The following is a 113,883-nucleotide window of genomic DNA, read 5'->3' as shown; positions in this document are numbered from 1 at the left end:
GGCGCCGCCGGTGCGGAACAGGCGCGAGGTCGGCACGCGCTCGGGGTTGTTGCTGAACACTTCGCCCAGCTCCAGTCGGCTGATCAGCGTGCCCCACTCCTTGCGCGGGGTCCAGTAATGCACCAGCTTGCCGTAGCCGCGCACGAAGGCGGCGCTCGACAGCGTATCGCCCAGCGTGGAAGAGAGCTGCAGGTCGATCAGCGTGCCGGCGCGCGGACGGCGCACGTCGTCGAGCTGGCGCCGCGTCCAGCCGTAGCTCACCAGCAGCGCCTTGTTGTCGCGGTTCAGCACGTCGGCCACGCTTTCCTGCTCCAGCAGGTACTCCAGGCCGATGCGCGATTCAATCGCGCCGTTGCTGCGGATGCGCCACAGCCCGCCCTCCAGCGCATCGGTCTTCACCCCCTGCACGTCGCTGTGCTTGAAGGCGGCGTTGACGCTGTGCGAGTAGCCGTCGGACTGGCGCGGAAAGCTCAGGCCGAACTTGAGCGCCTGCTCGCTGGGCTTGTGCTCCAGCAGCACCGAGCCGATGTAGCCGCGCTGGAACAGGTTGTAGTGGTCGTAGCCGATGCGCGCGCCGAGTCCCTCGTCGGCCTCGTAGGTCAGGCCCAGCGTCAGCTTCTGGCGCGGTAGCTCCTCCACCGCCACGTCCACCGGCACGCGGCCGTCGGCGACGCGGCTCATGTCGGTGCTCACCACCACGCTGGAAAAGTACGGCGACTGCTCCAGCGCCGACTGGTAATCGAGCAGTCCCTGCAGGGTGTACGGGGTGCCGGGGCGGAAACGCGCCATGCCGGTGACCACGTCCTCGGGGTAGCGCTTGAGGCCGCTCACGGCGATGGCGCCGAACGCCACCGGCGCACCGCTGTCGAGCTCCACCGTGAGGGTGGCGCGGTGCGTCGCCGGATCGACGTCGGCACGGCTGGTGGCGATCCTGGCCAGCGGGTAGCCGTCGACCTGCAACTGGCGCAACAGCACGCGCTTGCCGCTGTCCCACTCGGCCTGGCGGAAGCGCGCCGCGGTCGGCAGCGGCCACAGCTCGAGCGCGCGCGCCAGCCGCCGCGGGTAGTCTTCGGCCAACCTCACCGGTCCGGCGAGACGCAGCGTGACGTCGTCGATCAGCACCGGCTCGCCCGGTTCCACCACCAGGCGGTAGCGGCGCGGCGTGTGGCTGTCCTCGTCGAGACGCACCTTGGCGGAGAAGTAGCCCTCGGTCTCCAGCAAGGCCTGCGCCTGCCCCGGCGCCTCGCGCCGCAGCGTCTCGAGCTGCGCCTCGTCCATCTCCGGCTCGTTCTGGCCGGCCACGAAATCGAGGTGCTCGCGCAGCAAGACCGCAATCTCGTCCGGCGCGTCGATCGCCACGCTGTAGGGCAGCGCCGCCCAGGCCGGCGCGGCGCCAGCGAGCACGGCGGCCAGCAGCATGGCGCGCGCCAGCGCGGCCAGACGGAGGGGGTGGGTGAACGTCATGAGCCTCATGGTAAAGAAAGCCCGCGCAAGGGGCGAGCCCCGGCGGCGCGTCGATGGCGGGAGACCCTGTCCCAGGTCAAGGAATAACACGAAACAGGATGCGAAAATGGCGACACCGCCCCAACGGCGGCCGCCCCTTCAGTGTAGGTAGCTCATCATGGCAAAAAAGTTTCCCTTGCATCCCGCGCACCCCGAGCGCATCTGCTGGGGCTGCGACAAGTATTGCTCGGTCGACGAGTTGCGCTGCGGCAACGGCTCCGACCGCACCCAGCACCCGATCGAGCTGTTCGGCCCCGGCTGGGCCGAACCGGAGAGCGACAGCAACGACTTCACGGCGACCACGCCGCCCGCCGCGCCCTAGCCCGGTCATCCAAGGCTTCTCCGCCGCATGGCGGCGCTGGCCGTGGCCGGCAACACCGCCTGGCCGCGCGCAAAGACACGCTGGGACCAAGGCCGGCACACCGCAGGTCAGCTCAGCTCCGCCGCACCGTCGCGCCCTCCTGACGTTCGCCACCAGCCGCCCTGCTGGCGGTCGCACCCGCGGGCCCTCTCCCGGCACGCCACCGAGCCCGGCGGGTTCTGGCCAACGGTACACGCCACCAAAGCTAAAGGCGCTGTCGGCGTGACCTGTTGCGTCTTCCGTAACGCCCGTGCTTTCAGGCTATCTGCCGAAACCCAAGAGCGGCGTGGGTGTGCCGTGTACGCCGAGCGATTCTCACCCCCTCATTCCGACAGGACCAAAACAAAAGCGGCGGGATGGCCCGCCGCTTTGTCTTTTGCTGCCGCTACGCTTACTTCTTGCGCTGCGGCGGCAGGTCGGTACACGTGCCGTGCGCCACTTCGGCAGCCATGCCGATGCTCTCGCCCAGGGTGGGGTGAGCGTGGATGGTCTTGCCGATGTCGGTGGCGTCGCAGCCCATTTCGATCGCCAGGCAGATTTCGCCCAGCATGTCGCCGGCGTGGGTGCCGACGATGGCGCCGCCGATCACCTGATGCGTCTCGGCGTCGAAGATCAGCTTGGTGAAGCCTTCGTCACGGCCGTTGGCGATGGCGCGGCCGGAGGCGGCCCACGGGAATACCGACTTCTCGATCTTGATGCCGTCGCGCTTGGCGATTTCCTCGGTCACGCCGACCCAGGCCACTTCCGGATCGGTGTAGGCCACACCCGGAATCACGCGGGCGTCGAAGTAGGATTTGCCGCCGGCGCAGTTCTCGGCCGCCACGTGCGCCTCGTGCACCGCCTTGTGCGCCAGCATCGGCTGGCCGACGATGTCGCCGATGGCGTAGATGTGCGGCACGTTGGTGCGCTGCTGCTTGTCGACCTCGATGAAGCCGCGATCGGTCACGGCGACACCGGCGTTCTCGGCCGCGATCAGCTTGCCGTTCGGCGCGCGCCCGGCGGCCACCAGCACCAGGTCGTAGCGCTGCGGCTCGGCCGGGGCCTTGGCGCCTTCAAACGTCACGTAGATGCCGTCTTCCTTGGCCTCGACCGCCACGGTCTTGGTGCTGGTCATGATGTTGTCGAAGCGGTGGGCGTTCATCTTCTCCCACACCTTGACCAGGTCGCGGTCGGCACCCTGCATCAGGCCGTCCAGCATTTCCACCACGTCCAGGCGCGCGCCCAGCGTGGAGTACACCGTGCCCATTTCCAGGCCGATGATGCCGCCGCCGATGATCAGCATCTTCTTCGGCACGGCCTTCAGTTCCAGCGCGCCGGTGGAATCGACGATGCGCGGGTCCTGCGGGATGAACGGCAGGTTCACCACGCGGCTGCCGGCGGCGATGATGGCGTTCTTGAACTTGATGGTCTGCTTGGCACCGGTCTTGGCCTGGCCCGCGCCTTCGGTGGTTTCCACCTGCAGGTGATGCGGGTCGAGGAAGCTGCCGACGCCGCGCACCACTTGCACCTTGCGCGCCTTGGCCATGCCGGCGAGGCCGCCGGTGAGCTTGCCGATGACCTTTTCCTTGTAGCCGCGCAGCATGTCGATGTCGATTTCCGGCTCGGCGAACTTGATGCCGTTGGCCGCCAGGTGCTTCACTTCATCGATCACCGCCGCGTTGTGCAGCAAGGCTTTCGATGGGATGCAGCCGACGTTGAGGCAGACGCCACCCAGGGTGGCGTAGCGCTCCACCAGCACCACGTTGAGGCCGAGGTCGGCGGCGCGGAAGGCGGCGGAGTAGCCCCCCGGGCCGGCGCCCAGCACCAGCACGTCGCATTCGATGTCGGCACCGCCGGCGTGGCTGGCAGCCTGCGGCGCGGCGACCGGTGCGGCAGCTTGCGGCGCGGCAGCGGCCGGAGCCGGTGCGGCCTTCGGCGCTTCGGCCGCGGCGCCCACCGCCTCGACGATAGCGATCACGTCGCCTTCGCTGATCTTGCCACCGACGGCGACCTTCAGCTCGACGATCTTGCCGGCGTGGCTGGCCGGCACTTCCATGGTGGCCTTGTCGGTTTCCAGCGTGATCAGCGAGTCTTCCACCGCGACCACGTCGCCGGCCTTGACGAACACCTCGATGATGTCCACGTTGCTGTGGCCGCCGATGTCCGGGACTTTCAGTTCGATCAGATTGCTCATGGAGTTTCTATCCCTAAGCGTGGAATGAGGAATGTGGGATGGGCCCGCCGGTGCGGCGTCCCATCGTCATGTGAACCAGGGAGCTGGCGAAGAAATCGTTGCGAGCCGCCCAGGGCGGGGTCGCGGGGCCCGGCCGTACAACGGTACGGCGGGCATCCGGGACGCGGCTTGGGCGGCGCGGTCGATTTGTCCGCGAACTCAGAGGATCAGACGGCGCACGTCGGACAGCAGCTTGCCCAGGTGCACGGTGAAGCGCGCCGCGGCGGCGCCGTCGATCACGCGGTGATCGAACGACAGGCTCAGCGGGCACATCAGGCGCGGCGCGAAGTCCTTGCCGTTCCACACCGGCTTGATCTGGCTCTTGCAGACGCCGAGGATGGCCACTTCCGGCGCGTTGACGATCGGCGTGAAGCCGGTGCCGCCGATACCACCCAGACTGGAGATGGTGAAGGTGGCGCCCTGCATGTCGGTGGGCTTGAGCTTGCCTTCGCGTGCCAGCAGCGACAGATCGGTCAGTTCCTTGGCGATCTGCTTGATGCCCTTCTGATCGACGTTCTTGATCACCGGGACCACCAGGCCGTTCGGCGTGTCGGCGGCGAAGCCGATGTGGTAGTACTGCTTGAGCACCAGGTTGTCGCCGTCGAGCGAGCTGTTGAAGGTCGGGAAGGCCTTCAGCGCCTCGGCGGCGGCCTTGATGATGAAGGCCAGCGGGCTGATCTTCAGGCCGGACTTTTCCCATTCCTTGCCGATGGTCTTGCGGAAGTCTTCCAGCTCGGTGATGTCGCACTCGTCGTTGAACGTCACGTGCGGGATCATCACCCAGTTGCGGGAGAGGTTGGCGCCGGAGATCTTCTGGATGCGGCTCAGCGGCTTGGTTTCGATCGGGCCGAACTTGGCGAAATCGACCTTCGGCCACGGCAGCAGGTCGAGACCCGTGCCGCTGCCGCCCGCGGCCGGGGCGGCGGCCGGCGGGGCGCTCAGCACGCCCTTGACGTAGGCCTTGATGTCGGCCTCGACGATGCGGCCCTTGCGGCCGGAGCCCTGGACCTTGCCCAGGTCGACGCCCAGTTCGCGCGCGAAGCGGCGTGCCGACGGACCGGCGTGCGCCTTGCTGAAGGCGGCCTCGTCGATCTTGGCGCTGGCGGCCGGTGCCACGGCGGCGGCCACCGGAGCCGGAGCCGGAGCCGGGGCGGCGGCAACCGGGGCGGCAGCGGCAGCCGGAGCCGCCGCCACGTTGGCCGAAGCCGCGCCTTCCACCACCACGATCAGGTCGCCCTGGCTGACCTTGTCACCTACCTTGACCTTCACTTCCAGCACCTTGCCGGCGGCGGTGGCCGGCACTTCCATGGTGGCCTTGTCGGTTTCCAGCGTGATCAGCGAATCGTCGATGGCGATCACGTCGCCCGGCTTCACCGTCACCTCGATGACGTCGACGCCGGCGTGGCCGCCGATGTCCGGCACGGCGATCTCGACACGGCCGGTGGCAGCCGCGGCCGCGGCGGGGGCGGCGGCGGCTACCGGAGCGGGAGCCGCGGCTGGCGCCGGAGCGGCGGCCGGGGCTGCAACGGCGGCGGCGCCGGCGGCTTCCACCAGCGCGATCACGCTGCCTTCGCTGACCTTGTCGCCCACCTTGACCAGCACCTGCTTGACGACGCCGGCGGCGCTCGCCGGGACTTCCATGGTGGCCTTGTCGGTTTCCAGCGTGATCAGCGAGTCGTCCAGCGCCACGGTGGCGCCGGGCTGGATGAACAGTTCGATGACGTCGACGTTATCGTGGCCGCCGATGTCGGGTACTTTCAATTCGATGAGATTGCTCATGGTTGCTTTCTCAAGTGCGGCGGGACGTCAGCACGACGCCCCGCGTCGATACGGTACGCGGAGCAGGGGAGAGCACTGCCCTCCCCGCGCATTCCCCCGGTTACACCTTCCAGGAAGGCTGCTTGTCGGCTTTCAGGCCGTACTTGGCGATCGCCTCGGCCACCTTGTCGGCGCCGATCTTGCCCTCGTCGGCCAGCGCCTTGAGCGCGGCGACGGCGACGTAGTAGCGGTTCACCTCGAAGAACTCGCGCAGCTTCTGGCGGCTGTCCGAGCGGCCGAAGCCGTCGGTGCCGAGCACCACGTAGCGGCCCGGCACGTATTCGCGCACCTGGTCGGCGTAGTTGCGGATGTAGTCGGTGGCGGCGATGGTCGGGCCGTCGAAACCTTCCAGCACCTCGGTGACATATGGCTTCTTGGCCGCTTCGGTCGGGTGCAGCAGGTTCCAGCGGGCGGCTTCCATGCCCTCGCGGCGCAGTTGGTTGAACGAGGTGGCGCTGAAGATGTCGGAGCCGATGCCGAAATCGTTGGCCAGCAGGTCGGCCGCGGCGATCACTTCGTTGAAGATGGTGCCCGAGCCCATCAGCTTGACGCGCAGCGCGCCGTCGCCGACCGACTTGAACTTGTACAGGCCCTTCAGGATGCCCGCTTCGGCGCCGGCCGGCATGTCCGGATGCGCGTAGTTCTCGTTCATCACCGTCAGGTAATAGAACACGTCCTGCTGCTCGACGTACATGCGGCGCATGCCGTCCTGCACGATCACCGCCACTTCGTAGGCGAAGGTCGGATCGTAGGTCACGCAGTTCGGGATCAGGCCGGCCTGGATGTGGCTGTGGCCGTCTTCGTGCTGCAGGCCCTCGCCGTTCAGCGTGGTGCGTCCGGCGGTGCCGCCCAAGAGGAAGCCACGGGCGCGCAGGTCACCGGCGGCCCAGGCCAGGTCGCCTACGCGCTGGAAGCCGAACATCGAGTAGTAGATGTAGAACGGGATCATCGGCACGCCGTGGTTGGCGTACGAGGTGGCGGCGGCGATCCAGGAGCTCATCGCGCCCGGCTCGTTGATGCCTTCCTGCAGGATCTGGCCTTCCTTCGATTCCTTGTAGAACATCAGCTGGTCGTGGTCCTGCGGCACGTAGTTCTGGCCCCAGGTGTTCCAGATGCCGAGCTGGCGGAACATGCCTTCCATACCGAAGGTACGCGATTCGTCCGGCACGATCGGCACGATGTGCTTGCCGATCTGCTTGTCCTTGACCAGGGTGCCCAGCATGCGCACGAAGGCCATGGTGGTGGAGAACTCGCGGCCGCCGGAGTCCTTCAGCAGGGCGTCGAAGGCGGACAGTTCCGGAATCGCCATCGGCTCCTTCACCGGATTACGCGCCGGCAGGTAGCCGCCCAGCGCCTTGCGGCGGGCGTGCAGGTACTGCATTTCGGCACTGTCGTCGGCCGGCTTGTAGAACGGCACGCTTTCCAGCTGTTCGTCGCTGAGCGGGATGCCGTAGATGTCGCGGAAACGGCGGATGGAGTCCATGTCCATCTTCTTGGTCTGGTGCGCGGTGTTCTGCGCCTCGCCCGAGTGCCCCATGCCCTCGCCCTTGATGGTCTTGGCGAGGATCACGGTCGGCTTGCCGTTGGTGTTGTTGCAGGCGTCGTGGTAGGCGGCGTACACCTTGCGCGGGTCGTGGCCGCCACGGTTCAGCGCCCAGACCTCGTCGTCGGTCATGTCGGCGACCAGCTCCAGCAGTTCCGGGTACTTGCCGAAGAAGTACTGGCGCACGTAGGCGCCATCCTTCGACTTGAAGGTCTGGTAGTCGCCGTCCACGCATTCCATCATGCGTTTCTTCAGCAGGCCGGTCTTGTCCTTGGCCAGCAGGGCGTCCCACTTGGAACCCCAGATCACCTTGATCACGTTCCAGCCGGCACCCTGGAATTCGCCTTCCAGTTCCTGGATGATCTTGCCGTTGCCTCGCACCGGGCCGTCCAGACGCTGCAGGTTGCAGTTGATCACGAACACCAGGTTGTCGAGGCCTTCACGCGCGGCCACACCCATGGCGCCCAGCGATTCCGGCTCGTCCATCTCGCCGTCGCCACAGAACACCCAGATCTTGCGGTTCTTGGTGTTGGCCAGACCGCGGTCGTCCAGGTACTTCATGAAGCGCGCCTGGTAGATGGCCATCAGCGGGCCCAGGCCCATCGACACGGTCGGGAACTGCCAGAAGGTCGGCATCAGCCACGGGTGCGGGTAGGAGGACAGGCCATGGCCGTCCACTTCCTGGCGGAAGTTGAGCATCTGGTCTTCGGACAGGCGGCCTTCCAGGAAGGCGCGCGAGTAGATGCCCGGTGCCGAGTGGCCCTGCACGTACACCAAGTCGCCGCCGTGGCCGTCGCTCGGGGCGTGCCAGAAATGGTTGAAGCCGGTTTCGTACAGCGTGGAGGCGGACTGGAACGAGGCGATGTGGCCGCCCAGGCCCATGTCGTTGCCCTTGTTGGCCTTGACCACGGTGGCCAGCGCGTTCCAGCGCACGATGTTGCGCAGGCGCTCTTCCACGGCCGGGTCGCCGGCGAGCGGCGCCTGGCGGTCAAGGGATACGGTATTCACGTAGGGGGTGGTGGACCCCAGCGTCAGATCGACGCCACCGTCGCGGGAGCGTTCGACCAGATGCTCAAGCAGGTACTGGGCACGTTCGATACCTTCGTTTTCGAGTACCGATTGCAGTGCATCCAGCCACTCTTTCGTCTCCAACGGATCGATATCGTCAGGGAAGGTTGCAGCCATCTCTCATCCTCACATCTGGTTTTCTGGGTACCGGTCGGGACCGATCCCGCTGTGTCGTCACCCGGCTCAGGAATGAATCGACTTCGCCGGGGTTGGTTTGAAAATGAACATTAACAGAATCGAAATTTTCATTTTCGAACAGTTTGTTCATCAGTTTCGCAGTGTAAAGCTTGCCCTGTTCGGAAAGGAATAGGCAATCAGTGATTTCCTGCAAATTATGCGGATCGAGTTGAATTGCTGCGATGCACGATGTTGTTTTTTTGCGATTCCGGGCCGGCGGACGGCCGCGGCGGGCTCAACTGCGCGCCTGGCGGCGTTCTTCCTTGAGCCGGTTCTGCAGTTCGCGGATGCGCGCCTCGATCGAGGAACGCAGGTAGAAATCGTCGCCCGGGGCCTGGCTGGCGTACTGGAATTGCTCCAGCGCCGCCTCGTAGCGCTGCTCGTAATAGAACGCCTGACCCAAGGCGGCGTGGTAGCGCAGCTTGTCCCGGTCGGCGTAGACGGCGGCCTGGCGCCGGTACAGCGCGGGTTCGGAGGGATAGCGGTTGAGTTCGCCGCGCAGCCGTGTCAGTGCAACCTCGCGCTGGCCGCTGTCGAGCAGGGTGTCGATCTCGCCGTAGCGCAGCGGGCCGTAGCCGGGGAAGGCCGCCAGGCCGCGCCGGTAGGCGTCCAGCGCCGCCGTCCAGTTGCGCTCGGCGCGCTCGATGGCGGCCTCCTGGCCGAACAGCAGCGGGCTGGCCGGCAGGCGCCGGCGCGCCTCGGCCAGCGCCTCGCGCGCCGGACCGGGCTGGGAGGCGGCGAGCCGCGCCAGCGACAGGCCGTACCACTGCGCGCCCTCGCTGAGGAACTGGCGGCTCTTCAGCCCGGCCTGGTAATAGCGCAGCGCCTCTTCACGCCCCAGCGTCGCCAGCCGCAGTTTCTCCCGCACCAGCAGGTAGGCGGTGCTGTCGGCGTGCATCCTGAGCGGAAAGGCCAGCGCGCGGTCCTGCGCTTCGCTGATGCGCTCGCCGGTGACCGGGTGCGAGCGCAGGAAGGCCAGCGCATTGTTGTCGTTGAAGCGGTTGCTCTGCTGCATGCGCTGGAAGAAAGACGGCATGGCGCGCGCGTCGAAGCCGGCGGCGGCGAGGTACTGCATGCCGAGGCGGTCGGCCTCGCGTTCGAAATCGCGCGTGTAGGCGAGCTCGCTCGACACCGACAGGCCGATGCCGGCGTTGATGGCGCCGAAGGCGGCGTCGGAGTTGCCGGCGCGCGAGGCCAGCACCCCGGCCAACAGCGCCGCCAGCAGCCACAGCTGGTTGGGCGCGCTGGCGGCCTTGAGGCGCGCCAGGTGGTGCTGGCTGGCGTGGGCGATCTCGTGCGCCAGCACCGAGGCCAGCTCGGCCTCGCTCTGCGTCGTCAGCACCAGCCCGGAGTGCACGCCGATGTAGCCGCCGGGCATGGCGAAGGCGTTGATGCTGCGGTCGTTGACGGCGAAGAACGAGAAGTTCAGATCCGGCGCCTGCGCCGCCTGGGCCAGGCGCCCGCCCAGTTCCTGCAGGTAGGCGGAGACGTCGGCGTCGTCCAGGGTTTCGCCGGATTCGCGCAGGCGGTTCATCACGTCGCGCCCGACCGCCGCTTCCTGGCTCGGGCTGAACGAGGCGGACGAGGCGTCGCCCAGCTCGGGCAGGTCGATCTGGGCGGAGACGGTGCCGGACAGGGCCAGGGCCAGCGCGGCGGCGGTGAGGACGGTTTTCATGTCCAGCCTATGATACCCATCGCCGGCGCAAAGTTGCAGCCGGCGTGCGCCGTGTTTCAGATATGAAAATCCGGTGCCGGCGCGTAGTGGCGCCAGGCCTGGTCGGTGGAGAGGAAGTGGCGCCCGGCGAAACGCTCGAGCAGGCCGGCCCGCGCCAGCACCGTGCCCACCGGTCCCTTGACCTCGGCCAGCGCCAGCGTCACGCCGCGTAGCGCCAGGCTGTCGTCGAGCCACTGCAGCATCGCCACGGCACTGGCGTCGAGGCGGTTGACCGCGCTCATGATCAGCACCAGCGTGCTCAGCTGCGGCCGCTCGGCGAGGCGGTCGAGCACGGTGTCGCGCACCAGCCGGGCGTTGCCGAAGTACAGGCTCTCGTCGACGCGCAGGAACAACACGCCGGGCAGCGTCTCGGTGGCAAAGCGCGTGACGTTGCGGTAGTGCTGGGTGCCCGGCAGCCGCCCCACCTCGGCCATGTGCGGCCGGCTGCTGCGCCACAGCCAGGCGCCCAGCGACACCAGCACCCCGGCGACGATGCCGCTCTCGACGCCGAGCAGCAGCACCAGCGCGAAGGTCAGCGCGAACGCCACGGCGTCGGCGCGGTCGGCGCGCCAGGCCTGGCGCAAGGCGCCAAAACCGATGCTGGGGTAGACCGCCACGACGATGGTGGCGGCCAGCACCGCGAGCGGCAGGCTGGACAGCGCGGCCCCGGCGAACAGCAGCACCAGCGCGATGCCGCCGGCGCTGATCCACGACGCCAGCGGACTGTGCGCCCCGGCGGCGGCGTTGACCAGCGAGCGGCTCAGGCCGCCGGTGACCGGAAAGCCGCCGAACAGTCCGGCGCCGAGGTTGCACACGCCGAGCGCGAGCAGTTCGCGGTCCGGCTCCACCCGCTCGTGGCGGGGTTCGGCCAACAGCTGCGCCACCGACAGGCTCTGCACGTAGTTGATCAGCGCCATGAAGAAGGCCGGCAGCATCAGCTCGGCAAGCCGCTCCCAGGGCAGCAGCGGCAGCGACAACGCGGGCAGCCCGGCGGGCACCGCGCCCACCACCGGCAGCCGCGTGGCCCAGCCTGCCTCGCGCACCGCCAGGATGCCCAGCAGCACCGCCAGCACCGGCGCGGCGCGCGCCAGCGCCGACGGCAGCAGGCGCCGTGCCCCGGCCAGCCACAGCAGGGCCAGCGCGCCCACACCCAGCGCCAACGGGTTGAAGCGTTGCCAGCCGTCCAGCACGGCCGCCAACAGCGCCGGCAGCGCGGCACCGCCGCCGTGCAGCCCGAGCAACGGCGCCAGTTGCGCCAGCACGATCAGCAGCGCCGAGGCCGAGGTAAACGCCGCCAGCACCGGCGTCGAGAGAAAATCGGCGAGGAAGCCGAGGCGCGCCGCCCCGAGCGCGACCAGCATCGCCCCGGACAACAGCGCCAGCCACACCGCCAGTGCCAGGTACTCCGTGCTGCCCGGCGCGGCCAGGCGCGACAGCGTCGCCGCCGCCAGCAGCGAGGTCAGCGCCATCGGCCCGACCGATTGCGCGTGGCTCCGGCCGATCAGGCCGTACAGCAGCAAGGGCGGCAGGCTGGCGTAAAGCCCGGCCTCGGCCGGCAGCCCGGCCACCAGCGCGTAGGCGAGGCCCTGCGGCACCAGCAGCAGCGCCACCACCACCCCGGCCACGGCGTCGCCGGGCAGCCAGGCGCGGCGGTAATGGCGCAGCCAGCCGGGCAGCCAGGCCGTCATGCCCGCTTGTGTTGCAGCAGGCGGAACAGCTCCATGCCGGCCAGCATCGCCGAGACGAACACCAGCGCCGGCCCCGACAGCGTCCCCAGCAACACCAGCGCCGGGCCCGGGCACAGCCCGGCCAGGCCCCAGCCGATGCCGAACAGCAGGCTGCCCAGCACCAGGCGCGGCGTGATCTCGCGCGTGCCCGGCAGGTGCAAAGGCTCACCCAGCCAGCTCTTCTTGCGCTGGCCGGCCAGCCGGAACGGCAGGAAGGCCGCGCCGATGGCTCCCGCCATCACCAGCGCCAGGCTCGGGTCCCAGGCGCCGGCCAGATCGAGGAAGCCCTGCACCTTGGCCGGATTGGCCATGCCCGAGATGATCAGGCCGAGACCGAAGACCAGTCCGGCCAGCAATGCCGATAGTGTTTTCATGTCTCCCCCTCAGACCAGAACGTGGCGCAGCACATACACCGTGACGAAGCCCGCCGCCATGAAGCTCAGCGTGGCCACCAGCGAGCGCGGGCTCAGCCGCGCCAGCCCGCACACGCCGTGGCCGCTGGTGCAGCCCGAGGCGTAGCGCGTGCCGACTCCGACCAGCAGCCCGGCCAGCGCCAGCTGCGGCCACGCGGCCGTGACGTTGGCCGAAGGCAGGCCGCCCGCCAGCACGCGGTAGAGCAGCGGCGCCAGCACCAGCCCGGCGATGAAGGCGGCGCGCGGGCGCCAGTCGGCGGCGCGGTCCACCAGACCGCCCAGCAGGCCGCTGATGCCGGCGATGCGGCCGTTGGCGAGCACCAGCCAGCTCGCCGCCAGGCCGATCAGCACGCCGCCGGCGAGCGACGCCAGTGGGGTGAAATGATTCCAGTCGATCATGCCGTCTCCTCCTCGGTCGAATCCGCCGCCGGCGCCGTGGCGTCGCCGCAGAACAGCGCGTGCAGCGCGTCCAGCAGCACCATCGCCTCGTTGCTGGCGATGCGGTAATAGATCCACTTGCCCTCGCGCCGGGTGGCCACCAACCCCTCATTGCGCAGCACGCCGAGCTGCTGCGACAGCGTGGGCTGGCGGATGCCGGTGAGGCGCTCCAGTTCCGACACCGTCTTCTCGCCGTCCACCAGCTGGCACAGCAGCAGCAGCCGGTCCTCGTTGGCCAGGCTGCGCAGCAGCGCCGAGGCCTTGCCGGCGTTTTCACGCAGTAGCGATAAATCCATCATCCATACTCTCTTTAATGAGACTTGCGGTTGATTTCATTATATTGATTTATATATCGTTAATCAATATAGTGTTGGTCAACACCACTCCTGTCACGAGGTAGACCATGTCCGCCCAGATCGAAGCGTTCTACGACCCCGCCACGCACACCATTTCCTACGTGGTGTACGACCAGCCCGGCGGCCACGCCGCCATCATCGACCCGGTGCTCGACTACGACGCCAAGGCCGGGCGCACCGGCACCGTGTCGGCCGGGCGTATCCGCGAGTTCGTGACGGCGCACGGCCTGAGCGTCGACTGGATCCTGGAAACCCACGCCCACGCCGACCACCTCTCCGCCGCCGCGCTGTTGCGCGACACGCTGGGCGGGCGCATCGCCATCGGCGCCGGCATTCCCGCGGTGCAGCGCATCTTCAAGGATATTTTTCATCTGGGAGAGGAGTTCCGCACTGACGGCAGCCAGTTCGACGTGCTGCTGCACGACGACGAGCGCTTCATGATCGGCACGCTGGAGGCGCGCGCGCTGTTCGTGCCCGGCCACACCCCGGCCGACGTCGCCTACCAGATCGGCGACGCGGTGTTCGTCGGCGACACCCTGTTCATGCCCGACGTCGGCTCGGCGCGCTGCGATTTTCCCGGCGGCGACGCCGCCACCCTGTACCGCTCGGTGCGGCGCCTGCTCGACCTGCCGGGCGAGACGCGGCTGTTCATGTGCCACGACTACCCGCCCGAGGGGCGCGCGCCGCGCTGGGAAACCACCGTGGCCGAGCAGCGCGCACACAACATCCACCTGCACGGCGGCATCGGCGAGGCCGACTTCGTCGCCATGCGCGAGGCGCGCGACGCCACGCTGGAGATGCCGGTGCTGATCCTGCCCTCGGTGCAGGTCAATATCCGCGCCGGCCAGTTGCCGCCGGCCGAATCCGACGGCTACGCGTACCTGAAGATTCCGCTCAACCGGCTGTAAACGCCACAGACTAGGAAAAACGCCCCCCCCCCAGCCTGGTTCAGTAGGCGAGCGAGCCAAAACAGGTTGAGCGCCGCCAGCGCACAGGAACCGGAATGGTCACGGAGTACATGAGGATTCCTGATAGCTGGGCGAATTGAAAATTCGCACGCAGTACTGCCGGCGCTCAAGACGTGAAGGCGCAGCCACCTAATGAATCGGGCTCACAACGAGGCGCCGGCGCGCGAGGCCTGATCGTACAAGCCTGACAGCACGCGCAACAGCTCGGCGGTCTCGCCGATGTCGGCGTTCGGCGTGCCGCTTTCCACCAGCGCGTCGATCAGGCACTGCTCGCGTACTTCGCGGTAGCGCTCGCACAAGGCCCTGCCGGCCTCGGTAGTGGAGAAGAACACCTCCTTGCCGCTCTTCTCGCTCTCCACGTAGCCCATCCGCACCAGTTTCTTCAGCGCGTACGACACCACGTGCGTGTCCTCGATGTTCAGCACGAAGCAGATGTCCGCCAGCTTCTTCTTGCGGCCACGGTGGTTGACGTGGTGGATCAGCGACACCTCCAGCGCCGTCATGTCCTTTTCGCCTGCCGCTGTCATGCAGCGCACCATCCAGCGGTTGAAGGCGTTGTTGACCACGATCAGGCCGAACTCGAACTCGGACAGCTCGACGCTGCGCTCGGACACCAGGAGGGAAGATGAAACGATGTTCAGATGCGTGCTCATGGACGGTGGCCCATAGGGATAAGGCCGCCAGTATAGCAAGCCCGCCCTTCCCTGCCGCCGTCAGCGCACCCGCACGATTACAGAAACACAACACTTCATCGCCACATCAAATACAAATTATCGATAATTTATTGACGTCATGGCGGCAAATTTTTATGTTCTCACCAACAACACTGACAACGACCCCGGCACCACCGCCGGGGCATGACTGCAAATGGAGAACGCCTTGAAGCCAGGAGAAGCCCGCTTCTACCTGCTGGGGGAGCGCGCGGCCGTGCTGGCTGTCGACGCCCCGGCCGAACTCGCCTGCCAGCGCCGCATCTGGTGGCTGGCGAACCAGCTGCGTGGCCGCACCGAGCTCACCGACGTCGTGCCGGGCATGAACAACCTGACCGTGGTGTTCGACCCACTGGCCGCCGACGGCACGACCGTACTGGCCGAACTCGAGCAGCTCTGGAGCGGGGCCGACGAGGCCAGCTTCACCCCGCGCGAAGTGCTCATCCCGGTACGCTACGGCGGCGTCGCCGGCCCCGACCTGGACGACGTCGCGCGCCACACCGGGCTCAGCCCGGACGAAGTCATCGCCCGCCACAGCGGCGCCGACTACATCGTGTTCTTCCTCGGCTTCCAGCCCGGCTTCGCCTATCTCGGCGGCCTGCCCGAGGCGCTCGCCACACCGCGCCGCGCCGAGCCGCGCCTGGCGGTACCGGCGGGCTCGGTCGCCATCGGCGGCAGCCAGACCGGCATCTACCCCGCCGCCGCCCCCGGCGGCTGGCATCTCATCGGCCGCACCGCGCTGGCCCTGTTCGACCCGCGGCGCGATCCGCCCACGCTGCTGCTGCCGGGCGACCGGGTACGCTTCACCCCGGAGGAGGCCCACCATGCTTGAGATTCTGCGTCCCGGCGTTCAAACCACGGTGCAGGACCTGGGGCGCCACGGCCTGCGCCACCTCGGCATCGGCCAGGGCGGCGCGCTCGACATGCCGGCACTGAGGATGGCCAACCGCCTGGTCGGCAATCCGGAAGGGGCGGCCGGGCTGGAAATCGTGCTCGGGCCGGTGCAGCTGCGCTTTTTGCGCGACGGCTGGCTGGCGCTCACCGGCGCCGACTTCGACGCCACGCTGGACGGCGCGCCGGTGTGGTGCGGCTGGCGCCAGGCGGTGCGCGCCGGACAGGTGCTGCAGCTGCGCGGCTGCCATCACGGCATGCGCGCCTACCTGGCGGTGGACGGCGGCATCGCCGTGCCCGAGGTGCTGGGGGCGCGCGCCACCGACCTCGCCGCCGGCTTCGGCGGCTTCGCGGGCCGCGCGCTGCAGGCCGGCGACCGCCTGCCGCAGGGCGAACCGGTGGCACTCGAAGGCCGGGCGGGCAGCCGCCCGCCGCAATGGACACCGGAAATCCGCGCCCTGCCCGGCCCGGAATACGACGAATTCTCCGCCGCCGCACAGGACACCTTCTGGACCAAGCCCTGGAGCGTCACGCCGCAGAGCAACCGCATGGGCTACCGCCTGGCCGGCCCGGCACTGGAACGCACGGCACGCCACGAACTGCTGTCGCACGGCGTGCTGCCCGGCGTGGTTCAGGTGCCGCCCGGCGGCCAGCCCATCGTGCTGCTGGCCGACGCCCAGACCAGCGGCGGCTACCCGCGCATCGCCACGGTGATCGAGGCCGACCTGTGGAAGCTGGCGCAGGCCCGCCCCGGCGCCGAGCTGCACTTCGTACCCACCACGTTGGCCGAAGCGCGCCACGCCCTGCGGCAGCAGCGCTATCACCTGAACCGTTTCAACTGGAGTGCCTATGGACATTGACCTGAACGCCGATCTCGGCGAGGGCTGCGGCGACGACGCGGCGATCCTGGATTGCGTCAGCTCGGCCAACATCGCCTGCGGCTGGCACGCCGGCGACGCCGCCACCATGCGCACCGCGGTGCAGGCCGCCAAGGCGCGCGGCGTGGCGGTGGGCGCGCACCCGAGCTTTCCCGACCGCGAGCACTTCGGCCGCCGCGCGATGCAGCTGCCGCCCGACACCGTCTACAGCGGCGTGCTGTACCAGATCGGCGCGCTGCAGGCGATCGCCCGCGGCGAAGGCGTGCGCCTGACCCACGTCAAGCCGCACGGCGCGCTATACAACCAGGCGGCGCGCGACCCGCAGCTGGCGGCGGCCATCGTGCGCGCGGTGCGGGCGGCCGACCCGGCGCTGGCCGTGGTCGGCCTCGCCGGCAGCGAGCTGGTGCGCCAGGCGCGCGGCACCGGGCTGCGCGCGCTGGACGAGGTGTTCGCCGACCGCGCCTACCAGGCGGACGGCAGCCTGGCGCCGCGCGGCACGCCCGGCGCGCTGATCGAGGACGAGGACGAGGCGTTGGCGCAGACGCTGCAGATGATTACCGAGGGCCGCGTCACCGCGCTCGACGGCAGCCGCGTCGCGCTGCATGCCGACACCGTCTGCCTGCACGGCGACGGCGCCCACGCCGTGGCCTTCGCCCGGCGGCTGCGGCGCGAGCTGCTGGCACGCGGCCTGACCCTGCGCGCGCCGGGCTGAAGCCTGTGCGCCCCGGGCGAGGTTGGCCGAAGCCCCCGCCCGGCACCGGATAACAAGAAAACGACAGGGCAAAAAGCCCGCTATCTACAACGGAGAAACCTGATGAGCATCACGCTTCAACCTGCGCGGCCCAGCGTGGCGGCACGTCTCGCCATCCGGCGCGGCGACCATCCCGGGCCGACCGCCGGCCTCGCGGCGGGCTACGTGCAAGCCAACCTGGCGATCCTGCCGGCCAGCCACGCCGACGACTTCCTGAAATTCTGCGTGCGCAATCCGCAATCCTGCCCCGTGCTGGCCGTGTCCGAGCCCGGCGACACCGCCCTGCCCGCGCTCGGTCAGGGTATCGACATCCGCCGCGACGTCCCGGGCTACCGGGTATTCCGCGACGGCGAGCTGATCGCCGAGCCGGACAACCTCGACGAGGTCTGGCGCGACGATCTGGTCACCTTCGCCATCGGCTGCTCGTTCTCCTTCGAAGAGGCGCTGCTTGCCAACGGCGTGCCGGTGCGCCACATCGAGCAGGGCTGCAACGTGCCGATGTACCGCACCACCATGCCGACCCAGCCCGCCGGCCCGTTCCACGGTCCGCTGGTGGTGTCGATGCGGCCGATGCTGCCGGCCCAGGCCATCCGCGCCATCCAGGTCACCTCGCGCTTCCCCGCCGTGCACGGCGCGCCGGTGCACCTGGGCGATCCGGCCCTGATCGGCATCGCCGACCTGGCCCGTCCCGACTACGGCGACGCAGTGGAGATCCGGGACCACGAGATCCCGGTGTTCTGGGCTTGCGGCGTCACCCCGCAGTCGGTCATCGCCGCCACCAAGCCACCGTTCTGCATCACCCATGCGCCCGGCAAGATGCTGATCACCGATCTGCTGAATGCCCACCTGGCCGCGCTGTGAGCGCCGGTTCTCGAGATTGAGAGGAATTGCAACGATGTGGCTGAAACATACCACCCCCACCGAGCGGATCACCCTGACCGCCTCGTTCGGCGGCTACGCCGTCGATGCCTTCGACTACATGATCTACACCATGCTGATCCCCACCCTGATGACGGCCTGGAGCATGAGCAAGGCCGAAGCCGGCCTGATCGCCACCGTCACGCTGTGGGCCTCGGCGCTCGGCGGCTGGGCCGCCGGCGTGCTGGCCGACCGCTACGGTCGGGTACGGGTACTGCAATGGACCGTGGTCTGGTTCTCGGTGTTCACCTTCCTGTGCGGTTTCTCCCAGACCCCGGGCCAGCTGATGGCGGCGCGCGCGCTGCAGGGCTTCGGCTTCGGCGGCGAATGGTCGGTGGGCTCGGTGCTGATCGCCGAAACCATCCGCTCGCACTACCGCGGCCGCGCCGTTGGGCTGGTGCAGAGCAGCTGGGCGATTGGCTGGGGCGCCGCCGCGCTGGCCTTCGCCTGGATCTACACCACGCTGTCGCCGGAACTGGCCTGGCGCGTGCTGTTCTGGATGGGCATCCTGCCGGCGCTCTTGATCATCTACATCCGCCGCAACCTGACCGAACCGGAGGTGTACCTGCACGCCAAACGGCAGGAGCGGGAAAGCAACGAGAAAACCTCGTTCCTGGCGATCTTCTCGCCGGACATCCTCAAGACCACGCTGTTGGCGAGCCTGCTGATCATGGGGATGCAAGGCGGCTACTACACCATCACCACCTGGCTGCCGACCTTCCTCAAGACCGAGCGCCAGCTCTCGGTACTGGGCACCGGCGGCTACCTGCTGGTGATCATCAGCGGCTCGTTCGCCGGCTACCTGACCAGCGCCTGGCTGTCCGACCACCTCGGCCGCAAGAAATGCTTCATGCTGTTCGCGCTGATGTCGCTGTTGATCGTCACCACCTACATGCAGATTCCCATCACCGACGCCCAGATGATGCTGCTCGGGTTCCCGCTGGGCTTCTTCGTGTCGGGCATCTTCAGCGGCGCCGGAGCCTTCCTCAGCGAGCTGTTCCCACACCAGCTGCGCGGCTCGGGCCAAGGCTTCTGTTACAACTTCGGGCGCGGCACCGGCTCGTTCTTCCCGGCCCTGGTCGGCATCCTCAGCGCCACCATGCCGCTCAGCAAAACCATCGGCATGCTGGCAGCCGCCGCCTACGGCCTGGTGATCGTCACCCTGCTGTTCCTGCCGGAAACCCGCGGCAAGGCGCTGCACTAGCCCACTCCCTTCACGGACCGGGCCCGCGCCCGGTCATGCCCCTTTTCCCGATCAGGACTCCATTGATGGAATTACGCAAGTTGAAACAGCTGATCCAGCTGGTGCAGGCCTCCGGCATCGCCGAGCTGGAGATCAGCGCAGGCAGCGAACAGATCCGCATCACCCGCACCGTCGCCGGCACGCCCACCGTCCCCGCCCAGCTGCTGCCGGCGCCGCTAGCGGCCGCTGCCCCGGCGAGTGCCACCGCCGCACCGGCCGCCGCCAGCCCTTCGGCCAACCCCAACACGGTGAAGTCGCCGATGGTGGGCAGCTTCTACCGCCGCCCCAGCCCGCAGGCCAGCGCCTTCGTCGAGGTCGGCCAGCCGGTCAAGGTCGGCGACACGCTGTGCATCATCGAGGCGATGAAGCTGATGAACGAGATCGAGGCCGACCGCGCCGGCGTGCTCAAGGCCATCCTGGTCGAAGAAGGCCAGCCGGTGGAATTCGGCGAACCGCTGTTCGTCATCGAATAGTCTAAGAAAGACGGTACGCCATGTTCGATCACATCCTCATCGCCAAGCGCGGCGACCAGCTGCCGCCAGGCGGCGCAGCGACGAAGTCACATCGCACCGTCGCGGTACGCGACGCGGGCGATCTCGCCACGGAGACCCGTCATGTTCGATAAGATCCTCATCGCCAATCGCGGCGAGATCGCCCTGCGCATCCAGCGCGCCTGCCGCGAAATGGGCATCAAGACCGTGGTGGTGCACTCCGAGGCCGATCGCGACGCCAAGTACGTCAAGCTCGCCGACGAGTCGGTCTGCATCGGCCCGGCGCCGTCGGCCAAGAGCTACCTCAACGTGCCGGCGCTGATCGCCGCCGCCGAAGTCACCGACGCCCAGGCCATCCACCCCGGCTACGGCTTCCTGTCGGAAAACGCCGACTTCGCCGAACGCGTCGAGCAGTCCGGCTTCGCCTTCATCGGCCCGCGTCCGGACACCATCCGCCTGATGGGCGACAAGGTCTCGGCCAAGGAATCGATGATCGCCGCCGGCGTGCCCTGCGTGCCCGGCTCGGACGGCGCGCTGCCGGACGACCCCGGCGCCATTGCCGCCACGGCGCGCCGCATCGGCTACCCGGTGATCATCAAGGCCGCTGGCGGCGGCGGCGGACGCGGCATGCGCGTGGTACACCAGGAACAAGACCTGCTGACCTCGGTCGAGACCACCCGCAGCGAGGCCGGCGCCGCCTTCGGCAACCCGACGGTGTACATGGAGAAGTTCCTCGAACAGCCGCGCCACATCGAAATCCAGGTGCTGGCCGACCAGCACGGCCACGCCATCTACCTCGGTGAGCGCGACTGCTCGATGCAGCGCCGCCACCAGAAGGTCATCGAGGAGGCGCCGGCCCCGGGTATCAGCGCCGAGCAGCGCCGACAGATCGGCGAGGCCTGCGCCGACGCCTGCCGCCGCATCGGCTACCGCGGCGCCGGCACCTTCGAATTCCTGTTCGAAAACGGCGAGTTCTACTTCATCGAGATGAACACCCGCGTCCAGGTCGAGCACCCTGTGACGGAAATGATCACCGGCATCGACATCGTGCAGGAGCAGATCCGCATTGCCGCGGGCGAGAAACTGCGTTACAAGCAGGCGGACGTCGTGCTCAAGGGACACGCCATGGAATGCCGCCTCAACGCCGAAGATCCGTTCACCTTCGTGCCGAGCCCGGGCCGCATCGAAAGCTACCACCCGGCCGGCGGCCCGGGCATCCGCATCGACTCGCACATCTACCAGGGCTGCACCGTGCCGCCGCACTACGACTCGATGGTCGGCAAGCTGATCGCCTACGGCGACAGCCGTGCCCAGGCGATGGCGCGCATGCGCGTGGCGCTGTCGGAACTGGCCATCGGCGGCATCAAGACCAACATCCCGCTGCATCAGCAGCTGTTCGCCGACCCCGGCTTCAGTCAGGGCGGGACCAGCATCCACTACCTGGAGCACTGGCTGGCCGCCCGCCGCCAACCCTAACCCGCAAGGAGCACTGCCCTATGTCCACCACCCCCGTCCTGCTGTTGCGTCCGGCCCGCGCCGGCGACATCGACGCCCTCGCCGCGCTGTCCGGCGAACTGGGCTACCCGTGCGACCCGGCCCGGTTCGCGGCGCGCTGCGCCACGCTGCTGGCGGCACCGGAACAGCACTTCGTCGGCGTGGTCGAAGACAATGGGGCGGTGTGCGGCTGGATTCACGCTTTCGTGCTGACGCTGCTGGAAGCGGACCCCACCGTGGAAATCGGCGGGCTGGTGATCGGCGCCGACTGGCGCGGGCAGGGACTGGGGGCGATGCTGCTGGACGCCGGCGAGCAATGGGCGCGGCAACGCGGCATCGCCAGCGTCAGCCTGCGCAGCGCCGAACACCGCCACGATGCGCACCGCTTCTACCTGCGCCAGGGTTACCAGTACGTCAAGAACCAGTTGATGTTGCGCAAAACCCTCTAAATCACGGGGTTGGCATCGCCGCCAACCGTGGTAGCATTGCTGCCGACCAAAATAGAGCAATCACCCGAGATCCCGTGCAGCCACCCGCTGCCCGCGGGCAAGCATCGAAACAGGAGAACACCATGGGCCTGCTTAACAGCTTGCTGGAACACAATCGCAGCTTCGTCGACAACCGCGAATACGAGCAATTCCAGACCGACAAGTTTCCCGACAAGAGCCTCGCCGTGCTGGCCTGCATGGACGCACGCCTGGTGGAACTGCTGCCCAAGGCGATGGGCCTGAAGAACGGCGACGCCAAGCTGATCAAGAACGCCGGCGCGCTGGTCACCCACCCCTGGGGTTCGGTGATGCGCAGCCTGCTGATCGCCATCTACGAACTGCGCGCCGAGGAAATCTGCGTGGTGGCGCACCGCGACTGCGGCATGAGCGCCATCGACCCGGCGCGCATCCTCGACGCCGCCTGCCAGCGCGGCGTCAGCGCCGACACGCTGGCCACGCTACGCAGCGCCGGCATCAACCTGGAAGGCTGGCTCAAGGGCTTCGACAACGTCGAGGACAGCGTGCGCCACACCGTCAGCGTCATCCGCACCCACCCGCTGATGCCGCGCGACGTGCCGGTGCACGGCACGGTAATCCACCCGGTGACCGGCCAGCTCGACCTGATCGTCGACGGCTACGCCACCCTGCCCAAGGCCGCATGACCCACGCCATCGGGCTGTTCGGCGGTACCTTCGACCCGATCCACAACGCCCACCTGCGCATGGCCGAGGCGTTCCGCGAGCAGTGCCGCCTGGCCGAGGTGCGGCTGATCCCGGCCGGCCAGCCCTACCACCGCGCGCAGGCGCCGCACGCCACGCCGGCACAGCGCCTGGCGATGGTGAAACTGGCCATCGCCGGCCGCCCCGGTCTGGTCGCCGACGACCGCGAGGTGCACCGGCCGCGCCCGGCCTACACCGTCGAGACGCTGGAAGAGGTGCGCGCCGAAGTCGGTGCGGAGGTGCCGCTGTGGCTGTTGATCGGCGGCGACTCGCTGGCGACACTCGACCGCTGGCGGCGCTGGCGCGAACTGTTCGCGCTGGCGCACGTGGCGGTAGCACTGCGCCCCGGCTTCGATCCCGCCACCCTCCCCGCCGCCGTGCGCCACGAGTGGCAGACACGCCAAGTCCCTGATTTTCCAAATCGAACGCCTTCCGGTACAATCCGCCCCTTGGCTTTGCCGCCGGTGGCGCTGTCCGCCACCGACATCCGCGCCAGACTGGCGCGCGGGGACGACGTCAGCACGCTGATCCCCGCCCCGGTACTGGCCTACCTGCGCGCGCACGGACTCTACCAGCGGTAGCCCGTCCCGGCAGGCCAGAGCCCCTCATACCGGGTGTTGCCCTCGCGGCAGCGCCCCACCCTCATTGTGGAAGGAAACATGGATATCAACGCTATCGCCAAGCTGGCCGTGGAAGCCCTGGAAGACGTCAAGGGCAAGGACATCATCGAACTCGACACCACCGACCTCACCTCGCTGTTCCAGCGCATGATCGTCTGCACCGGCGACTCCAACCGCCAGGTCAAGGCACTCGCCAACAACGTGCAGGTGACGCTGAAGGAAGCCGGCGTCGACATCGTCGGCAGCGAAGGCCAGGAATCGGGCGAGTGGGTGCTGGTCGACGCCGGCGACGTGGTGGTCCACGTCATGCTGCCGGCGGTGCGCGACTACTACGACCTCGAAGCGCTGTGGGGCGGCCAGAAGCCGTCCTTCCTGCCCACCGGCGGCAAGCCGTGGTCGGTGGTCTGAGCGCCCGACTGACGTAACGACAAGGTTGGCCGAAGCCCCCGCGTCACGGCGCGGCACGGGCTTCGGCCAACCTTTTTGCCTGCTGACACCATGAAAATCACCATTCTCGCCGTCGGCACCAAGATGCCGCGCTGGGTCGACGAGGCCTACCAGGACTACGCCAAGCGCTTCGGCCGCGACGTCACGCTGGAGCTGAAGGAAATCAAGCCGGAGAAACGCGGCGGCGGCGTCACCGCGGAAAAGGGCATCGCCGCCGAACACGCCCGGCTCATGGCGGCCATCCCGCCGCGCAGCCGGCTGGTGGTGCTGGACGAGCGCGGCCGCAACTGGACCACGATGCAGCTGGCGCACGCGATGAAGGACTGGCTCGCCGGCGGCGACGACCTGTGCTTCGTCATCGGCGGCGCCGACGGCCTCTCGGACGAGCTCAAGGCGCGCGCCGACACCCTGCTGCAACTGTCGGCGCTGACCATGCCGCACGGCATGGTGCGCGTGCTGCTGGCCGAACAGCTCTACCGCGCGCTGTCCATCCTCAACAACCACCCCTACCACCGCGAGTGACTCCGGCTGCCAGCGCCCCGTCCCACGGCTGACAAGCTCCGCCGCGCCGGGCACCGCGCAGCCCCGGCCGAACCGCCGCTTTCCCTCCACTTTCCTGCCGTTTACCTACCACCATCGCGCCGGGCCAGGCCGCCCCGCGCCGGGGAAACCGCGCCACGGCTGCGACAGTTTGCCGCATTCCGCCGCCCGGCCGCGGCGATTACACTGCGCCATCAAGAATCATTCTCAACCAGGAATTCACCGATGCGCCGCTCCCTCGCCCTGCTGCCGCTGCTGTTCGCCGCCGCCGCTTCCGCCCACATCACGCTGGAAACCCCGCAAGCCGACGCCGGCAGCAGCTACAAGGGCGTGCTGCGTGTCGGCCACGGTTGCGACGGCGCGCCGACCACCGCGCTGCGCCTCATCGTCCCGCCCGGGGTGGAAAAGCTCAAGCCGATGCCGAAAGCCGGCTGGACCTTGGCGGTGAAGAAGCACAAGCTGGCCCAGCCCTACGACTACTACGGCGAACAGGTGGACGAGGACGTCAGCGAGGTGAGCTGGAGCGGCGGTACCCTGCCCGACGACTTCTACGACGAATTCGCCTTCCGCGCCCGCCTGCCCAAGACGCCGGGCGCAACGCTGTACTTCAAGGTCGAGCAGCGCTGCGCCAAGGGTGAAACGCGCTGGGTCGACATCCCGGCCGCCGGCCAGGACGCCCACGACCTGCCGACCCCGGCCGCGGCACTGAAGCTGACCGCGCCGGGCGAAGGGCATCGCCACTAGGCGGCGCGGCACACCGCATCCTGCCCGGCAGGATCCCGTGCGCCCGTCCCACCACCCTGGCCTGACACGGCGCCTCCCGGCATCGATAGCCGTGCCGCCTGGCCAGGACCGCCCCAAGGCCAAGAATCGTACCGGTCACGGCCGGGCCGGTGTGGCGTCAAAACAAGCGAGGCTCCCGCGGGAGCCTCGATCCGTCCTTGCGCTTCAAGCGCACATCAGCCGCGGCCGAACAGCCCCGACAGCGCCTTCAGCCCCTGCGCCGCCAGATCGCCCGACGGCAGCTCGCCGCCCGGCGTGAGCTTGTCCACCAGCTGCGGCAGCTGCTCTGCCAGCTGCTGCGACAACTGCGCGGTATCGATCCCCAGCGACTGCGCCAGCCCCGCCAGCTGCTCGTTGCCGAGCACCGCCTGGATCTGCTCCGGCGACACCGCCAGGTTGGCGCCGCTTCCCACCCAGCTGGACACGACGTCACCCAGGCCGCCCTGCTGGAACTTCTCGACCAGCCCCGCCACACCGCCATTCTGCTCCAGCAGGCCCTGCGCCACCCCCAGCAATCCACCGCCGGATTCGCCACCGAGCAGGCCGGACACTTGATCGAACAGGCTCATGTTTTCACCTCGCTTACTTGGAAAGTCAATTCAATGATCCTAGTATAAATAGCAAATAAATCAATCAGTTATATTTAACAAACCGTTGCTGACAGGGCCCTCATTATGAAGCCGAGATTGATGCTGCTGTTTGCCCTGCTAGTGTCCGGTTACGCCCGGGCCGATCTTTACGGCTACGTCGACGCGCAGGGACAGGCGCATCTGGCCAACTACCCGGTCGACGAACGCTACCAGTTGTTCCAGCGCGGCAGCTCGCCGACGCCCGAGCCCGCGGAGCGTTCCGCCGTCCTGGCCGACGCCACCACCCCGGGCCTGGGCGCCACGCTCAGCAGCGACAGCCGCCCCCCCGATCCGGTCAGCGTCAGCGAGGCCAGCCCCGCGCCCTTCGACCCGCAGCTGGCGGCACGCTTCAGCCGGCTGATCAGCCGCACCGCGCGCGAGTTCGGGCTGGACGTCCAGCTGCTGCATTCCATCGTCACGGTGGAATCCGCCTACAACCCGCTGGCGATCTCGCCCAAGGGCGCCATCGGGCTGATGCAGGTGATGCCGGCCACCGGCAAGCGCTTTGGCATCACCGCACTCACCGACCCGCGCCAGAATCTCCTGGCCGGGGCACGCTACCTGCGCTTCCTGCTGGAGCGCTTCAACCACGACCTGCCGCTGGTGATCGCCGCCTACAATGCCGGCGAGGGCGCCGTGCAGAAATACCGCAATACCATCCCGCCGTTCCGCGAGACGCGCGACTACGTGGCCAAGGTGCTGGCGTCCTACCAGCAGCGCAAGGGGGAGAGAGCGGGACGCGGGTGCGCGCCGTGTTCACGCCGGACGCCGCCGGGCTCTAGCCGGCCACGGAGGGGCAACGGCGCGGCGGCTAGAGACGGACGCCGAGAATATCGCCCAGCGAGTCGGCCAGGTCGCGATAGGTGGCGCGGTGGTCGAATACCCCGAGCAGGCCGGGGAAAGCATCCGGGCTCTGCAGTATCTGCGTCGCCTTGCGCGAACTCAGCTTGTGCACGCGCAGGATGCGCCCGTCCCAGTTGACCACCCGGCTATCGTCGGCGGTCAGCAGGGTATCCAGCGTTTGATAGATGTTCTCGACCACCATCATCTTGCTGCGCGTGCGGCCTTCGGCCTGCCAATTTTGTGCTGTCGCAGTCACACATGACTCCAATGTCATTTTCAAGATTCGGGATCTAGCCCATTTGAAATGACAATGGTAAACGTCATAGGTTTCCATGACAACCGTATATTTTTTGTGGAAATTGCTCCCGGCACCGCGCCAAAAGCAGAAAACGGCACGCGGGGAGCGTGCCGTCACGGGAAAGTCAGGCCGCCAGGCGGGCGCCCAGCGCCTTCAGCGCCGCCCAGGCGTCGCCGGGCTCGACCCCCTTGATCAGGCGGTCGATGCGCGCGCAGTCGGCCAACGCCGCCATCAGCGTGCGCGGCCCGATGCGGCGCAGCGCCGGCTCGGCCAGGCGCTGCTTGTCCCCCCACAGCTTGAGCTCGCGAGTGAGGTCGCGCACCTGGCGGCCATCCTTCAGCCCCTGGCGCAGCTTGAGCAGCATGCGCACGTCTTCGCTGAACGACCACAACACCAGCACCGGCGCCTCGCCCTCCGCCGCCAGGCCGTCGAGCATGCGCGTCACCCGCACCGTGTCGCCGCCCAGCCAGGCCGCCGACAGCTGGAACACGTCGAAACGCGCCACGTTGGCCACGGCATCCCGGATGGCGTCCAGGTCGAGGCTGGCGCCGGGGTGGAGGATGGCGAGCTTGTCGACCTCCTGGCGCGCCGCCAGCAGGTTGCCTTCGACGCGGTCGGCAAAGAAGCTCAACGCCTCCTCGCTCAGGCTCAGCCCCTGCGCCTTGAGGCGACGGCTGATCCAGCCCGGCAGCTGCTGCCGGCTCACCGCCGCGGCGTGCACCACCACCGCGGCCTTTTCCAGCGCGGCGAACCACTTGCTGGAGAGTTGCACGCGCTCGAGCTTGGGCAGGATCACCAGGGTCACGGTGTCGGCCGGCGGGGCTTCGGCCAACCTTTGCAACGCCTCGCCGCCTTCGCTGCCGGGCTTGCCGCCGGGAATGCGCAGCTCCAGCAGCTTGAGCGAGGCGAACAGCGACACGCTGCCCATCGCCTCGGTCAGCTGCGACCAGTCGAAGCCGCCCTCCACCGTCAGCACCTCGCGTTCGAGGTAGCCCTGCGCCCGCGCCGCCAGACGCAAGGCGTCGGCCGCCTCCAGCGCCAGCAGCGCCTCTTCGCCGTGGATCAGGTAGAGCGGCGCCAGGCCGCGCTCCAGCGCGGCGGGCAGGGCGTCAGGGCTGAGTGCCGGCATGCTCGCCCGGAGCCTCCTTCAGATAACCGAGGCGGGTCACCAGCTGCTCGGCGGCGTCACGCCGCATGTCGTTCCACAGCAGGGATTCTTCCTGTTCCTTGCCGAGAATCGCGCTGTCCGAATAGCCCAGGCTGCGGCGCACGATCACCGTCATGTCCGGGCCCCAGGCCACGCCGCGCTGGCTCAGCCGCGCCGTGACACGGTAGATCAGCTGGTATTCGTTGACCTTGCCGGCGCTGTTGATGGTGAGGATGTCCTTCGACACTTTTTCCTCGGTGATGGTCAGCGCCGCCTCGGCGTCCTTGGCCGACACCGTCACCGTGACGTGCGGCTGGCGCCTGAGCGCGGTGCGCAGGTAGGGCTTGAGGCTGCCGTCGCCGCCGGAAAGGTAGACGCTGCCAAACGGCATCTGGTGCACGGTCGAGCCCGCCGTGCCGCGCAGCTGGAAGCCGCAGGCCGCGAGCGAGAAGGCCAGCACGGCGCAGGCCAGCCAGCGGATGAATCGGGTCATGCCATTTCCCCCAGAGAAAAAGGCCGGGAAACCCGGCCCGTCGGGCCTGAAGGCCCGCTTAAGCGGTTCAGGAGCGTGTCGCGCGCCCCGGAGCGGGGCTTGGCAGGCTCGCGGAAACCGTGATGGACGCCCTGCCCACTCCGGTTTTCGCGCCGAGGCCGCGGGCGACAACGCCCGGACAGGTGCTTATACCACGATGTTGACGAGACGGCCCGGCACCACGATCACCTTCTTGGCCGGCTTGCCTTCCATGAACTTCTGCACGTTGTCGTTGGCCATGGCGGCGGCCTCGATCGCGTCCTTGGCGGCATCGGCGGCCACGGTGACGCTGCCGCGCAGCTTGCCGTTGACCTGCACCATCAGCTCGATCTCGCTCTTCACCAGCGCCGCCTCGTCGACCTTGGGCCAGGCCTGCGCCAGCAGCTCGCTGCCCGGCTGGAGCGCGTTCCACAGCGCATCGGTGATGTGCGGCACGATCGGCGACAGCAGGATCACCACCGCTTCCAGCACTTCCTGCGCCACGGCACGACCGACGTCACCGCCCTTGTCGGCCTTGTCGTAGGTGTTGAGCAGTTCCATCACCGCGGCGATGGCGGTGTTGAACTGCTGGCGGCGGCCGTAGTCGTCCGCCACCTTCTGGATCGTGCCGTGCAGCTTGAAGCGCAGCTCCTTCAGGCCGGCGTCGAGCTCGCCGCCCCGGTAGGCCGCCACCACGCCGCCGTCGGCATGGTCCTTGACCACCTTCCACAGGCGCTTGAGGAAGCGGAACGCGCCTTCCACGCCGGCGTCGGACCACTCCAGGCTCTGCTCCGGCGGCGCCGCGAACATCATGAACAGGCGCGCGGTGTCGGCACCGTACTTCTCGATGAATTCCTGCGGGTCGACGCCGTTGTTCTTCGACTTGGACATCTTCTCGATGCCGCCGATGGCCACCGGCTGGCCGTCGACGCGGTGCGTGGCGGCGACGATCTTGCCCTTGCCGTCGCGCTCCAGCACCACGTCCTGCGGCGCGATCCAGTCCTTGGAGCCGTTCGGCAGGTCGCGGTAGAAGGTCTCGCACACCACCATGCCCTGGGTCAGCAGGCTCTTGAACGGCTCGTCGGACGACACCAGGCCCTCGTCGCGCATCAGCTTGTGGAAGAAGCGCGCGTACAGCAGGTGCAGGATGGCGTGTTCGATACCGCCCACGTACTGGTCGACCTGCAACCAGTAGTCGGCGGCGTGCTTGTCGACCATCGCGGTGTCGCACTGCGGGCTGGCGTAGCGCGCGTAGTACCACGACGACTCGACGAAGGTGTCCATGGTGTCGGTTTCGCGCTTGGCCGCGCCGCCGCACTTGGGACACGCGGTCTCGTAGAATTCCGGCATCTTGGCCAGCGGGGAGCCGGCGCCGTCCGGCACCACGTTCTCCGGCAGCACCACCGGCAGCTGATCGGCCGGCACCGGCACGTCGCCGCAGCACGGGCAGTGGATGATCGGGATCGGGCAGCCCCAGTAGCGCTGGCGGCTGATGCCCCAGTCGCGCAGGCGGTACTGGGTCTTCTTGGTGCCGTGCGCCTGGGCGGCGAGATCGGCGACGATGGCGTCGAACGCGGCCTGGTAGCCGAGGCCGTCGTACTTGCCGGAGTTCACGGTCTTGATCGAGTCGTCCTTGTCGGCGTACCACTCGCGCCACACGGTGGCGTCGAAGTCGTTGTCGCCGTCACGCTTGGCGATCACCTGCTTGATCGGCAGCGCGTACTTGTTGGCGAAGGCGAAGTCGCGCTCGTCGTGCGCCGGCACCGCCATCACCGCACCTTCGCCGTAGCCCCACAGCACGTAGTTGGCGACCCACACCGGCAGCGTGTCGCCGGTCAGCGGATGCACCACGGACAGGCCGGTCGGCATGCCCTTCTTCTCCATGGTCGCCATGTCGGCCTCGGCCACCGAGCCGGCCTTGCATTCGGCGATGAAGGCCTGCAGTTCCGGGTGGCTGGCGGCGGCCTGCGTCGCCAGCGGGTGCTCGGCGGCGACCGCGACGTAGGTGGCGCCCATCAGGGTGTCCGGGCGGGTGGTGTAGACCTTCAGCTCGCCGCCGTGGCCGACCGAGGTCTCGTCGTACGGGAACACGACCTCGGCGCCGAAGCTCTTGCCGATCCAGTTCTTCTGCATGGTCTTGACCTGCTCGGGCCAGCCGTCGAGCGTGTCGAGGCTGGTGAGCAGTTCATCGGCGTACTGGGTGATGGCGAAGTAATACATCGGGATTTCGCGCTTTTCCACCAGCGCGCCCGAGCGCCAGCCACGGCCGTCGATCACCTGTTCGTTGGCGAGCACGGTGTGGTCGACCGGGTCCCAGTTCACCACGCCGTTCTTCTTGTAGATCACGCCCTTCTCGAACAGCTTGGTGAACAGCCACTGCTCCCAGCGGTAGTAGTCGGGCTTGCAGGTGGCGAGCTCGCGCTCCCAGTCGAGCGCGAAGCCCAGGCTGTCGAGCTGCTTCTTCATGTAGTCGATATTGGCGTAGGTCCACGCCGCCGGCGCGCCGCCGCTCTTCATCGCGGCGTTCTCGGCCGGCAGGCCGAAGGCGTCCCAACCCATCGGCTGCAGCACGTTGTAGCCCTGGAAGCGCTTGAAGCGCGCCAGCACGTCGGTGATGGTGTAGTTGCGCACATGGCCCATGTGCAGCTTGCCCGACGGATAGGGGAACATCGACAGCGCGTAGTACTTGGGGCGCGAGGTATCTTCGACGGCCTTGAAGGCGGCGGTGCGTTGCCATTTCTGTTGCGCGGCGGCTTCGATCTCGCGCGGGCTGTAATGTTCTTGCATGGTGATCTTGTCGGAATCCGGAAAAAGGCTGAGAAATCAATCGGCCAATTATAGCCGCGCCAGGGGCCGGCGCAGAAGGGCTACGCAGGAAAAGCTCGCCCCGGCCGTCAACGTTGGCCGAAGCACCGGCTCGCCCGCCTGGCCGCCGCGGCCCGCGGCGGCGCGACGTTAGCGGGGGAAACGGGGCGACGGAGGCCGGGCAGTCAGCCCCGCGCCACGCCCCCGACCATTACGCCAGCCGTGCCTGGAAGCGCACCAGCGCACCCGTCACCGCCTGCAGGATGCCGGGCTCCCACAGCGAATGCCCGGCGCCCTCCACCATGGTCAGCTCGCCGCGCGGCCGGGCCTGCGCCAGCTCGTAAGCGGAGCTGGGCGGGCAGATCACGTCGTAGCGCCCCTGCACGATGATGCCGGGGATATGGCGGATGCGCTCCACGTTCTTCAACAGCTGGTTGTGCGGCAGGAACAGGCGATGGCTGAAGTAATGCGCCTCGAGCCCGGCCAGCGGCAAGGCGTTGAACTCGTTCGAGGCGCGCACCACCGCATCGGGGTTGGGCAGCAACGTGGCACAGCTGCTCTCGTACTGCGCCCATTGCCGCGCCGCCGCCAGGTGCACCATCGGCTCGGGATCGGTCAGGTGTTGGTAGTAGGCCTGCAGGAAGTCGCCGCGCACCGCCTCGGGCACCGGCGCGACAAAACGCTGTGCGGCCTCCGGAAAGAAGCGCCCCATGCCGGACAGGAACCAGTCGATCTCCTCGTCGCGACCGAGGAACACGCCGCGCAGCACCAGGCCGCTGACGCGTTGCGGATGCGCCTCGGCGTAGGCCAGCGCCAGCGTGCTGCCCCACGAGCCGCCGCACACCAGCCAGCGCTCGATGCCGAGGTGTTCGCGCAGCTGTTCGATGTCGTCGAGCAGGTGCGCGGTGGTGTTGCTGCGGATCTCGCCGCGTGGAATCGAACGGCCGCAGCCGCGCTGGTCGAACAGCACGGCACGGTAGAACGACGGATCGAACAGCTGGCGACAGGCCGGGGCACAGCCGTCGCCGGGGCCGCCGTGCAGGTACAGCACCGGCACACCGTCGGGCTTGCCGCATTGCTCCCAGTACATCAGGTGCAGGTCGTCCAGCGGCAACATGCCGCAGGCGTAAGGCTCGAGCGGGGGGAACAACATAATGTCTCTCTCTTGATTCTCGGATGGTGATCGTCCGCACTCTGCCGGTGCGGTACGCAAAACGGGGGGTACCAGTGGGGTACTAGTGCAGCAGGCTGTACAGCATCTGCGACGCCATCACCGCCATCAGCACGGCAAAGGCGCGTTTCAGGCCAGCCACCGGCAAGGCGTGCGCCATGCGCGCCCCCAACGGCGCGCACAGCACGGTCATCAGCATCAGCGCCAGCGTGGCCGGCAGGTAGACGAAGCCCAGCGAGCCCCAGGGCAGGCCGGGCGCGCCCCAGCCGCTCACCAGGTAACCGATGGCGCCCGACACCGCGATCGGCCAACCCAGCGCCGCGCTGGTGGCGATGGCGGTGTGCACCGGCACGTTGCACCAGTTCATGAACGGCACGCTCATCGAGCCGCCGCCGATGCCGACCCAGCTGGAAATCATGCCGATCGCGCCGCCCGCGCCGCACTGCCCGAGCAACCCCGGCATGTCGCGGCTGGCGGCCGGCTTGGCGCCGAAAAACAGCTGCAACCCGGCAAGATAGGCGTACACCACGAAGAACCAGCGCAGCACGTGGCCGGGAATCAGACCGGCGACCAGGCTGCCGAGGAAGGTGCCGGCGACGATGGCCGGCGCCATGCCGCGCACGATGCGCCAGTTCACCGCGCCCTTGCGATGGTGCGCCAGCACGCTGGAGAAGCTGGTGAACACCATCACCGCCAGCGAGGTGCCCACCGCCAGATGCTGCACGTGTTCGCCGCCGAGCCGGGCCGCCGACAGCACGCCCACCACCACCGGCACGATCACCAGCCCGCCCCCCACCCCGAGCAGGCCGGCGAGAAAACCGGCCAGCACACCGCAGCCCAGCAACACCAGGATCAAGGAAATCGACAGCATCAGATCAGTTGCTCCGTGATGTAGGTCCACTCGTCGGCGCTGACCGGGGTGATGGACAGGCGGTTGCCGCGCTTGAGCACGGTCATCCCGGCGAGCGGCGGGTGGCCGCGCAACTCGGCGGGGGGCAGCAGGCGGGTCTTAGCCAGGAAACGCACGTCCACGCACAGCCAGCGCGGCGCGTCGGTCGTGGACTTGGGGTCGAAATAAGGGCTGTCGGGGTCGAACTGCGAGGAATCGGCATGGGCCGCCGTCACCACTTCGGCGAGGCCGGCAATGCCGGGCTCGGGGCAACTGGAATGCCAGAACAACACGCGGTCGCCCGGCTGCATGGCGTCGCGCATGAAGTTGCGCGCCTGGTAGTTGCGCACGCCGGTCCACTCGAAAGCCTGCCCCGGCCGGGCGGCGAGATGGTCGATGGAGACCTCGTCGGGCTCCGATTTCATCAGCCAGTAACGCATGGAAAACCTATGTCTGTCGTCTGTCGCCGGGAACGGCGGCCGGCAAGGGCGGAGGCGGTCGCGGGGCACGGAATCGTCACGCCGCCCGCTCGCCCGGACCGGCAAAACGCACCTTCTATCGCAACAACCACTTAATAATTGTTAGCAATTTTCGGGTATCCGGCGGGCGGAAGCTTCGATTATGCTCGAATTGCACCTTCTGCCGGCATATTAATTGTGCGCAGCGCGCCGGCTTTACGCAACGAGCGCGCTCACCGGCAGCATAGAGGAGACTCCCTCATGAAAGCCCTGATTCTCGTTCTGGTGGCCGCCACCTTGTCGGGCTGCGTGATCCGGCCCTTGTACCCCTATCATGATCGTGACTACGATCATGACTACCATCATCGCGACTACGATGGCCGGGGCGGCTGGCGCCGCTGACGGGCGGTTACCGCGGCAGACATCAAGCATCGCCCGCTCCCGAACACGCTAGCGCCAGAGGCGCTCCTCGACAATCTCACAACCATCGGGTGGCAGCGATCCGGACGCCATCCCCCTAGAATATGATATGAAAAACCTGTTGCTTGTCCTGATTGCCGCCAGCAGCCTGTCGGCCTGCGTTGTCGAGCCGGCCCACGTCCGGGTGCGTTCGCCCATCGTACTCGAACCGGGGGTGATCGTCGCACCGACCTATTATGGTGGCTATGGCGGCGAGGAATACCGCCATCACCGGCACGAACGCCATGATGACGACGACGATAATTAACCAAGCGGTCACGGCCGCTCCCTGGATGGCTCTTGCCGGTGCGGCCCGCCATCCGGGCCTAGCGGCGGAGCCGAACGTGTCACCTTGCATCACCACTCTGCCTCACCAACCCTGGGCGGTGTCGGCCACGCCGCCGCCGGAGACCATAATATGAAAACCTTGCTGTTTGCCCTGATTGCCGCCGGCAGCCTGTCGGCCTGTGTCGTCGAGCCCGCCCACGTCCGCGTGCGCGCCCCCGTCGTCCTCGAACCCGCCGTGGTCGAGCCCGCCTACGGCGGCGGTGGCTTCTGTCCGCCGGGGCAGGCCATGAAAGGCCGCTGCTGACTCCCCCAGACGGAAAAAAGGCCGCATATGCGGCCTTTTTTCGTTTATGCGCCGACGGCCGCTTGCCGCGGGAAGCGGTGCAGTCCCGACTCGGTCACCAGGTAGTCCAGTTGTACGTCCCACGGCTCGCGCGGCACCCGCGTCACGCGCTGGCAGTCGTACGCCACCCCCACCAGCAGCGGGCGGCGGCGGTGCACCTGACGGTGCCGGAACGCCAGCGTGGTGTCGTAGAAGCCGCCCCCCTGCCCCAGCCGATAGCCTTCCTCGTCCACACCCAGGAGCGGCACGAACAGCACGTCCAGCTTGTGGGCGCGCAGTACCGGGCCATGGTACTCGGCGATGCCGTAGCGCGGGTGGCGGCTCCAGCGGTTGGCCGTCCCCAGCCGGGAAAACCACAGCCGGCGACCACGATCCGGAATTTGCGGCAGGAACAGCACGGCGCCACGGAACAGCGCGGCGCTCATCAGCGGCTCGAGGTCGAGTTCGGAACCGGCCGCGAGATAGCCGCCGATGCGCCGGCCGCGTGCCAGGAAGCGCCGGGCATGGCGCGCCACCGCCTCGGCAGCGGCCTGACGATAGGCGCGCGGCAAGGCCATGCGGGCACGACGGATGGCGCGGCGCAGGGCATGCTTGTCGTCGGGGGTCATGGACACGGAAGTGGTCACGATGGAATGAAAGGGGGAGCCCCCCGCGAGTGCCGTTCGGGCAAAATTCGCTTGAACCCTGTTTCCAGGGGGTCGCCTGCCTCGTGCATCGGGCACATCCGTCAGTGGGACGCGCGCACCCGCACGGTAGATGCTGGCAACCAAAGCGAACGCATTGGTTCAAAGGAATTTTTGAGCCGTCACGAACACCGCAGGGGATGAACTGATCTGTGCTGCGCCAGCTTCGCCGCTTAACCCAGCGAGTGCTGACTTTGTTGAAGCGCCGCATCGGCTGCTTCACTCATGGTTCGTATTTTACGCTGAAACTCTGCCATCTCCAAGCCACCCCCCACTTTTGTTTTCAGCAGATCGTGGGCGATATTGAGCGCGGCCATGATGGCGATCTTGTCGGCGTCGACGATGCGCCCCTGTCCCTTGATGGTGTTGATCTTGTCGGAGATCAGCTGCACCGCCTGCAGCAGGGTGTCACGCTCGGCCAGCGGCGTTCCTACGGTGAACTGCCGTCCCAGCAGTTCGATATCGACCTGAACTACCTCGCTCATGCCTCATTTTCCTCGGCTTTGGGCAGCCGCTCGATCAGCGCCGCCACCCGGGTCTTGGTTTCCTCGACGCGGAAGTGCAGTTCGGCGTTTTCCTTCAAGGCCTGCGCCAGCGCCTCGGCAAAGCGACCGTTCTGTGCTTCCAGCTCGCGGATGCGGGCGATCAGCGCCGCTACCCGGGATTCCAGATATTCAAGTTCTTTGTCCATGGCGGCGAGGATAGCCAAGCCTCGGCAGGGCGTCAAACCCCGCCGGGCGCCGCTGTCTCGGGGGCGGTACAACCGCTCGCGGCGGCCCGGAATGCGGGACTGGCAGTGCCCTCGGGCGGAGCCTTCAACACCAGCGGCAGACCGCAGGCGACCAGCGTAACGCGCTCGCAAAGGGCCGCGATATCCTGGTTGAGCCGTCCCAGCTCGTCGACGAAACGGCGTGACAGCCGCCCCAGCGGCACCACGCCCCAGCCGATCTCGTTGCTGACCAGCACGATCTCGCCGGGCAGCGTGGCCAGGGCGTGCAGCAGGGCCGCCTTCTCACGCGCGAAATCGGCCTCGTCGAGGCCGTCGTCGAGGCAGAAGCGCATCAGCCACATGCCGAGGCAATCGACCAGCAACAGGGTGTCGGCGGCGGCGGCGCGCTCCAGCACGGCGGCCAGGCCGCGCTCGGCCTCGCACAGGGCCCAGTGGGCCGGACGGCGCTCCCGGTGCAGCGCGACGCGCGCCGCGAAGTCGGCGTCCGTCACCGCGGCGGTGGCGACGTAGGCGACCGGACCCGGGTGGGCCAGCGCCAGCTGTTCGGCGAAGCGGCTCTTGCCGGAGCGCGCGCCGCCGCTGATGAGGTGGGTCATGGCGGGATGATCTGCTGATGAAAAAGGGGGCGCGGCGGGACGCTTGGCCATCCGGTGTAGATACGGACGGCGGCCGCGGCGCTATTATACCCGCCGCTACCCACGCTTTCCCGACAAACTGCCCCCGTGGCCGGTACGCCTCTGTTGCCGTGACCCCGGGCTTGGCTTAAGGTCTCGCCCATGACGACATTCCTCTCCCCCATTGCCGCTCCCGATGCGGCCTCCGCCGCCCTGGCCCGCGCCCGCCAGGACACCCTGACCAAACCTGCCGGCAGCCTCGGCCAACTGGAAGCGCTGGCCTGCCGCTTTGCCGGCTGGCAAGGCAAGGTGCAGCCGGCACCGCTGCGGCCGGCGATCACGCTGTTCGCCGCCGACCACGGCGTGACGGACGAAGGCGTGTCCGCCTTCCCGCAGGCGGTGACCGCCGAGATGGTGAAGAACTTCGCCGCCGGCGGCGCGGCGATCTGCGTGCTGGCACGCCAGCACGGTGCCCGGCTCGAGGTGGTCGACGCCGGCGTGGCCGGCGATCTCACCGGCTTGCCCATCGTGCACGCCAAGGTGCGCCGCGCTTCGGCCAACCTGCGCCGCGAGGCCGCGCTCTCCCTGGCCGAGGCGGAAGCCGCGCTGGCGGTGGGACGGGACGCCGCACGCCGCGCCGTGGAAGCGGGCGCCAACCTGCTGGTGGCCGGCGACATGGGCATCGGCAACACCACGCCGTCGGCGGCGCTGATCTGCCGCCTGTCCGGCGCCGCGCCGGAGATCGTGGTCGGCCGCGGTACCGGGGTCGACGACGCCGGCCTGGCGCTCAAACGCCAGGTGGTGGAGGACGCGCTGACGCGGCTGGCCGGGCGCGAGCTGGCGGCGCTGGAGGTGCTGGCCGAGCTGGGCGGGCTGGAAATCGCCGCCATCGCCGGCTTCTACCTGGAAGGCGCCGCGCTGGGCGTGCCGTCGCTGGTGGACGGTTTCATCACCAGCGCCGCTGCGCTGGTGGCCAAGGCGCTGCAGCCGGCGGTGGCCGACTGGCTGATCGCCAGCCACCGCTCGCAGGAAACCGGCCACGGCATCGCGCTGGAAGCCCTGGGTCTGACGCCGCTGGTGGAGCTTGGCCTGCGCCTGGGCGAGGGTTCCGGCGCCGCGCTGTGCCTGCCGCTGCTGCAGTCGGCGATCCTGCTGCACAACGAGATGGCCACCTTCGCCGAGGCCGGCGTGTCGGAAAAGGCCGAGTGAACCCGTACACGCTGACCTTGCTGCGCCACGGCGACATCGACCACGAGGGGCGGCTGGTGGGCCGTCTCGACCTGGCGTTGAACGAGCGCGGCCGGCGTCAGCTCGCCGCCAGCTGGCAGCGCGTCAACGCCCTGGCGCCGGTCACCGCCATCGCCAGCTCGCCGCTCAAGCGCTGCCGCGAATTCGCCGTGCAGCAGGCGCTCGCCGGCGGCGTGCCGCTCAAGCTGGACGAGCGGCTGGCCGAGTGCGACTTCGGCGCCTGGGACGGCATGGCGCTCGCCGAGCTGGCGGCGCGCCACCCCGACTGGAGCCAAAGGTTGGCCGAAGGCTCGCTCGACGCCCCCGGCGGCGAGGACTTCGACACCTTCCGCACCCGCGTGCTGGCCGGTTTTGCCGGCTGGATGAGCGAGGCGCGCGGCAGCCACCGCGTGCTGGTGAGCCACGGCGGCGTGATCACCGTGCTCTTGGCCGAGCTGCTCGGCACCGGCTTCAACGTGGCGCGGCTGTTGACGGTACAGCGTGGCGGCTTCGCCCAGCTCTCCATTCTCGACGGCCACCCCGCCTACCTGCTGCGCCTGGAGCCGCCATGCGCGGACTGATCCTGGCGCTGCAGTTCCTCACCCGGCTGCCCACCCCGGCGCTCGAGGAGTACCGCCCGGAGTGGCTGGCCGACAGTGCGCGCTGGTTCACCGTGGTTGGCGCGCTGATCGGCGCCCTGCTGGCGGCGGCGCTGTGGCTGGGCACGCGCGTCGACCCGTGGCTCGGGGCGCTCGCCGCGCTGGGCGCGTGGGTCTGGGTCAGCGGCGGGCTGCATCTGGACGGCCTGGCGGACCTGGCCGACGGCCTGGGCGCCGCGCACCGTTCGCGCGAGCGCATGCTGGCGGTGATGAAGGAGCCGCACGTCGGCAGCTTCGGCGTGATCGCGCTGGTGCTGGCGCTGATTGCCAAGCTGGTGCTGCTGATGCTGCTCGCCAAATCCTCAGCCAACCTGTGGGGGCTGCTGCTGCTGCCGGCCTGGGCCCGCCTCGGCGCGGTCTGGTGGTCGGCCACCCTGCCGCCGCTGGCCGCCGGCAGCGCCGCGCTGTTCGCCGGCAAACCGGACTGGCGCGCCCAGGCACTGGGTGCCGCCGCACTCGCGCTGCTGTCCGCGCTACTCGCCCCGGCCCTGCTGCTGGCGCCGCTAGCGCTGTGGGGCTGGCGCCGTTTCCTGGCACAACGTGTGGGCGGCATGAGCGGCGACTGCCTCGGCGCTGGCGTGGAATTCAGCGAGATCATGCTGCTCTTGCTGCTGGTCGTCGCCCCCGTACTCTGAATCTCCTCGAGGCCCGGCCCCGCGCCGGGTGTCATCGCCCGCCCCTACCGGCCTCGCTGTCGCGCTCCCTCAGCGCAACGGCAGCGCCGCCTCGCCACGATGGCGGTCGACCACTTTCCATGGCAGCACCGGCCATTCCGGGTACTCGCAGGCGCGCGCCACGCGCGGGAACGACGGCCCAAGGTACAGCCCCTGCGGCAGCGGGTACCAGGTCGGCAAGGTCCACAGCCCGCTGTCGCGGTAGTCGCAGCCGTCGTCCTTGCCCGGCGATGCCATCTGCTGCGGGTAGAGCTGGCGCAGGGTGCGTGCCAGCCACGGGCCGAGCACCTTGTTCTGGTAGTCGTAGTTCTGCAAATGACCGTCGGCGTCGCGCGCCAGCCGGGGCTTGCCCTGGCCCAGCCACAGCACGTCCTCCAACTGCAGTTCGCGGCCGCTCTGCACCTCGAGGTTGAGCGGGTTGTCGCCGAAATCGGGGTGGGCGCCGCCGCAGTCGAAACTGGTGAACACGCTGGCGCTGAGCACGTGCTCGTTGAGCAGGCGCGGCGTGACCGTCTGCTCGTAATCGAAGCCGCGGCGGCGCGCACCGCCGAAGGCACAGTCGAAATAGCCGTTCACCTCCTGCCAGTGCCGGCTCTCCAGCACGCGGTTGAGGCGCTGCTGCACTCCGGCGGGGTAGCCCTCCTCCACCCGGAAGAAGCGGATCTTGCTGACCGGCTCCTGCCACCAGCGCAGCCGGTAGCTACCGACGCGCTGCTCCCGCCCCGGACGCAGCGTCAGGTCGGCCAGGCGCACGAACTCGTAGGGATGCTGCAGGCGCAGCCGCGCCAGCGCGGCCACCTCGCTGGTGGGCAAGGCGTCGGGCGGAAGCGGGCTCAGGCTGATCGGCTTGCTGCCCTGCCAGCGTCCCCGCCAGCCACCCTTGCCATCCGGGCGCAGCACCAGGTCGGTACGGCTCTCGTCGTAGCCCTGGTTCTCGCCCAGCGTGACGCTGCCGTCGGCGCGGCGCTGGCCGTCCAGCGCGATGTCGTGGTGATACTTGCGGTAAAAGTAGCGGCCGTCAGCCTTGCCATCCTTGGCGAGGTTCAATTCCATCACCACCGCGGCGCTGCCGATCTGGCCCTGCAGCAATTGCGCTGCCGCCGGCAGCGGCGACAGCAGGCCGGCCGCACCGAGGGTGGCGAGGCCGACACGGAGCATCATGGTCTTCATACGGGTATCCGGCATCGATCTGACAGCAGCATACAAAAAACAACGCCACTGCAGTGCAGTGGCGTTGTCAGGCTGTGGACGGGAGAAACGCTTACAGCGTACCGGCCAGCTTGCGGTTGCGCAGCAGGCACAGCAGATCGCAGGCGATGTGCGCCGCAGCCAGCGCGGTGATCTCGCTCTGGTCGAACGGCGGCGACACCTCCACCACGTCCATGCCGACCAGGTTCACGCCATCCAGGTTACGAACGATCTTCAGCGCCTGCGCCGTGGTCAGCCCGCCCGGCACCGGAGTGCCGGTGCCGGGGGCAAACGCCGGGTCGAGACAGTCGATGTCGAAGGTGAGGTAGGTCGGATTGTCGCCGACGATCTCCTTGATGCGCGCGATGGCGGCATCGGTGCCGTGGTCGTGCACCCACGGCGCGTCCAGGCGCTGGATGCCCATGAAATCGTCGTTCCAGGTGCGCAGGCCGACCTGCACCGAGGTCTGCGGGTCGATCAGGCCGTCCTTCACCGCCTTGTAGAACATGGTGCCGTGGTTCAGCGAGTCCGGGCTGTCGTCCGGCCAGGTATCGCAGTGCGCGTCGAAGTGGATGATCGACAGCGGCTTGCCGAACTTCTCGGCGTGCGCGATCAACAGCGGGTAGGTGACGTAGTGGTCGCCGCCGAAGGTCAGCATCTTGGCGCCGGAGGCCAGGATGGTGCGCGCGTGCTCGATGATGCTGTCCTTGATGGTCAGCGGGTTGTGGGCGTCGAACCAGCAGTCGCCGTAGTCGATCACCGCCAGATCGTCGAACGGGTCGAAGCCCCACGGGAACGGCTTCAGTTCGGCCAACTGCACGCTGGCGGCGCGCACCGCCGCCGGACCGAGGCGGGCACCGGGGCGGAAGGTCACCGCCAGGTCGAGCGGGATGCCGGAAATCGCCACGTCGACGCCGCTGAGGTCGCGCGTGTAGTTGCGGCGCATGAAGCTGAGCACGCCGGCGTAAGTGTTTTCGATCGAGGAACCGTACAGCGAGGTACGACGAATGGCGCCATCGCCATGAATCGTGTGAGACATGAAACTCTCCGTCAGAGAGTACGCCGGAGCGGCACCACAGCCGGCACCGACGCTTCCCGTCCATCTTGCGAGCCGACGGGTTGAGGCTGCCGCGCCGCCTTGGCACGGAGGCCGATAGTGTGCCGCGCCGGCCCGGTACTTTCAAGCCCGCCGGGGTTGGCCGAAGCCGCCCCAGCATGAAAAAAACCGGCGGAGACACCGCCGGCAGAGGCTTCAGAGGTACGACGAAAATCAGGAGCCGATCACGCCGCCGTCCAGCTTGCGGATCACCACGGTGGCGGCACGCGGCCGGCCGGCTTTCGGCCCCTCCGGCCAGCTCGAGATCGCCAGCGGCTTGTCCGGATCGGAACGCTCGCTGTCCGGCTCGCCCGGGTGCTGGATATTGATGAACAGCGTCTTGTTGTCCGGGGTGAAGGCGATGCCGGTGATCTCGCAGCCGTTCGGGCCGGTCAGGAAGCGGCGGAACTCGCCGGTCTCCGGCACCACCGCCAGCATCTGGTTGTTGCCCATACCCTGGTACTCCTTCATGTTCACCGTCGAGGTGGAGACGTCGGTCTCGACCCACAGCACGCCGTTGTAGTCGAACTTGAGGCCATCCTGGCTGCCGAAATAATCGCCCTTGATGTTGCCCTTGTGCTCCGGCTTGGCCGCGTCGGGGCGGCCGGCCAGCGCGAAGATGTCCCACTTGAACGCCGTGGCGGCGGCGTCGCCGCCGTGCTCGTTCCAGCGGATGATGTGGCCGAACTTGTTGTCGGCGCGCGGGTTGGCGGCGTCCGGGCCCGGCTTGCCGTCCTTGCCGCGGTCGCTGTTGTTGGTCAGCGTGCAGTACACCTCGCCCGGCTTGTGGCTGTGCACCGCGATCCATTCCGGACGGTCCATCTTGGTCGCCCCCATCACGTCGGCCGCCATACGCGCGTTGATCACCACGTCGCCCTGGCTGGCGAAGCCCTTGTCGGCGCTCAGTCCGTTCTGGCCGGCCACCAACGGCAGCCACTGGCCGGAACCGTCGGCGTCGAAGCGCGCCACGTACAGCGTGCCCTCGTCCAGCAGGTGCATGTTGGCCTTGCGGTTTTTCGGATTGAACGTGTTCTTGGAAACGAACTTGTAGATGTACTCGAAGCGCTGGTCGTCGCCCATGTACACCACGGCGTGGCCGGACGGTGCAATCGTCACCGTCGCGCCTTCGTGCTTGAAACGGCCCAAGGCCGTGCGTTTGACCGGCTTGGATTTCGGATCGAACGGATCGATCTCCACCACCCAGCCGAAGCGGTTCGGCTCGTTCGGGTTGAGCTGGGCGTCGAAGCGGAAATCTTCCCATGCCCACTTGTAGCCGGCGTCCTTGTTGGAGATGCCGTAGCGCTTCTCCAAGTCGGTCAGCCTGCCGGAATCGTTGACGAACACGCCGTCGAAGTTTTCTTCACAGGTGAGGTAGGTGCCCCACGGCGTCGGGCCGCTGGCGCAGTTCTGGAAGGTGCCGAGCACTTCCACCCCCTTGGGGTCGGCCTCGGTCTGCATCAGCGCATGGCCGCGCGCCGGGCCCTGGATGGCGATCGGGGTATTGGCATGGATGCGGCGCGCGTACCTGGACGGGCGCACCACCTTCCAGCCGCCCTTGCCGGTGGCCTCGACCTCGATCACCGACACCCCCACCGCCGCCTGCGCCTTCTTCACCTTGTCGGCGTTCCAGGTCTTCATGCCGTCGCTGTGCAGCAAGCCGTCGTCGGTGTATTCGTGGTTGATCGCCATCAGGCCGTGCTTGGAGCCAGTGGAGCCCAGCGGCAGCGGGAAGAACGCCATGCCGTCGTGGTGCATGCCGGCCTGCAGTTCCTGCTCGGCGGCGCTGTTGGATGCATCCGGCTTGAACGCCGGCATCGCCCCCTTGATGCCCACCGGATCACCCCAGGCGTACAGCACGTCCGCCACGTAGCCTTCCGGCACCACCACCTTGTCCTCGAAACCGAACGGGACCGGTTTGAAGCCCAGCACCGGAGCCTTGCGCGCGAACGGCACCTGCGCCGCCTCGGCCAGCGTGGCCAGGCTACCGCCCAGCAGGCCGGCCAGCCCGGCCGCCCCGGTGCCTTTCAGCACGCCACGGCGCGAGAAACGCGCTGCCAGCACCTCGGACAGGGCCAGGTTGGCCGAAGGATTGGTCGGTTCGTCCACGCCGTGCTGCTTGATCCTGTAGCTCTCGCTCATTACAACGCTCCTGGAAAATCGGTCTCACCCCGCAGGGAATCGACCGCCAAGCCTAAGAGCGCGACATGACAAACAGATCACGACGTCATGTCAATTTGATGAATGATCGCGCGCCGCCCAGCCCTGCTGCTGCCACAGGCGCAGACGCAGCCTCACGTCGTACCACACCGGGCGCAAGCCGAGCAGGAACAGCCCGCCCGCCAGCGGCAGCGAAAAGCCGAAACCGAGATGCTTGAAACCCAGCGCCCCGACCACCCCGCCGACGAAGAACGACACCAGGATCAACAGGTAGAGCCGCAGCTTGGCATGATTGGCCTGCACCCGTTGCACCCGCGTCGGGCCGGCGCGATCGAGGTAAAACAGCTTGGCCAGCTCGATGCCGATGTCGGTGGCGGTGCCGGTCATGTGCGTGGTGCGCAGCAGCCCGCGCGACAGCTTGGTGACGATGGTGTTGTGCATGCCCATGATGAAGCACAGCAGCAGCACCGTCGGCGGCGTCAACAGCCCCTTGTGCGTCGACAGCCCCGCCCCCAGCAGGCCGAACAGCAACAGCAGCAGGGCCTCCTCCATGATCGACACGCCGTAGCCGCCGCGCAGGCGGCGGCGCCGCGCCCAGATGATCAGCCAGGTGGAATGCATCGCCCCGGCCACGAAGCTCACCAGCATCAACAGCGCGGACAGGGCCAGGCGCAATTCACCCAGCGCGAAATGGTCCGCCATGCTGGAGACGACGCCGGAAACGTGGGAGGTGTAGCGGTGTACCGCGAGGAAACCGCCGGCGTTGAGGGCGCCGGCGCTGAACGCCATCGACCAGCCGAGCTGATGGATGACCCGGTCGTTGAAAGGCCCCCGGTCCAACAACCGGGTGATATTGACGCGTCGCGACATGGCAGCAGATGGCCAAAGAAAAAGCGGCAGGAGCGCCGCTTTTCAATAATGCGCCGCCCGCTGCGCACTGGCAAGCGGGCCGACGTTCACGGACACGCCGCCAGCGGCACTCCCGGCAGCAAACGCTTCTGCAATGCCTCAAGATGCGCAACCTGCTGCGCGTTCAGCGCCCCCAGCGTGAGCCGGGTGCGGGTCACCTGCTGACCACGCGGCTCGACCTGCACCTTGGCATACCCCGCCGCCTTGGCCTTGGCCGCCAGCGCCTGGGCCGAGGCCTCGCTGCCGAACAGGCCGAGCGACACGCTGCCCTTGCGCTCGTCGTTCTGCACGATATAGCCGTCGAAACCCTTGCCCTTGAGCTCGGCCAGCAAGGTCTGCGCTTCGGCCGGCGTCGCCAGCGCCGGGTGGAAGACCCAGAACTTGCCGTTGCCGCGCAGCTCGCTGCTCTGCGCCTCCTTGAGCTGACCCGCGCCGAGCTTGAGCGATGCCAGGCGCGCCTTCACACGTGCCAACTGGCGCGCCTCGAACGGCCCCCACTGGTAGCACGCCAGCGCCTCGGGCTTGGCTGCTGCGACCTTCGGAGCGGCCACGACCGGGGCCGGCGGCACCGCTGCCAGCTTGGGCGCAGGCACGGGCTTGGCCTCCACCGGATTCGGGGCTGGCACGGCTGCCTTTCCTGGCGCAACCGCCGGCACGGCATCGAGCGAGGCCGGCAGCGCGGTCGGGGTCGCCGCGGCGGCCGGCGCGCTCGTCGCCGCCTTCACCGTCATTGCCAGCGGGGCCGATGCGACGACCCAGCCGGCAGGCAGCAGCTTGAGCGACTCCGGGCTGACTTCCTGGGCGTGGATATCGACCGTCGGGTGCGGCTTCAGCGCCCCATACAACGCCGCCACCAGATTCAGCCCAACCACCAAGGCTAGAAACCACTTCATGATTCGCCCGCCACTTTTAACAATCCCATAAGGACCAGATTATCCACGATCCGCAGCGGTGCCGCGAGCCAGGGTGCCAGCCGCTCGGCATCGCCCCCGGTCAGCAGCAGTTCGGCCGGTCCACGTCCGGTGGTCTCGGCCAGACGGCGCCGCATGCGCTCGATCGCGCCGCACAAGGCGTCCACCGCGCCCGACGCCAGCGCATCCTGCGTGCCTTGCGGAAATGCCACCACCTGCCCCGGCACCCGGTTGAGGTTGGCGGTACCGCGCGCCAGGCTCTCCAGCATCAAGGCATGGCCGGGCAGGATCAGCCCGCCCAGATAATCACCCTCGGCGGTCAGCGCCTCCACCGTCAACGCGGTACCGGCGCAGGCCACCACCACGTCGCCGACGCTCAGCGCACGCGCCGCCAGCACCGCCAGCCAGCGGTCTGCCCCCTGCTCGCCCGGGTCACGGTAATGGTTGCATACTCCGCCACCGTCACGCTGCGACCTTACCCACTGCACCGGCTGCGGCACCGCCGCCTCCAGCGCCGCCGTCACCGCCGCACTCGCCACCGAGGCCGCGTGCACACTGCGAATGGGATACCCCGCCCAGACCGCGGCCAGGGTTGGGATGTCGGCGTGCGACACCGCCCCCTGCGCCAGCCAGTCGCGGCCATCGTGCAGCGCCCACTTCACCCGGGTATTGCCGGCGTCGATCAGCAGCTTCACGACAACGGCCTCAGGCTCACTTCACCGACGTGGAAGCGCTGCATTCCCGCCGCTGTTTCCACTTCCAACGCGCCGTCGTCGGCCACGCCACGGGCGATACCCTCGATCGGTTCGCCGTGCGAGAACGACAGGCGCACCGGGCTGTCGCGGTGCGCCGACAACGCCAGCCACTCCTCGCGTACTGCGGCGAACCCCTGTTTGGCAAAGGCGTCGAGCACCTGCTGCAGCTCGTTGAGCAGCGCTGCCAGCAGGGCATTGCGCCCCACGCGCACACCGGCCTGGTCCAGTGCCGCCACCGGCTGATCGACCTCGCCCGGCGACTGCAGGTTGAGGCCGATGCCGATCACCACCGCCGCCGGCCCCATCGCCTCGCCGGAGAGCTCGATCAGGATGCCGGCCAGCTTCTTGCCGTCGAGCAGCACATCGTTCGGCCACTTCAACATCACCGGCGCCCCCAGCGCGCGCAGCGCGCGCGCCAGCGCCACGCCGACCGCCAGCGACAGGCCGGCGAGCCCCGCCAGACCCTTGTCGAAGCGCCACAGCAGGGAGAAGGTCAGCCCCGCCCCCAAGCGCGCCTGCCAGCGCCGGCCAAGACGGCCGCGCCCGGCGCTCTGCAACTCGGCGGCCAGCACCAGGCCGTGCAGATCGCTGCTGGTGGCATGCTGCATCAGCTGGGAATTGGTCGAATCGATGCGCTCCGCCACCGCCACGGTGAGAGCCTCCGCCGCCACCGGCGAGAGTCCGGCGCGGATCGCGGCCACATCCAGCCATTCGAACCCTTCGGCCAACTTGTAGCCCTGGCCGCGCACGCTGTACACCGTCAGGCCGAAATCGTTCTCGATGACGTGCACCGCCTGCCACACCAGGGTGCGCGACACCCCCAGCTGCTGCGCGATCGCCTCGCCGGAATGAAAGCGGCCGTCGGACAACGCCCTCAGCACCGCGAACGCGTATTGCTCGCTCACGCCTTGCCTTCGCTTTCGCGGATCTTCTGCAGCGTCGCGGTGGTCGAGGTGTCGAACAGGAACGGGATCGAATGCACCTGGCCGCCGCGTGCCAGCGTTTCAGCCGCGCCGACGATGCGGTCCGGGGTCCAGTCGCCCCCCTTCACCAGCACGTCGGGCTTGACCACCTCGATCAGCTCGGCCGGGGTATCGCTATCGAACCACGTCACCAGGCTGACGCTCTCCAGCGCCGCCAACACCGCGGCGCGGTTGTCCTGGGAATTGATCGGACGGTCGTCGCCCTTGCCCAGGCGCTTGACCGAGGCATCGGTGTTGATCGCCACCACCAGGCCTGCCCCCAGCGCCGCCGCCTGCGCCAGATAGGTCACGTGGCCGCGATGCAGGATGTCGAAGCAGCCGTTGGTGAAGACCAGCGGGCGCGGCAGCGTCGCCAGCCGTTCGGTCAGCTGCTCCGGCGGACAAATCTTGTTTTCAAACAGGGGAGAGGGATAGCTCATGGATTTCCTTCAAACTGACCGGACGCGTCTACATCTGCGCGCCACGGCCTTGCGGCTCGACAAGTCAGTCAGGATACCATCCGTCACGGCGGCCCCCAAGCACCGCCTTGCCGGTAAAACGGCGGCGACCAGGGATGCATTCCGCCGGCGCAAAGCACAAAGCCCAGCTCGGATGAGCTGGGCTTTCTTGAGGGGAGTCTGGCGGTGTCCTACTTTCACACGGCAATGCCGCACTATCATCGGCGCTAAGGCGTTTCACGGTCCTGTTCGGGATGGGAAGGGGTGGGACCACCTCGCTAAGGCCGCCAGACATAAACTGTCAACAAACTGGAAGAAGCCTGGAAGCCTCTCAGCTTCCATTTCGAATTGGGTAATCGATTGTACGTCGCACACTCTATTCACCGCGTGGCCCAAGCCACTCAAATGATAGGATCAAGCCTCACGAGCAATTAGTATCGGTTAGCTTCACGCCTCACAGCGCTTCCACACCCGACCTATCAACGTCCTGGTCTCGAACGACTCTTCAGGAGGGTCAAGCCCTCAGGGAAGTCTCATCTTCAGGCGAGTTTCCCGCTTAGATGCTTTCAGCGGTTATCTCTTCCGAACTTAGCTACCCGGCAATGCCACTGGCGTGACAACCGGTACACCAGAGGTTCGTCCACTCCGGTCCTCTCGTACTAGGAGCAGCCCCCGTCAAACTTCCAACGCCCACTGCAGATAGGGACCAAACTGTCTCACGACGTTTTGAACCCAGCTCACGTACCACTTTAAATGGCGAACAGCCATACCCTTGGGACCGGCTACAGCCCCAGGATGTGATGAGCCGACATCGAGGTGCCAAACTCCGCCGTCGATGTGAACTCTTGGGCGGAATCAGCCTGTTATCCCCGGAGTACCTTTTATCCGTTGAGCGATGGCCCTTCCATTCAGAACCACCGGATCACTATGTCCTGCTTTCGCACCTGCTCGACTTGTCGGTCTCGCAGTTAAGCCACCTTATGCCATTGCACTATCAGCACGATTTCCGACCGTACCTAGGTGACCTTCGAACTCCTCCGTTACACTTTGGGAGGAGACCGCCCCAGTCAAACTGCCTACCATGCACTGTCCCCGATCCGGATCACGGACCAAGGTTAGAACCTCAAACACACCAGGGTGGTATTTCAAGGACGGCTCCACCAGAACTAGCGTCCTGGTTTCATAGCCTCCCACCTATCCTACACAAGTCTGTTCAAAGTCCAATGCAAAGCTACAGTAAAGGTTCACGGGGTCTTTCCGTCTAGCAGCGGGGAGATTGCATCTTCACAAACATTTCAACTTCGCTGAGTCTCAGGAGGAGACAGTGTGGCCATCGTTACGCCATTCGTGCGGGTCGGAACTTACCCGACAAGGAATTTCGCTACCTTAGGACCGTTATAGTTACGGCCGCCGTTTACCGGGGCTTCGATCAAGAGCTTGCACCCCATCACTTAACCTTCCGGCACCGGGCAGGCGTCACACCGTATACGTCCACTTTCGTGTTGGCACAGTGCTGTGTTTTTGATAAACAGTCGCAGCCACCGATTCTCTGCGACCTCTCGAGGCTTCGAACGCGAGGTCCTACACCTTAAGAGGCATACCTTCTCCCGAAGTTACGGTATCAATTTGCCGAGTTCCTTCTCCTGAGTTCTCTCAAGCGCCTTAGAATTTTCATCCTGCCCACCTGTGTCGGTTTGCGGTACGGTTCTCGTATAGCTGAAGCTTAGTGGCTTTTCCTGGAAGCGTGGTATCAGTCACTTCGGTTCCGTAGAACCTCGTTATCACGTCTCGGTGTTAACAAAGGAGCGGATTTGCCTACTCCTTCCACCTACCGGCTTGAACCAGGGCATCCAACACCTGGCTGACCTAACCTTCTCCGTCCCCACATCGCACTATACGAAAGTACGGGAATATTGACCCGTTTCCCATCGACTACGCTTTTCAGCCTCGCCTTAGGGGCCGACTCACCCTACGCCGATGAACGTTGCGTAGGAAACCTTGGGCTTTCGGCGAGCGGGCTTTTCACCCGCTTTATCGCTACTCATGTCAGCATTCGCACTTCTGATATCTCCAGCATGCCTTACGACACACCTTCACAGACCTACAGAACGCTCCCCTACCATCTGCACTTGCGTGCAAATCCGCGGCTTCGGTTATCAGTTTGAGCCCCGTTACATCTTCCGCGCAGGACGACTCGACCAGTGAGCTATTACGCTTTCTTTAAATGATGGCTGCTTCTAAGCCAACATCCTGGCTGTCTAGGCCTTCCCACTTCGTTTACCACTTAACTGATCATTTGGGACCTTAGCCGGCGGTCTGGGTTGTTTCCCTCTTGACGATGGACGTTAGCACCCACCGTCTGTCTCCCATGCTCGCACTTTCCGGTATTCAGAGTTTGCCATGGTTTGGTAAATCGCAATGACCCCCTAGCCATAACAGTGCTTTACCCCCGGAAGTGATACATGAGGCACTACCTAAATAGTTTTCGGGGAGAACCAGCTATCTCCGAGTTTGTTTAGCCTTTCACCCCTATCCACAGCTCATCCCCTAGTTTTGCAACACTAGTGGGTTCGGACCTCCAGTGCGTGTTACCGCACCTTCATCCTGGCCATGGATAGATCACTCGGTTTCGGGTCTACGCCCAGCAACTAAAGCGCCCTATTCGGACTCGGTTTCCCTACGCCTCCCCTATTCGGTTAAGCTCGCTACTGAACGTAAGTCGCTGACCCATTATACAAAAGGTACGCAGTCACCCCTTGCGAGGCTCCCACTGTTTGTATGCATCCGGTTTCAGGTTCTATTTCACTCCCCTCCCGGGGTTCTTTTCGCCTTTCCCTCACGGTACTGGTTCACTATCGGTCGATCACGAGTATTTAGCCTTGGAGGATGGTCCCCCCATCTTCAGACAGGATTTCGCGTGTCCCGCCCTACTTCTCGTACGCCTAGTCCTTGGAATGCGTTTTCGTGTACGGGGCTATCACCCACTATGGCGGCCATTTCCAGGGCCTTCCACTAACACAATCCATAACACGTACAGGCTGTTCCGCGTTCGCTCGCCACTACTGACGGAATCTCGGTTGATTTCTATTCCTGCGGGTACTTAGATGTTTCAGTTCTCCGCGTTCGCTCTACCTTGCCTATGTGTTCAGCAAGGAGTACCTATTGCTAGGTGGGTTTCCCCATTCGGATATCTCCGGATCATCGCTCTATTGCCAGCTCCCCGAAGCTTTTCGCAGGCTTACACGTCCTTCATCGCCTGTGATCGCCAAGGCATCCACCAGATGCACTTAGTCGCTTGACCCTATCATTTCAGTGACCTGGGAGTCCCTTGCGGTTCTCTCAAGCACGTCCACGACAGTGAATGTTTGTGCGACGTACCACACCGCCCCTTTTGATATGGCGACATGGCACAGATACAATCAAATTACCCAAAGTCGACGATCCGTCCAAAGCAGACTTAACTGCTTCTTTCTTCTCGCCGTCTTGTTAATTCGGCTTCTTCAGTTTGTTAAAGATCGGGCGTTTTTGCTGAGCCGCTTGCGCGGCACGCGAACAACGCAAACAGAACCAAACTCATCGAGTTCGTTTTTGTTTGCACTGTCGAGTGGTGGAGGATGACGGGATCGAACCGACGACCCCCTGCTTGCAAAGCAGGTGCTCTCCCAACTGAGCTAATCCCCCAACAGGTCAAATGGTGGGTCTGGTTGGACTCGAACCAACGACCCCCGCCTTATCAAGACGGTGCTCTAACCAGCTGAGCTACAAACCCAGTTGCCTTCGTCGATCCGCTTTCGCAAACCAACTATGCCCTTAACGCGAATAACCGATAGGCTGTGAGTACTCGACTCGGCCCTTCTCTAGAAAGGAGGTGATCCAGCCGCAGGTTCCCCTACGGCTACCTTGTTACGACTTCACCCCAGTCATGAAGCATACCGTGGTAACCGGACTCCCGAAGGTTATCCTAGCCACTTCTGGTATCCCCCACTCCCATGGTGTGACGGGCGGTGTGTACAAGACCCGGGAACGTATTCACCGCAGCATGCTGATCTGCGATTACTAGCGATTCCGACTTCACGCACTCGAGTTGCAGAGTGCGATCCGGACTACGATCGGTTTTATGAGATTGGCTCCACCTCGCGGCTTGGCGACCCTCTGTACCGACCATTGTATGACGTGTGAAGCCCTGCTCATAAGGGCCATGAGGACTTGACGTCATCCCCACCTTCCTCCGGTTTGTCACCGGCAGTCTCATTAGAGTGCCCAACTAAATGATGGCAACTAATGACAAGGGTTGCGCTCGTTGCGGGACTTAACCCAACATCTCACGACACGAGCTGACGACAGCCATGCAGCACCTGTGTTCCGGCTCCCTTTCGGGCACCCTCACGTCTCTGCGAGGTTCCGGACATGTCAAGAGCAGGTAAGGTTTTTCGCGTTGCATCGAATTAATCCACATCATCCACCGCTTGTGCGGGTCCCCGTCAATTCCTTTGAGTTTTAACCTTGCGGCCGTACTCCCCAGGCGGTCAATTTCACGCGTTAGCTACGCTACCAAGGATTCAAACCCCCAACAGCTAATTGACATCGTTTAGGGCGTGGACTACCAGGGTATCTAATCCTGTTTGCTCCCCACGCTTTCGTGCATGAGCGTCAGTGTCATCCCAGGGGGCTGCCTTCGCCATCGGTATTCCTCCACATCTCTACGCATTTCACTGCTACACGTGGAATTCTACCCCCTCTGACGCACTCTAGCTGTGCAGTCTCCAATGCCGTTCCCAGGTTGAGCCCGGGGCTTTCACATCAGACTTACACAACCGCCTGCGCACGCTTTACGCCCAGTAATTCCGATTAACGCTTGCACCCTACGTATTACCGCGGCTGCTGGCACGTAGTTAGCCGGTGCTTATTCTTCCGGTACTCTCAGCTCCAGTGGATATTAGCCACCGGCATTTGCTCCCGGACAAAAGTCCTTTACAACCCGAAGGCCTTCTTCAGACACGCGGCATGGCTGGATCAGGCTTGCGCCCATTGTCCAAAATTCCCCACTGCTGCCTCCCGTAGGAGTCTGGGCCGTGTCTCAGTCCCAGTGTGGCGGATCATCCTCTCAGACCCGCTACTGATCGTCGCCTTGGTGGGCCTTTACCCCACCAACTAGCTAATCAGACGTCGGCCGCTCGAATAACGCAAGGTCTTACGATCCCCTGCTTTCCTCCTCGGAGCGTATGCGGTATTAGCACAGCTTTCGCTGCGTTATCCCCCATTACTCGGTGCGTTCCGACGCATTACTCACCCGTTCGCCACTCGTCAGCGGGCCGAAGCCCCTGTTACCGTTCGACTTGCATGTGTAAAGCATGCCGCCAGCGTTCAATCTGAGCCAGGATCAAACTCTTCAGTTCAATCTCATAGCAATTTTTGGCACGCAAGATCAAAGAAATATCAGGTATTTCCTGTCTTGCAGTGCAAGTGTCGGCTTTGCCGAGCACTCACACCTATCGGTTATTCTGTTTGTTAAAGAGCGGGGCTGACTGCGTCGTTTCCGTCGCTGCGTCAGCTGAGGAGGCGAACTATACGCCCCGACCCCCACCTCGTCAACGCCTTTTTGCTGAAAAACCGCAAAAAAAGCGCCCCCCAGCAAAAATCAGCATGCAAACGCCTGAATAGAAACAACTTACCCGATAGACATTTTTTACCACCCACCCGACTCACCCGCCCGCCGCGCCGCTTCCGGCCCCTCGGCGCCGCGCAAAAAAGCAAAAAGCCGGCGTTTTTGCCGGCTTTTTTAGGGTAAGGGCCATTTCTGGCGGGTGGGCCGGGCTTCGGCCAACCCTGGATCGCGTTCAACTGCGGTAGTCGGCGTTGATGCGCACGTAGTCGTAGGAGAAGTCGCAGGTCCAGACGGTTGCGCTGGCCTGGCCGCGGTTGAGCTCGACACGCACGCCGATCTCGGACTGCTGCATCACGCGCTGGCCGTCTTCTTCCTTGTACTCCGGATTGCGGCCGCCGTTGCAGGCCACCAGCACGTCGTCGAGGTAGAGCGCCATGCGGTCGACGTCGAGGTCGTTGACGCCGGCGTAGCCGACCGCGCACAGCAGGCGGCCCAGGTTGGGGTCGGAGGCGAAGAAGGCGGTCTTGACCAGCGGCGACTTGGCGATGGCGTAGGCGACGGCCTTGCATTCGGCGACGGAACGGCCACCTTCGACCTTGACGGTGATGAACTTGGTGGCGCCCTCGCCGTCGCGCACGATGGCCTGGGCCAGTTCGGTGGCGACGTCGAGCAGGGCGGCCTTGAGCTGGGCGTAGGCCGGCTGGTTGGGCGAGTCGATCAGCGGCGCGCCGCTCTGGCCGGTGGAGATCAGCATGAAGCTGTCGTTGGTGGAGGTGTCGCCGTCGATCGAGATGCAGTTGAAGGTGAGGTCGGCGACTTCCTTGACCAGCTGGTTGACCATCGGCCGGGTGATGGCGGCGTCGGTGGCGATGAAGCCCAACATGGTGGCCATGTTGGGGTGGATCATGCCGGCGCCCTTGGAGATGCCGGTGATCGACACCTTGTGGCCGTCGATGTCCAGCGCGCGGCTGGTGGCCTTGGGCGCGGTGTCGGTGGTCATGATCGCTTCGGCGGCCTCGGCCCAGTTGGCGCTGCGGCGCTTGGGCAGCGCGGCGATGATCTTGTCGGCCGGCAGCGGCTCGAGGATGACGCCGGTGGAGAACGGCAGGATCTGCTCCACGGCGCAGTCGAGTTCGGTGGCCAGTGCACTGGCAGACGGCGAGCGCGCGCTGGCGGCCGTCTTCGCCGGTGCCGGCGTTGGCGTTGCCGGTGTTGATCACCAGCGCGCGGATTTGCACGCCGGCGTCGAGGTGGGCCTTGCTGATCTGCACCGGAGCGGCGCAGAAACGGTTCTGCGTGAACACGCCGGCGACGGTGTTGCCCTTGTCGAGGCGGATCACCAGCACGTCCTTGCGGTCGGCCTTCTTGATGCCGGCTTCGGCCACGCCGAGTTCGACGCCGGCGATGGCGGCGAGCTGTTCGGGCTTAACGGGGTTCAGGTTGACGGGCATGTTGGGTTCTCCGGAATTGTAAAGCCAATGGCCAGGATGCAGGCTTCAAGTGTACTGGAATCAGTCGTCGCTCTGCGACGCCTCGTTGAGGATGGCGAGCAGGGCGTCGCCGTAACGCGCCAGCTTGAGTTCCCCCAGGCCGTAGACGCGGCCGATCTCGACGCGGCTGGCGGGGCGCTTCTCCACCAGTTCGCGCAGCGTCTTGTCGGAGAACACGGCGTAGGCCGGCACGTTGTGCTCGTCGGCCATGCTTTTGCGCCAGCGCCGCAGCATCTGCCACAGCCGCTCCTCACGCTCGGTGCGCAGCCAGCGGTCGGTGTTGGCGCTGCGGCTCTTCTTGTCGTCGGCGAGCGGGCGCAGGTAGACCTTCTGCTCGCCCTTGAGGATGGCGCGGCAGCCGTCGCCAAACACCAGCGACTGGCCGCGCGCGATGTCGACCTGCAGCAGCTTCTTGGCCACCAGCTGACGGATGATCGAGCGCCAGCCACGCTGGTTGAGCTCGCGCCCGATGCCGAAGGTGGAGAGCTGGTCGTGGCCGAAGGCGGTGACGCTCTGGTTGGCGCGCCCGAGCAGCACGTCGATGACGTGGCTGGCGGCAAAGCGCTGCTCGACGCGGTAGATGCACGACAGCAGTTTCTGCACCGGCAGCGTGGCGTCGAAGGTGATCGGCGGATTGAGGCAGTTGTCGCAGTGGCCGCAGGGGGCGCTCTGTTCGCTGAAGTGGGCCAGGATATGCTGGCGGCGGCAGGCGGCGGTTTCGCAGAAGGCGAGCATGGCGTCGAGCTTGGACAGTTCGACCTGCTTTTGCAGCACCGCCATCTCCGAGCCTTCGATCATCTGCGTCAGCTGCACCATGTCGTTGAGGCCGTAGCACAGCCAGCTGGCGGCGGGCAGGCCGTCGCGGCCGGCGCGGCCGGATTCCTGGTAGAAGTTTTCCGGGCTCTTGGGCAGGTCGATGTGCGCGACGAAGCGCACGTCGGGCTTGTCGATGCCCATGCCGAAGGCCACCGTGGCGACCATCACCACGCCGTCCTCGCGCAGGAATTCGCGCTGGTGGCGGTCGCGCACCTCGTGCCCGAGCCCGGCGTGGTACGGCAGGGCGCGGATGCCGTTTTCGACCAGCCATTGCGCGGTGTCTTCGACGCGCTTCCTGGACAGGCAATAGACGATGCCGGAGGCGCCGGGATAGTCCTGCTGGATAAACGCCAGCAGCTGCTTCTTGGCGTTGTGCTTTTCCACCACCTGGTAGAACAGGTTGGGGCGGTCGAAGCTCGACAGGAACACGCGGGCTTCGGCCAACCTCAGGTAGTGCAGGATGTCGGCGCGGGTCTGCTCGTCGGCGGTGGCGGTCAGCGCGATGCGCGGCACCGCCGGAAAGCGCTCGGCCAGAATGCCGAGTTGCTGGTATTCGGGGCGGAAGTCGTGCCCCCAGTGGCTGACGCAGTGCGCCTCGTCGATGGCGAACAGCGCGATGCGGAGATCGTTCAGGAGCTCCAGGAAACGCGGCGTCAGCAGCCGCTCGGGCGCGACGTAGAGCAGGTCGAGCGTGCCGGCACGCGCCTGGCGCACGATGTCGCGCGCCTCGTCGGGCGCGGTGGCGGAGTTGAGGCAGGCCGCGGCCACCCCCAGCTCGGACAGCGTCGCCACCTGATCCTGCATCAGCGCGATCAGCGGCGACACCACGATGGCGACGCCCTCGCGCAGCAGCGCCGGGATCTGGTAACACAGCGATTTGCCGCCACCGGTGGGCATCAGCACCAGCGCGTTGCCGCCGCCGCCGACGTGGGCGACGATCTCGGCCTGCTCGCCGCGGAAGGCGGGGTAGCCGAAAACGGTCTGAAGTAGGGCGTGGGCGTCCGGCATGAGGGGCAAGAATCGGAAGAAGGCGCCATTGTACGGCATGCTCCGGGCCGCGTCGCGCGCCGGACGGGCAAAAAAGAAGGCCACCGGGGACGTGGCCTTGAAGGGGCAATATCACAATGCAGAGGAAATGCTAATGCCGGGGATGAGACGCAGCCCCGGCGGCGAAGTTCCCGCCCGCGTCGCCGGTTGGCCGAAGCCCACACGCTGTGCGACACTGCCGGGGTATATCCGGAGGTTCCCCATGTTTTACCGTGTGTCCCTGCTGACCGTGACGGCCGCCCTGCTGACCGCCTGCGCCAGCACCCCGTCCGCGCCCCTGCGCAAGCCGGCCCAACTGCGCCCGCAGCCGACGCCGAGCGCGCCGCAGCAAGCCAATGCCGACTGGCACAACCTCGGCGTCTCGCCCAACGGCAATATCCTGAACGAGATCGACAAGCTGTCGCTGCGCCGCCAGGGTTCCGTGGTAACCTTCCGCGACAAGAAGACCATCTTCAACATGAAGAAGGAAAACTTCCTGTCGACACCGCGCCACAAGTATTCGATCAATACTTGGCAGATCGACTGTACGAGCCGGACCTTCCGTCTGACCAGTGTCACGCTGTTCGACGAAAACAGCCGTCTCGTCGCCAGCTACCTCTATAATGACAGCCAGATAAAACCGATGCCGGTGGTGCAGAATTCGGCCAGCTACCAGCAAATGCTGTTTGTTTGCGGTGGCGCTCAGCCCCTCTGAGCGGCCGACGGCGCACCCGCCCGGCTCCGAACAAGGATTAGCCATGGGCGCCATACGCCGTGTCGTCTTCAACCAGAAAGGCGGGGTGGGCAAATCCACCATCGCCGTCAACCTCGCCGCCGTGGCGGCCCACGCCGGTCGCCGCGTGCTGGTGATCGACCTCGATCCGCAAGGCAATGCCAGCCACTACCTGCTGGGCGGCACGGCGACCGACGGCGCGCCGACGCTGGCCGACTTCTTCCAGCAGATGCTCAACATCAGCCTGTTCGGCAAGACGCCGCAGGAATTCGTGGTGCCGACACCGTTTCCCGGCCTGTCGCTGATGCCCTCGCACCCGGAACTGTCCGAGCTGATGGGCAAGCTGGAATCGCGCTACAAGATGTTCAAGCTGAAGGAGGCGCTCGACCAGCTCGCCGCCGACTACGACGAGATCTGGATCGACACCCCGCCCGCCTTGAACTTCTACACCCGCTCGGCGCTGATCGCCGCCGACCGCTGCCTGATCCCGTTCGACTGCGATGCCTTCTCGCGCCAGGCGCTGTACAACCTGATGGGCAACACCGACGAAATCCGCGCCGACCACAATCCCGAGCTGCACATCGAGGGCATCGTGGTGAACCAGTTCCAGCCGCGCGCCAGCCTGCCGGTGCGGCTGGTCGCCGAGCTGAAACAGGAAGGCCTGCCGGTACTGGACGCGCCGCTGTCGGCCTCGGTGAAGATTCGCGAATCGCATCAGGCGGCCCAGCCGATGGTGTTCTTCGACGCCCGCCACAAGGTGTCGCAGGAATTCGAACGGCTCTACCAGCATCTGAATTCACGCTGATCCAGGGCGACGGACATGCGCCGGATCACCCCGCCCCGCCTTGTCCTCCTTACCGGCCTGCTGCTGATGCTGCTGCTCTGCGGCGAAGCCTGGCTGCTGGCCGACAGCCGCCGTCAGCAGCAGCTCGAGCACGATCAGGCCAGTGGCCGGGTCTGGCTGCAGGCCGTGGCCTGGCAGCTGCAGGCCGGGCTCGACCACGCCCGCCTGCTGGCGCTGCAGACCAACCATGACATCTCCCCGGCCGGGCTCGACGAGTGGCTGGGGACGCTGCGCCAGCAGGACCCCGGCTATACCGAGGTGGCGCTGGTGGAGCGCATCACCGCGGCACAGCGCCCGGCGCTGGAGGCGCGGCTCGGCCAGCCCATCCGCGACCACGCCGGCGGCCAACAGCCCCCCGCCCCGCCCCGCCCGTTCTACTACGTACGGCTGTTGCTGGCCGGCACGCCGGACAGCCAGCAACGCATCGGCATCGACCTGGGGGCCCGCGCCGACTGGATGCCGACCTTCGAGAGCGCGCTCAACACCCAGCGTCCGCGGCTGCACGTGACGGCGGCCCAGCCGGCATCGCCGCCGCGGCTGGACATCGTCAGCCCGCTGCCACAGCAGACGCGCGTGCTGCTGCTGCGACTCAACCCGTCGGCGCTGCTGAATTCACCGCTGACGGATGGAACGGCCCCCGTCAGCCAGCTGCGGCTGGTGGCCTGGCAGGAACAGCAGCCCGGCACACCCTTTCTCGACAGCCACCCCGGCCATCCCCTGCCCGTCTCCGCCCCGCTGCAGGCACGCACCCTCACCCTGGGCGGCATGACGCTGCAGTATGCGGTGTTCGCCCAGAGGGACCCGGCGCTGGCGCTGCAGGACCACGATCTGCTGGTCCTGATGCTGTCGGCGGCCGGGGCGCTGTGCCTGCTGATTTACCTCTACCGCCTCGGCCACAGCAACCTGCAGTTCCGCCACGCCCTGCTGGTGAAGCATGACCAACTGATGGAAAGCAACCGTTCGCTGCACCGTCAGCTGGACGAACACCGCCGCGCCGAGCAGGCGCTGGCCGACAGCGAGGCGCGTCAGCGCGCCATTCTGGAAGCCAGCTCCGACGCCATCCTGCTGCTGGAAAGCGACGGCACGGTGCGCGCCGCCAACGCCGCGGCGGCGCGGCTGATCGGGCGGCACGACGAGTGCCTGCCTCATCGGCCGCTGGCGAGCCTGTTCCCCGACTGGGTCGACCCGGAGCGCCACCGGCCGTTCGGCCAGATCGCGGCCGAACACGAAGGCGCGCCGTTCGAGGCGCAGCTGCGGTGCGAGGATGGCAGCCGCCTGCCGGTGGAGCTGACGCTGAGCCAGGTCGACCAGCCCGACGACACCTGCTTTCTGCTGGTCTGTCGCAACATCCGGCAGCGCAAGGAGCAGGAGGCGGCGCTGCTGGCGCTGAAGAACACCCTGGAGGGCCAGGTGGAACAGCAGCGCCAGCAGCTCGCCGCGCTGCTGGACGCCAGCCCGCTCGCCATGGCCTACGTCGCCGACCACCGTTTCAAGCAGGTCAACCGCGCCTTCCTGGAGCTGTTCCGGCTGCCCGCCGACGACGTCGTGGAGCAGCCGACCACGCAGATCTTCGAGTCTATTGAGCAATGGCAGCGGCTGGTGCGCCTGCTGTACGGCGTGCTGTCGCAGGGGCAGGTATGCCAGCAGGACCTCCGCCTGCGCGACGGCGACGGCGGCACCCTGTGGTGCCAGCTCTACGGCAAGGCGCTCGATCCGGCCCTGCCGGGGCTGGGGTCGGTGTGGATCTTCCAGGACATCTCGGCGCAACGCACCACCGAGGCCGCTTTGCGCGAGGCCAAGACCCTGGCCGAGGACACCAGCCGCGCCAAGACCGAATTCCTGGCCAATATGTCACACGAACTGCGCACCCCGCTGCACGCCATCCTGGGCTTTGCCGAAATGGGGGAGCGGCGCAGCGCCAGCGACAACACCCCCAAGCAGCAGCACTATTTCGAGCGCATCCACCGCAGCGGCAAGCGTTTGCTGACACTGCTGAACGACCTGCTGGACCTGGCCAAGATGGAAGTGAAGCGCATGGAATTCCAGATGATGCCGCAGGACCTGCTGCGCTGCGTGTACGAGGCACGGGAGGAAATGCTGCCGATGGCAGCAAAAAATGGCATCGACATTATACTGAAAGCGGACAGCCTGACGCTGCCGGCGGTATTCGACCCGCTGCGCATCGGCCAGGTGATGCGCAACTTGCTCGCCAATGCCATCAAGGTCAGCCCGCCAGGCGGCGTCATCACGGTGCATGTCGCCCCCCGCGCCGACGCCGACGGCATCGACCGGGTCGAGGTGGCGGTGACCGACCAGGGGCCGGGCATCGCCGACGACGAACGGGAGCCGATCTTCGACAAATTCGTGCAGGGCAGCGCCACCAAGACCGGCGCCGGCGGCAGCGGGCTCGGCCTGTCCATTTGTCGCGAAATCGTGCTCGCCCACGACGGCGAGATCAGCGCCGGGAACGCCGACGGCGGCGGCGCCATTTTCCGCTTCATCCTGCCACGCTGGCCCAGGCCCGCCCCACTCGGAACGGAGCATGATGGAACACACGCTACTCTTGGTTGACGACGAGCCGTTTAGTCTCGAACTGATGAGCGAACTGCTGGAAAGCGACGGCTACAAGACGGTGCAGGCCGACAGCGGCGAGGAGGCCTGGGCCCGCCTCGAGGCCGAACACGAACGCTTCTGCGCCGTGCTGCTGGACAAGATGATGCCCGGCCTGAACGGCATGGAACTGCTGGCCCGCATCAAGGAGAGCCCGGACATGGAGAGCCTGCCGGTGATCATCCAGTCCGCCTTCGGTTCGCCCGGCAGCATCCAGCAGGGCATGAGCGCCGGCGCTTTCTTCTTCCTCAACAAGCCGTTCTCGCGCGACATGCTGCTGGCGGTGGTCAAGGCGGCGGTCGACCACTGGGACCGCCAGCTCTATTTCCGCGAAATGGGCCTGCACCAGGAAGGCACCATGATGATGCTGCAGGAGGCCGAATTCACCCTGCGCACGCTGCAGGAGGCGCACGCCGTGACGGCGTTGCTGGCGCGCGCCTGCCCGGTGCCGGAACGGGTCGCCAGCGGCCTCTACGAGCTGATCGCCAACGCCGTCGAACACGGCAATCTGGGGTTCGGTTTCCAGGACAAGCAGCGCCTGCTGGCCGAGGAGAGCTGGGACAGCGCGCTGCAGGCCGGGCTGTCCGACCCGGCCTACGCCCAGCGTCAGGTCAGCGTGCGCTTTCGCCGCAGCGCCGAGGACATCACCTTCACCGTCTCCGACCAGGGCCGGGGCTTCGACTGGCAGTCCATCCTCAACGCCGGCCCGGCGGCGCTGCTGCGCCCGCACGGCCGCGGCATCCTGCTGGCGAAATTGAGTTCGTTCGACCACCTCGAGTACTGCGGGGACGGCAACCAGGTCATCGCCCGGCTGCGGCTGTGACCTCGTCGTCCCCAACATCCGCACGCACCCTCCAGTAGCGCGGCGCCTGGCGCCGGAACGCGCCGATGGCGAGCGTCTCCCCCAGGTCGATCTGCAGTGCCCCAAGCTGGTCGGTGCGCAGCACCTGGGCCCCCTGTGCCCGGTAGCGCGCCAGCGTCTGCGGGTGCGGATGGCGGTAGCGGTTGCGATAGCCCGCGCTGAACACGCCCCAGTGCGGCGCCGCCGCCTGCAGCAGTGCCTCCCCCGAGGCGCCGCGGCTGCCATGATGCGGGGCCAGTAACACCTCGCTGGCCAGCGCCCGGCCGTAGCGCGCCGCCAACGCCTCTTCCTCGCGCCGGCCGATATCGCCGGTCAGCAGCACCGCCCGGGTCAGGGTCGCCACGCGCAGCACGCAACTGTGGGCGTTGTCCTCCCCCGCCAGCCCGGCCGGCGGCCACAGCACGTCGAAGCGGATCCCGTCCCAGGCCCAGCTCTGCCCCGGCGCGCAGGGCACGGCATCGTCGCGCTGCCCCGCCAGCGACGCGGGCTGACCGGCCCAGACCCGCATCACCGGCACGGCGGCCAACAGGCCAGCCGCGGCAGCGTCGTGATCGCTGTCGTGGTGCGACAGCATCAGGGCGTCGAGCCGCCGCACGCCGAGGCCGGCCAGCTGCGGCAGCAGCACGCGCTCGGCCTGCCCCGGCCCGGTGTCGTACAGCAGGTCGTGGCGCGCGGTCTGCAGCAGCACCGACAAGCCCTGACCGACGTCGAACACCTGCACCCGCAGCGTCCCCTGCGCCGGCCGCGGCGGGCTGTAGAGCAGCGCCGGGGCCAGCAGCAGCGCGCCGAATCCCCGCAACGGCACGCCGCGTGGCGCGATCAGCCACAGCGACCCTACCGCGCCGAGCGCCAGCAGCGGCCACGGCAGCCCGGGGAGAGACCACGACGGCAGCAGCGCGAGCCGGTCCACCCCGTAGAAGAAGCCTTCGGCCAAGCTGGCGGTCAGGTGCAACAAGGCGTCGAACGGCAGCGCCACCGCCAGCAGCGCGAGCGGGGTGAGCAAGGCCGAGATGTAGGGAATGGCCACGGCGTTAGCGAGCGGCGACACCAGCGGCAGGGTGCCGAAAAACAGCGCCAGCGGCAGCAGCGACATCACCAGCGCGGCCCATTGCCCGGCCAGCGCCGCCCGCAGCTTGCCGGGCGGGCGGCGGCGCGCCAGCGTCGCGGCCATCAACGCTGCCACCAACCCGAACGACAACCACAGCCCGGGCGCCAGCACCGCGAACGGATCGATCAGCAGCACCACGGCCAGCGCCAGCCACCACACCTGGAACGGCGTGTAGGCGCGGCGCGAGACCAGCAGGCAGGCCGCGCCGGCAAGCATGAACAGGGTGCGCTGGGTCGGCACCGAGAAACCGGCCAAGAGCGCGTAGGCCAGCGCCGCCAGCACGGTGACGGCGGCGATCACCAGCCGCGGCGGCACACGCAAGGTTGGCCGAAGACGCAACCAGCCGGCCGCCAGCGCTGCGGCCAGTCCGGCGACCATGGTGATGTGCAGGCCGGAGATCGAGACCAGGTGGGTCAGGCCAGTGCGCGCAAAGCGCTGCCACTCCTCACGCGCGATGGCCTGCTGCGCGCCGACGGTGAGCGCGCCGATCAGCGCCGCCTCGCGCGTGTCGCCCAGCACCCGCTGGATGCGGGCCTGCACGGCGGCGCGCAGGCGGTCGATGCGCGCCATCGCATCCTGAGCGTCCTCCAGCCGCTGGGCGCCCTTGCCGATCGAGCCGCTGGCCAGCAGCCCTTCCGACCACATCCACGCCTCGCCGTCGAAACCGAACGGGTTGGCCGTGCCGTGGCGCGCCTTGAAACGTGCCGTGAGCCGCCAGCGGCTGCCGGCCGGCCAGTCGCCACCGCGGAAATCGCTCAGCTGCACCCGGGACGGCAGGCGCGCGCCCGGCGTCAGCACCTGTTCCACCTCGGCGTTCAGCCGCACGCCGTAGTCGCCCGGGTCGGGCAGGCCGCGCACCACGGCGACGAACTCCACCGGCCGCCCTTCCCACGGCGGCGCCAGCGCTTCGGCCAACCTGAGTTCGGCACGCCAGCCGGCGTAACCGAGCCCGGCCAGGGCGCATACCAGCCACAGCGCGGCCTGGCGGCGACGACCATCGAGGCGCCAGGCCAGCACGGCGGCCCCCGCCAGCGCCGGCCATAGCCAGCGAGCGTCGGGCAGTTCAGGGAGGAAGGCGCACAGCGTGATGCCGGCGCAGAAGGCTGCGATCGGGAGCATTGCGCCATTTTATGTTTTTGGCATGGAAACGCTAAGGCCACGCGGTTGCCGCTGATCGCGCCTTGCCGTATCTTCGCCGCGTCGTTCCCCGGAAACCGTCCATGAACCCCACCCCGCTGTACTGCGCCGAGCCGGCGCGCCGCGACACCGCCCATCGTCTTGCCGAGCGCTTCGCGCTGCCGCTGGTCACCCGACGCCCCGACGCCGGCTACTGGCTGGAGCTGGGGCCGGAACGGCTGGAGCTGCTCACCAGCGGCAAGCACGGCGCGGTGTACGCCGAGTTCGTCGAGGGCGCGGCCAAGCACCGCCGCGAGCAGGGTGGCGGGCGCGGCCAGCCGGTGGCCAAGGCGATCGGGCTGAAGGGCGCCAAGGAATTGCCGCGCGTGGTCGATGCCACCGCCGGCCTCGGCGGCGACAGCTTCGTGCTGGCCAGCCTGGGCTGCGAAGTGACGCTGCTGGAACGCTCGCCGGTGGCGGCGGCCTTGCTGTTCGACGCACTGGAGCGCGCCAGCGTCGACCTCGACACCATGGACATCGCGCGGCGCATGACGCTGGTGCACGCCGACGCCATCCAGTGGCTGGCGGCACAGGCCGAACGGCCCGAGGCGGAACGGCCGCAGGTGGTGTTCGTCGATCCGATGTTCCCCGACACCGACAAGAAAAGCGCCGCCGCCAAGAAAGGCATGCAGGCGTTTCAGCAGGTGATCGGCGACGACCTCGACAGTGCCGCGCTGCTGCAGGCCGCCATCGCCGCCGCCACGGTGCGGGTGGTGGTGAAGCGGCCGCAGCGCGGCCCGGTCATCGAGGGCGTGAAGCCGTCGGCGGTGCTGGAGGGCAAGTCCACCCGCTTCGACCTCTACGTGATCAAGGCGCTGCGGCCGCAGGGTTAGGCTGCCGCCACCGCCCCGCGTGGCGGTCCCCTGACCGCACCCACATGCGTTACACTCCCCGCCCCATGGCCCACGCCGACCAGCCTGCCTGCCAACGCGCCGGCAGCCGTGTGCCGGCCACCTGTCAAACCCCGATCTGGAGCTAGCCGATGTCTGTTTTTGCCGTTGAATTCAAGGTGCGCGATTACGAATGCGATATGCAGGGCATCGTGAACAACGGGGTGTACTTCAACTACCTGGAGCATGCCCGCCACGAGTTTCTGCTGGAAAAGGGCATCGATTTTGCCGAACTGGCGCGCCAGAACATCAACCTGGTGGTGGTGCGCTCGGAACTGGACTACAAGGCGTCGCTGACCAGCGGCGACCAGTTCACGGTGACGGTGGCGTTCGAGCCGGTGTCCAAGGTGCGCTTCGGCTTCCGCCAGCAGGTGATCCGCCAGGCGGACCAGAAGGTGGTGCTGGAAGGGCTGATCATCGGCACCGCGATCAACGAGCGCGGCCGTCCGGCGATCCCCGAGCAGTTTGCCGCCCAGCTGGGGGCGTAAGCCGGCCCCGCGACAGGGCTGGCACACGGGAACGGAGGCCGGACGCTACACGAAGCGGCGCTGCAGTTGCAGCAGCAGCCCCACTGCCAGCGCCAGCAGCAGCAGCGTCCAGAAGAAATCCTGCCCGGCCAGCAACACCAGCTGGCCGGATGCCAGCTCCGGTTCACGCGCCGCGTGCAGTGCGCTGCGCTGTTGCAGCAGCGCGGTGCCCAGCAGCAGGCCGACGGCGTTGGCCACCTCGCGCATCGCGTTCTTGACCTGGTAGGCGTGGCTGAACACCCGCTCGTCCACCTGGCTGAAGGTACTGGCCGCCGCGGTGCCGAGCAGGAACGGCATGAACACCCCGTTGAGCAGGAACACCGCCAGCCACAGCGGCCACCCCGTCGCCGCCGGCTGCTGCCGTGCCATCAGCCCGGCGAAGGCGGCCAGCAACAGCGTGCCGATCAGCAGGAACCGGCGCAGATGGGGCCAGCGCAGCATCAGCTTCAGGTGCAGCACGGCGAACGGCATCGCGGCCAGCCCGGTCAGCCCCAGCAGCCAGCCGCATTGCGCCAGGCTCAGCCCGAGGCCCTCGGCCAGGAACAGCGGCAACACGTAGCTGCACGACGACACCACCAGGTAGCCGAAGCCGTACACCGCCATGCCCCACAGGTAGCGCTCGCTGATGAAATGGCGGTAGGGCACCAGCGGCGTGGGGCGGCGCCACTCGTGCCGCCCGTGCAGCACCAGCAACGCCAGGGCCAGCAGCCCGGTGCCCCACAGCAGCGGACCATGCGTCCACGGCTCGAAACGGGCGCGCTCCAGCACGAACTGCAGCAGGAACACCCCGCCCGCCAGCAGCAGCATGCCCCACGGATGCGCCTGGTCCGGCCGCTCGTTCTCCACCGGCTCGTGCTCCGGCATGGCATGGCGCACCACCCCGTCCACCAGCCACACCAGCGGCAGCATCACCCAGAACAGCGCGCGCCAGTCGAAGGCGGCCAGCAGCGCCCCGGCCAGGATCGGCGCCAGGCCGGAGCCCAGCATGATGCCGAAGGGCAGGAACAGCAGCGCCGGCAGGCGCGCCGGCCCCTGGTAATGCAGGATCTGCACCCGCGACGCGGTGAAGAACGCCGCCCCGCCCAGCGCCTGCACCATGCGCGCGACGATGAAGCCGCCGGCGTTGGGCGACAGCGCGCACAGCACGGCACCGGCGCCGAACACCAGCAGCGACAGCCGCAGCAGGGTGCGGTAGCCCAGCCGCTGCACCCACCAGCGGTGGCTCAGGATCATCAGCACCGCCACCGCCGCGTAGCAGGCGGCGGCCAAGCTGAACTGCGGCGGCGAGGCCTGCACGCCGTGACGGATGGCGGCCGAGCCGAACGCCACCATCACGCTCTGCAGGTATTCCAGCAGCACGATCACGGCGATGGCGACGTGGTGCAACGAGTAACGCGGGGCGATGAGGGCGGCAGACGGCATGGCGGCACCAGCAACGGCGAGGCAAAACCCCATTATCGGCAGCGGCCGTACTATCATGGAAATCGATTAACTTCATACAAATCATGAATCAAGTCGATTTCAGCCACGACGCGCTGCGCCGCCTCGACCTCAACCTGCTGGTGGCGTTCGATGCGCTGATGCAGGAGCGCCACGTCAGCCGCGCCGCCGCCCGGCTCTTTCTCGGACAGCCGGCGATGAGCCACGCGCTGGCACGGCTGCGCCAGCTGCTGGACGATCCGCTGTTCGTGCGCAGCGGCCACCAGATGGAGCCCACCCCGCGCGCCCGCGAACTGGCGCCGCAGGTCCGCGCCTGGCTGGAACAAGCGCAGCAGCTCCTCTTCCGCGCCGACGCGTTCGACCCGGCCGCGGCGCACGCCACCTTCCGCCTGGCGGCGCCGGACGGCATGGAGGCGCTGCTCTACCCGGCGCTGATCGCCACGCTGCGCCGCGATGCGCCCGGCGTGCGGCTGCGCTCACAACTGCTGGAGACCGACCAGCAGCTGGCCGCGCTCGACCACGACGAGGTGGACCTCCTGATCACCGCCGCGCCGCTGGCGCTGCGCGACTGGCACAGCCGGCTGCGGCTGTTCGAATCCGACTTCATCAGCGTGCACTCGCGGCGCCAGTTGCCGCTGCCGGAGCCCGCCACGCTCGCCGACCTGGCCTCCTGCGACCACGTCGTCAGCAGCTACCGCGGCACCGTCGCCGGGGTGGTCGACCATCTGTTCGCGGCGCACGGCGTGGAACGCCGCGTGCAGGTGCTGTCGGCCAGCCTGCTGGCGATCAGCCACATCGTCGCGCAGGCGCCGCTGATGTCGATCCAGCCGGCGATCTACCGCGGCCTGTTCAGCACCACCCCGGAGCTGGCCTGCGCGCCGTTGCCGGGCGAGGCGCGCATCACCGTCGGCCTGGTCTGGCACCGCCGCAACGACCGCCACCCGCTGCACCGCTACCTGCGCGACACCGTGATCGCCGCGATGCGCCGTCAGTTTGCCGCCACCGAGGGCGTGACGCGCCACGCCGACGGCGCATGGGAAACGGCCAGGCAGGAATGAGCGGATCACAGCGAGAGTGCGGTAAAATCGCTCCCCCACACCGTCGCCACCCAAGGACACCGCATGGACGACTCCCGCCTCACCGACCTCGAAGTCAAAGTGGCCTTCCAGGATGACCTGCTCGACGCGCTCAACCTCGCCGTGACGCGCCAGCAGCAACAGATCGACCTGCTGCAGCAACAGATCCGCGTGCTGTACCAGCAGCTGCGCAGCAACCAGCCGGGCAACGACGCGCCGGGCGGGCACGAGATTCCGCCGCACTATTGAAGCGGGGTTGGCCGAAGCCCGCAAAAAAAGCCGGACCCCATCGGGGTCCGGCTTTTGTCATGATGCCGGCGCCGGCAACGCCATGGACTGCACCGGGCAGGCCGACAGCCGGTGCCCTCCCCTTGCCGTGCCCCGGACCCGGATGGTCGCCGGGAACGCGGCGCGCCGCGTGGCCGGAGCAGCGGGTCAGCACGTAGCCGGCCTTGTCCGTCACGGTTTCTTCCGTTGCCGGGAAACGATGGCTTCGATGTTCTTGCGCGCGATCAGCCGGACCTCCTGCGGTGCGGGAGCGTAGCAGGCCGCCTCCCCGGCAGCGGCGTTTGTTTTGCACCAACCGCACCGATCTCCATTAAAATAGCCGCTTTGTCGTCGCGCCGGGAGCCCAAAGTGAATCCGAATCTTGCCCTTCTGCAGCCCTACCCCTTCCAGCGGCTGCGGTCGCTGCTGGCGGGCGTGACGCCGCCGGCCGGGCTGCCCCACGTCAACCTGTCGATCGGCGAACCCAAGCACCCGACCCCGGACGTGGTGAAGCAGGCCCTGGTCGATGCGCTCGACGGCTTGGCGAGCTACCCCGCCACGCTGGGTTCCGACGCCCTGCGCGCGGCCTGCGCCGCCTGGGCCGAGCGCCGCTACGGCCTCACGCTCGACCCGCTGCGCGAAGTGCTGCCGGTAAACGGCAGCCGCGAGGCGCTGTTCGCCTTCGTGCAGACCGTGATCGACGCCTCCGGCGCACAGAAGCCGGTGGTGATCTCGCCCAACCCGTTCTACCAGATCTACGAAGGCGCGGCGCTGTTGGCCGGCGCCGAGCCGTACTACGTCAACTGCCTCGCCGAGAACCGCTTCCAGCCCGACTGGGCGGCGGTGCCCGAGGCGGTATGGCAGCACACCCAGCTGGTCTTCGTGTGCAGCCCGGGCAACCCCACCGGCGCGGTGATGAACCTGGACGACTGGCGCCGGCTGTTCGAGCTGTCCGACCGATACGGCTTCGTCATCGCCTCGGACGAATGCTACTCCGAGATCCACTTCGGCCAGCGGCCGCTGGGCGGGTTGCAGGCCGCCAAGCAGTTGGGCCGCGACTTCCGCCGCCTGGTGATGTTCACCAGCCTGTCCAAGCGCTCCAACGCGCCCGGCCTGCGCTCCGGCTTCGTCGCCGGCGACGCCGCGCTGCTGGAAAGCTTCCTGCTCTACCGCACCTACCACGGCGGCGCCATGAGCCCGACCATCCAGGCCGCCAGCGTCGCCGCCTGGAACGACGAAGAGCACGTCGAGGCCAACCGCGCGGCGTATGGCGCCAAATTCGCGGCGGTTCACGCCAAGTTGGCCGAAGCCTTCGCTGTCAGCCTGCCGGATGCCAGCTTCTACCTGTGGGCACGCGTGCCCGGCGGCGACGACCAGGCCTTCGCCCGCGCCCTGTTCGCCGAAGAACACGTCACCGTGCTGCCCGGCTCCTTGCTCGCGCGCGACGCCCACGGCGTCAATCCCGGCGCCGGCTACATCCGCATCGCCCTGGTGGCGCCGCTGGCCGACTGCGTCGAGGCCGCCGAGCGCCTGGTACGCTTTGCCCGACGCCACGCCTGAACCGGAAACCACTACAATGACCACCATCCATCTTGCACAAGGACTGAACCACATGCACCCGATCCAGACCCTGATCGAAGACGCGTTCGAAAAGCGCGCCGAGATCACCCCCGCCACCGTTTCCGCCGAACTGAAGGCCGCCATCGGCCAGGTCATCGACGAACTGGACGCCGGCCGCCTGCGCGTCGCCGAGAAGATCGACGGCGACTGGGTCGTCAACCAGTGGGTGAAGAAGGCCGTGCTGCTGTCGTTCCGCATCCGCGACAACGCCGTGCTGGACGACGGCGTGTCGCGCTACTTCGACAAGGTCGACACCAAGTTCGCCGACTGGAACCAGGAGCGCTTCCAGCAGGCCGGCTTCCGCGTGGTGCCGGGCGCCGTGGCGCGCAAGGGCTCGTTCATCGCCAAGAACACCGTGCTGATGCCGTCCTACGTCAACATCGGCGCCTACGTCGATGAAGGCACCATGGTCGACACCTGGGCAACCGTCGGCTCCTGCGCCCAGATCGGCAAGAACGTGCACCTCTCCGGCGGCGTCGGCATCGGCGGCGTGCTCGAGCCGCTGCAAGCCAACCCGACCATCATCGAAGACAACTGCTTCATCGGCGCCCGTTCCGAAGTGGTCGAAGGTGTCATCGTCGGCGAAGGCTCGGTGATCTCGATGGGCGTCTACATCGGCCAGTCCACCAAGATCTACGACCGCGAAACCGGCGAAGTCAGCTACGGCCGCATTCCGCCGGGCTCGGTGGTGGTGTCCGGCAACCTGCCCTCCAAGGACGGCAGCCACAGCCTGTACTGCGCCGTGATCGTGAAGAAGGTCGACGCCCAGACCCGCAGCAAGACCAGCATCAACGACCTGCTGCGCGGCGTCTGAGCCGGACCGCACCTGACAGACAGCCCGGTTCCGCCGGGCTGTTTTGTTTCCCCAGGTGGCCCGAAACCCCCGAAACCGTTGTGTGCACCGCAACAGAACAGACTGTTCCATCGGTCGGATTTGGCGCGCCCAGCACAACAGGATAAAATCCGTCAATCGCCCGCCAAGGGCTCATACGCTCTTGCTTCCTGATAAAGACGCAACCGGAACCTCCGTGTCCCAAGACGATTCATTCATCGAATTCAGGCAGGTCAGCTTCGGCTACAACGACCGACCGGTCCTGAAAGACATCAATCTGCGCATTCCGCGCGGCAAGCTGGTCGCCATCATGGGCGGCAGCGGCAGCGGCAAAACCACGCTGCTGCGCCTGATCTCCGGCCAATACCGCGCCCAGCGAGGCGAAGTGCTGGTCGACGGCCAGAACGTGGCCACCATGAACGCGCGCGAGCTCCACGCCCACCGCCGCCGCATGGGCATGCTGTTCCAGTTCGGCGCCCTGTTCACCGATCTGTCGGTGCACGACAACGTGGCGTTTCCGCTGCGCGAACATACCCGGCTTCCGGAGTCGATGATCGCCGACCTGGTGACGATGAAGCTCAACGCCGTCGGCCTGCGCGGCACCCAGGCACTGATGCCGGCCGAGCTGTCCGGCGGCATGGCGCGCCGCGTCGCCCTGGCCCGCGCCATCGCGCTCGACCCCGAAATCATGCTCTACGACGAACCGTTCACCGGGCTCGACCCGATCTCGCTCGGCGTCATCGCGCTGCTGATCAAGAAACTCAACGACGCGCTCGGCACCAGCGCGGTGATGGTCACCCATGACGTGCACAAGTCGCTGGAGATCGTCGACCACGTCTACTTCGTCGCCAACGGCAGCATCGTCGCTGAAGGCACGCCGGAAGAAGTCCGCGCCTCCGACTCGCCGTGGGTACACCAGTTCGTGCACGGCGAGGCCGATGGCCCGGTGCATTTCGCCTACCCGGCCCAGCGCAGCCTGGCCGACGACCTGGGCCTGAGCGGAGTCCGCCATGTTTGAAACCCTCACCGCCCCGTTGCGCCACCTCGGCCACGTCACCATCAACGCCATCTGGCGACTCGGTTTCGCCAGCCGCTTCCTGCTGGCCATCCTGCTGCAATCCGGGCAGAGCTTCCGCCGCCTCAACCTGACCATCCGCGAAGTGTACTTCGCCGGCGTGCTGTCGCTGATCATCATCGTGGTCTCCGGCCTGTTCGTCGGCATGGTGCTGGGCCTGCAGGGCTACAACACGCTGTCGCGCTTCGGCTCGGCCGATGCGCTGGGCGCGCTGGTGGCGCTGTCGCTGCTGCGCGAACTGGGCCCGGTGCTGGCGGCACTGCTGTTCGCCAGCCGCTCGGGCAGCGCGATGACCGCCGAAATCGGCCTGATGAAGGCCACCGAGCAGCTCGACGCCATGAGCGTGATGGCGGTCAACCCGATCGCCCGCGTGGTGGCGCCGCGCTTCTGGGCCGGCGTGATCTCGATGCCGGTGCTGGCCGCGCTGTTCAACGTCACCGGCATCTTCGGCGGCTATTTCGTCGGCGTGCAGCTGATCGGGCTCGACGAAGGCACCTTCTGGTCGCAGATGCAAAACTCGGTGGACCTGCACAACGATGTCATCAACGGCCTGATCAAGAGCCTGTTCTTCGGCATCGCCGTCACCCTGATTGCCGTTTTCGAAGGCTACGACGCCACGCCGACCGCGGCCGGCGTCTCCTCGGCCACCACGCGCACCGTGGTCACCTCCGCCCTGGTGATCCTGGCGCTGGACTTCGTGCTGACCGCCTTCATGTTCTAGGAAAAGAAACCGAATGAAACGCACGACGATTGATTTATGGGTCGGCATTTTTGTCGCCATCGGCATTGCCGCCGTCACCTTCCTCTCGCTCAAGGTTGCCAACCTGACCCCGCAGAGCGCCGAAGCCAGCTACCCGCTGTACGCCGAGTTCGACAACATCGGCGGCCTCAAGGTCAAGGCGCCGGTGAAGTCTTCCGGCGTCGTAGTCGGCCGCGTCGCCAGCATCGAGCTCGACACCCAGCGCTACCTGGCCAAGGTGACGCTGTCGCTGGACAAACGCTACCAGTTCAGCCGCGATACCAGCGCCGAAATCCTTACCTCCGGCCTGCTCGGCGAGCAGTACATCGGCCTGGTGCAGGGCGGCGACCCGGACAATCTGAAGCCCGGCGAACGCATCGACCTGACCTCGTCGGCGCTGGTGCTGGAGCAGCTGATCGGCAAATTCATGCTGAACTTTGCCGAAAAAGGCGCTGCCAAAGAAGGAAGCCCCGCCGGTAGCAGTGGCGCGCAGTAAGGCCGCCCCTCCCTCCGGCTTACCCATGACCTGTCATAAAGCGTGAACAATCATGAAAAAACTGCTCGTTAGCCTGGCCATGCTGCTGGGCCTGTCCGTTCCGGCACTGGCCGCCGACTCCCCGGTCGACATGGTGCGCGGCACCTCGCGCGAAGTGCTCGACCTGATCAAGCAGGACGACGGCAAGAACACCGCCAAGATCCGCGACCAGGTGGAAAAGCTGGTGCTGCCGAAGTTCGACTTCCAGCGCATGACGGCGCTCGCGGTCGGCCGCGGCTGGCGTGAAGCCAACCCTCAGCAGCAGACCGAATTGACGCAACAATTCCAGAGCCTGCTGTCGCGCACCTACTCCTCCACCATGACGCGCTTCAAGAACGCCCAGGTCGACGTCAAGCCGAACGCCGTGTTCGCCAACGACGGCCGCGAAGCCACGGTGAAGTCGGAAGTGACACTGCCCAGCAACGGCGAGAAGAAGCCGGTGGCGATCGACTACACGCTGTACAAGACGGCGCAGGGCTGGAAGGTCTATAACGTCAGCGTCGAGGGCGCCAGTCTGGTCACGGTGTACCGCAACCAGTTCAACGAAGAGATCCGCAAGAACGGCATCGACGGCCTGATCAAGGTGCTGCGCAACAAGAACGACAACCTGGCCAAAGGCACGGGGGCGTAATGAACGATACGGCCGCTTCCAGCCGGCTGCAGCTGTCCGGCCGGATCGACATGGACTCCGCTGCGGCCCAGCTGGTCCAGCTCAAGCGCCAGCTGAACGGCAGCGCGGCACAGGAAATCGACCTGTCCGGTGTCACCGCGTCCGACTCGGCGGCGCTGGCACTGCTGCTGGAGCTGGTGCGGCACGGTCGGCAAGGCGGTCGCGTCTTGCGCATCGGCACCCTGCCCCCCACGCTGGCGAGCCTGGCCCGCCTCTACGGACTCGACGAACTGCTGCAAGGCCCTTCCGGAAATCTGTCATGAAAACCGCTCACCTGCTGTTGCTGAGCATCGCGTTGGCCGGTTGCGCCAACCCCCACGAACCGCTCGACCCACTCGAGCCGATGAACCGCGCCGTCTACCGCTTCAACGACACTGCCGACCGCGCCGTGGTGAAACCGGTGGCCGAGGGCTACCGCACCGTCACGCCGCGCCCGCTGCGCATCGCGGTCGGCAACTTCTTCGACAACATCCGCGATGCCTACAGCGCCGTCAACAACGCCCTGCGCGCCGATGCACAGAAGACCACCAACGACGTGATGCGGGTGGCGCTCAACTCCACCTTCGGCCTGTTCGGCCTGATCGACATCGCCACCCCGGCCGGCCTCGCCAACAACAAGACCACGCTCGGCGATACCTTCGCCAGCTGGGGCTGGAAGAACAGCAGCTACCTGGTGCTGCCGCTCCTGGGACCCTCCACCGTGCGCGACGGCCTGGGCACCGCCGCCACGTACACCGCCAGTCCCGAACCGGGCGTGGTGTTCCAGACCCACACCCAACTGGCCGCCGGCGCCGTACTCGATGGCGTGAACACGCGCGCGCGCCTGCTTGGCCTCGAGAAAACCGTGGACGAAGCGGCCCTCGACCCCTACTCCTACATACGCGATGCCTACCTGCAGCTACGCGCCAAGCAGGTCGGTGCCGATCTGCCGAAGGCGCCGTCCGATGACGAAAATCTCGACATCGACCAGCTGATGGCGCCGACCCCCGCCGAGGCCTCGGCCCCGCTGTAAACCCGCCACACCGGGCTTCGGCCAACCTGCCGACGGCGGCGGCGCTGACGCGTCTCGCCGCCACGAGCCTCGATGCCCCTCAGTCATGCCGTACGGCTAAAGCGCGGCGTTTCTCTTATAACCAGTAGGCTAATCGCCGGCCGGCCGTTAAACTCGGCGGTTGTATCAAACCACCGAGCACCATGGCACGTCGCACCCGAGAAGAAGCCGAGCAAACCCGCTGTCGCATCCTGGATACCGCCGAGGCGCTGTTCAGCACGCATGGCGTTTCCCGTACCACCCTGGCGACCATCGCCAGCGCCGCCGGCCTCACCCGGGGTGCCGTCTACTGGCATTTCGAGAACAAGCTCGACCTGTACCGTGCCATGCTCGACCGCATCATCCCCAACTTCGACACTCACCTCGGCGAACTCAAGGCCGGTGCCGCGCACAACCCGGCGGCGGCCTTGTGGAGATTCAGCAACAGCCTGCTGCGCTCGGTCACCCTCGACGCCCGCCTGCAACGGGTACTGCAGGTGATCTTCCTGCGCACCGAGCATGTCGACGAGCTGGCCCCGGTGCAGGACGAATGCATTGCCAAGATGCGCGAGGCCCACTCCACCCTGACCCAGATCCTGCTGGCCGCACAAGTTCGGGGCCAGCTGCAGCCCCTGGTGCAGCCGGTGATGGCGGCACAGTCGCTGCAGGCGCTGCACGACGGCCTGTTGCGCATCTGGCTGGCCGACGCGCAACGCTTCGACCTCGCACGCGATACCCCGGCGTTGTTGTCCTGCCTCTATGCAGGACTGTTCAAGCCCGAGGTACTGGAACAACTTTCCCTCCTCCCCTAAGCCGGCAGTATAATTGTTACCTTTTACCCGATCCCCAGCCACCATGGTCCCGGCCATCGACATTTCCGCGGTCAGCAGACGCTTCGGCCAACTGCTGGCCCTCGACAACGTCAGCTTCCGCGTCGAACCCGGCGAATTCTTCGCCCTGCTCGGCCCCAACGGCGCCGGCAAAACCACGCTCATTTCCGCCATGGCGGGCCTGACGCGCCCGGATAGCGGCACCATCCGCATCATGGGTCACGACGTGGTCAGCGACTACAAGGCGGCGCGTCAGAGCCTGGGGGTGGTTCCTCAGGAACTGGTGTTCGACCCCTTCCTGACGGTGCGCGAGACGTTGCGCTTCCAGTCCGGCTACTTCGGCCTGACGCGTAACGACGCCTGGCTCGACGAGCTGCTGTTCAAGCTCGGCCTCTCCGACAAGGCCGACGTCAACATGCGCGCGCTGTCCGGCGGCATGAAGCGGCGCGTGATGGTGGCCCAGGCGCTGGTGCACCGCCCGCCGGTGATCGTGCTGGACGAGCCCACCGCCGGCGTCGACGTCGAGCTGCGCCAGAGCCTGTGGAGCTTCGTGCAGGAACTCAACCATGCCGGCCATACCATCGTGCTCACCACGCACTACCTGGAAGAGGCCGAGGCCCTGTGCAACCGCATCGCGATGCTGAAGAAGGGCCGTCTGGTCGCACTGGAAACCAAGGACAAGCTGCTCGCACGCAGCAACGAGCGCGACGTCGCCCTGAAGCTGTCGTCCGACTTGCCGGCGAGCCTGGAGGCGCTGCGGCTGCGCCAGGAAGACGGCCGCCACATCCTGCGCCTGCCCGAACTCGGCGCGCTGGAGGGCGTGCTGGCCACGCTGCGCCAGGCTAGCGTCGAGGTGCGCGAACTGAGCATGATCGAGGTCGATCTGGAAGACGTCTTCGTACACACGATGCAAGGGGGGCCAACTGATGCAGGGCTTCCTCACCCTGTTCCGCAAGGAACTCGTCCGCTTCTGGAAGGTCTCCTTCCAGACCGTGGCGGCGCCGGTGCTCACCGCGCTGCTGTATCAGCTGATTTTCGCCCACGTGCTGTCGAAGCACGTCGAAGCCTACCCTGGGGTGAGCTACAGCGCCTTCCTGATCCCCGGCCTGGCGATGATGTCGATGGCGCAGAATGCCTTCGCCAACAGCTCGTCCAGCCTGATCCAGTCCAAGATCACCGGCAACATCGTGTTCCTGCTGCTGCCGCCGCTGACCGCGCTGGAGTTCTTCGCCGCCTACCTGCTGGCCGCGGTGGTGCGCGGGCTCGCCGTGGGCGCCGGCGTCCTGCTGGTGACGTCCTGGTTCGGTCTCGGCCTGCCCACGCACCCGCTGTGGGTGCTGATCTTCGCCCTGCTGGGCTCGGCGGTCCTCGGCACCTTGGGCGTCATCGCCGGCATCTGGGCCGAGAAGTTCGACCAGCTGGCGGCGTTCCAGAATTTTTTGATCATGCCGCTCACCTTCCTGTCCGGGGTGTTCTACTCGATCCACAGCCTGCCGGGTTTCTGGCGTGCCGCATCGCACGTCAACCCGGTGTTCTACATGATCGACGGCTTCCGCTACGGCTTCTTCGGCCAGGCCGACATCAGCCCCTGGCTGTCGCTCGGCGTGGTCGGCGCCAGTTTCATTTTGCTGTCCGCTCTGGCATTGTGGCTGCTTCATCGTGGCTACAAGCTCAGACACTAGGATAGTTCGCAAGGATCACACAGCATGGCTACTACCGAACAAGTCAAACAGTACATCGCCGCCGGCCTCGACTGCACCCATCTCGAGGTGGAAGGCGACGGCCACCACTTCTACGCCGTCGTGGTATCGGAGGCCTTTGCCGGCAAACGCCTGATCGACCGGCATCGCCTGGTCAAGGAAGTGATCAAGGAACAGTTGCAAAGCAACGAGATCCACGCGCTCTCCATCGTCAAGGCGCAGACGCCGGAAGAGTGGGCGAAACAGCAAGGCTAGCACCTGGCTGCAGCCGTGCCCGCCGCATTGGCGGCACCACACCGCAGGGCGTCTCTCGCGCCGCCCTGCGGTCACAGCTTAACGAGGCGCGACATCGCCGTGCGGTGGTGTCGCCTCCCCCAAGGCCAAGCTGCCGCTTGCCATCCGTGGCGCTACCCGCTTGGCCAATGACTGACTCTGACCTGCGCGACCACGCCAAGCCAGCCCAAGCAGGCCACTTGGCGCAGCTCGCATGCAGGTTCACCACAGGCTCTAACTCATGGACAAACTGCTCATCCGCGGCAACGGCCCGCTCAACGGCGAAATCCGCGTCTCGGGCGCCAAGAACGCCGCCCTGCCCATCCTGTGCGCTAGCCTGCTGACCGCCGACACGCTCAGGCTCAGCAACGTACCGATGCTGCGCGACGTCTCCACCACCCAGAAGCTGCTGCAGGGCATGGGCGCGCGCGTCATGACCGACAACGTGCACGAAGTCGAGATTACCGGCGCCGGCATCAACAACCTGGTCGCCCCCTACGAGCTGGTCAAGACCATGCGCGCCTCCATCCTGGTGCTTGGCCCGACGCTGGCACGCTTCGGCGAGGCCACCGTCAGCCTGCCGGGCGGCTGCGCCATCGGCAGCCGTCCGATCGAACAACACATCAAGGGCCTGGTCGCGATGGGTGCCGACGTCACCATCGAACACGGCTACGTCAAGGCCACGGCGAAGCGCCTGCGCGGCGCGCGCGTGGTGATGGACATGGTCACCGTGACCGGCACCGAGAACCTGCTGATGGCCGCGGCGCTGGCCGACGGCACCACGATCCTGGAAAATGCCGCGCGCGAGCCGGAAGTCACCGACCTCGCCCTGTGCCTGAACAAGATGGGTGCCCGCATCAGCGGCATCGGTAGCGACCGCCTGGTGATCGAAGGCGTCGAAGCGTTGCATGGCGCCGATCACGCCATCATGCCGGACCGCATCGAGGCCGGCACCTTCCTGGTCGCCGCCGCCGCCACGCAGGGCCACGTCGTGCTGCGTAACGCCGCGCCGCTCACCATGGACGCCATCCTCGACAAATTGGTCGAAGCCGGCGCCGTGGTCGAAGCCGGCGACGACTGGATCTCGCTCGACATGAAGCGCCGTCCCAAGTCGGTCAACCTGCGCACGCTGCCCTACCCGGCGTTCCCTACCGACATGCAGGCCCAGTTCATGACCCTCAACGCCATCGCCGACGGCGCCGCGATGATGACCGAGACCATCTTCGAGAACCGCTTCATGCACGTGCCGGAACTCAACCGCATGGGCGCCAAGATCGATATCGAGGGCAACACCGCCGTGGTCAAGGGCGTCGAGCGCCTGTCCGGCGCCACCGTCATGGCGACCGACCTGCGCGCCTCCGCCAGCTTGGTGATCGCCGGCCTGGTCGCTGACGGCGAAACCGTGGTCGACCGCATCTACCACCTCGATCGCGGCTACGAACACATCGAACAGAAACTCAACGGCGTCGGCGCCCAGATCGAGCGCATCAGCTGATCGCCAAACCCCATGCACGACCACACCCCGCCAGGCACAGCCAGCGGGGTATTTTTTTAACAAAGCCACGCAACGCTTCGGCCAACCTCGCCTGCAGCCGCAGCTCAATCCGGCCTGTTTCTTTACTTACCTGTGGAGAATGAAGAGAGATGGACGCGGTGGAGGATGCATTCTGCCGGCGCAAAGCAGAAAGCCCAGCTCGGATGAGCTGGGCTTTCTTGAGGGGAGTCTGGCGGTGTCCTACTTTCACACGGCAATGCCGCACTATCATCGGCGCTAAGGCGTTTCACGGTCCTGTTCGGGATGGGAAGGGGTGGGACCACCTCGCTAAGGCCGCCAGACATAAACTGTCAACAAACTGGAAGAAGCCTGGAAGCCTCTCAGCTTCCATTTCGAATTGGGTAATCGATTGTACGTCGCACACTCTATTCACCGCGTGGCCCAAGCCACTCAAATGATAGGATCAAGCCTCACGAGCAATTAGTATCGGTTAGCTTCACGCCTCACAGCGCTTCCACACCCGACCTATCAACGTCCTGGTCTCGAACGACTCTTCAGGAGGGTCAAGCCCTCAGGGAAGTCTCATCTTCAGGCGAGTTTCCCGCTTAGATGCTTTCAGCGGTTATCTCTTCCGAACTTAGCTACCCGGCAATGCCACTGGCGTGACAACCGGTACACCAGAGGTTCGTCCACTCCGGTCCTCTCGTACTAGGAGCAGCCCCCGTCAAACTTCCAACGCCCACTGCAGATAGGGACCAAACTGTCTCACGACGTTTTGAACCCAGCTCACGTACCACTTTAAATGGCGAACAGCCATACCCTTGGGACCGGCTACAGCCCCAGGATGTGATGAGCCGACATCGAGGTGCCAAACTCCGCCGTCGATGTGAACTCTTGGGCGGAATCAGCCTGTTATCCCCGGAGTACCTTTTATCCGTTGAGCGATGGCCCTTCCATTCAGAACCACCGGATCACTATGTCCTGCTTTCGCACCTGCTCGACTTGTCGGTCTCGCAGTTAAGCCACCTTATGCCATTGCACTATCAGCACGATTTCCGACCGTACCTAGGTGACCTTCGAACTCCTCCGTTACACTTTGGGAGGAGACCGCCCCAGTCAAACTGCCTACCATGCACTGTCCCCGATCCGGATCACGGACCAAGGTTAGAACCTCAAACACACCAGGGTGGTATTTCAAGGACGGCTCCACCAGAACTAGCGTCCTGGTTTCATAGCCTCCCACCTATCCTACACAAGTCTGTTCAAAGTCCAATGCAAAGCTACAGTAAAGGTTCACGGGGTCTTTCCGTCTAGCAGCGGGGAGATTGCATCTTCACAAACATTTCAACTTCGCTGAGTCTCAGGAGGAGACAGTGTGGCCATCGTTACGCCATTCGTGCGGGTCGGAACTTACCCGACAAGGAATTTCGCTACCTTAGGACCGTTATAGTTACGGCCGCCGTTTACCGGGGCTTCGATCAAGAGCTTGCACCCCATCACTTAACCTTCCGGCACCGGGCAGGCGTCACACCGTATACGTCCACTTTCGTGTTGGCACAGTGCTGTGTTTTTGATAAACAGTCGCAGCCACCGATTCTCTGCGACCTCTCGAGGCTTCGAACGCGAGGTCCTACACCTTAAGAGGCATACCTTCTCCCGAAGTTACGGTATCAATTTGCCGAGTTCCTTCTCCTGAGTTCTCTCAAGCGCCTTAGAATTTTCATCCTGCCCACCTGTGTCGGTTTGCGGTACGGTTCTCGTATAGCTGAAGCTTAGTGGCTTTTCCTGGAAGCGTGGTATCAGTCACTTCGGTTCCGTAGAACCTCGTTATCACGTCTCGGTGTTAACAAAGGAGCGGATTTGCCTACTCCTTCCACCTACCGGCTTGAACCAGGGCATCCAACACCTGGCTGACCTAACCTTCTCCGTCCCCACATCGCACTATACGAAAGTACGGGAATATTGACCCGTTTCCCATCGACTACGCTTTTCAGCCTCGCCTTAGGGGCCGACTCACCCTACGCCGATGAACGTTGCGTAGGAAACCTTGGGCTTTCGGCGAGCGGGCTTTTCACCCGCTTTATCGCTACTCATGTCAGCATTCGCACTTCTGATATCTCCAGCATGCCTTACGACACACCTTCACAGACCTACAGAACGCTCCCCTACCATCTGCACCTACGTGCAAATCCGCGGCTTCGGTTATCAGTTTGAGCCCCGTTACATCTTCCGCGCAGGACGACTCGACCAGTGAGCTATTACGCTTTCTTTAAATGATGGCTGCTTCTAAGCCAACATCCTGGCTGTCTAGGCCTTCCCACTTCGTTTACCACTTAACTGATCATTTGGGACCTTAGCCGGCGGTCTGGGTTGTTTCCCTCTTGACGATGGACGTTAGCACCCACCGTCTGTCTCCCATGCTCGCACTTTCCGGTATTCAGAGTTTGCCATGGTTTGGTAAATCGCAATGACCCCCTAGCCATAACAGTGCTTTACCCCCGGAAGTGATACATGAGGCACTACCTAAATAGTTTTCGGGGAGAACCAGCTATCTCCGAGTTTGTTTAGCCTTTCACCCCTATCCACAGCTCATCCCCTAGTTTTGCAACACTAGTGGGTTCGGACCTCCAGTGCGTGTTACCGCACCTTCATCCTGGCCATGGATAGATCACTCGGTTTCGGGTCTACGCCCAGCAACTAAAGCGCCCTATTCGGACTCGGTTTCCCTACGCCTCCCCTATTCGGTTAAGCTCGCTACTGAACGTAAGTCGCTGACCCATTATACAAAAGGTACGCAGTCACCCCTTGCGAGGCTCCCACTGTTTGTATGCATCCGGTTTCAGGTTCTATTTCACTCCCCTCCCGGGGTTCTTTTCGCCTTTCCCTCACGGTACTGGTTCACTATCGGTCGATCACGAGTATTTAGCCTTGGAGGATGGTCCCCCCATCTTCAGACAGGATTTCGCGTGTCCCGCCCTACTTCTCGTACGCCTAGTCCTTGGAATGCGTTTTCGTGTACGGGGCTATCACCCACTATGGCGGCCATTTCCAGGGCCTTCCACTAACACAATCCATAACACGTACAGGCTGTTCCGCGTTCGCTCGCCACTACTGACGGAATCTCGGTTGATTTCTATTCCTGCGGGTACTTAGATGTTTCAGTTCTCCGCGTTCGCTCTACCTTGCCTATGTGTTCAGCAAGGAGTACCTATTGCTAGGTGGGTTTCCCCATTCGGATATCTCCGGATCATCGCTCTATTGCCAGCTCCCCGAAGCTTTTCGCAGGCTTACACGTCCTTCATCGCCTGTGATCGCCAAGGCATCCACCAGATGCACTTAGTCGCTTGACCCTATCATTTCAGTGACCTGGGAGTCCCTTGCGGTTCTCTCAAGCACGTCCACGACAGTGAATGTTTGTGCGACGTACCACACCGCCCCTTTTGATATGGCGACATGGCACAGATACAATCAAATTACCCAAAGTCAGCAAGTCACTCGATGAAGAGTTAACTTCATCTCATTTCTCGCCGTCTTGTTAATTCGGCTTCTTCAGTTTGTTAAAGATCGGGCGTTTTTGCTGAGCCGCTTGCGCGGCACGCGAACAACGCAAACAGAACCAAACTCATCGAGTTCGTTTTTGTTTGCACTGTCGAGTGGTGGAGGATGACGGGATCGAACCGACGACCCCCTGCTTGCAAAGCAGGTGCTCTCCCAACTGAGCTAATCCCCCAACAGGTCAAATGGTGGGTCTGGTTGGACTCGAACCAACGACCCCCGCCTTATCAAGACGGTGCTCTAACCAGCTGAGCTACAAACCCAGTTGCCTTCGTCGATCCGCTTTCGCAAACCAACTATGCCCTTAACGCGAATAACCGATAGGCTGTGAGTACTCGACTCGGCCCTTCTCTAGAAAGGAGGTGATCCAGCCGCAGGTTCCCCTACGGCTACCTTGTTACGACTTCACCCCAGTCATGAAGCATACCGTGGTAACCGGACTCCCGAAGGTTATCCTAGCCACTTCTGGTATCCCCCACTCCCATGGTGTGACGGGCGGTGTGTACAAGACCCGGGAACGTATTCACCGCAGCATGCTGATCTGCGATTACTAGCGATTCCGACTTCACGCACTCGAGTTGCAGAGTGCGATCCGGACTACGATCGGTTTTATGAGATTGGCTCCACCTCGCGGCTTGGCGACCCTCTGTACCGACCATTGTATGACGTGTGAAGCCCTGCTCATAAGGGCCATGAGGACTTGACGTCATCCCCACCTTCCTCCGGTTTGTCACCGGCAGTCTCATTAGAGTGCCCAACTAAATGATGGCAACTAATGACAAGGGTTGCGCTCGTTGCGGGACTTAACCCAACATCTCACGACACGAGCTGACGACAGCCATGCAGCACCTGTGTTCCGGCTCCCTTTCGGGCACCCTCGCGTCTCTGCGAGGTTCCGGACATGTCAAGAGCAGGTAAGGTTTTTCGCGTTGCATCGAATTAATCCACATCATCCACCGCTTGTGCGGGTCCCCGTCAATTCCTTTGAGTTTTAACCTTGCGGCCGTACTCCCCAGGCGGTCAATTTCACGCGTTAGCTACGCTACCAAGGATTCAAACCCCCAACAGCTAATTGACATCGTTTAGGGCGTGGACTACCAGGGTATCTAATCCTGTTTGCTCCCCACGCTTTCGTGCATGAGCGTCAGTGTCATCCCAGGGGGCTGCCTTCGCCATCGGTATTCCTCCACATCTCTACGCATTTCACTGCTACACGTGGAATTCTACCCCCTCTGACGCACTCTAGCTGTGCAGTCTCCAATGCCGTTCCCAGGTTGAGCCCGGGGCTTTCACATCAGACTTACACAACCGCCTGCGCACGCTTTACGCCCAGTAATTCCGATTAACGCTTGCACCCTACGTATTACCGCGGCTGCTGGCACGTAGTTAGCCGGTGCTTATTCTTCCGGTACTCTCAGCTCCAGTGGATATTAGCCACCGGCATTTGCTCCCGGACAAAAGTCCTTTACAACCCGAAGGCCTTCTTCAGACACGCGGCATGGCTGGATCAGGCTTGCGCCCATTGTCCAAAATTCCCCACTGCTGCCTCCCGTAGGAGTCTGGGCCGTGTCTCAGTCCCAGTGTGGCGGATCATCCTCTCAGACCCGCTACTGATCGTCGCCTTGGTGAGCCTTTACCCCACCAACTAGCTAATCAGACGTCGGCCGCTCGAATAACGCAAGGTCTTACGATCCCCTGCTTTCCTCCTCGGAGCGTATGCGGTATTAGCACAGCTTTCGCTGCGTTATCCCCCATTACTCGGTGCGTTCCGACGCATTACTCACCCGTTCGCCACTCGTCAGCGGGCCGAAGCCCCTGTTACCGTTCGACTTGCATGTGTAAAGCATGCCGCCAGCGTTCAATCTGAGCCAGGATCAAACTCTTCAGTTCAATCTCATAGCAATTTTTGGCACGCAAGATCAAAGAAATATCAGGTATTTCCTGTCTTGCAGTGCAAGTGTCGGCTTTGCCGAGCACTCACACCTATCGGTTATTCTGTTTGTTAAAGAGCGGTGCCAACTGCGTCGTTTCCGTCGCTGCGTCAGCTGAGGAGGCGAACTATACGCCCCGACCCCCACCCCGTCAACGCCTTTTTGCTGAAAACCGCAAAAAAAGCGCCTCCCCGCAAAAATCAGCATGCAAACGCCTGAATAGAAACAACTTACCCGATAGACATTTTTTACCACCCACCCAACTCACCCGCCCGCCGCGCCGCTTCCGGCCCGTCGGCGCCATGCAAAAAAGCAAAAAGCCGGCGATTTCGCCGGCTTTTTTTGAAAATACCGCTTCCACGCAATCGGAAGCGCCATGGCAGCCCGTTACAGCACGTAGCGCGCCAGGTCTTCGCGCTGCGACAGCATGTCGAGCTTGCTGTCGACGTAGGCGGCGTCGACTTCGAAGCGGCCGGTGCGGGCGTCGAAGGAGATTTCCTCGAGCAGCTTTTCGATCACGGTGTACAGGCGGCGCGCCCCGATGTTCTCGGTCTTTTCGTTGACGTGCCAGGCGATCTCGGCCATGCGCTGGATGCCGCTGTCGGCGAACACCAGCTCGACGCCTTCGGTCGCGAGCAGCGCTTCGTACTGGCGCGTCAGGCAGGCGTCGGTGTTGGTGAGGATCTGGCGGAAGTCGTCAACGGTCAGCGAGGTCAGTTCGACGCGGATCGGGAAGCGGCCCTGCAGTTCCGGAATCAGGTCGGACGGCTTGGCGAGGTGGAAGGCGCCGGAGGCGATGAACAGGATGTGGTCGGTCTTGACCATGCCGTACTTGGTGGTGACGGTGGTGCCTTCGACCAGCGGCAACAGGTCGCGCTGCACACCGGCGCGCGACACGTCGGCGCCGTTGCCTTCGCTGCGGCTGGCGACCTTGTCGATTTCGTCGATGAAGACGATGCCGTTCTGTTCGACGTTCTGCAGCGCTTCCTGCTTGATCTCGTCTTCGTTGACCAGCTTGGCGGCTTCTTCTTCGATGACCAGCTTGAGCGCTTCGGCCACGTTCAGCTTGCGCGCCTTCTGCTTGCCGGCGCCCAGGCCCTGGAACATGGTCTGCAGCTGGCTGGAGAAGTCTTCCATGCCCGGCGGGGCGAGGATTTCCATCTTGCCCTGCGGCGCGGCGACGTTGATTTCGATTTCCTTGTCGTCGAGCTTGCCCTCGCGCAGCATCTTGCGGAATTTGAGCCGGGTGGCGCTGTCTTCGGGCTTGCTGGCGGGCGCTTCTTCCTCGCCGGCGAAGAAGCCGGCCGGCTGGCGGGCCGGCGGCAGCAGCACGTCGAGGATGCGGTCTTCGGCGGCGTCTTCGGCGCGGTGACGCAGGCGCTTGATGGCGGCGTCGCGGGTGTCCTTGATGGCGATCTCGGTGAGGTCGCGGATGATGGTGTCGACGTCGCGGCCGACGTAGCCGACCTCGGTGAACTTGGTGGCTTCGACCTTGATGAAGGGGGCGTTGGCGAGCCGCGCCGTGCGGCGCGCGATTTCGGTCTTGCCGACGCCGGTCGGCCCGATCATCAGGATGTTCTTGGGGGTGATTTCGCTCTTCAGCGGTTCACTCACCTGCTGGCGACGCCAGCGGTTGCGCAGGGCGATGGCCACGGCGCGCTTGGCGGCGTCCTGGCCGATGATGTGCTTGTTCAGCTCGTGAACGATTTCCGGCGGGGTCATTTGGGTCATGGCGTATTTCCGGCAAGGTTGGCCGAAGGCGTCGGCCAAGCTCGGGTCCGGCTCCGGCTGGGACCACCGCACACTCTTATATAGAGTCGCGGCGGTCGGATGTTACGGTGGCCCCGAGACGGTCGGGGTGTGCTTTGGCAAACCCCATCGCGACGGGCGTGCCGGCCTCCTCGGTGCGAGCGCCGCTGGCGCTCAGGCGGCGGAGGCGGTCGCCGGGTCGATGGGCTTTCAGTCCAGCGTCTCGATCAGGTGGTTGTGGTTGGTGTAGATGCAGATGTCGCCGGCGATCTCCAGCGACTTCTTGACCACCACGGCCGGATCGAGTTCGGTGTTCTCGAACAGCGCACGCGCCGCCGACTGGGCGAAGGCGCCACCGGAGCCGATGGCGGCGATGCCCTGCTCCGGTTCCAGCACGTCGCCGTTGCCGGTGATGATCAGCGTACTTTCCTTGTCGGCCACGATCAGCATCGCTTCCAGGCGGCGCAGCATGCGGTCGGTGCGCCAGTCCTTGGCGAGTTCCACCGCCGAGCGCACCAGGTGGCCCTGGTGCTTTTCCAGCTTGGCTTCGAAGCGCTCGAAGAGGGTGAAGGCATCGGCGGTACCGCCGGCAAAACCGGCCAGCACCTTGTCGTGATAGAGGCGGCGAACCTTGCGCGCGGTGGCCTTGATCACGATATTGCCGAGGGTGACCTGTCCGTCACCGCCCAGCGCCACGCGCTGTCCACGGCGGACGGAGACGATGGTGGTTCCGTCAAACTGCTGCATGTTCTTGTTCCAATGAAAAAAGCTACCGGCGAGCTGCCAGCAGCTTTTCAGGATATGTAGGCAAGTGGACGGATTGCAAGCGGGTCAGGACACGCCGCCGCGGATCAGCCGGTAGAGTTCGTCCTTCAGCGCCAGACGGGTTTTCTTGAGCCGTTCCAGTTCCACGTCGCTGGCGGCCTCCAGCTCGTTCTCGATGCGCACCACGGCCTTGTCGGCCTGCTCGTAGTCGATGAACAGGCGGGTAAAGCGAGCGCTATCCTGCTTGAGCTGGTGGATCTCGTCCTGATCGCCGGGAAACTCGGCGGCGAGGGGGTGATGGTCGATGTGCATGGCACGCTCCGGCAAGTGATGGAAGGCAATAGGGGATGAAACCATGCTACGCCCGACGCCGGATGACCCCGTTGACCTGTATCAAATACGCACAGTCTCCATGTTAATGATAATAATTTGCGTTATCATTCTTGCATGAACTCGCGTACCGAACGTTTTGCCGCCCTGAGCGGCGTCACACTGCTGCACGTCGCCGCGCTGGCCGGGCAGACCCTGCTGGCCGCTCAACACGTGCCGATCACGCCGCCGCAATTGGCACGCATGGAACTGGTGTCCCTTGCCACGCCGCATCCGGCCGCTCCGGCCCCGGCCGTGCAGGCGGCGCCACGCCCCGAACCGAAGCCCAGGCCCGAGCGCCCGGCCGCGCGCCGTAGCGCGGCCACCTCCCCGCCGCTATTGAGTACCTCGGCGCCGCGTCCCAGTGCGGCGACACCGATTGCCACACCCTCCCCGGCCCCGGCGCCGGCGGAGCACCGCAGCGAGGCCGCCGCCACCGCCAGCAGCGCGGCCCCGGCCAAAGCGGCCGAGGCGGCCGACGCCCCGATCACCCCGCCGCTCTACCGCGGCGGCTACCTGGACAACCCCAAGCCGCGCTACCCGGCGCTGTCGCTGGAGCTGAACGAGAGCGGCACGGTGCGGGTGCGGGTGCAGGTGAGCGTCGAAGGCCACCCGCTGGACGTCAGCCTGGCACAGAGCAGCGGCTACCCGCGGCTGGACCGCGCGGCGCTGGAGGCGGTGCGCCAATGGCGCTTCGTGCCGGCCCGGCGCGGGCAGGAGGCCATTCCCTTCAACTTCATCGTACCCGTCGATTTTTCCATCAAAAGCCACTGAACCATGAATCTGCTGACTGTATTCCACCAGGGGGACGCCGTGCTCGTGACGGTGTTCATGCTGCTCATCGCCATGTCGATCCTGACCTGGTACGTCATCGCGCTACGCGCCGTGCAGGGCTGGCGTGCGCGCCGCGACAACAAGTTGGCCGAAGCCGCGTTGTGGAACGCCGCGAACTGGCCGACGGCGGAAGCGGCACTGGCCGAGTCGAATTCGGCCTACGCCAACCTGGCGCGCGACGGCCTGTCGGCGCTGCGCCACTTCCACGCCAACGCGCAGCGCTCGCTGGGGCAGGCCTGCGACCTGAACGAATTCCTCACCCGCGCCATCCGCAAGCGGCTGGCGCAGGAGACCGGCCGCCACGAGGCGGGCATGACGCTGCTGGCCTCGGTCGGTTCGACCGCGCCGTTCATCGGCCTGTTCGGCACGGTGTGGGGCATCTACCACGCGCTGGTGAACATCGGCGCACAGGGACAGGTGTCGATCGCGACCGTGGCGGGGCCGATCGGCGAGGCGCTGGTGGCGACCGCCGCCGGCCTGGCGGCGGCGATTCCGGCGGTGCTGGCGTACAACACCTTCATGCGCCTGCAGCGGGTGATGGCGCAGCAGATGGACCACTTCGCGCACGACCTGCACGCTCAACTGCTGACCCAGGCGGGAGAGATCGATGGCATTCGGTAGTTTCGACAAGGGCGAGCACGCCCCGATGGCGGAGATCAACACCACGCCGCTGGTCGACGTGATGCTGGTGCTGTTGGTGGTGTTCTTCATCACCGCACCGCTCTTTACCAACGCGGTCAAGGTCGAGCTGCCGCAGGCGGCGGCAGCCAGCTTCCAGGACAAGCCGGAGGCGATCCGCCTGGCGGTCCAGCCGGACGGCCGCTACTTCTGGAACGACGCCCCGGTGGCGCGCGAGGCGCTGGCGGCGCGCTTCGCCGCCGCCGCGCGCGCCAACCCGCAGGTCGAACTGCACCTGCGCGCCGACAAGAACGCGCGCTACGAGTACGTCGCCGAGGCGCTGGCCAGCGCCCAGCAGAGCGGCGTGAGCCGCATCGGCTTCGTCACCGAAGCCCCCTGATCCACCCCTGATTCCCGCGCGACACGCCCCACGGACCTCCATCACAGAGGGAGGCCGCGGGTCGTCTTGCGCCCGGAATCCGTCACCACCCACCCTTTTGCAGAGGAAACCATGAGCCCAAAGAGCCTGAAGGCTTCGGCCAACGTCGCTCAATCCAAACTGCCGGCCCGGCTCACCGCCGGCATGCTGGCGGCGGCGCTGTCGCCGGCGCTGGCCTACGCCGCCGGCACCACGGCGGACAGCGCCGAACTCGAGACGGTCAGCGTGACCGCCGAGCAGCCGCTGCGCGTCAGCTACAAGACCGAGACCTCGAACATCGGCAAGCAGAAGCAGGCGCTGAAGGACATCCCGCAGGCGATCACCGTGGTCAACCGCCAGTTGCTGGACGACCAGCTGGCCAGCAACCTGAAGGACACGCTGAAGAACGTGTCGGGCATCACCTTCGCCGCCGGCGAGGGCGGCCGCTCCGGCGACCAGGTCTACCTGCGCGGCTTCGCGGCGTTCCAGGACACCTACCGCGACGGCCAGCGCGACGTGGCGCAGTACAACCGCGACCCGTTCAACGACGAGAAGATCGAGGTGCTGAAGGGGGCGAGTTCGATGCTGTTCGGCCGCGGCAGCACCGGCGGCGTGGTCAACCAGGTCAGCAAGACGCCGTTCGCCGGGGAAAAGCTCGAGGGCAGCCTGAGCGTCGGCACCGACGACTTCCAGCGCATGACGCTGGACATCAACCAGGCCTTCAGCGACACGGCGGCCGCGCGCCTGAACCTGATGGCGACCAACGACGGCACGCCCAACGGCATCGAGGTGGCGAAGCGCTGGGGCGTGGCACCGTCGCTCGCCTTCGGCCTGGGCGAGCCGACCACGCTGACGCTGTCGCACCTGCACCTGACCGAGAACAACACGCCGATGCTGGGCGTGCCGTACGACCCGAACACGCACCGTCCGATCGACGTGCCGGCCGACCGCTACTACGGCCTGCAGGGCATGAACAGCGAGGACATCCAGACCGACATCTCCACCGTGCGCCTGAGCCACAAGTTGGCCGAAGACCACGAACTGAGCAGCCAGCTGCGCGTCGGCCGCTACGACCGCTGGCTCACCGTGGCCCAGCCGCAGCTGCGCAACGACAGCAACAGCGGCGGCGTCAGCGCCGGCACCCCGGTGACCGACGCCACCCTGCTGCGCTATTCCGGCAAGAACCGCGGCTCGCTCACCGAGGTGCAGGCGTGCGGACCGCCAACCTGTGGACCACCTACAAGCTGAGCGACACCGTCACCGCCGGTTTCGGCGCCTACTACACGGGCAAGCGCTATTCCAGCGACAGCAGCAAGGACCAGTCGGCAGCCAACTACCTGCCGGGCTTCATCCGCTACGACGCGATGCTGGCGTACAAGACCCGCAAGTACAAGGTGCAGCTCAACCTGAACAACCTCACCGACAAGAAGTACTACATCGGCCAGAACACCGGCCACGCCTACGCCGGCAACCAGCGCGAGGCGCAGCTGACCATCGGCTACAAGTACTGAGCCCCCCGCGTCCGGGCTTCGGCCAACCCCGGGGTTGGCCGAAGCCCTTGCCCCCGACTCCGCATCGAACAACCGCGCCGGCACGGCGCCCGAAAGGCAACGCACATGCTGCTCCACGTCCCCGACGTCCTCACCCCCGAAGAACTGGCGCACGGCCGCGCCCTGCTCGAACGCGCCCCGTGGGCCGACGGCCGCCTCACCGCCGGCAGCCAGTCGGCGCAGGTCAAACGCAACCTACAGCTGCCGCAGGACTGCGCCGAGGCGCGCGAGCTGTCCGCCATGGTGGAGGCCGCGCTCCAGCGCAACAGCCTGTTCTTCTCCGCCGCCCTGCCCAAGAAGGTCTTTCCGCCGCTGTTCAACTGCTACCAGGGCGGGATGGACTTCGGCAACCACGTCGACAACGCGGTGCGCGCCGACCCCTTCAGCGGCGACTGGGTGCGCACCGACGTGTCCTGCACGCTGTTCTTCACCGGCCCGGACGAATACCAGGGCGGCGAACTGGTGGTCGAGGACTGCTACGGCCTGCACCAGGTGAAGCTGCCCGCCGGCGACATGGTGCTGTACCCGTCGACCAGCCTGCACCGCGTCGAACCGGTCACCGCCGGCGCGCGCATCGCCTCGTTCTTCTGGACCCAGAGCATGGTGCGCGACGACGCCAGGCGCAGCCTGCTGTTCGACATGGACAGCGCCATCAGCAGCCTGCGCCGCACGCACGGCGACAACGACGCGCTGATCATGCTCACCGCCAACTATCACAATCTCTTGAGAATGTGGGCCGACATCTGATACCACAGCCGCGTTGACAATGTTCTTGCCGCGCCCGGGGAGCTCATCCACACTGTCATAACAAAGCCTTGGGTGCGCACACCCAGCGGGCAGACAAGATGGGAGAGAAACATGGACGCCACGACGACGGCCAGCCGGGAAGTCACCCTGCAGCCGGACGAACTGATCATCACCAAGACCGACCCCAAGGGCCACATCAGCTACGCCAACCGGGTCTTCATGCGCATCTCCCGGTACGCCGAACCGCAGCTGCTGGGACAACCGCACAACATCATCCGCCACCCCGACATGCCGCGCGGCGTGTACCGCCTGCTGTGGAAAACGCTGCAGGCCGGCCAGGAGTTCTTCGGCATCATCAAGAACTACACCGCCGACGGCGACTATTACTGGGTCATGGCCAACATCACGCCGGATTACGACCGGCACGGCCAGCTGATGGGTTACTACTCGGTGCGACGCTGCGCCACGCGCAAGGCGATCGACACCATGACCGAGCTCTACCGCCGCATGCGCGAGATCGAGGCCAGCAGCGGCAAGGCCACTGCTCCCGACGCCTCGGTGGCCTGGCTGCTGGAAGAGGTCAAACGCCGCCAGTACAGCTCGTTCGAAAACATGGTGCTGGACCTGAACAAACCGGCCCAAGCGGGAGCAGCCCAGCGATGAACACTCCACTCCAGCGCAAACGTTCCCCCTTCATCCGCGACTACATCAAGTTCGCCCTGCTCGCCTTCAACCTGCTGCTGGTGCTGAGCTTCGTCGCCCACTTCTTCGCCCCGGACGGCGCCCAGCCCTACATCCTGGGCCTGGTGTTGCTGTGCTCGCTGCTGGCCTCGGCCTTCATCCAGCGCCAGTCCGGCCGCATCCTGGCCACCCTGGACACCCTGCACGAACAGCTCGGCTACGCCCGCTCGGGCGAACTGCACCACCGCGCCACGCGCACCCAGAAACAGGGCGAAGTCGGCATGGTGGCGTGGGAGCTGAACGACTTCATGGACCTGGTGGAAACCTACTTCAAGGAAATGAACACCTGCTTCGGCCGCGTCAGCCGCGGCGATTACAGCCGGCGCCCGCTGAAGGAGGGCCTGCCCGGCGTGTTCGCCAGCTCGATGGACAACATCGACAAGGCGATCCAGGCCATGGAAGACAACAGCGAGTTCGTGCGGCGCAACCGGCTGTCCTCGCAGCTGAACCATCTCAACGCCCCCAACCTGCGCCAGAACCTGGCCGCCAACCAGGCCGACCTCGCCGCCATCAGCGAGGCCATGGAAACCGTGTCGGACATCACGCGCAGCAATGCCGACGGCGCCCGCGAAAGCCTGGAGAGCGCCGCCCGCCTGAGCGGCAGCCTCGACACCATCGCCGCCAGCGTGCACAGCATGAGCGACGCCAGCCATGCGCTGAACCAGGCGTGGCAAGGCATCGAGAGCTCGCTCTCGGCCATCTCCGACATCGCCGACCAGACCAACCTGCTGGCGCTCAACGCGGCCATCGAGGCGGCGCGCGCCGGCGAAACCGGGCGCGGCTTCGCCGTGGTCGCCGACGAGGTGCGCAAGCTGGCAGAGCGCAGCAAGGACACCGCCCACCAGGTGCAGACCGTGCTGGCCTCGCTGTCGGCCCGCATCGCCGACATGCAGAGCAAGTCGCAGCAGGCCGGCGGCGTCGCCAACGAGGTCAAGACCTCGGTCGACGCCTTCCGCCAGCATTTCGCGCGTCTGGCGCAAAGCTCGGACGAAGCGACCAGCCAGGTGTACCGGGTGCGCGACAAATCGCAATCGTCGCTGGTCAAGGTCGGCCACATCATGTTCAAGCAGCACGTCTACCATGCCGTCGAGGAGGGGCAGCAGGCCGGCCCGCCGCCGCGCCAGGAGCAGCTGGACGAACACCTGCACGCCTTTGCCGCCACCCGTGCCTACGGCGAATACCGGCAGCCGCAAACCGCCCTGGAGCAATGCGTGTCGTCGGCACTCAGCGCCTCGCAGCAGCCGGACAGCATGGACGAAAACCAGATCATCCAGTTGATGAGCGAACTGGAGCAGCACAGCCAAGCCATGCTGCAACTGTTCGACCGCATGGCCGACGAGCGCTCCGCCCACTAGCCATGACCCGTGCCGGCGTCTTCCCTGACGAGGCGCCGGCCCTCACCCTCCCCTTCTGCCTCGTGTCACCCGGCGCTTCCTGCGCCGACCGCTGCAACGCTCCTCCCTCCGCCTCGCGCCCGCCTCTCGGGCCTGCCGTCGACTCCTGGCCATGCCCTGATTCAGCCCCACCGGCCCCAAGGCGGCGCTGCCGTGCCCCAGGATAAGCACTTTTGCAAAGCCCTGACCGCCCAAGCACCGCGGCGTCGTTGCGCGGCGTTGCCGTGCTAGGTGTACTGCCTGCCGCCGCGCACCTAGCCAAAATCGCCGCACCGGGTTTTGTCCGCGCCCCGTAAAGACAGCGAGTCCGCAGGGCCCCACCAGCACTGCAGCGCTCAATCCTGCAAGGGCCCGACATCACCGAAACACCATTATTTACGTAAATAAATAATGTATTTCATTTTATAAATTACAAATTAAGAAAAGACCGTCAGAACTCCACCACAGCGGCTGAAAAATCCATCCGCAAAATCACCCCCGCTTCAGCCCAAAAAAGCACCAACCCATCCGGCCAGGCCAGACCATGGGAGCCGCCTCCGAGCCCACCAGGGTTTGAAACAAAAACCCAGGATGCGTGGCCGTTTGTTTACACACATAATTTAAAATCCAACGACCACGGCCCTGACAACAACATCCACACCGCCGTGGCCCGGCTGGCCGGCTCCCCGGCAGACCGGACGACACTCGACACAGACCATCTGGAGCACACCGCATGCGCCTACGCACACGACTAATGATCCTTGTCCTCGCCAGCTTTCTCGGCACCCTGCTCATCGCCGGCCTGGCACTCCACTCACTGCGCAGCGAGCTCTACAGCCAGAAGAGCGAACAGATCACGGTGGCCCTGCGCATGGCGGAGGGCGTGATGAACCGTTATGGCGCCCTGGAACAACAGGGCAAGCTGAGCCGCGCCGAGGCCGAACGGCAGGCCAGCGCCGCCCTCAACATGCTGCGCGTGGACGACCTCTACTTCTTCGCCCGCGACGCCAACAACGTGCTCAAGGTCCATCCCAAGGCGGAACGCGTGGGCAAGGTGGATCTCGGCAGCACACTGCCGGACGGGCGCACCACGGTGGCGGCCTACGAGGAGGCGCTGGCGGGTCACAAGTACGGCATCACCACGATCCAGACCTCGCGCGGCAGCAGCCAGCAGCCGATACCGAAGCTCAACGGCGTGGTGCGCTACGAACGCTGGGGCTGGACGGTCGGCACCGGCATCTTCGTCGACGACGTCGACGCCATCTTCTGGCGCGAGGCGTCGCTGCTGCTCGGCGTCAGCGCGGCGGTCATGATCGGGGTCGGCCTGCTGTCGCTGGCCATGTCACGGCGCATCATCGGCACGCTGGGCGGTGAACCCGCCTACGCCGCCGAAATCATGGAGGCCATCGCCGCCGGCGACCTGAGCCGCGACATCGTCGCTCAGGGCCAGGAACACAGCTTGCTGATGGCGATGCGGCGCATGCAGTCCGGGCTGCGCCAGATGATCGAGCAGATCAACCGCTCGTCGACGCTGATGACGCATACCGCCCAGGAACTGGCCGGCGAGATGCGCAAGCTGGACCAGGTATCGAACACGGCCAGCGAGTCGACCACCTCCGCCGCCGCCGCCATCGAACAGCTGTCGGTCAGCATCGACCACGTTTCCGACAGCGCGCGGCAGACCGAAAGCGACTCGCAGACCATGGCGGAGCTGGCGCGCAGCGGCTGCGGCGTCGCCCAGGAGGCGGCCGGAAGCATCCTCGCCGTCTCCGGCCAGGTGACCGGTGCCGCCGCCATGGTGGTGCGCTTGGCCGAGCACACCAGCAGCATCAGCGGTATCGCCGAGACCATTCGCGACATCGCCAACCAGACCAACCTGCTGGCACTCAACGCGGCCATCGAGGCGGCGCGCGCCGGCGAGACCGGGCGCGGCTTTGCCGTGGTGGCGGACGAGGTGCGCAAGCTGGCGGAACGCACCGCCGAGGCCACCGGCGAGATCGCCAGCATCATCGGTGCGGTGGTGAGCGAGACGTCGACGGTCTCGGCACGCATGGAGGAAATCCGGCCGGCGGTGGAAAACGGCGCGAGCCAGGTGCATGAAGCGGCCGAGACCCTCCATCGCATCAGCCGCAGCGTCGAACAGACCCTGGCGCTGTTCCGCAGCGTCGCCTATTCGATGTCCGAGCAAAGCCAGGCCGGCACCAGCATTGCCGGCAGCGTGGAACAGGTGGCGGGGGTGGTGACGGAAACGCGCAGTGCCGTGGCCCTGGCCACGCGGGTGGTGCATGACATCGACAGCATGGCCAAGGGCCTGCACGACGCCGTTTCGCGCTTCCGGCTGTAACGCAAGCGTTGGCCGAAGCCGGACCGCCAGGCGCAAGGCTGGCGGTTTTTTCATGGCGCTGCGGACCAGCGCATGCGCCGGCTCAGGCCGACTGGCCTTCCGCCTCCAGCCAGACGGTGAGCTCCTGCAGCCGGGCCTCGAACTCCGCCATGCCGGTTCCGAACCCGCCCGGATCCGGCTGGCGCGCGGCCGTTTCCAGCGCCTCGGCCACCGCGCCCAGCGCCATGGCGCCGACCATGCGGCTGGCCCCCTTGATACGGTGCGCGGCCCACGCCACGCGCGCGCCGTCGTTGGCGTCTACCGCGGCGCGCAGCGCGACGACGTCTTCCTGGTTGCTCTGCAGGAAGTCCTGCAGGATTTCCCATTCCAGCATGCGGTCCCCATTGCTGTAGACCGCGAGGGCGGAGCGCTCCACCGGCTCGCCCTTAGGCGCCGCCGGCTCCGGGCCGGGCTCCGCCGCCATGTCCGCCACGGCCGGGCGGCACAGCCACTTCTCCAGCATCCGGCCAAGCTGGGCCAGGTTGAGCGGCTTGGTGAGAAAATCATCCATGCCGGCCGCCAGCGCGCGGTCCGCCTCTTCCTTGCCGGCGTTGGCGGTGCAGGCGACGATCGGGATCCGGCCGCCTCCCTCGCCAAGCTGCTCGTGCTGGCGGATGGCGCGTGCCAGCTGATAGCCGTCCATCACCGGCATATGGCAATCGCTCAGGATCAGCGAGAAGTGCCCACTGCGCCAGCGCTGCAAGGCCTGCACGCCGTCTTCCGCCACCTCCACCGGGTAGCCCAGCAGCTCCAGCTGCTTCTGTCCCAGCTTGCGATTGGTCGGGTTGTCTTCGACGAAGAGGATCGGCTTGAAACCGGCCAGCACCGTCCGGTCGAGGCCCAAGGGCACGGGCGGCGCATCGGCGAGCGGCGCAGGCGACGCCTCCAACACCGCGGCCGACAGCGTCAGCGTGGCGCAGCTGCCTTGCCCCGGTTCGCTGTCGAGGCTGACGTCTCCCCCCATCAGCCCGGCCAGGCGGCGGCAGATGGCCAGCCCCAGCCCGGTACCGCCGAAGCGGCGGGTGGTATCGCTCTCGGCCTGAGTGAACGGCTCGAACAGGCGCGCCACGGTGTCCCTGGTCATGCCGATGCCGGTATCGACGACGTCGAAACGCAGGGTCTGGGCCAGCTCATCCTCCGCCAGCAGCGAGACGCGCATCTCGACCGAGCCTTGCTGGGTGAACTTGAGCGCATTGCTGACGAAGTTCTGCAGGATCTGGCGCAGCCGCAGCGAATCGAGCAACAGGCAGGGCGCCACCCGGTCGTCGACCCAGGTGGTGAACCACAGCCCCTTGCGCCGGGCGTTTTCCAGGTACAGCCCATGCACCTGGGCGACGATGCCGGCCACCGACGTCGCCTCGGGTGCGAGGTCGAGCCGGCCGGCCTCGATCTTGGAAAAATCCAGAATGTCGTCGATCAGGCGCAGCAAGGTCTTGGCGGACTCCTGAATGGTGTCCACCGCGTCGTGCTGCTCGGGGTCGAGCGGGGTCAGCGCCAACAGTTCGACCATGCCCAGCACGCCGTTCATCGGCGTGCGGATTTCGTGGCTCATCGCCGCCAGGAAGGCGCTCTTGGCATGATTGGCGCTGTCGGCCTGACGGCACGCCTCGATCAGCTCCGCCTCCTGCTGCTTGAGCGCGGTGATGTTGGCCCAGACCCCGACCGTGCCGCGCCCGGGGATCTGCCGCTCGTTGATCTGCCACCACGCCTCGCCCAGTTGCAGCGAAAAGGACGAGGCGCCCTGGCGGTGGCGATGCACCCGCTCGGCGAGCCACTGCTCGGCGTCGAACCCCGGCTCGGGACGCTCGCCCCGCTGCAGCAACGCCCGCACCGTGTCCTCAAACGAAATGCCGAGCAGGGCGTCGGATGACCGCCCCTCGCTGACCAGGTCGGCGAAGCGCTGGTTGCACAGCAGCAGCTGATCGTGCGGTCCGTACAACACGAAGGCCTCGGAAATCGACTCGATCGCCCCCAGCAGCTGGTGGCGGGACTCCGCCGCCTCGTCGCGCGCCTGCTGCAGGGCAAACTCGGCCTGTTTGCGCTCGGTGATATCAAGGCAGGCCAGAATCATGCCACCCTGAACACTCTCGCCGTGCAGTGCCTGACCCTCGATCAGCGCCCACACCGGCATGCCGTTGCTGCGCAGACATTCCGCCTCATACTGCACGTGGCCGCCCTGTTCGCGCGCGTTGCACAAGGCCTGCCCCAGCGGGATCCAGATCTGCTGGTCGGCGACCAGTTCGAACAGATGCAATGGCAGCAAGCCGCCGCGTGCGGTGCCGAAGATCTGCTCCGCCGCATGGTTGGCGCGCAGGATCCGGAAGTCTTCGTCGATGCGCAGCAAGCCGACCGGCGAGGCCGCGTACACGGCTTCCTCTTCCTGCAACACGGCCCGCAGCCGCTGCTCCGATGCCTTGCGGCGGTTTTCTTCGGCGTAGAAGCCCATGATGCTGGCAAACGCCGCGAGCAGGGCGTCCTGCGCCTGCTCCATGGCGTCCCGATCCGGCGCCTTCAGGCACACCAGCGCCACCAGCCGCTGCTCCTGCCGGACCGGCAACAGCCGCCACGGCGCCGCCCCCATTTCCCGCTCGATGTGGCCGTCGGCCGTCGCCAGCAGCTCGGAGAGCGAATCCAGCAGAACGTCCCAGGCCAGGGTGTCGCGGCATCCTTGCCGGGCCAGGAAGCGGAAACGCTCGCCACCGGCCGGATCGGGCTCGACCACGATCAGCCCGCCCTCCGCGGCATGGCAGAATTCGAGAAACAGCGCCAGCAGCCGGCTGAAAACGTGCTGGCGGGCACGGTTGGCCAACAGCAGCGCGGTCACCCCCGAGATCGCCGACAGCAGGGCCAGGCTGCGCGCGTGCGCCATTTCCACCAGGCGCTGCTCGTGTTCGTCGCGCACCACCAGCAAGCGGCGCGTGTGACGCCCGAAGCGCCCCTGCGCCATGCCGCTCAAGGTGATACCGGTAAAGAAGCGGCTGCCGTCGCGGCGGATGCCGACCCCCTGCAGACGGCTCTCGGCGCCCTCCGGGGTGACGCCATCCCCCGGCGGCATGGCTTGCTCCAGCTCCAACAGCTCGCCGTAGGCCCGTCCTGGCAGTTCGTCGCGACGATAGCCGAACAGCTGCTCCGCCCCCAGGTTGGCCATCTGGATGATGCCTTCATCGTTGACCGTGAGAATGGCGTCGCGGGTGGCATCCAGCACCTGCTGCAGGCGCCGGAGCGGGCGCAGGATGCGGCGCATCACGGCGAACAGCAGCGCCGCGTACAGCGCGAACGCCAGCAGCGAGGCGAGCACCGTCAGCTGCAGCTCGCGATAAAGCGCCTGACGATGCTCCTCCAGCGTCGATTCCGCCAGCCGGGAGGCGTCGTCGAACAGGAACAGCACCTCGTCGTGCGCCCGGCGTATGGCCTCCACGTAGATTCCGCTGACCGGCAGCGAGGCCGCCGAGCCCTGCAATTCGGCAAGTTGCGCGTTGCTCATGCGGAACAACTGGTACGTCGCCGCGTTGAGCTTGGTGAGACGCTGCGACAGTGCACCCGGACCGAGATAGCGGATATTGCTCTGCAACAGCTCCAGCATCAGCAGGCCACGTTCGCGCTGAGACGCCAGGTCGGCTTCGTCGCTGGAGTTGAGGCGCCGTTTCAGCTCGAGGCGCATCAGCAGGGCCGCCCCTTCACTGCCGATCGCACGGCGCAGCAGCCAAGCATCGAACTTGACCCCGGCGAGCCGGCTCTGGAGCTCGTTGTCATCGTCGCCGAGACGGTACGAGTGGTTGGCGAGTTCGGCGTCGATGCTTTCGAACAGGTGGTTGCTGGCCAGTTGCCAGCTGAAGGCCAGGCTTTCATCGGCCCGGCCCGGGTGGTGTTGCAAATAGCGGTCGATCTCGGCGCGCAGCTTGGCCAGATGGTCATAACGCTGGCGGATCGCGACCAGGTTGGCCCGGTCCCTCGTCCCTTCCAGCACTTCCACGCTGTGCAGCGCCTCGGCCAAGGCCCGGTCGCCCTGCTGACGCAGGCGCTGCAGCGCGGGCATTTCGTAGCGCCCCGGCGGCTGGGAGTGCACCAGCAGCAGGCGGGTCTGGGCGCCTTCCCGTTCCAGAAAATCGGCAGCAAGGAACAGTTGGTGCGAGGCGCGGTTGAGGTCGACCAGCCATTGGGCACGGCGGTACTGGTGCAGCGAGTCCTGGAGCAGCAGGTAGGAGGCCAGCCCCTGCAGCACGCCCAGCACGATCACCACCAGCACCACCGCCCGGCCGATGGCAACCGTCTGCGTCCAGCGCCCCTTGCCGTCGGTCATGGCTCAGTCCCGACCCGGCTGGTCGGGCTCCACGATGGACAGATGGCTGACACCGTAGCGGTCGCGGAAGTTGCGCAGCGCAGCCAGCTGGGTGGCGGTGATGCGGGTCCCCTTGGGCAGCAGCAGGTGGCCGGACAGATTGGTCAGATCGCGTGCCAGCACCATGCCGGGCTTGACCCCCTCCAGGGGCAGCAGAATGGCGGCAGCATGGTGGGGCTCGTCCAGCGCCGCGTGCTCAAGCAGGGTGGAGGCGTGGGGTTGGTTGAAGTGCTGCACCTGGCCAGAGTGGGTCGATACCGAGAAATAGCGGAACGGGTCTGCCTCCGGGCGCGGCTTGGTCATGGCCAGTTCGATCGCCTTTTCCACGTCGGCCGGCTTGGGTGGTTTGACGATGAAGCCGTCGGCGTGCAGACGCGCCGCGGCCAGCACGTTGCTGCGGTCGGCGTGCCCGGACAGGAAAATGAACGGCAGGTTGGACGGGTTGGCGGTCTGCCCGCAGCGCAGTTCTTTCAAGAGTCCGATACCGTCCAGACCGTCCATCTGGATATCGCACAGCACCAAGTCGACCTGGCGGATATCCAGGGTGCGGATGGCGGCCGCGCCGTCGGCCGCCTGCAGGATGGCCTCCGGACGCAGGCCCATATTGCGCAGGGCCTGCGTCATCAGGGTTCGGATCAGGACCTGGTCGTCCACCACCAAGACCTTGAGTCTGGCAAAGTCGACACTCATTCGGTTGGCACCTCAGCATGGGACTTGAGCCTCCATGATGGACGCGAAGCCGGCACAGAGGCAAGGAGATTAAGCGTTTGGCATGGCTGCGGCGAGCCGACAGCCACTTTTCATCACTCTGCCCCAGGTTCTGTGATGGCCCTGGATGATCCGAGGCGTGCCCGGCCAGGTTGGCCGAACACCGGGTCAGTCCGGCTTCGGCCAACCTGGGCGACGCTACTTGATGCCGAGGCGCTCCAGGCGGTAGCGCAGCGAGCGGAAGCTGACCCCGAGCAGCTTGGCCGCCTGGGTGCGGTTGAAACGGGTCGCCTGCAGCGCCTTGACGATGGCATCGCGCTCGACCCGATCGAGGTACTCCTGCAACCCTTCGCCCCCGCCCGCCACCGGCGGCTCAGCCCCGCCCTCGCTGCACGCGGCATCGGACAACTGCAGGTCGGCCACGGCCACCCGCGCGTCGCTGGCCAGCGCCACGGCGCGTTCGAGAATGTTTTCCAGTTCGCGGAAGTTGCCGGGATAGTTGTACCCCAACAGCGCCTTCACCGCGTCCGGGCTGAGGCGCGGACGCGGGCCGTCGCCGGCCAGCCGCTCCAGCAGGCGGCCGACGAACAGCGGAATGTCCTCGCGCAGCTCGCGCAGCGGCGGCATGGTGAGCTGGATGACGTTGAGGCGGTAGTAGAGGTCCTGGCGGAACGCGCCGCTGTCGACCAGCGCAGCCAGGTCGTGGTGGGTGGCGCACAACAGGCGCACGTCGACCGCCTCCTCGGGGCCGCCGCCCAGCTTGCGCACGCGCTTCTCCTGGATCGCGCGCAGCAGCTTGACCTGCATCGCCAACGGCAGGTCGGCCACCTCGTCGAGGAACAGCGTGCCGCCGTTGGCCTGCTGGAAGAAGCCGTCGCGTTCGCTGTCGGCGCCGGTGAAGGCGCCCTTGCGATGACCGAAGAACTCGCTCTCCATCAGGCTTTCCGGGATGGCGCCGCAGTTGACCGGCACGAACGGCCGCGCCGCGCGCGGCCCCTGCTCGTGGATCAGCCGCGCGGCCTGCTCCTTGCCGGTACCGGACTCGCCGTGGATGTAGACCGCGGCCTGGGTACGCGCCAGCCGCTCGATCAGCCGCCGCACCTCCTGCATCGCCGGCGATTCACCCGCCAGCCGCACCGCGCCGTCCACGACACCACCAGCCGCGCGTCCCTCCAGCGCCAGCGCCGATTGCACCAGCGTCCTCAGCTGCGCCAGGCTGACCGGCTTTTGCAGGTAGTCGAAGGCGCCGGCCTTCATCGCCGTCACCGCGTTGTCGGCGCTGCCGTAGGCGGTGATCACCGCCACCGGCACGTCGAGCCCGGCCTGGCCGATGTGCTCGACCACCGCCAGCCCTTCGCCGTCCGGCAGGCGCATGTCGGTCAGCGCCAGGTCGAACGGCTGGCGCGACAGCTGGCGGCAGGCGTCGCCGACGCTGGCGGCGGTGACCACCTCCAGCCCCATCTTGATCAGCGTCAGTTCCAGCAGTTCGCGGATGTCCGGCTCGTCGTCGACGACCAGCACGCGGCGGAGGGAGGTTCTAGTCATAGGCTTTCCGGCAGTACAGTCTGAAACGCCCGCCCGGGCTCAGGTAGGCGAGCAGGGCATCGTTGGCCTCGGCCAGCTCGCGGGCGATGTAGAGCCCGAGGCCGGTGCCGCTGCTTTCGGTGGTATAGAACGGTTCGAACAAGTGGGACTGGTGCTCGGCACCGACGCCGGGCCCGTCGTCCACCACGTCGATCAGGAGCGCGCTCTCGCTCTCGTCGACCTCGATGCGCAGGGAACCGGTATGGCGCTGGCAGTAACGCCAGCCGTTGGCCAGTAGGTTGCCGAGAATCTGCGCCAGGTGGCCGCGGTCGAAGATCATGGCGCGCGGGCTGTTGAAGGTGGTGACGATGCGGCCGGCGGCGGCGGCTTCGCCGAGCACGAACTGCTCGACCAGCTCGGTCAGCACCGTCGCCGGGCGCAGCACCTCGGGGCGCACCCGGTCGCGCCGGTTGAGCGCCAGCACCTCTTCCACCAGGCGGTCGATACGCCGCGTATTGTCGCGCACCATCGCCGTCAGGCGCCGCGCGGAAGGGTCGACGGCGTCCTCGCCCAAGAGCTCGACGGCGTGGCTGATCGCCGCCAGCGGGTTGCGGATTTCGTGGGCGATATTGGCCGTCAGCCGCCCCAGCGCCGCCAGCTTGAGCTGGCGCGCCTCTTCCGCCAGCTCGCGCGTCTCGCGCAGGAACAGCAGCAGCGTCGGGGTGTCCCCGGTCAGGAGCGGCACCATGCGCCCGATCAGCGCCTGGGGCTGGGCGTTGAGCTGCACCGGCCGCGCCAGCAAGGGACAGCCGTCCTGGCGCCAGCGCGCCACCGGCGCCGCCAGCTCGGGCAGCAGCTTGCCACGCTCGACCAGGGCGAAGTGCCGCGTGGCGGCGTCGTTGAACTGGCGCACCCGGCCTTCCTGGTCGAGCACCAGCACCGCCTCGCGCAGGCTCTGCAGCGCCAGCTCGTTAAGGCGGTTGAGCTGGGCGATCTCGCTGCCGCGCGCCGCGGCGAGTTGCTCCGACTCGCGCGCCACCCGGGCCAGCTGGTGGGTGGTGACGCTGGTGACGAATCCGGCGCTGGCCAGGAGTGCCGCCTGCACCAGCTCACCGGTGGTGCCGTTCAACGCCAGGATGTCGTACAGCGTGACCCCCAGCAGCGCCAGACTGGCCAGCGCGGCGTAGAACAGCGCGTAGCGGCCGGAGGCCAGCAGCCCGGCCACCGCCAGATACGGCAGCAACAGCACGCCGTAACCGCTTTTCACACCGCCATTGAGCGCCATCAGCGCGATGATCATGACGATATCGACGCTGACTCCCAGCGTGACCTGCACGCCGTGCGCCAGCGGGCCGCGCCCGAGCGACAGCCACAGCCCGATCAGGATCGAGTAGGTCAGCACCCAGCTGTAAAACGCCGGCCCGGCCACCAGCAAGGGCTCGCCGTCGAAGCCGTGCAGCTGCGACACCAGCAGCAGCACCAGCACGATGGTGCCGCGGAACGCGTTGAACAGCCTGAGCGCGTTGGCCGAAGGCAGCGTGAGCGAACGCGGCAGCTCGATCATGCGCGTCCGGCCGGATCGACGATGGCCGTCACCAGCCACTTCTTCGGCAGCAGCTGGCCGCGCCGCGCGCGCTTGCCGTCGTACTCGGCGAGCGCCACCTTCTCCTCGCTCTGCTTGCCGCGCACCGACTGCGCCGTCAGCTGCGCCTTGTCGCCGCCGACGAGGCCGATCGCGGTGAGCGCCTCGCCCTCGCCCAATTGCATCAGCATCAAGCCGCGGCCCTTGGCCAGCTCCTTCAGCTCACCGGCCGGGAACGCCAGCAGGCGGCCGTTGTCGGCGGCCGCCACCAGTCGCAGTGCGTCGAGCTTGGCCGGCGCCGGCAGCGGCGCCAGTACGGTTTCGCCATCCTCCAGCGTCATGAACGCCTTGCCGGCCTTGACCCGGCCGGCCATGTCGCCGATCTTGGCGATGAAGCCATAGCCGCCGGAGTTGGCCAGCACGAAACGCGTGGTTTCCGGGCCGGAGATCAGCTGCGCCGGCTTGGCGCCATCCTGCAGCTCGACCAGGCTCGCCACCGGCACGCCGTCGCCGCGCCCGGTCGGCACCACGGCCGGATCGACGGTGTAGGCGCGACCCTTGGAATCCAGCACGATGACCGGCCACACGGTACGCGTTTCCACCACGGTCGCGAGCGCGTCGCCGTCCTTGAAGCTGAGCGCCGAGAGGTCGACGTTGTGGCCGACGCGGGCGCGGATCCAGCCCCTCTGCGACAGGATGATGGTGACCGGCTCGTCGGCGATGGTCTGCGTCAGCACCGCGCGCTCGGCGGCCTTGATCTCGCTGCGGCGCGCGTCGCCGTACTTGGCGGCGTCGGCCTGGATTTCGTCGCGCATCAGCCCGGTCAGCGCGTCCGGCGTAGCCAGGAGGTGGCGCAGGCCTTCGCGCTCCTCGCGCAGTTCGGACAGTTCCTTCTCCAGCTTGAAGCCTTCCAGCCGCGCCAACTGACGCAGGCGGATTTCCAGGATGTCCTCGGCCTGCACTTCGGTCAGGCCGAAGGCCTTGATCAGGTCAGGCTTGGGCTCGTCCGACTCGCGGATAACGCGGATCACCTCGTCGATGTGGATGAAGGCGATCATGCGGCCTTCGAGGATGTGGATGCGCTTGTCCACCTGGGAGAGACGGTGCTCGAGGCGGCGCGTCACGGTGCGGCGGCGGAACGCCAGCCACTCGGCGAGGATGGGCTTGAGCCCCTTCTGGCCGGGGCGGCCGTCCAGCCCGATCATCACCAGGTTGAGCGCGGCGTTGCCCTCCAGGCTGGTCTGCGCCAGCAGCACGTTGATGAACTCGTCCGGGTCCTGGCGGCTCGACTTGGGTTCGAACACCAGCCGCACCGGGCTGTCGCTGTCGGACTCGTCGCGCACGCGGTCGAGCAGGGAGAGCATCAGGCTCTTGAGGTTCTGCTGCTCCTGCGTCAGCGTCTTCTTGCCGGATTTCACCTTCGGGTTGGTGGCCTCCTCGATCTCGGCCAGCACCTTCTGCGCGCTGGAGCCGGGCGGCAGCTCGGTGACGATCACGCGCCACTGGCCGCGCGCCAGCTTTTCCACCTCCCACTTGGCGCGCACGCGCACGCTGCCGCGGCCGCTCTCGTAGGCGGCGAGGATGTCTTCGACCGGGGTGATGATCTGGCCGCCGCCGGGGAAGTCCGGCCCCGGCACGTAAGCCATCAGCTCGGCGGTGGTAAGTTCGGGGTTGTCGAGCAGGGCGACGGCGGCGCCGGCCACCTCGGTCAGGTTGTGCGGCGGAATCTCGGTGGCGAGGCCGACGGCGATGCCGGAGGCGCCGTTGAGCAGCACCATCGGCAAGCGGGCTGGCAACAGCGCCGGTTCGTCGAAGGCGCCGTCGTAGTTGGGCACGAAGTCCACCGTGCCCATGTCGATCTCGGACAGCAGCAGTTCGGCGATCGGCGTCAGGCGCGCCTCGGTGTAACGCATCGCTGCCGCGCCGTCGCCGTCGCGCGAGCCGAAGTTGCCCTGGCCGTCGATCAGCGGGTAGCGCAGCGTGAAGTCCTGCGCCATGCGCACCAGCGCCTCGTAGGCCGAGCTGTCGCCGTGCGGGTGGTATTTACCGAGGATTTCGCCGACCACGCGCGCCGATTTCACCGGCTTGGCGCCGTGCGTCAGGCCCATGTCGCGCATGGCGTAGAGGATGCGGCGCTGCACCGGCTTCTGGCCGTCGGCCACTTCCGGCAAGGCACGGCCCTTGACCACGCTCATGGCGTATTCGAGGTAGGCGCGCTCGGCGTACAGGTCGAGCGGAATCCACTCGCCGGCGTCGCTGTCGGCGACCGGCGGCGGCGGCGCGGCGGGGGGAGTGCCGGCCACGGCAGGCTCGGCGATATCGTCTGCGAAGAGGTCGTTGTTGTCCATGGCGGGCCGGACACGCGCCAAGGCGCATGTCATGGTATGTTGGTTGTCGGAATTGATCGGGGAGGATTGTACTATGGCCAGCTTCATCCAGTGGCAATGCCACCGCTTCGACGGCTTCACTCTGCTTACCCTGTACGAAATGCTGCAGCTGCGCGGGCGGGTGTTTGTGGTCGAGCAGCGCTCGATCTACGAGGATATCGACGGCACCGACCTCGATTGCTGGCACCTGACCGGCCGCGACGGCCAAGGCCGCCTGGTGGCCTACGCCCGTCTGATCGCGCCGGAACAGAAATACCCGGATGCCGCCGCCATCGGCCGGGTGGTGGTGGAACCGGACTGGCGCGGCAGCGGCATCGGTCGCCAACTGATGGCCGAAGCGGTGCTGCGCACCGCGCGGCTGTTTCCCGGCGCGCCGATGATGCTGTCGGCGCAGGCCTACGCCCAGGACTTCTACGCCCACTTCGGCTTCGAGCGCGTGTCCGAGCCGTACGACGACGGCGGCATCCTGCACGTCGACATGCGCCGCCCGCTCGACGAGTAAACCCGCAATCCACGCCGGCCTGCCACAGTAGGCGAGCGAGCCAAAGCAGGTTGAGTGCCGCCAACGCACAGGAACCGGAATGTACATAAATTCCGAGCATTGCCTGCGCTCAAGATGCAAAGGCGCAGCCGCCTAATGTGGATAGGTTCTCAAGGTTGGCCGAACACATCCTTCCACGCCGTGTAGCCGGTGACATAAACCACCGGAAACCACAGCAGCAGGCCAAGGAACAAGGGCAGCGCCGCCAGCACGAACAACACGGTCAGCATCAGCCCGCAGGTCAGCACCGCCGGCCAGTTGGCGAGGCCGGCGCGGATGCTGAGCTTGAGGGCCGGCCACGCCGCCAGACCGTTCTGCACCACCAGCGCCGGCGCGAACCAGTAGGCCAGATTGACCACGAACACGATCACGCCCCCCAGCAGCATGCTCGCCATCATGGTTCCGACGTGGCCCGGCGCGCTCATCATCTCGGGCGTCGGCACCGTCCCCCCCAGCAAGCGCAACAGCACCCCGAACCCGAGCAGGGCCGCCAGCAACAGCGCCAGATAGAGCAGGCCGACGCCGAACAGGGCCTGGCCGGCGCGGCGGAAACCGCCGAACAGGTCGGCCACCCCCAGTTCGTCATGGTGCTCGGCACGCGCCGCCGCCAGCACGAAGCCGCCGGCGAACAACGGCCCCAGCAGGAACGCCAGCAGGCCGCCGATCATCGGCAGCGAGCTGACCAGAAGATGCAGCCCGAAATAGGCCAGTGCGAACAGCGCCCAGGTCAATGGCTGGTCGCGCACGATCAGGAAAGACTCGACGATCCAGCGCCAGCCATGCGCCGCGCCCACCGGCGCGGTTGCGGCGGCGACGTCGGGGTGATGGTCCCCGGCGGAGAGGTAAAAAAATCGCTCATAAACTCCGATCCTCGGGGCTCAGCTTCCATCATAGCCCCAACAATATGACAAGGTTGATCGCCGCCGCCCCGAACTGGCGGCAGCCGGTTGCCGCCCGGGGGTCAAATCAGCGATAATTTCATGATTTAGCGACGGTTCCGCCGCTTCGGCCACTGTTACGGCAGCGGCCCGGGCCGGTTTCCGTAGTTGACCCACTACAGTTTCGAGGTTTCTCCCGAATGGTCTCCCGTACCGAGCTTGCCAACGCCATCCGCTTTCTCGCCATGGACGCGGTGGAACAGGCCAAATCCGGTCACCCCGGCGCCCCGATGGGCATGGCTGACATCGCCGAAGTCCTGTGGCGCGATCACCTGAAGCACAATCCGGCCAACCCGCACTGGTCCAACCGCGACCGCTTCGTGCTCTCCAACGGCCACGGCTCGATGTTGCTGTACAGCCTGCTGCACCTGACCGGTTACGACCTGTCGATCGAGGACCTCAAACACTTCCGCCAGCTGCACTCCAAGACCCCGGGCCACCCGGAATACGGCTACGCCCCCGGCATCGAGACCACCACCGGCCCGCTGGGTCAGGGTATCACCAATGCCGTCGGCATGGCGCTGGCCGAGAAGATGCTGGCCGCCGAGTTCAACCGCGAAGGCTTCCCGGTGGTCGATCACACCACCTGGGCGTTCCTCGGTGACGGCTGCCTGATGGAAGGCATCTCGCACGAGGCCTGCTCGCTGGCCGGCACCTGGGGCCTGGGCAAGCTGGTGGCATTCTGGGACGACAACGGCATCTCCATTGACGGCGATGTCGAAGGTTGGTTCACCGACGACACCCCGGCGCGCTTCGAAGCCTACGGCTGGCAGGTGATCCGCAACGTCGACGGCCACGACGCCGAGGAAATCCAGACCGCGATCCAGACCGCCAGGAAAACGGCCGACCGCCCGACCCTGATCTGCTGCAAGACCGCCATCGGCAAGGGCGCCCCGAACAAGCAGGGCGGCCACGATGTGCACGGCGCGCCGCTGGGCGCGGCCGAGATCGCCGCCGCGCGCGAACACCTCAACTGGCCGCACGCCCCGTTCGAGATTCCGGCCGAGATCTACACCGCCTGGGGCGCGCGCGACGCCGGCGCGGCGCGCGAAAACGAGTGGAACGGCCTGTTCGCGCGCTACCGCGCGGCCTACCCGGAACTCGCCGCCGAATTCGAACGCCGCATGCAGGGCGAGCTGCCGCAGGGCTGGGAAGACGCCAAGGCCGCCGCCATCGCCAAGATCAACGACGCCGCCCAGACCGTGGCCACGCGCAAGGCGAGCCAGATCGCGCTCGAGACGTTCTCGCCGCTGCTGCCGGAATTCGTCGGCGGTTCGGCCGACCTGACCGGTTCCAACCTGACCAACTGGTCCGGCTCGAAGTGGATCGACGCCCAGGGCAACGGCAACTACATCAGCTACGGCGTGCGCGAGTTCGGCATGGCCGCGATCATGAACGGCATGACGCTGCACGGCGGCCTGCGCCCGTACGGCGGCACCTTCCTGATGTTCAGCGAATACGCCCGCAACGCGCTACGCATGGCCGCGCTGATGAAGATCAACCCGATCTTCGTGTTCACCCACGACTCGATCGGCCTGGGCGAAGACGGCCCGACCCACCAGCCGGTGGAGCAGGTCGCCACGCTGCGCTACATCCCCAACATGAACACCTGGCGTCCGTGCGACACCACCGAGGCCGCCGTGGCCTGGGCGCACGCCATCGAACAGAAGACCACCCCGAGCAACCTGATCCTGAGCCGCCAGAACCTGCCGTTCGTGACGCGCGACGCCCAGCAGATCGCCGACATCGCGAAGGGCGGCTACGTGCTGCGCGAAGCGGCTGGCGAGCTGAAGGCGGTGCTGATCGCCACCGGCTCCGAAGTGGAACTCGCGCTCAAGGCCCAGGCCGCGCTGGCCGAACAGGGCGTGGCGGTGCGCGTGGTGTCGATGCCGTCGACCAACGTGTTCGACAAGCAGGACAAGGCCTACCAGGCCAGCGTGCTGCCGGCCGGCGTGCCGCGCGTGGCGATCGAGGCCGGCGTGAGCGACTTCTGGCGCAAGTACGTGGGCCTGGAAGGCGCCGTGGTCGGCATCGACCACTTCGGCGAATCCGCCCCGGCCTCCGTGCTGTTCAAGGAATTCGGCTTCACCGTCGACAACGTGGTGGCCCAGACGCTGGCCGTCATCTGATCCTGAATAAATACAATCAAGGCCATCCCGCCATGACGGGATGGCCGACAAGCAACACAAAGACTTCTTGTTAAAATCCGGGAGAGAACCAATATGACCATTCGCATCGCGATCAACGGCTATGGCCGTATCGGCCGCCAGGCCCTGCGCTCGATCTACGAATACAATCTGCGCGGCGATTTCGAGATCGTCGCCGTCAACGCCTCGGGTGACCTGGCCACCAACGCCCACCTGACCAAGTTCGACACCGTACACGGCCGCTTCGCCGCCGAGGTGAGCCACGACGAGAAGAACCTGATCGTCAACGGCGACGTGATCCCGTTCTTCTCCACCCGCAACCCGGCCGAACTGCCGTGGAAGGCGCTGAACGTGGACCTGGTGCTGGAATGCACCGGCGCCTTCACCAGCAAGGAAAAGTGCCAGCTGCACCTGGACGCCGGCGCCAAGAAGGTGCTGATCTCCGCGCCGGGCGGTGACGACGTCGACGCCACCATCGTCTACGGCGTCAACCACGACGTGCTGACCGCCGACATGACCGTGGTCTCCAACGCCTCCTGCACCACCAACTGTCTGGCCCCGGTGGCCAAGGCGCTGAACGACGAGCTCGGCATCGTCAAGGGCCTGATGACCACCATCCACGCCTTCACCAACGACCAAGTGCTGACCGACGTGCGCCACAAGGACCTGCGCCGCGCCCGTTCCGCCACCGAGAACATGATCCCGACCAAGACCGGCGCCGCCAAGGCGGTGGGCCTGGTACTGCCGCAGCTGAAAGGCAAGCTGGACGGTTTCGCGGTGCGCGTGCCGACCATCAACGTGTCGCTGGTCGACCTGACCTTCGAAGCCGGCCGCGCCACCTCGGTGGAAGAAGTGAACGCCATCCTCAAGGCTGCCGCCGAAGGCCCGATGAAGGGCATCCTGGGCTACAACACCCTGCCGCTGGTCTCGTCCGACTTCAACCACAGCACCGAAGGCTCGGTGTTCGACGCCACGCTGACCAAGGTCTCCAACGGCAACATGGTGAAAGTGCTGGCCTGGTACGACAACGAGTGGGGCTTCTGCCAGCAGATGCTGCGCACCGCCCGCGCGCTGTTCGCCGCCAAGTAAGCCTTTGATCGCCCTACGCCGCGCCTTCGGCCAACGTGCTGCGGCGCGGCGTCCGTACGGATAGAGCCATGCAATTTCTCAAACTGACCGAACAAGACCTCGCCGGTAAGCGCGTGCTGATCCGCGTCGACATGAACGTGCCGCTCAAGCACGGCACCATCGGCGACGACACCCGCATCCGCGCCAGCCTGCCATCCATCCTGCACGCCCTGAAGGCCGGTGCCGGGGTGATCCTGATGACCCACCTCGGCCGCCCCACCGAAGGCGAGCCGAAGCCGGAAGACAGCCTGGAGCCGGTGGCCGAACGCCTGTCCGAACTGCTGGGCCTGAGCGTGCCGGTCAACAACAGCTGGCAAGAACAGCCGCTGGTGGTGCACCCGGGTGAAGTGGTGATGCTGGAAAACGTGCGCCTCAACAAGGGCGAGAAGAAGAACAACGACGAGCTGGGCCGCGCCTACGCCGCCCTGTGCGACGTGTTCGTCAACGACGCCTTCGGCACCGCGCACCGCGCCGAGGCCTCGACCCACGCCGTCGCCAAGTACGCCCCGCTGGCCTGTGCCGGCATCCTGCTGACCGCCGAGCTGGAGGCGCTGGCGCTGGCGCTGGAAGCCCCGGCACGCCCGCTGGTGGCGATCGTCGCCGGCTCCAAGGTGTCGACCAAGCTGACCATCCTCGAGGCGCTGGCCGACAAGGTCGACCGGCTCATCGTCGGCGGCGGCATCGCCAACACCTTCCTGCTGGCCGAAGGCCACGGCATCGGCAAGTCCCTGGCCGAACCGGAATTGGTGGCCGAGGCCAAGAAGGTCATCGCCAAGATCCGCGCCCACGGCGGCGACGTGCCGCTGCCCACCGACGTGGTGTGCGCCAGCGAGTTCGCCGAGAACGCCGAGGACACGCTGAAGCTGGTCGACGAGGTCACCAAGAACGACATGATCCTCGACATCGGCCCGGATTCGGCCAAGGCCCTGGCCGACATCGTCGCCCAGGCCGGCACCGTGGTGTGGAACGGCCCGGTCGGCGTGTTCGAGTTCGAGCAGTTCAGCCATGGCACGCGTACGCTGGCCGAGGCGATCGCCGAATCCGACGCGTTCTCGATCGCCGGCGGCGGCGACACCCTGTCGGCCATCGCCAAGTTCGGCGTGACCGACAAGATCAGCTACATTTCGACCGGCGGCGGCGCCTTCCTCGAATTCCTCGAGGGCAAGGAACTGCCGGCGGTGGCGATCCTGCAGCAGCGCGCGCGGTAAAACGACCACAGAACCTGTCTTGGACAGGTGGCGGCGCCGCAACAGCCTGCCAAGTAGGCTGGACACTACAGCGAAGCTGGCGGACCCTATAAGGTCCGCCACCCCAAACGGAGTCAAACCCATGTCGCTCAATACCTGGCTGCTGTTCCTCGTCACCGTGTTCTTCGTCTCGGCCACGCCGGGGCCCAACATGCTGCTGGCGCTGTCGCACGGCATCCGCTACGGCGTGCGCCGCACCCTGCCCACGCTGGCCGGATTGCTGAGCGCGCTGGGGCTGATCATGGCGGGCTCGGCGGCCGGCCTGGGGGCGATCCTGGCGGCGTCCGAACTGCTGTTCTCGCTGGTCAAGTACGCCGGCGCGGCCTACCTGATCTGGCTCGGCATCAAGACCTGGCGCGCCGCGCCGCAGCCGCTGGGGCAGGGGCCGGATAGCGGCAAGCGCGCCGAAGGCAGCGCCTGGCAGCGTTTTCGCACCGGCTTCCTGGTGGCGATGAGCAACCCCAAGGCCTTCGTGTTCTTCACCGCGCTGTTCCCGCAGTTCATGGACGCCAGCGCGCCGCAAGGCCCGCAGCTGATGGCGCTGGCCGGCACCTTCTACGTGATCGAGAGCAGCTGGCAGCTGGCCTACGCCGCCGGCGGCTCGCGCCTCAGGAACTGGCTCAACAGCCCGCTGCGGCTCTCCTGGATGAACCGCTTCGCCGGCGGCTCGTTCATGGCGGCGGGCGTGGCGCTGTCCGGTGTCAGCCGGCACTGAACGCCGTTTGGCACCGGCTTCGGCCAACCTTTTGATTTGATACCGGTGCCGTCGCGATGACGGCACCTTGCCTTATTCTGGAGAATTACCATGGCACTCGTTTCGATGCGTCAGCTGCTGGACCATGCAGCCGAATTCAGCTACGGCCTGCCGGCCTTCAACGTCAACAACCTGGAACAGATGCGCGCCA

At 66.5% G+C, this 113,883-nt stretch carries 99 protein-coding genes, 4 tRNA genes, 6 rRNA genes, 1 other RNA gene and 2 pseudogenes (2 of these 112 running past the window's edge); 59 read left to right on the top strand and 53 right to left on the bottom strand.

Translation table 11 applies throughout. The features are described from left to right. A protein-coding gene (locus ABKF58_RS06495) for an autotransporter assembly complex protein TamA (RefSeq protein WP_482583882.1) crosses the window boundary here: on the bottom strand, positions 1-1,464 show its 5' portion. Its footprint begins 306 nt before the window's first position; 1,464 of the gene's 1,770 nt are visible here — the first part of the coding sequence; it begins with the start codon at positions 1,462-1,464; the stop codon falls past the left edge of the window. Between the two features lie 157 nt (positions 1,465-1,621). Here ABKF58_RS06495 and ABKF58_RS06490 point away from each other — a divergent pair, with 157 nt between their 5' ends. Further along, on the top strand, positions 1,622-1,825 hold the full coding sequence (locus tag ABKF58_RS06490; protein WP_008952072.1) for a DUF3079 domain-containing protein: 204 nt from the start codon (positions 1,622-1,624) through the stop codon (positions 1,823-1,825). A 430-nt stretch (positions 1,826-2,255) separates the two neighbouring features. Here the strand turns inward: ABKF58_RS06490 and lpdA are convergent, their stop codons facing one another. From lpdA to ABKF58_RS06450, 8 genes are all read right to left on the bottom strand, one after another. Further along, positions 2,256-4,037: a dihydrolipoyl dehydrogenase gene (lpdA, locus tag ABKF58_RS06485; RefSeq protein ID WP_482583881.1), complete on the bottom strand. Its 1,782-nt coding sequence runs from the start codon at positions 4,035-4,037 to the stop codon at positions 2,256-2,258. Positions 4,038-4,235: 198 nt separating this feature from the next. Then, positions 4,236-5,855 carry a dihydrolipoyllysine-residue acetyltransferase gene (gene aceF / locus ABKF58_RS06480; protein WP_482583880.1) on the bottom strand — a complete coding sequence of 540 codons (1,620 nt, stop codon included), beginning with the start codon at positions 5,853-5,855 and terminating at the stop codon, positions 4,236-4,238. A 100-nt stretch (positions 5,856-5,955) separates the two neighbouring features. After that, entirely contained in the window at positions 5,956-8,622 is a 2,667-nt protein-coding gene (gene aceE, locus ABKF58_RS06475) for a pyruvate dehydrogenase (acetyl-transferring), homodimeric type (protein ID WP_014088669.1), read from the bottom strand. Positions 8,623-8,917: 295 nt separating this feature from the next. Next, complete coding sequence (locus ABKF58_RS06470; RefSeq protein ID WP_482583879.1) at positions 8,918-10,357, bottom strand: M48 family metallopeptidase; 1,440 nt, start codon at positions 10,355-10,357, stop codon at positions 8,918-8,920. A gap of 56 nt (positions 10,358-10,413) precedes the next feature. Continuing rightward, positions 10,414-12,084: a SulP family inorganic anion transporter gene (locus ABKF58_RS06465; RefSeq protein WP_482583878.1), complete on the bottom strand. Its 1,671-nt coding sequence runs from the start codon at positions 12,082-12,084 to the stop codon at positions 10,414-10,416. Then, positions 12,081-12,497, bottom strand: a complete 417-nt coding sequence (locus tag ABKF58_RS06460) for a DUF6691 family protein (RefSeq protein ID WP_014088672.1) — start codon at positions 12,495-12,497, stop codon at positions 12,081-12,083. The genes ABKF58_RS06465 and ABKF58_RS06460 overlap by 4 nt, the downstream gene beginning before the upstream one ends. 9 nt (positions 12,498-12,506) lie before the next feature. Further along, a complete protein-coding gene (locus ABKF58_RS06455) occupies positions 12,507-12,935 on the bottom strand; it encodes a YeeE/YedE family protein (protein ID WP_482583877.1) in 429 nt (142 codons plus the stop codon). Then, positions 12,932-13,273 (bottom strand): ArsR/SmtB family transcription factor, encoded by a 342-nt coding sequence (locus ABKF58_RS06450; protein WP_008952064.1) that lies wholly within the window; start codon positions 13,271-13,273, stop codon positions 12,932-12,934. Before ABKF58_RS06450 ends, ABKF58_RS06455 begins: the two co-directional genes overlap by 4 nt. 104 nt (positions 13,274-13,377) lie before the next feature. On the opposite strand from ABKF58_RS06450, the gene ABKF58_RS06445 reads away from it, so the two are divergent. Beyond that, positions 13,378-14,238 (top strand): MBL fold metallo-hydrolase, encoded by an 861-nt coding sequence (locus ABKF58_RS06445; RefSeq protein WP_482583876.1) that lies wholly within the window; start codon positions 13,378-13,380, stop codon positions 14,236-14,238. Between the two features lie 203 nt (positions 14,239-14,441). Here ABKF58_RS06445 and ABKF58_RS06440 read toward each other — a convergent pair whose 3' ends face one another. Next, positions 14,442-14,951 (bottom strand): winged helix DNA-binding protein, encoded by a 510-nt coding sequence (locus tag ABKF58_RS06440; RefSeq protein ID WP_482583875.1) that lies wholly within the window; start codon positions 14,949-14,951, stop codon positions 14,442-14,444. Between the two features lie 214 nt (positions 14,952-15,165). Here ABKF58_RS06440 and pxpB point away from each other — a divergent pair, with 214 nt between their 5' ends. The 14 genes from pxpB (at position 15,166) to ABKF58_RS06370 (ending at position 25,232) form a co-directional block, all read left to right on the top strand. Continuing rightward, entirely contained in the window at positions 15,166-15,840 is a 675-nt protein-coding gene (gene pxpB / locus ABKF58_RS06435; RefSeq protein ID WP_482583874.1) for a 5-oxoprolinase subunit PxpB, read from the top strand. Next, positions 15,833-16,759, top strand: a complete 927-nt coding sequence (locus ABKF58_RS06430) for a 5-oxoprolinase subunit C family protein (RefSeq protein WP_482583873.1) — start codon at positions 15,833-15,835, stop codon at positions 16,757-16,759. Before pxpB ends, ABKF58_RS06430 begins: the two co-directional genes overlap by 8 nt. Continuing rightward, positions 16,749-17,489 (top strand): 5-oxoprolinase subunit PxpA, encoded by a 741-nt coding sequence (pxpA, locus tag ABKF58_RS06425; RefSeq protein WP_482583872.1) that lies wholly within the window; start codon positions 16,749-16,751, stop codon positions 17,487-17,489. Before ABKF58_RS06430 ends, pxpA begins: the two co-directional genes overlap by 11 nt. A 102-nt stretch (positions 17,490-17,591) precedes the next feature. Then, positions 17,592-18,389, top strand: coding sequence for a putative hydro-lyase (locus ABKF58_RS06420; protein WP_014088679.1), 798 nt, complete (start codon positions 17,592-17,594; stop codon positions 18,387-18,389). 34 nt (positions 18,390-18,423) lie between these two features. Next, entirely contained in the window at positions 18,424-19,650 is a 1,227-nt protein-coding gene (locus tag ABKF58_RS06415) for an MFS transporter (protein ID WP_482583871.1), read from the top strand. A 65-nt stretch (positions 19,651-19,715) separates the two neighbouring features. Further along, a complete protein-coding gene (gene accB, locus ABKF58_RS06410; protein ID WP_482583870.1) occupies positions 19,716-20,162 on the top strand; it encodes an acetyl-CoA carboxylase biotin carboxyl carrier protein in 447 nt (148 codons plus the stop codon). Positions 20,163-20,182: 20 nt separating this feature from the next. Further along, positions 20,183-20,314 carry a hypothetical protein gene (locus tag ABKF58_RS06405; protein ID WP_482583869.1) on the top strand — a complete coding sequence of 44 codons (132 nt, stop codon included), beginning with the start codon at positions 20,183-20,185 and terminating at the stop codon, positions 20,312-20,314. Further along, positions 20,304-21,656: an acetyl-CoA carboxylase biotin carboxylase subunit gene (gene accC / locus ABKF58_RS06400; protein ID WP_294865661.1), complete on the top strand. Its 1,353-nt coding sequence runs from the start codon at positions 20,304-20,306 to the stop codon at positions 21,654-21,656. Before ABKF58_RS06405 ends, accC begins: the two co-directional genes overlap by 11 nt. A 20-nt stretch (positions 21,657-21,676) precedes the next feature. Further along, on the top strand, positions 21,677-22,123 hold the full coding sequence (locus ABKF58_RS06395) for a GNAT family N-acetyltransferase (RefSeq protein ID WP_482583868.1): 447 nt from the start codon (positions 21,677-21,679) through the stop codon (positions 22,121-22,123). Positions 22,124-22,245: 122 nt separating this feature from the next. Continuing rightward, on the top strand, positions 22,246-22,824 hold the full coding sequence (locus ABKF58_RS06390) for a beta-class carbonic anhydrase (protein ID WP_482583867.1): 579 nt from the start codon (positions 22,246-22,248) through the stop codon (positions 22,822-22,824). After that, the gene (gene nadD, locus ABKF58_RS06385) at positions 22,821-23,462 is read left to right on the top strand and encodes a nicotinate-nucleotide adenylyltransferase (RefSeq protein ID WP_482583866.1); all 642 of its coding nucleotides are present in this window, start codon (positions 22,821-22,823) and stop codon (positions 23,460-23,462) included. The genes ABKF58_RS06390 and nadD overlap by 4 nt, the downstream gene beginning before the upstream one ends. A gap of 78 nt (positions 23,463-23,540) precedes the next feature. Beyond that, positions 23,541-23,909 carry a ribosome silencing factor gene (rsfS, locus tag ABKF58_RS06380; RefSeq protein WP_008952050.1) on the top strand — a complete coding sequence of 123 codons (369 nt, stop codon included), beginning with the start codon at positions 23,541-23,543 and terminating at the stop codon, positions 23,907-23,909. A gap of 90 nt (positions 23,910-23,999) precedes the next feature. After that, entirely contained in the window at positions 24,000-24,470 is a 471-nt protein-coding gene (rlmH, locus tag ABKF58_RS06375; RefSeq protein ID WP_008952049.1) for a 23S rRNA (pseudouridine(1915)-N(3))-methyltransferase RlmH, read from the top strand. Between the two features lie 243 nt (positions 24,471-24,713). Further along, complete coding sequence (locus ABKF58_RS06370; RefSeq protein WP_482583865.1) at positions 24,714-25,232, top strand: YcnI family protein; 519 nt, start codon at positions 24,714-24,716, stop codon at positions 25,230-25,232. A 215-nt stretch (positions 25,233-25,447) separates the two neighbouring features. Here the strand turns inward: ABKF58_RS06370 and ABKF58_RS06365 are convergent, their stop codons facing one another. Further along, entirely contained in the window at positions 25,448-25,840 is a 393-nt protein-coding gene (locus ABKF58_RS06365; protein WP_482583864.1) for a YidB family protein, read from the bottom strand. 120 nt (positions 25,841-25,960) lie between these two features. Here ABKF58_RS06365 and ABKF58_RS06360 point away from each other — a divergent pair, with 120 nt between their 5' ends. Then, the gene (locus ABKF58_RS06360) at positions 25,961-26,881 is read left to right on the top strand and encodes a lytic transglycosylase domain-containing protein (protein WP_482583863.1); all 921 of its coding nucleotides are present in this window, start codon (positions 25,961-25,963) and stop codon (positions 26,879-26,881) included. A gap of 284 nt (positions 26,882-27,165) precedes the next feature. Here ABKF58_RS06360 and holA read toward each other — a convergent pair whose 3' ends face one another. The 6 genes from holA to ABKF58_RS06330 form a co-directional block, all read right to left on the bottom strand. Then, a complete protein-coding gene (gene holA / locus ABKF58_RS06355; protein ID WP_008952044.1) occupies positions 27,166-28,170 on the bottom strand; it encodes a DNA polymerase III subunit delta in 1,005 nt (334 codons plus the stop codon). After that, positions 28,151-28,681, bottom strand: a complete 531-nt coding sequence (locus ABKF58_RS06350; protein ID WP_008952043.1) for an LPS-assembly lipoprotein LptE — start codon at positions 28,679-28,681, stop codon at positions 28,151-28,153. Before ABKF58_RS06350 ends, holA begins: the two co-directional genes overlap by 20 nt. A 186-nt stretch (positions 28,682-28,867) precedes the next feature. After that, positions 28,868-31,486, bottom strand: a complete 2,619-nt coding sequence (leuS, locus tag ABKF58_RS06345) for a leucine--tRNA ligase (protein WP_482583862.1) — start codon at positions 31,484-31,486, stop codon at positions 28,868-28,870. 229 nt (positions 31,487-31,715) lie between these two features. Next, the gene (gene pip / locus ABKF58_RS06340) at positions 31,716-32,657 is read right to left on the bottom strand and encodes a prolyl aminopeptidase (RefSeq protein WP_482583861.1); all 942 of its coding nucleotides are present in this window, start codon (positions 32,655-32,657) and stop codon (positions 31,716-31,718) included. A gap of 82 nt (positions 32,658-32,739) precedes the next feature. Further along, positions 32,740-33,546, bottom strand: a complete 807-nt coding sequence (locus tag ABKF58_RS06335) for a sulfite exporter TauE/SafE family protein (protein ID WP_014088695.1) — start codon at positions 33,544-33,546, stop codon at positions 32,740-32,742. Further along, complete coding sequence (locus tag ABKF58_RS06330; protein ID WP_294865684.1) at positions 33,546-34,004, bottom strand: EVE domain-containing protein; 459 nt, start codon at positions 34,002-34,004, stop codon at positions 33,546-33,548. The genes ABKF58_RS06335 and ABKF58_RS06330 overlap by 1 nt, the downstream gene beginning before the upstream one ends. A 279-nt stretch (positions 34,005-34,283) precedes the next feature. Between ABKF58_RS06330 and ABKF58_RS06325 the strand changes: the two genes are divergently transcribed. The 3 genes from ABKF58_RS06325 (at position 34,284) to ABKF58_RS06315 (ending at position 35,073) form a co-directional block, all read left to right on the top strand. Then, positions 34,284-34,424: a hypothetical protein gene (locus ABKF58_RS06325; protein WP_482583860.1), complete on the top strand. Its 141-nt coding sequence runs from the start codon at positions 34,284-34,286 to the stop codon at positions 34,422-34,424. Positions 34,425-34,551: 127 nt separating this feature from the next. Next, positions 34,552-34,749 carry a hypothetical protein gene (locus ABKF58_RS06320; protein WP_482583859.1) on the top strand — a complete coding sequence of 66 codons (198 nt, stop codon included), beginning with the start codon at positions 34,552-34,554 and terminating at the stop codon, positions 34,747-34,749. 150 nt (positions 34,750-34,899) lie between these two features. Further along, a complete protein-coding gene (locus ABKF58_RS06315; protein WP_014088698.1) occupies positions 34,900-35,073 on the top strand; it encodes a putative periplasmic lipoprotein in 174 nt (57 codons plus the stop codon). Between the two features lie 44 nt (positions 35,074-35,117). On the opposite strand, the gene ABKF58_RS06310 is transcribed toward ABKF58_RS06315, so the two are convergent. The 5 genes from ABKF58_RS06310 to cobU all read right to left on the bottom strand — a co-directional run bounded on the left by ABKF58_RS06310 (position 35,118) and on the right by cobU (position 37,121). Then, positions 35,118-35,720: a 5-formyltetrahydrofolate cyclo-ligase gene (locus ABKF58_RS06310; protein ID WP_482584337.1), complete on the bottom strand. Its 603-nt coding sequence runs from the start codon at positions 35,718-35,720 to the stop codon at positions 35,118-35,120. A 34-nt stretch (positions 35,721-35,754) separates the two neighbouring features. Next, positions 35,755-35,938: non-coding RNA, 6S RNA (ssrS, locus tag ABKF58_RS06305), on the bottom strand. A 30-nt stretch (positions 35,939-35,968) separates the two neighbouring features. Further along, on the bottom strand, positions 35,969-36,280 hold the full coding sequence (locus ABKF58_RS06300) for a cell division protein ZapA (protein ID WP_008952034.1): 312 nt from the start codon (positions 36,278-36,280) through the stop codon (positions 35,969-35,971). Continuing rightward, positions 36,277-36,486, bottom strand: a complete 210-nt coding sequence (locus ABKF58_RS06295; protein WP_008952033.1) for a hypothetical protein — start codon at positions 36,484-36,486, stop codon at positions 36,277-36,279. The genes ABKF58_RS06300 and ABKF58_RS06295 overlap by 4 nt, the downstream gene beginning before the upstream one ends. A 32-nt stretch (positions 36,487-36,518) precedes the next feature. Further along, positions 36,519-37,121 (bottom strand): bifunctional adenosylcobinamide kinase/adenosylcobinamide-phosphate guanylyltransferase, encoded by a 603-nt coding sequence (cobU, locus tag ABKF58_RS06290; RefSeq protein ID WP_482583858.1) that lies wholly within the window; start codon positions 37,119-37,121, stop codon positions 36,519-36,521. Between the two features lie 180 nt (positions 37,122-37,301). Here cobU and cobT point away from each other — a divergent pair, with 180 nt between their 5' ends. From cobT to cobS, 3 genes are read left to right on the top strand one after another with little or no spacing between them, the layout of a single operon-like run. Further along, positions 37,302-38,348, top strand: coding sequence for a nicotinate-nucleotide--dimethylbenzimidazole phosphoribosyltransferase (gene cobT / locus ABKF58_RS06285; protein WP_482583857.1), 1,047 nt, complete (start codon positions 37,302-37,304; stop codon positions 38,346-38,348). Continuing rightward, entirely contained in the window at positions 38,345-38,947 is a 603-nt protein-coding gene (locus ABKF58_RS06280) for a histidine phosphatase family protein (protein WP_008952030.1), read from the top strand. Before cobT ends, ABKF58_RS06280 begins: the two co-directional genes overlap by 4 nt. Further along, positions 38,935-39,660: an adenosylcobinamide-GDP ribazoletransferase gene (cobS, locus tag ABKF58_RS06275; protein WP_482583856.1), complete on the top strand. Its 726-nt coding sequence runs from the start codon at positions 38,935-38,937 to the stop codon at positions 39,658-39,660. Before ABKF58_RS06280 ends, cobS begins: the two co-directional genes overlap by 13 nt. 69 nt (positions 39,661-39,729) lie before the next feature. Here cobS and ABKF58_RS06270 read toward each other — a convergent pair whose 3' ends face one another. From ABKF58_RS06270 to recQ, 15 genes and pseudogenes are all read right to left on the bottom strand, one after another. After that, complete coding sequence (locus ABKF58_RS06270) at positions 39,730-40,869, bottom strand: hypothetical protein (RefSeq protein WP_482583855.1); 1,140 nt, start codon at positions 40,867-40,869, stop codon at positions 39,730-39,732. A gap of 91 nt (positions 40,870-40,960) precedes the next feature. Further along, entirely contained in the window at positions 40,961-41,926 is a 966-nt protein-coding gene (gene speB / locus ABKF58_RS06265) for an agmatinase (protein ID WP_482583854.1), read from the bottom strand. Positions 41,927-42,157: 231 nt separating this feature from the next. Beyond that, the gene (locus ABKF58_RS06260; protein WP_482583853.1) at positions 42,158-44,122 is read right to left on the bottom strand and encodes a PhoX family protein; all 1,965 of its coding nucleotides are present in this window, start codon (positions 44,120-44,122) and stop codon (positions 42,158-42,160) included. A gap of 90 nt (positions 44,123-44,212) precedes the next feature. After that, entirely contained in the window at positions 44,213-45,010 is a 798-nt protein-coding gene (locus ABKF58_RS06255) for a YoaK family protein (RefSeq protein ID WP_482583851.1), read from the bottom strand. An 86-nt stretch (positions 45,011-45,096) separates the two neighbouring features. After that, positions 45,097-45,942, bottom strand: coding sequence for an SPOR domain-containing protein (locus ABKF58_RS06250; RefSeq protein ID WP_482583850.1), 846 nt, complete (start codon positions 45,940-45,942; stop codon positions 45,097-45,099). Next, on the bottom strand, positions 45,939-46,655 hold the full coding sequence (locus ABKF58_RS06245; protein WP_482583848.1) for a type III pantothenate kinase: 717 nt from the start codon (positions 46,653-46,655) through the stop codon (positions 45,939-45,941). Before ABKF58_RS06245 ends, ABKF58_RS06250 begins: the two co-directional genes overlap by 4 nt. Beyond that, positions 46,652-47,620 carry a biotin--[acetyl-CoA-carboxylase] ligase gene (locus tag ABKF58_RS06240; RefSeq protein ID WP_482583846.1) on the bottom strand — a complete coding sequence of 323 codons (969 nt, stop codon included), beginning with the start codon at positions 47,618-47,620 and terminating at the stop codon, positions 46,652-46,654. Before ABKF58_RS06240 ends, ABKF58_RS06245 begins: the two co-directional genes overlap by 4 nt. Beyond that, positions 47,617-48,117: a D-glycero-beta-D-manno-heptose 1-phosphate adenylyltransferase gene (gene rfaE2 / locus ABKF58_RS06235; protein ID WP_482583844.1), complete on the bottom strand. Its 501-nt coding sequence runs from the start codon at positions 48,115-48,117 to the stop codon at positions 47,617-47,619. Before rfaE2 ends, ABKF58_RS06240 begins: the two co-directional genes overlap by 4 nt. A 196-nt stretch (positions 48,118-48,313) precedes the next feature. Further along, positions 48,314-48,427 (bottom strand): 5S ribosomal RNA (gene rrf / locus ABKF58_RS06230). 118 nt (positions 48,428-48,545) lie between these two features. Then, positions 48,546-51,436, bottom strand: a 23S ribosomal RNA gene (locus ABKF58_RS06225). Positions 51,437-51,740: 304 nt separating this feature from the next. Beyond that, positions 51,741-51,816: transfer RNA gene (locus tag ABKF58_RS06220), tRNA-Ala, on the bottom strand. A gap of 11 nt (positions 51,817-51,827) precedes the next feature. After that, positions 51,828-51,904, bottom strand: a tRNA-Ile gene (locus ABKF58_RS06215). Between the two features lie 92 nt (positions 51,905-51,996). After that, positions 51,997-53,531, bottom strand: a 16S ribosomal RNA gene (locus ABKF58_RS06210). Together the 16S, 23S and 5S rRNA genes with 2 tRNA genes alongside form the textbook arrangement of a ribosomal RNA operon. A gap of 441 nt (positions 53,532-53,972) precedes the next feature. Beyond that, positions 53,973-55,191 (bottom strand): annotated as a pseudogene (gene argJ, locus ABKF58_RS06205) (bifunctional glutamate N-acetyltransferase/amino-acid acetyltransferase ArgJ). A gap of 60 nt (positions 55,192-55,251) precedes the next feature. Next, positions 55,252-57,054: a DNA helicase RecQ gene (gene recQ, locus ABKF58_RS06200; protein ID WP_482583843.1), complete on the bottom strand. Its 1,803-nt coding sequence runs from the start codon at positions 57,052-57,054 to the stop codon at positions 55,252-55,254. 241 nt (positions 57,055-57,295) lie between these two features. On the opposite strand from recQ, the gene ABKF58_RS06195 reads away from it, so the two are divergent. From ABKF58_RS06195 to ABKF58_RS06180, 4 genes are read left to right on the top strand one after another with little or no spacing between them, the layout of a single operon-like run. Further along, a complete protein-coding gene (locus ABKF58_RS06195) occupies positions 57,296-57,787 on the top strand; it encodes a surface-adhesin E family protein (protein WP_482583841.1) in 492 nt (163 codons plus the stop codon). A 43-nt stretch (positions 57,788-57,830) separates the two neighbouring features. Beyond that, positions 57,831-58,610 carry a ParA family protein gene (locus ABKF58_RS06190; protein ID WP_482583840.1) on the top strand — a complete coding sequence of 260 codons (780 nt, stop codon included), beginning with the start codon at positions 57,831-57,833 and terminating at the stop codon, positions 58,608-58,610. A gap of 15 nt (positions 58,611-58,625) precedes the next feature. After that, on the top strand, positions 58,626-61,220 hold the full coding sequence (locus tag ABKF58_RS06185; protein ID WP_482583839.1) for a sensor histidine kinase: 2,595 nt from the start codon (positions 58,626-58,628) through the stop codon (positions 61,218-61,220). Then, positions 61,192-62,082: a response regulator gene (locus tag ABKF58_RS06180; RefSeq protein WP_482583838.1), complete on the top strand. Its 891-nt coding sequence runs from the start codon at positions 61,192-61,194 to the stop codon at positions 62,080-62,082. The genes ABKF58_RS06185 and ABKF58_RS06180 overlap by 29 nt, the downstream gene beginning before the upstream one ends. Here ABKF58_RS06180 and ABKF58_RS06175 read toward each other — a convergent pair. Next, positions 62,060-64,348 carry a DNA internalization-related competence protein ComEC/Rec2 gene (locus tag ABKF58_RS06175; protein ID WP_482583836.1) on the bottom strand — a complete coding sequence of 763 codons (2,289 nt, stop codon included), beginning with the start codon at positions 64,346-64,348 and terminating at the stop codon, positions 62,060-62,062. The two genes, ABKF58_RS06180 and ABKF58_RS06175, sit on opposite strands and share 23 nt — an antisense overlap. Positions 64,349-64,449: 101 nt before the next feature. On the opposite strand from ABKF58_RS06175, the gene ABKF58_RS06170 reads away from it, so the two are divergent. Further along, positions 64,450-65,238, top strand: a complete 789-nt coding sequence (locus tag ABKF58_RS06170) for a class I SAM-dependent methyltransferase (RefSeq protein WP_482583834.1) — start codon at positions 64,450-64,452, stop codon at positions 65,236-65,238. 149 nt (positions 65,239-65,387) lie between these two features. Further along, positions 65,388-65,783 (top strand): acyl-CoA thioesterase, encoded by a 396-nt coding sequence (locus ABKF58_RS06165; RefSeq protein ID WP_008955899.1) that lies wholly within the window; start codon positions 65,388-65,390, stop codon positions 65,781-65,783. A gap of 45 nt (positions 65,784-65,828) precedes the next feature. Here ABKF58_RS06165 and ABKF58_RS06160 read toward each other — a convergent pair whose 3' ends face one another. Next, positions 65,829-67,244: an MFS transporter gene (locus ABKF58_RS06160; protein ID WP_482583832.1), complete on the bottom strand. Its 1,416-nt coding sequence runs from the start codon at positions 67,242-67,244 to the stop codon at positions 65,829-65,831. 83 nt (positions 67,245-67,327) lie between these two features. Here ABKF58_RS06160 and ABKF58_RS06155 point away from each other — a divergent pair, with 83 nt between their 5' ends. From ABKF58_RS06155 to murA, 15 genes and pseudogenes are all read left to right on the top strand, one after another. Further along, the gene (locus ABKF58_RS06155) at positions 67,328-68,320 is read left to right on the top strand and encodes a LysR family transcriptional regulator (RefSeq protein ID WP_482583830.1); all 993 of its coding nucleotides are present in this window, start codon (positions 67,328-67,330) and stop codon (positions 68,318-68,320) included. Positions 68,321-68,383: 63 nt separating this feature from the next. Further along, positions 68,384-68,587, top strand: coding sequence for a SlyX family protein (locus ABKF58_RS06150; RefSeq protein ID WP_482583829.1), 204 nt, complete (start codon positions 68,384-68,386; stop codon positions 68,585-68,587). Between the two features lie 387 nt (positions 68,588-68,974). Beyond that, entirely contained in the window at positions 68,975-70,165 is a 1,191-nt protein-coding gene (gene dapC / locus ABKF58_RS06145; RefSeq protein ID WP_482583827.1) for a succinyldiaminopimelate transaminase, read from the top strand. A 52-nt stretch (positions 70,166-70,217) separates the two neighbouring features. Continuing rightward, positions 70,218-71,039: a 2,3,4,5-tetrahydropyridine-2,6-dicarboxylate N-succinyltransferase gene (gene dapD / locus ABKF58_RS06140; RefSeq protein ID WP_041703658.1), complete on the top strand. Its 822-nt coding sequence runs from the start codon at positions 70,218-70,220 to the stop codon at positions 71,037-71,039. 214 nt (positions 71,040-71,253) lie between these two features. Next, positions 71,254-72,075, top strand: coding sequence for an ABC transporter ATP-binding protein (locus ABKF58_RS06135; protein WP_482583825.1), 822 nt, complete (start codon positions 71,254-71,256; stop codon positions 72,073-72,075). Then, positions 72,068-72,853, top strand: a complete 786-nt coding sequence (gene mlaE / locus ABKF58_RS06130; RefSeq protein ID WP_008955906.1) for a lipid asymmetry maintenance ABC transporter permease subunit MlaE — start codon at positions 72,068-72,070, stop codon at positions 72,851-72,853. The genes ABKF58_RS06135 and mlaE overlap by 8 nt, the downstream gene beginning before the upstream one ends. Positions 72,854-72,866: 13 nt before the next feature. Continuing rightward, positions 72,867-73,367 (top strand): outer membrane lipid asymmetry maintenance protein MlaD, encoded by a 501-nt coding sequence (gene mlaD, locus ABKF58_RS06125; protein ID WP_008955907.1) that lies wholly within the window; start codon positions 72,867-72,869, stop codon positions 73,365-73,367. 52 nt (positions 73,368-73,419) lie between these two features. Further along, complete coding sequence (locus tag ABKF58_RS06120) at positions 73,420-74,037, top strand: MlaC/ttg2D family ABC transporter substrate-binding protein (RefSeq protein WP_482583824.1); 618 nt, start codon at positions 73,420-73,422, stop codon at positions 74,035-74,037. Beyond that, on the top strand, positions 74,037-74,339 hold the full coding sequence (locus tag ABKF58_RS06115) for an STAS domain-containing protein (RefSeq protein WP_482583823.1): 303 nt from the start codon (positions 74,037-74,039) through the stop codon (positions 74,337-74,339). The genes ABKF58_RS06120 and ABKF58_RS06115 overlap by 1 nt, the downstream gene beginning before the upstream one ends. Beyond that, on the top strand, positions 74,336-75,088 hold the full coding sequence (locus ABKF58_RS06110) for an MlaA family lipoprotein (protein WP_294867572.1): 753 nt from the start codon (positions 74,336-74,338) through the stop codon (positions 75,086-75,088). The genes ABKF58_RS06115 and ABKF58_RS06110 overlap by 4 nt, the downstream gene beginning before the upstream one ends. Positions 75,089-75,270: 182 nt before the next feature. Further along, positions 75,271-75,918: a TetR family transcriptional regulator gene (locus tag ABKF58_RS06105; RefSeq protein WP_482583821.1), complete on the top strand. Its 648-nt coding sequence runs from the start codon at positions 75,271-75,273 to the stop codon at positions 75,916-75,918. A gap of 43 nt (positions 75,919-75,961) precedes the next feature. Continuing rightward, a pseudogene (locus ABKF58_RS06100) lies at positions 75,962-76,855 on the top strand (ABC transporter ATP-binding protein); the annotation flags it as partial. Between the two features lie 7 nt (positions 76,856-76,862). Next, positions 76,863-77,618 carry an ABC transporter permease gene (locus tag ABKF58_RS06095; protein ID WP_294867568.1) on the top strand — a complete coding sequence of 252 codons (756 nt, stop codon included), beginning with the start codon at positions 76,863-76,865 and terminating at the stop codon, positions 77,616-77,618. A gap of 24 nt (positions 77,619-77,642) precedes the next feature. Next, entirely contained in the window at positions 77,643-77,891 is a 249-nt protein-coding gene (locus tag ABKF58_RS06090) for a BolA family protein (RefSeq protein ID WP_008955914.1), read from the top strand. A gap of 259 nt (positions 77,892-78,150) precedes the next feature. Next, positions 78,151-79,404 (top strand): UDP-N-acetylglucosamine 1-carboxyvinyltransferase, encoded by a 1,254-nt coding sequence (murA, locus tag ABKF58_RS06085; protein ID WP_482583819.1) that lies wholly within the window; start codon positions 78,151-78,153, stop codon positions 79,402-79,404. 227 nt (positions 79,405-79,631) lie between these two features. On the opposite strand, the gene rrf (ABKF58_RS06080) is transcribed toward murA, so the two are convergent. From rrf (ABKF58_RS06080) to ABKF58_RS06045, 8 genes are all read right to left on the bottom strand, one after another. After that, positions 79,632-79,745: ribosomal RNA gene (rrf, locus tag ABKF58_RS06080) — 5S ribosomal RNA — on the bottom strand. A 118-nt stretch (positions 79,746-79,863) separates the two neighbouring features. Beyond that, positions 79,864-82,754 (bottom strand): 23S ribosomal RNA (locus ABKF58_RS06075). A gap of 304 nt (positions 82,755-83,058) precedes the next feature. Beyond that, positions 83,059-83,134 (bottom strand) — tRNA-Ala (locus tag ABKF58_RS06070). An 11-nt stretch (positions 83,135-83,145) separates the two neighbouring features. Beyond that, a tRNA-Ile gene (locus ABKF58_RS06065) sits at positions 83,146-83,222 on the bottom strand. A gap of 92 nt (positions 83,223-83,314) precedes the next feature. Next, positions 83,315-84,849, bottom strand: a 16S ribosomal RNA gene (locus ABKF58_RS06060). A 428-nt stretch (positions 84,850-85,277) separates the two neighbouring features. Next, entirely contained in the window at positions 85,278-86,621 is a 1,344-nt protein-coding gene (gene hslU / locus ABKF58_RS06055) for an ATP-dependent protease ATPase subunit HslU (protein ID WP_482583818.1), read from the bottom strand. Positions 86,622-86,849: 228 nt separating this feature from the next. Continuing rightward, positions 86,850-87,386 (bottom strand): ATP-dependent protease subunit HslV, encoded by a 537-nt coding sequence (gene hslV, locus ABKF58_RS06050; RefSeq protein ID WP_085277686.1) that lies wholly within the window; start codon positions 87,384-87,386, stop codon positions 86,850-86,852. Positions 87,387-87,470: 84 nt separating this feature from the next. Beyond that, the gene (locus ABKF58_RS06045; protein WP_482583816.1) at positions 87,471-87,716 is read right to left on the bottom strand and encodes an HP1242/YdcH family protein; all 246 of its coding nucleotides are present in this window, start codon (positions 87,714-87,716) and stop codon (positions 87,471-87,473) included. Between the two features lie 135 nt (positions 87,717-87,851). On the opposite strand from ABKF58_RS06045, the gene ABKF58_RS06040 reads away from it, so the two are divergent. From ABKF58_RS06040 to ABKF58_RS06000, 9 genes are all read left to right on the top strand, one after another. Next, the gene (locus ABKF58_RS06040) at positions 87,852-88,547 is read left to right on the top strand and encodes an energy transducer TonB (RefSeq protein ID WP_482583814.1); all 696 of its coding nucleotides are present in this window, start codon (positions 87,852-87,854) and stop codon (positions 88,545-88,547) included. A gap of 3 nt (positions 88,548-88,550) precedes the next feature. After that, a complete protein-coding gene (locus ABKF58_RS06035) occupies positions 88,551-89,228 on the top strand; it encodes a MotA/TolQ/ExbB proton channel family protein (protein ID WP_482583812.1) in 678 nt (225 codons plus the stop codon). Further along, complete coding sequence (locus ABKF58_RS06030; RefSeq protein ID WP_482583810.1) at positions 89,215-89,625, top strand: ExbD/TolR family protein; 411 nt, start codon at positions 89,215-89,217, stop codon at positions 89,623-89,625. Before ABKF58_RS06035 ends, ABKF58_RS06030 begins: the two co-directional genes overlap by 14 nt. 111 nt (positions 89,626-89,736) lie before the next feature. Further along, positions 89,737-90,891: a TonB-dependent receptor gene (locus ABKF58_RS06025; RefSeq protein ID WP_482583808.1), complete on the top strand. Its 1,155-nt coding sequence runs from the start codon at positions 89,737-89,739 to the stop codon at positions 90,889-90,891. Beyond that, complete coding sequence (locus ABKF58_RS06020) at positions 90,855-91,154, top strand: TonB-dependent receptor domain-containing protein (RefSeq protein WP_482583807.1); 300 nt, start codon at positions 90,855-90,857, stop codon at positions 91,152-91,154. Before ABKF58_RS06025 ends, ABKF58_RS06020 begins: the two co-directional genes overlap by 37 nt. Before the next feature lie 105 nt (positions 91,155-91,259). Beyond that, positions 91,260-91,940, top strand: a complete 681-nt coding sequence (locus tag ABKF58_RS06015) for a Fe2+-dependent dioxygenase (protein WP_014088739.1) — start codon at positions 91,260-91,262, stop codon at positions 91,938-91,940. A gap of 111 nt (positions 91,941-92,051) precedes the next feature. Next, positions 92,052-92,603 (top strand): PAS domain-containing protein, encoded by a 552-nt coding sequence (locus ABKF58_RS06010; RefSeq protein ID WP_014088740.1) that lies wholly within the window; start codon positions 92,052-92,054, stop codon positions 92,601-92,603. Beyond that, a complete protein-coding gene (locus ABKF58_RS06005; RefSeq protein WP_482583805.1) occupies positions 92,600-94,036 on the top strand; it encodes a methyl-accepting chemotaxis protein in 1,437 nt (478 codons plus the stop codon). Before ABKF58_RS06010 ends, ABKF58_RS06005 begins: the two co-directional genes overlap by 4 nt. Before the next feature lie 772 nt (positions 94,037-94,808). Beyond that, a complete protein-coding gene (locus ABKF58_RS06000; RefSeq protein ID WP_482583803.1) occupies positions 94,809-96,398 on the top strand; it encodes a methyl-accepting chemotaxis protein in 1,590 nt (529 codons plus the stop codon). Between the two features lie 82 nt (positions 96,399-96,480). Here the strand turns inward: ABKF58_RS06000 and ABKF58_RS05995 are convergent, their stop codons facing one another. The 5 genes from ABKF58_RS05995 to parC form a co-directional block, all read right to left on the bottom strand. Then, positions 96,481-100,737, bottom strand: coding sequence for an ATP-binding protein (locus ABKF58_RS05995; protein ID WP_482583802.1), 4,257 nt, complete (start codon positions 100,735-100,737; stop codon positions 96,481-96,483). A 3-nt stretch (positions 100,738-100,740) separates the two neighbouring features. After that, a complete protein-coding gene (locus ABKF58_RS05990) occupies positions 100,741-101,466 on the bottom strand; it encodes a response regulator (RefSeq protein ID WP_482583801.1) in 726 nt (241 codons plus the stop codon). A gap of 216 nt (positions 101,467-101,682) precedes the next feature. Then, positions 101,683-103,029, bottom strand: coding sequence for a sigma-54-dependent transcriptional regulator (locus ABKF58_RS05985; RefSeq protein WP_482583800.1), 1,347 nt, complete (start codon positions 103,027-103,029; stop codon positions 101,683-101,685). Then, positions 103,022-104,572 carry a two-component system sensor histidine kinase NtrB gene (locus tag ABKF58_RS05980; protein WP_482583799.1) on the bottom strand — a complete coding sequence of 517 codons (1,551 nt, stop codon included), beginning with the start codon at positions 104,570-104,572 and terminating at the stop codon, positions 103,022-103,024. Before ABKF58_RS05980 ends, ABKF58_RS05985 begins: the two co-directional genes overlap by 8 nt. Further along, entirely contained in the window at positions 104,569-106,938 is a 2,370-nt protein-coding gene (gene parC, locus ABKF58_RS05975; protein WP_482584335.1) for a DNA topoisomerase IV subunit A, read from the bottom strand. The genes ABKF58_RS05980 and parC overlap by 4 nt, the downstream gene beginning before the upstream one ends. Positions 106,939-107,011: 73 nt before the next feature. Here parC and ABKF58_RS05970 point away from each other — a divergent pair, with 73 nt between their 5' ends. Then, a complete protein-coding gene (locus tag ABKF58_RS05970; protein WP_008955349.1) occupies positions 107,012-107,479 on the top strand; it encodes a GNAT family N-acetyltransferase in 468 nt (155 codons plus the stop codon). Between the two features lie 149 nt (positions 107,480-107,628). On the opposite strand, the gene ABKF58_RS05965 is transcribed toward ABKF58_RS05970, so the two are convergent. Further along, complete coding sequence (locus ABKF58_RS05965) at positions 107,629-108,312, bottom strand: BPSS1780 family membrane protein (protein WP_482583797.1); 684 nt, start codon at positions 108,310-108,312, stop codon at positions 107,629-107,631. A gap of 284 nt (positions 108,313-108,596) precedes the next feature. Here ABKF58_RS05965 and tkt point away from each other — a divergent pair, with 284 nt between their 5' ends. The 5 genes from tkt to fba all read left to right on the top strand — a co-directional run. Continuing rightward, positions 108,597-110,585 (top strand): transketolase, encoded by a 1,989-nt coding sequence (gene tkt / locus ABKF58_RS05960; protein ID WP_482583795.1) that lies wholly within the window; start codon positions 108,597-108,599, stop codon positions 110,583-110,585. A gap of 93 nt (positions 110,586-110,678) precedes the next feature. Beyond that, positions 110,679-111,692: a type I glyceraldehyde-3-phosphate dehydrogenase gene (gap, locus tag ABKF58_RS05955; protein ID WP_014088752.1), complete on the top strand. Its 1,014-nt coding sequence runs from the start codon at positions 110,679-110,681 to the stop codon at positions 111,690-111,692. Positions 111,693-111,760: 68 nt separating this feature from the next. Beyond that, the gene (locus ABKF58_RS05950; RefSeq protein ID WP_482583793.1) at positions 111,761-112,939 is read left to right on the top strand and encodes a phosphoglycerate kinase; all 1,179 of its coding nucleotides are present in this window, start codon (positions 111,761-111,763) and stop codon (positions 112,937-112,939) included. A gap of 121 nt (positions 112,940-113,060) precedes the next feature. Then, positions 113,061-113,693: a LysE family translocator gene (locus tag ABKF58_RS05945; RefSeq protein ID WP_008955354.1), complete on the top strand. Its 633-nt coding sequence runs from the start codon at positions 113,061-113,063 to the stop codon at positions 113,691-113,693. Between the two features lie 90 nt (positions 113,694-113,783). Then, positions 113,784-113,883, top strand: the beginning of a protein-coding gene (fba, locus tag ABKF58_RS05940) for a class II fructose-bisphosphate aldolase (RefSeq protein ID WP_014088755.1). Its footprint extends 965 nt past the window's final position; the window shows 100 of its 1,065 coding nt (coding positions 1-100); it begins with the start codon at positions 113,784-113,786; the stop codon falls past the right edge of the window.

The sequence above is a fragment of the Pseudogulbenkiania sp. AW2-16 genome, from assembly GCF_056824575.1.
This window is presented reverse-complemented; position numbering and strand designations above follow the sequence as displayed.

Coding starts and splice junctions, on each gene's coding strand:
- ABKF58_RS06490 (WP_008952072.1), top strand. CDS start 1,622: ATGGCAAAAAAGTTTCCCTTGCATCCCGCGCACCCCGAGCGCATCTGC.
- lpdA (WP_482583881.1), bottom strand. CDS start 4,037: ATGAGCAATCTGATCGAACTGAAAGTCCCGGACATCGGCGGCCACAGC.
- aceF (WP_482583880.1), bottom strand. CDS start 5,855: ATGAGCAATCTCATCGAATTGAAAGTACCCGACATCGGCGGCCACGAT.
- aceE (WP_014088669.1), bottom strand. CDS start 8,622: ATGGCTGCAACCTTCCCTGACGATATCGATCCGTTGGAGACGAAAGAG.
- ABKF58_RS06470 (WP_482583879.1), bottom strand. CDS start 10,357: ATGAAAACCGTCCTCACCGCCGCCGCGCTGGCCCTGGCCCTGTCCGGC.
- ABKF58_RS06465 (WP_482583878.1), bottom strand. CDS start 12,084: ATGACGGCCTGGCTGCCCGGCTGGCTGCGCCATTACCGCCGCGCCTGG.
- ABKF58_RS06460 (WP_014088672.1), bottom strand. CDS start 12,497: ATGAAAACACTATCGGCATTGCTGGCCGGACTGGTCTTCGGTCTCGGC.
- ABKF58_RS06455 (WP_482583877.1), bottom strand. CDS start 12,935: ATGATCGACTGGAATCATTTCACCCCACTGGCGTCGCTCGCCGGCGGC.
- ABKF58_RS06450 (WP_008952064.1), bottom strand. CDS start 13,273: ATGATGGATTTATCGCTACTGCGTGAAAACGCCGGCAAGGCCTCGGCG.
- ABKF58_RS06445 (WP_482583876.1), top strand. CDS start 13,378: ATGTCCGCCCAGATCGAAGCGTTCTACGACCCCGCCACGCACACCATT.
- ABKF58_RS06440 (WP_482583875.1), bottom strand. CDS start 14,951: ATGAGCACGCATCTGAACATCGTTTCATCTTCCCTCCTGGTGTCCGAG.
- pxpB (WP_482583874.1), top strand. CDS start 15,166: ATGGAGAACGCCTTGAAGCCAGGAGAAGCCCGCTTCTACCTGCTGGGG.
- ABKF58_RS06430 (WP_482583873.1), top strand. CDS start 15,833: ATGCTTGAGATTCTGCGTCCCGGCGTTCAAACCACGGTGCAGGACCTG.
- pxpA (WP_482583872.1), top strand. CDS start 16,749: ATGGACATTGACCTGAACGCCGATCTCGGCGAGGGCTGCGGCGACGAC.
- ABKF58_RS06420 (WP_014088679.1), top strand. CDS start 17,592: ATGAGCATCACGCTTCAACCTGCGCGGCCCAGCGTGGCGGCACGTCTC.
- ABKF58_RS06415 (WP_482583871.1), top strand. CDS start 18,424: ATGTGGCTGAAACATACCACCCCCACCGAGCGGATCACCCTGACCGCC.
- accB (WP_482583870.1), top strand. CDS start 19,716: ATGGAATTACGCAAGTTGAAACAGCTGATCCAGCTGGTGCAGGCCTCC.
- ABKF58_RS06405 (WP_482583869.1), top strand. CDS start 20,183: ATGTTCGATCACATCCTCATCGCCAAGCGCGGCGACCAGCTGCCGCCA.
- accC (WP_294865661.1), top strand. CDS start 20,304: ATGTTCGATAAGATCCTCATCGCCAATCGCGGCGAGATCGCCCTGCGC.
- ABKF58_RS06395 (WP_482583868.1), top strand. CDS start 21,677: ATGTCCACCACCCCCGTCCTGCTGTTGCGTCCGGCCCGCGCCGGCGAC.
- ABKF58_RS06390 (WP_482583867.1), top strand. CDS start 22,246: ATGGGCCTGCTTAACAGCTTGCTGGAACACAATCGCAGCTTCGTCGAC.
- nadD (WP_482583866.1), top strand. CDS start 22,821: ATGACCCACGCCATCGGGCTGTTCGGCGGTACCTTCGACCCGATCCAC.
- rsfS (WP_008952050.1), top strand. CDS start 23,541: ATGGATATCAACGCTATCGCCAAGCTGGCCGTGGAAGCCCTGGAAGAC.
- rlmH (WP_008952049.1), top strand. CDS start 24,000: ATGAAAATCACCATTCTCGCCGTCGGCACCAAGATGCCGCGCTGGGTC.
- ABKF58_RS06370 (WP_482583865.1), top strand. CDS start 24,714: ATGCGCCGCTCCCTCGCCCTGCTGCCGCTGCTGTTCGCCGCCGCCGCT.
- ABKF58_RS06365 (WP_482583864.1), bottom strand. CDS start 25,840: ATGAGCCTGTTCGATCAAGTGTCCGGCCTGCTCGGTGGCGAATCCGGC.
- ABKF58_RS06360 (WP_482583863.1), top strand. CDS start 25,961: ATGCTGCTGTTTGCCCTGCTAGTGTCCGGTTACGCCCGGGCCGATCTT.
- holA (WP_008952044.1), bottom strand. CDS start 28,170: ATGCCGGCACTCAGCCCTGACGCCCTGCCCGCCGCGCTGGAGCGCGGC.
- ABKF58_RS06350 (WP_008952043.1), bottom strand. CDS start 28,681: ATGACCCGATTCATCCGCTGGCTGGCCTGCGCCGTGCTGGCCTTCTCG.
- leuS (WP_482583862.1), bottom strand. CDS start 31,486: ATGCAAGAACATTACAGCCCGCGCGAGATCGAAGCCGCCGCGCAACAG.
- pip (WP_482583861.1), bottom strand. CDS start 32,657: ATGTTGTTCCCCCCGCTCGAGCCTTACGCCTGCGGCATGTTGCCGCTG.
- ABKF58_RS06335 (WP_014088695.1), bottom strand. CDS start 33,546: ATGCTGTCGATTTCCTTGATCCTGGTGTTGCTGGGCTGCGGTGTGCTG.
- ABKF58_RS06330 (WP_294865684.1), bottom strand. CDS start 34,004: ATGCGTTACTGGCTGATGAAATCGGAGCCCGACGAGGTCTCCATCGAC.
- ABKF58_RS06325 (WP_482583860.1), top strand. CDS start 34,284: ATGAAAGCCCTGATTCTCGTTCTGGTGGCCGCCACCTTGTCGGGCTGC.
- ABKF58_RS06320 (WP_482583859.1), top strand. CDS start 34,552: ATGAAAAACCTGTTGCTTGTCCTGATTGCCGCCAGCAGCCTGTCGGCC.
- ABKF58_RS06315 (WP_014088698.1), top strand. CDS start 34,900: ATGAAAACCTTGCTGTTTGCCCTGATTGCCGCCGGCAGCCTGTCGGCC.
- ABKF58_RS06310 (WP_482584337.1), bottom strand. CDS start 35,720: ATGACCCCCGACGACAAGCATGCCCTGCGCCGCGCCATCCGTCGTGCC.
- ABKF58_RS06300 (WP_008952034.1), bottom strand. CDS start 36,280: ATGAGCGAGGTAGTTCAGGTCGATATCGAACTGCTGGGACGGCAGTTC.
- ABKF58_RS06295 (WP_008952033.1), bottom strand. CDS start 36,486: ATGGACAAAGAACTTGAATATCTGGAATCCCGGGTAGCGGCGCTGATC.
- cobU (WP_482583858.1), bottom strand. CDS start 37,121: ATGACCCACCTCATCAGCGGCGGCGCGCGCTCCGGCAAGAGCCGCTTC.
- cobT (WP_482583857.1), top strand. CDS start 37,302: ATGACGACATTCCTCTCCCCCATTGCCGCTCCCGATGCGGCCTCCGCC.
- cobS (WP_482583856.1), top strand. CDS start 38,935: ATGCGCGGACTGATCCTGGCGCTGCAGTTCCTCACCCGGCTGCCCACC.
- ABKF58_RS06270 (WP_482583855.1), bottom strand. CDS start 40,869: ATGAAGACCATGATGCTCCGTGTCGGCCTCGCCACCCTCGGTGCGGCC.
- speB (WP_482583854.1), bottom strand. CDS start 41,926: ATGTCTCACACGATTCATGGCGATGGCGCCATTCGTCGTACCTCGCTG.
- ABKF58_RS06260 (WP_482583853.1), bottom strand. CDS start 44,122: ATGAGCGAGAGCTACAGGATCAAGCAGCACGGCGTGGACGAACCGACC.
- ABKF58_RS06255 (WP_482583851.1), bottom strand. CDS start 45,010: ATGTCGCGACGCGTCAATATCACCCGGTTGTTGGACCGGGGGCCTTTC.
- ABKF58_RS06250 (WP_482583850.1), bottom strand. CDS start 45,942: ATGAAGTGGTTTCTAGCCTTGGTGGTTGGGCTGAATCTGGTGGCGGCG.
- rfaE2 (WP_482583844.1), bottom strand. CDS start 48,117: ATGAGCTATCCCTCTCCCCTGTTTGAAAACAAGATTTGTCCGCCGGAG.
- recQ (WP_482583843.1), bottom strand. CDS start 57,054: ATGCCGGACGCCCACGCCCTACTTCAGACCGTTTTCGGCTACCCCGCC.
- ABKF58_RS06195 (WP_482583841.1), top strand. CDS start 57,296: ATGTTTTACCGTGTGTCCCTGCTGACCGTGACGGCCGCCCTGCTGACC.
- ABKF58_RS06190 (WP_482583840.1), top strand. CDS start 57,831: ATGGGCGCCATACGCCGTGTCGTCTTCAACCAGAAAGGCGGGGTGGGC.
- ABKF58_RS06185 (WP_482583839.1), top strand. CDS start 58,626: ATGCGCCGGATCACCCCGCCCCGCCTTGTCCTCCTTACCGGCCTGCTG.
- ABKF58_RS06180 (WP_482583838.1), top strand. CDS start 61,192: ATGATGGAACACACGCTACTCTTGGTTGACGACGAGCCGTTTAGTCTC.
- ABKF58_RS06175 (WP_482583836.1), bottom strand. CDS start 64,348: ATGCTCCCGATCGCAGCCTTCTGCGCCGGCATCACGCTGTGCGCCTTC.
- ABKF58_RS06170 (WP_482583834.1), top strand. CDS start 64,450: ATGAACCCCACCCCGCTGTACTGCGCCGAGCCGGCGCGCCGCGACACC.
- ABKF58_RS06165 (WP_008955899.1), top strand. CDS start 65,388: ATGTCTGTTTTTGCCGTTGAATTCAAGGTGCGCGATTACGAATGCGAT.
- ABKF58_RS06160 (WP_482583832.1), bottom strand. CDS start 67,244: ATGCCGTCTGCCGCCCTCATCGCCCCGCGTTACTCGTTGCACCACGTC.
- ABKF58_RS06155 (WP_482583830.1), top strand. CDS start 67,328: ATGAATCAAGTCGATTTCAGCCACGACGCGCTGCGCCGCCTCGACCTC.
- ABKF58_RS06150 (WP_482583829.1), top strand. CDS start 68,384: ATGGACGACTCCCGCCTCACCGACCTCGAAGTCAAAGTGGCCTTCCAG.
- dapD (WP_041703658.1), top strand. CDS start 70,218: ATGCACCCGATCCAGACCCTGATCGAAGACGCGTTCGAAAAGCGCGCC.
- mlaE (WP_008955906.1), top strand. CDS start 72,068: ATGTTTGAAACCCTCACCGCCCCGTTGCGCCACCTCGGCCACGTCACC.
- mlaD (WP_008955907.1), top strand. CDS start 72,867: ATGAAACGCACGACGATTGATTTATGGGTCGGCATTTTTGTCGCCATC.
- ABKF58_RS06120 (WP_482583824.1), top strand. CDS start 73,420: ATGAAAAAACTGCTCGTTAGCCTGGCCATGCTGCTGGGCCTGTCCGTT.
- ABKF58_RS06115 (WP_482583823.1), top strand. CDS start 74,037: ATGAACGATACGGCCGCTTCCAGCCGGCTGCAGCTGTCCGGCCGGATC.
- ABKF58_RS06110 (WP_294867572.1), top strand. CDS start 74,336: ATGAAAACCGCTCACCTGCTGTTGCTGAGCATCGCGTTGGCCGGTTGC.
- ABKF58_RS06105 (WP_482583821.1), top strand. CDS start 75,271: ATGGCACGTCGCACCCGAGAAGAAGCCGAGCAAACCCGCTGTCGCATC.
- ABKF58_RS06095 (WP_294867568.1), top strand. CDS start 76,863: ATGCAGGGCTTCCTCACCCTGTTCCGCAAGGAACTCGTCCGCTTCTGG.
- ABKF58_RS06090 (WP_008955914.1), top strand. CDS start 77,643: ATGGCTACTACCGAACAAGTCAAACAGTACATCGCCGCCGGCCTCGAC.
- murA (WP_482583819.1), top strand. CDS start 78,151: ATGGACAAACTGCTCATCCGCGGCAACGGCCCGCTCAACGGCGAAATC.
- hslU (WP_482583818.1), bottom strand. CDS start 86,621: ATGACCCAAATGACCCCGCCGGAAATCGTTCACGAGCTGAACAAGCAC.
- hslV (WP_085277686.1), bottom strand. CDS start 87,386: ATGCAGCAGTTTGACGGAACCACCATCGTCTCCGTCCGCCGTGGACAG.
- ABKF58_RS06045 (WP_482583816.1), bottom strand. CDS start 87,716: ATGCACATCGACCATCACCCCCTCGCCGCCGAGTTTCCCGGCGATCAG.
- ABKF58_RS06040 (WP_482583814.1), top strand. CDS start 87,852: ATGAACTCGCGTACCGAACGTTTTGCCGCCCTGAGCGGCGTCACACTG.
- ABKF58_RS06035 (WP_482583812.1), top strand. CDS start 88,551: ATGAATCTGCTGACTGTATTCCACCAGGGGGACGCCGTGCTCGTGACG.
- ABKF58_RS06030 (WP_482583810.1), top strand. CDS start 89,215: ATGGCATTCGGTAGTTTCGACAAGGGCGAGCACGCCCCGATGGCGGAG.
- ABKF58_RS06025 (WP_482583808.1), top strand. CDS start 89,737: ATGAGCCCAAAGAGCCTGAAGGCTTCGGCCAACGTCGCTCAATCCAAA.
- ABKF58_RS06015 (WP_014088739.1), top strand. CDS start 91,260: ATGCTGCTCCACGTCCCCGACGTCCTCACCCCCGAAGAACTGGCGCAC.
- ABKF58_RS06010 (WP_014088740.1), top strand. CDS start 92,052: ATGGACGCCACGACGACGGCCAGCCGGGAAGTCACCCTGCAGCCGGAC.
- ABKF58_RS06005 (WP_482583805.1), top strand. CDS start 92,600: ATGAACACTCCACTCCAGCGCAAACGTTCCCCCTTCATCCGCGACTAC.
- ABKF58_RS06000 (WP_482583803.1), top strand. CDS start 94,809: ATGATCCTTGTCCTCGCCAGCTTTCTCGGCACCCTGCTCATCGCCGGC.
- ABKF58_RS05995 (WP_482583802.1), bottom strand. CDS start 100,737: ATGACCGACGGCAAGGGGCGCTGGACGCAGACGGTTGCCATCGGCCGG.
- ABKF58_RS05990 (WP_482583801.1), bottom strand. CDS start 101,466: ATGAGTGTCGACTTTGCCAGACTCAAGGTCTTGGTGGTGGACGACCAG.
- ABKF58_RS05985 (WP_482583800.1), bottom strand. CDS start 103,029: ATGACTAGAACCTCCCTCCGCCGCGTGCTGGTCGTCGACGACGAGCCG.
- ABKF58_RS05980 (WP_482583799.1), bottom strand. CDS start 104,572: ATGATCGAGCTGCCGCGTTCGCTCACGCTGCCTTCGGCCAACGCGCTC.
- parC (WP_482584335.1), bottom strand. CDS start 106,938: ATGGACAACAACGACCTCTTCGCAGACGATATCGCCGAGCCTGCCGTG.
- ABKF58_RS05970 (WP_008955349.1), top strand. CDS start 107,012: ATGGCCAGCTTCATCCAGTGGCAATGCCACCGCTTCGACGGCTTCACT.
- tkt (WP_482583795.1), top strand. CDS start 108,597: ATGGTCTCCCGTACCGAGCTTGCCAACGCCATCCGCTTTCTCGCCATG.
- gap (WP_014088752.1), top strand. CDS start 110,679: ATGACCATTCGCATCGCGATCAACGGCTATGGCCGTATCGGCCGCCAG.
- ABKF58_RS05950 (WP_482583793.1), top strand. CDS start 111,761: ATGCAATTTCTCAAACTGACCGAACAAGACCTCGCCGGTAAGCGCGTG.
- ABKF58_RS05945 (WP_008955354.1), top strand. CDS start 113,061: ATGTCGCTCAATACCTGGCTGCTGTTCCTCGTCACCGTGTTCTTCGTC.